Below are 115,343 nucleotides of genomic sequence, written 5' to 3'. Positions count from 1 at the left end.
ATCAGGACAGCTGAATAGTTCTTTAGCATTACCACCATTAGCGCTACCACCATAAAGAATAGATGTATTATCTGCAACTTCCTGGCTGTATTTATCAGCTATAGTTTTACGGATATATGCATGAATTTCTTGTGCTTGAGCAGATGTAGCTGTTAAGCCTGTACCAATGGCCCAAACAGGTTCGTATGCGATTACGATTTTAGAAAACTCATCGGCTGAAAGATCGAATAATGCTGCTACGATTTGTTTTTTAACAACATCGAAGTGTACATTGCTTTCTCTTTCTTCTTTAGTTTCGCCAATACAAAAAATTGGAGTAAGACCATTTGCAAGAGCCAATAAAACTTTTTCTTTCAAAATAGCATCTGTCTCACCATAATAAGCACGACGTTCAGAATGGCCTAGTATTACATATTTAGCTCCTGTAGAAGCAATCATAGCAGCCGATGTTTCGCCTGTATATGCACCCGATGCTTTGTCTGCACAGTTTTGAGCTGCAATACCGATTTTTGTAGTATCAATAGCAGAAGCTACGCTAGCCAAATGAATAAAAGGAGTACTGATAACAACATCGCAATTGATAGTTTTTCCAGCTAGAGCAGCTTGTAAATCTTTAGCAAAAGCAACACCTTCTTGAAGGTTTTTATTCATTTTCCAGTTTCCTGCAACGATATTCTTTCTCATAATTTTAATATTATTTTATTGTAAAAAATTAATTAATTTCATCTTCATGCGATTCATCCACTTCTTTTTCTTTTCTTCTTCTGAAAAATAGCAGATCCATACCCTTTAGTCCCAACAAAGGTAATACAAATAGGGCACTTATATAAATCCAATTCTTTTTATCTTCATTTTTAGTATTTATTGGCTGACCATAGGACAATTGATCTATAGGTGCAGTCAAATCTTCTTCGGCAGGAACATTTATATCTGCCCATTTATTTATGATTACGCCATTCTTCAACAAAAGCAATCCCGGATTAGAACGTATTATCGTCTTCAGCGTTCGTTCGTCTGTATTACAGAAATTAAAATCTATGACATTTGTCTTCGCCCAAATCATAATATCATCAGGACCGGATGCCGTTAGACAGTAAAATTTGTACTGATGATCGTGGGCGTAATTCTCTACATCCTCAAAATTACTAAGGTAAGATTCATTCATTTCTGTCAGGGAAGGAGAGATCATGAGAAAAACATAGTCACTATCAGATAACACATCAGCTGTTATATCCGACTGGTCTACCAATTCTGTTTTACCCTGATTAAAAAACAATCTACTTATTGTAAAGTCTTTTATTAACGGAATTTCGCCTTCCGAAATAAGTTTCGTCTCCAGCCTCACATATGTCCATGTACTATCTTCCCATGGAGCATTTTGGTCAGTAAACTTTTCCTCCACGCCATTTTTAGCATATACCAAAATCATTTCTTCCTGGTGACCCTTACCCTCATCAACGCTCATCAGTTCGGGTATATTTGCGCCAATCTTGTATGGTCGAAAATCAAATATAGGGTCGAATAAATAGTTACGGAAAACAAATATGCTTATAAAAATAAGGATGTATAAGAAAGCCAGCCAATAAGTTTTACCCGTAAAAAAATTAGATATTCGCTCACGATGAAATATTATAAATATAGCACATGCCAGAAGTACTATATTCTTAAAGAACGTTTGCCAGTTCGTTATTATCAATGCATCTCCAAAACAGCCACAATCTTCTACGGGATTAGCAATAGCCAAATAGAGAGTAAGCGGAGTCATAAAGCACATGGTGAGTAATACTAACCGCGAATTCCAACGACGATAAATCCCAAATAGCATAAAAGCTCCCATCGCAAATTCGAATGCGCAAAGAAAAGCCGATACAGGTAATGCAAGAAATGAGAGTGAAGAAAGATGGAACGAGGATAGATAGTCCTCTATTTTATAAGCTGTACCAAATGGGTCTACAGCTTTAACAAACCCGGAGAAAATGAATGTAACCCCAATTATAATACGGGAAACCTCTACTAGGACTTTTGTTACAATATCTTTTTTACTCATAGACATAATTCTGTTAATCCTTAGTGTCGGGATACTCAAGCTTAATAAGCCCAAATAGTGAATAATTAATCATATCCATATAGTTGGCATCAACACCTTCTGATACGATAGTATGCCCATTATTCTCTTCTATCTGTTTTGTACGATAAATTTTTGTTAGAATAAGATCTGTATATGAGCTAACACGCATCGAACGCCATGCCTCATCATAATCATGATTTTTAGCAAACATCAATTCTTTAGTTTGTGTCATGTGCTTATCATATAAAGCCAACACTTGCTCTTCATTAAGATCTACTGTATCCGAAAAGCCTAATTCTAATTGTATTAGTCCTATGATGCCGTAATTGACAATAGCTATAAATTCGGGCATAATACCCTCGTCTATAAGACTAATTCCTTTTTCTTCTATACTTCTTATACGTTTAGCTTTTATCAGAATCTGATCTGTAACAGATTGTGGACGAAGTATCCGCCACGATGCACCGTAGTCTTTTAGTTTTTTCGCAAAAAGGCTGCGACAAATGCCGATTACATGTTCAAATTGTTGCTTTGTATCTAACATAACTAAGTATCTCTATTTTTGAAATACAAAGGTAGGAAAAAAAATAATATGCCAATTGTTTAATCGATTGATATACTAAGTAAAATATGGAATCTAAAGATCATAATAATACCTTTCATAATATTTATATATCCAAGATGATAAATTACGACAATACTTACATTTAAGCGAATAATTAACCAATGATCACACTAATACAACTATTAAAAACTATATAATAGTTAATAAATGTTTAATTTAAACATAATTTAGTCTATTTAAACATCAAAATACTATTTTTAAAGATTGAAAATAGACAATTACTTTTTTAACAACTAAAACAAAACTACTTATGAAAAAATTATTTTTTTCTCTTTTTTCAGCAGCAATGCTTTTATCATGTAGCAGTAATTCTGAAGATGAACTAGTTCCCGACGGTGGAAATCAAAAAAGTTACCCCGTTACCCTGAATATTTCAGGTTTCAAATTAGAATCTACACCTCTCAAATCTTTCGACCCGGGTAGCGAAACTATGCCGATTACAAACTATTGCCAATATATAATCTACAAAGCAGATGGCAGTGTTTTAATGAGCGAAAGAATAATTCCCGATATAAAAAATATAGATAATAATGAAATTACAATAACAGAAGAACTACCTGCCGGCACATACACTATAGCAGTACTATCTGCACCGTATGCACCTATACCTGGAGAGCCTCTTTCTTTTCATACACACATAATTCCTTCAAATTTCAACACAGATTATTGCGGTGATAATAGTAGCATAACGGGATTAAAAAATAACACAAATATCTTTTTTGAAACAGTTGGTTGCACTGTAGATAGCAATTCGGGAGCAAATACATCTATGGATATAGTATTGAAACCGATGTGGTCGTTAATGGACATTAATGTTACCGATGCTGATAAATGTTATCTTCCTACAGGAACTACCCATATCTTGCTTTCTGTAACACCATTGACATCCGGATTTTATCTGAAAACAAAAAAATCATATTACAACCACTACCCGCATGCTCTTGATCTAATTGTACCTGTAAGTGAGTTCAGAGCAAACAATGGATTTGCTAATATACCAATAAGCCAAACTAATAATGCTACAGTTACTTTATGGTATATGGATTCCCCAATGTATGGTAATATGCTAGGTGAAAAAGTACTTTACAAGGGAGATATTGAAAACGCAAAGTATACCACACTTGTAGGTGAAATTGGTAGTGAGAAAAGCCAAGGCCAATCTTTCGGCATAACTGTTGCAAAACTTGAAACTGTTGAAATTCCATTTGCAGAATAATAAACGGAAGCTTAATAATATAAAAAGCGAGCTAATTTTACTTAGTTCGCTTTTTTTATTCAATATGTAAGAATCTTTTATATCATAAAATGCAAACGGTTTTGCAAATTAACCTCCGCAATACCACCATCTATATCCAGATACAAGATATTCATATTAGGATAAATTTCCTTGATTCGTTTCTCCACACCTTTAGCTACAATGTGATTAGCAATACAGCCAAACGGTTGAAGACACACCACCTTATTCACACCTTTACGCGCATAATGGGCTATCTCGCCGGGTATGAGCCATCCTTCACCAAACTGGTTAGATAAATTCAAGACTTCTGCCGCCGCTTCTGCTTTAGAGTAAATAGATTCGGACGCTTCATAGAATTTAAAATCCTTCAGAATTTTTTCCGACTTCTTTACTTTACTATTAATATACATCCATATAAGCGGCTTCAACGACTTCTCGAAAATAGTAGGCTCTTCCAATCCTATTTTTGCATTCACCTTGCTATTAACAAAGAATTGAAGCAGGAAATCTAATAAAGGAGGGGTAGACACTTCTACATCTTTCGACCGAAGCCACTCGGTTATATTCGATTGAGCATAATTATTATACTTCACAAATATCTCACCGATAAGTCCAACCTTAGAATATATTTTATCAAAGATAGGCACACTATTAAAGTCGGCGACAGCCTCTTTCAACAGGCGCATCAATGTTTTGGGATTATTTGCCCTTACAGCATCGATACCCCGCTCAATATAAAAATCGAATACGCCCAGCGACGAACCTTCTTTCTTTTCTCTTACCGAAATAGCACCGTGCATTTGCTGTAAGCCATCGCCATAGAGAACCAAAGGAATAGCGATTTTAGCAATCTTTTTCCAATCGAAGAAAAATTCACTCTCTCCATTCTGATATGTCTCTCCGGCACTTAGAGCAATGACAGGTATGTCATTAAATCCGGCATTAAACAATCCTGATTTAATCTGAGCAATGTAATTTGTCGCACGGCATTGCCCGCCCGTTTGTGTAATGGCAAGTACTACATCTTTGACATCGTACTGCCCCGATTGAAGCGTATTTATTATATCTCCTAATATTAGTGTCGATGGATAACAAACTTCATTATTACCATACATCAGACCTAAATCAGCAGATATTTTATTCGATTTTGGCAAGTTTTCGACTTTCAATCCAAGTAGTTCACCCAATGCAGGTGCAAATGGTGATAAAAAGTCAGCCAACCAAGGAATCAGAATCGTTTTACTCTTGTCTGATTTCTTATAAGGAACAGTATATGCTTCGTAAGAAGTCGAAGCTATTTGCGATGTAAATTTCGTAGCATTGAGCGATTCTACCAACGAACGAAGACGCAAGCGGATAGAACCCGGACTTGCAATCTCATCGATACGAAGAACTGTAATATTTTTACCTACTGCTTTCAAAATGTCGCGAGTCTCATCCATAAAGAATGAATCGGGACCGCAACCAAACGAATTCAACTGTACGAGTTGAACATTCTGAGGTAGTTTAGCTACTTCCATTGCAGCTTGCACTACACGGTTAGGATATGACCATTGTGATACAATATTCAACTTACCAAAACCTTTGCTTTCAGGCCTACGGAACACATCGTCAGTTAATACAATAACACCTAGATCTGATAAAATCTGTCCGATTTTTTGATGTATCAATGGGTCTGCATGATAAGGACGTCCGGCCACAACAAATACCAGTTCGCCACTCTCTACGGCTTTATCTAATAACTCTTGTTGGTAACTTAGCAATTCCTGTTTCAACCCATCTTTCACTACGACTGCCTTTTTGTAAGCAGCATCGAACACCGATTTAGAGACCCCTAATTCAGATATATAATTAAAACAGCCTTTATATAAAGCCTTATCACTACTAAAATTAATAACAGGATTATCGAACGCTATATCATATTTTGTCTGAGGATCGATCGAGCTTTTTATAACATCGGGATAACCACTCACCACAGGGCAGTTGAACGAGTTGGAAGCTCCACCGAATTCATTTTCTTCTTTTGGTACAAGCGGATAGAATATCCGATCTACCTTTTGTTCTATCAATGCCAGAACATGACCATGCACCAACTTAGCAGGGAAACAGATATTGTCCGACATCACCCCTCCTACTCCTTTTTGATAAAGGGGGAAAGTTGATTCAGGTGATAAACGAACATTATAACCACATTCTGACAATAATGTATGCCAAAAAGGGTAGTTATCAAACATGTTTAACACACGAGGGATACCAATAGTACGCCCACGCTCTATATTTTCAGCTTTTACAGGACGATCGAATAAGATGTCGTTCTTCTTGTCAAAAGCATTATAACCTTCTTTACGTGCAATATTCTTGTTGAAGAAAATCTTTTCGCATTTATTTCCGGCGTAACAGATATTCCCATTATCAAATTTGAAGCGTAGTACCGAACAAACATTTGTACAGCCTTTACACGTCAACTCTCTGCTATTGATAGTAGCAACATCAAACAAAGCCTCTTTTCCTAAAAATGAAGATTCGTTTTGCTTCTTATCCCATAGTCGCTGACCATAAAGAGCAGCACCTACGGCACCCATCAACTCAGGATGATCTGTCGAACTTACCGTCTTTCCCGATAGCATTTCCAAAGCACGATACACAGCATCGTTGCGGAAAGTACCACCTTGAACAACAATATGATCGCCTAACATATTCAGATTAGAAATCTTAAGTACTTTGAACAGGCAGTTTTTAACTACCGAATAAGCTAATCCCGCCGCAATATCGTCGTTCCCTGCATTTTCACGAAGCGATTGTTTAACTTTCGAGTTCATAAATACTGTACAGCGAGAACCCAGATCGCTTGGATATTTAGCTAAACAAGCCGCACGCACAAATTCAGATAATGGCATATTCAGCATCGATGCAAAGTTCTGTAAGAAAGATCCGCATCCTGCCGAACAAGCTTCATTCAATTCTATGTTCGAGATAAGTCCGTTATTGATAAATATCGATTTGATATCCTGACCGCCAATATCCAATACAAACGAAACATTGGGGTTTACATATTGTGCACCCGAAAGATGGGCGATAGTCTCAACGATACCATAATCTAAGCCTAACGCCGATTTTATTAAATCTTCGCCATAGCCTGTTGCTGCCGAAGAAAGGAATTTTACTTTTACACCCTTTTCTTCCGCTTCTTTATAAAATAGAGATACCCCTTCTATGACTTTCTTAAGGGGATTACCTTCGTTATTACCGTAAAACTTGTAGATAATGTTTGTATCTGCATCCATTACCACAATCTTGGTTGTAGTAGAACCCGAGTCTATACCAAGGAAACAATTCACGTTCTTTTCCTCGCCCAGATCCTTAAATTTGAGTTGCTTAACCTTACGATTGGCACTCCATTCTATATAATCTAATTCATCTTTAAATAAAGGATCAAGAGCATCACCTTGATTTGAAGTTGTAACAACTGATAGACGTTCTATCAAATCGTTTAGATCGAAAACATTCGCTTCCTCATCTTTATATAAAGCAGCACCCCATGCAGGAAAATACTCTCCGTTTTGAGGTACAATAAAATCTGAATCAGCTAATTTCAGTGTATTTTTAAATGCATCACGCAGTGCCGGGATAAAAGTCAGCGGTCCGCCAATGCATAATATCTTAGGTGTAATTTCGCAGCCGCGTGCCAAAGTCGTAACCGACTGTAAAGCAACTGCGTGTAATATGGATGCCGATATATCTGAAACAGGAATATTACGGCTTATCAGATTCTGAACATCTGTTTTGGCAAAAACGCCACAACGGGACGCTATTGGATAAATCTTGTCGAAAGTCAAGGCTTTTTCGCCCAGTTCGTTTATCGATATGTTCATCAGACTAGCCATCTGATCGATAAAAGCACCTGTACCACCGGCACAACTACCATTCATACGAATATCAGGATGTCTGCCTTCGGCAAAGAATACCATTTTAGCATCCTCTCCTCCTAAATCGACAAGTGTATGTGTATCTGCATAGGCATTTTTCACAACTTCTACGGCAGCTACAACTTCCTGAACGAAAGATATACCAACACGTTCTCCGATACCCATACCAGCCGAACCGGTTATATTCACACCAAAAGTAGCATCAGAAAATTGTTCGATAACCTCACGCAGGCCGTCTATTAGAGTCTGCTGAATGTTAGCTTGATGTCTGCGATAGGTTTTGTAGATTATTTGTAAATCGCTATCTAAAACTACAATTTTTACAGTTGTCGACCCGACATCAACTCCCATTTTATATTGTATCTTATTCTGCATATAGTCTGTTTTAACCCATGTCCTTAGTATAAATAACTAAAGAACAGAAAGTTTTGATATTATTAATATAGTTTAATCTGCAAATTTACGAAATTAACTTAGAATAAATCCGCATCAGTCATAGATAAAATTGATATTAAGATTAAATGAAACAACTCACAAAGTTACAACAACATGAATTTCAAAGCGTTGAATAAATCATCAGGAGTATCTATTCCAATTGTTTCTTCATAAGTATACCCAACACGTATACGATAACCAGCTTCTATCCAGCGCAGTTGCTCCAACGATTCTGCTTTTTCGAGGGAAGAAGGTGGCAATTGTGTAATTTCTTTCAACACATCCGAACGATAGGCATACATCCCGATATGTTTATAAAACGTATGCTTATCCAACCATTCGGTATGATGTACATCTCTTATATAAGGAATAATGGAACGGCTGAAATAAATTGCCTCATTATTGCTATTGATTGTTACTTTTGGCGAATTAGGATTAAATAAAGCATCAAACCCATCTTCTTTTTTGAAAGGCTTAACTAATGTAGCCAATTCGACATCTTTACTATCGAAACAGGCTTTAAGGCTTTCTATTTGCTGTGGTTGTATAAAAGGCTCATCACCCTGTACATTGATAACCACATCGAAACCCTCTCCTACCTTGGCATAAGCTTCATATATACGATCGGTACCACTACGATGCTCTGTAGATGTCATTACCGCTTTTCCGCCAAATGCCTCTACTGCATCAAATATGCGAATATCGTCTGTAGCGACCCAAACCTCATCTGTTGCTTTCTTCACCTGTTCGTAGACACGTTGTATCATAGGCTTTCCCGCCATGTCAGCCAAAGGCTTTCCCGGAAAACGAGTAGAAGCATATCTTGCCGGAATGATTACTATAAATTTCATATCGATTACCTGATTAAAAAGTATAAAACAAAGATAACTCTTATTTAAAAATAGAGATAACCTCTGTTGTATATTTATATCTATTTCAGAATAAATATTTTAACAATTTGTGTGAATATGATAGAATAAATATCATAATTCCAATATAAGCATTGTCATTCGATACATATCAATTTTATTTATATCCTTTGTCTTGATGCTCTGTTTTATAAAATATAATTACCTTTATGGGATATTCCTTTCGTAGAATTCTTCGTTTAGGAATTGAAATGTTAACTACGACCTATTACCATTTATGAAAAAAGCACGTATTGGATCTTTACTATCCATGCTATTTGTCAGTTTATCTATTCTAGCATCATCCGGCCCCAGAATTAAAGGACGATTAATAGAATCAGGGAAAAATACCCCTATCGAATTTGCAGATGTTGTACTCTCGAAGAAAGGAAAAACAACAGCTATTGCACACGCATACTCAGAAGAAAATGGACAATTCATATTGTCTGAAATAGAAGATGGCGAATATACGTTGATGGTCAGAGTAGTTGGTTATGATATATATACTAAAACACCTGTCACATTAACACCTGCAATTACAATATTAGACCTTGGTTCCATAGAGCTAATACCTCTGGAGAATGAATTGTCGGAAGTTGTAGTAGAAGCCGATAAAAGACAAGTTATATACAAACTGGATAAAAGAATTATTGATGCATCGGCTAACCTGATGGGAGCTGGTGGCTCTGCTGTCGATATACTCGAAAACACGCCATCGATAAGAATAGATGCAGAAGGCGAAGTAACGTTTCGGGGTAGTAGCGGATTTGACGTATTTGTTAACGGAAAAATCAGTATGTTATCAGGCACACAAGCACTACAACAGATACCGGCAGGGATGATAGAAAATATAGAAATAATTACAAATCCTTCGGCTCGACATGATACCGGTGGCGATGTCGGTATTATCAATCTTATTACGAAAAAAAATTATCAGCAGGGATTTAATGGCATGGTAAATGTATTTGGAAGTACAGCTTTATCCAATGGTCTGGATTTCATGCTCGCCAAACAAAATAAAAATCTCCAATGGTCTCTATCGGGAAGCTGGAATGAGCCTATTCGCAAAAGCCACTTCGATCAGGATAAAACAACGATTGTAGATGGCATCACAACCATATCTCATTCTAAAGGGCCTCGTAAAAGTATAACATACAATACTTTTATCAGAAACGGCTGGATCTACTCACTACCAAAAACAGCTCTAAATCTTGATCTGGAAATAGGATATAACAAAAAAACCCGCAAAGGGAATCTTGATTATACAGAGGTACGATCAGAGAATGGTAATATATTTGAAACAGGTGACGCCAACAGTAGAGATTATTACGATCTACACGCAACATATTATCAAGGTAATGTCGGATTTGATCATAGATTCAATGAAGACGGTCATAAGCTATCGGGGAGCTTTCTTCTAAGATACGAAGGTGATGCATTGGAATATTTCCAAAGCGACTTATTTGATAAGAACAACGAAAGGTTGCAAGGACATAGGGCATGGGAAGACGAACACAGATGGACTGTACAGGCAAATACCGATTATATTCTACCTTATAGCAAAACCGGAAAATTCGAGGGAGGCTATCAATACTTCTCCTATCTGGAGGATGGAGATTATAGCATGCAATTCTGGGATCCTGAGAAAAAAAAATTTTATTGGAGAGACGATATCTATAATACGTTCTATTTCCAACGCGGCATTCATTCCATATACGCGATGGGTTCAGACAGCTATAAAGCATTCGATCTTCAACTTGGCTTAAGAGGCGAACATACCCATCAGGTATTACGTAGTTCGATAGAAGGTTCGAACCGAACAGTCAATCGCTTCGAAGTATTCCCTTCTGTACATTTAGGGTATAACTTACCTAATAATCATAAGCTGATTTTTTCATATTCGTATCGCACCACGCGGCCTCAGCTATTTTACATGGAGCCATACATTACATACCGAGACTATTATACGGCTGAAATCGGTAATCCTGATATCCGCCCCGAATATATCCATTCGTACGAGCTCAATTATAAGAAGAACATTAATGAACATATCATATCATCGAGCTTGTTTTATCGATACCGAAAAGACAAAATAGAACGTCTGCGTGTGCCCTACTCAGCCGGTGTAACTTTAGACTCGATGGCCAATGTTGGCAACGATCGCTCTATGGGGATCGAATTAAACGGACAACTTAAAGCCACAAACAAATGGAATATCAATATCAATGGAAATATATACTACTATAAAGTTGAAAATAAATTTAAACTGGATGGCAAAAATGAAACCAGTACGAACTACGATATTACAATCAATAATTTGATCGATGTGCATAAAAACACACGTATCCAATTCGATGGAAACTTTGTAGGTCCTTCGGTTACCACTCAAGGGCGCTCTGACTCTTTTTGGTTTATGAATTTTGCTATCCGTCAACAGCTATTTCAACGTAAATTATTGTCAACCCTTTCTTTCAGGGATGTATTCAATACAGCCCGGTATAAGAGCGATATCAGAACAGCCAATCTGGAATCCGTTACGCATATACGTCCTCAATATCCCGTAATTATGCTCACTCTCAGCTATACTTTTAATAACTTCAAAAAGAAATCAGTTGATTCACGGGACAACCGTGATCTCTTTGAAGGAACCAATCATTAATATTATAAATCATAATTATGCCTATATCTCGTCGTAATTTCCTGAAAGCTGCCATGTGCGGCATTATAACACCCTCTGTACTATCATTAGCTGCAAACAACAGAATTCCGCACGAAGCATTTATAGACAAATTGCTTCCGGCTCCGGTAGGTGGCGGATTTTCAATGTCCGATTATTGGGTATGGGGTTCATCAGTCATCAAAGGAGAAGATGGTAAATACCACATGTTTGCCGACCGATGGGCTAAAGATTTAGGGTTTCAAGCATGGGTTACCAATTCGCAAGTGGCTCATGCAGTATCAGATACCCCCGAAGGTCCGTATACATTTGCCGATGTAGCCTTACCTGTAAGAGGTGCCGGATATTTCGATGGATTGGTAACGCATAATCCGAGAGTGATATTCTATAAAGGATTATATTATATTTATTACTTTGGTACTACATACGACTTTCCTGTACCAGAAGCAGGTGTAGCATGGGAAGACAGCTGGTTTGAACGAGCATGGATGAATAAGCGCATAGGTGTGGCATGGTCTAAATCGCTCTATGGCCCATGGAATAGATATAATAGTCCTGTCATAGAACCACGCCCCGGTAAATGGGATGCGACCATAACAACAAATCCATCACCCGTGGTGAATCCAAAAACAGGAAAGATTCTTTTAATGTATAAATCATCACCTATAAATTCCGCACCACCTTTATTACTAGGGGTTGCAGAAGCATCGGAACCGTATGGCGAATACAAACGACTTTCCGATAATCCGATATTTAGATTCGACACTGCTGCAAATAACGACAATGATGTGGAAGACCCTTTTGTATGGTATAATGGAAAAGGCTACGAACTGATAATGAAAGACCGCTTCGGTCACATCTGTGGAGAAGAAGGTGGTGGCGTACATGCCACATCAGCAAACGGGATAAACTGGAAACTGTCATCTCCTGTGAAAGCATACTCGCGAACAGTAAGATGGGATAATGGACAGACTACCCTTCAGGCAAATTTTGAACGCCCGTTTTTATTAATTGAGAATGGGAAACCAACTCATTTATTCGCTGCCACCGGTGAAGGTTCTCAACAGTGGCAATTCGATCGAACTTGGAATATGGTTATTCCTCTGAAATAAAACAGAAAACAAATTAGTATAAGAGCACTAAGAATTAAACCAAGATTAGTCCTATTTCAAAAATGGGGTGTATATTTGCATCCGTTATGAATAAAGCACTTATTTCTATCGGGTCTAACGAAAATAAAGAGATTAATATAGTCTCCTGCCAGCTTTTACTAAAAGAAATATTTAGTAAAATTATTTATTCTAAAACGTGCATAACTGCACCTTATGGAACAAACTATAAAACTGATTTTATTAATCAGCTGGCTGTTGTATCTACCGACAAAACAAAGGACGAAGTTTCATCTTTATTAAAATCATTAGAAATTAAGATGGGTAGAACACCCGATGATAAAAAAAAGGGTAAGGTCATAATAGATATTGATCTTATCACATGGAACAATGATATATTAAAACCAGAAGAAATGAATCGCAATTATATAAAAAATATCATATCAGAACTAAATACTTATCTATAAATTCAGACCCATACCCGCACCCATCCACAAATAGAGAATAAAACAAATCGTCTTATTAAAATAAAATAACAGAATATTAAATTTAACATATATTTTGCAATTATAAAGAAAATGTTGTTACCTTTGGAATCATTCAAACACTTTTTCTTATCATATTGATTTAATTTTAATAAACAGAATGACAGTTAACCTCACAAATAATCTAGTATCAAACCTCTTTTTTCCATCTGAAAATTTGGAGATTAGCTATGTTTTATTAGAGAGAGAGAGAGAGAGAGAGAGAGAGAGAGAGAGAGAGAGAGAGAGAGAGCACACAAACACACGCACGTATAATATAAGAATTTCGCTTCACGAAGCAATTTTTCACAAAAGTTTTATTGGTAAGACAATATATACCTCAAATAGCATCATATGTTATTTGGGTTTTTCCTGTTGCCTTAAAATTCCTCCCAATCGTATGGATCATCATTCTATATGTTAATCGAACCACAACCTAAATCTATTTCTATCATGTAAAAAAGAAGCTGCTACTATTCGTATTACGATAGTGCAGGTTTGAAATCGACAGATTCTAATCCAATCTCATTGTTTTAATTAAATCTAATTTAATCTCAATCGAAAAACACAATAAAATATGGAAATGAAAAAACACTTATTTCATATGCGCAAAAACTGCTTGGGAAAAGTATGTCTCATATTATTTCTACTAGCGGGATCAGTTAACCTATATGCGCAAAACCAAAAAATAAATATTTCAGGTATTATTAAAGATGAAACAGGAGTACCTCTTATTGGGGCTAATGTTACAGAGAAAGGAACAACTAACGGAACGATGACTGATGTAGAAGGGAATTTCAGTCTAAGTGTTAATAACCGAGGAACTATACAAATATCGTTCGTAGGTTACATTGCGCAAGAAATGCCGGTAAACGGTAAATCGACGTTCGATATAATATTAAAAGAAGACAGTAGAATTCTCGACGAAGTAATAGTTGTAGGTTATGGTAGTACTGTGAAAAAAGATCTGACGACTGCTGTTACAAGTGTTAGCAGCAAGGACTTTTTACAGGGAGCGGTAAATAGCCCTATGCAGATGATAGATGGAAAAGTTGCAGGTCTATCTATCTCTAATCCTGCGGCAGCCGATCCCAATAAAAATGCAGACATTCAAATTCGTGGTGCTTCATCGATGAAAGCAGGTAATAGTCCACTCATTGTTATTGATGGGATGCCGGGAGGAGACCTGCGAAATTTGGCTCAACAGGATATAGAATCAATCACCGTTCTTAAGGATGGATCAGCGGCAGCTATCTATGGTTCAAGAGCTGCTAATGGGGTTATCATGGTGCAAACAAAACAAGGTAAAGCCGGAAAAGTATCGATTACATATGATAGTTTTATAGAACATGATGCTGTAGCCAAACGTCCCGAAATACTATCGGCAGAAGAATTTGTTGCAAAAGGCAGAGCAAAGGACTGGGGTGCCAGAACCGACTGGTATAATGAACTACTTAATAAAAATAATTTCGGACAAAATCACAATATATCACTAGCAGGAGGTAGCGAAAGTTCTATATTTCGCATATCGGCCAATTACCGGACAAAAGAAGGGTTGGATATAGCTACAAACCGTGAGGAATACGGGCTAAGAGCGAGCTTTAAACAAACAACGCTGGAAGGTTTGCTTGAAGTAGGAGGAAACGTATCGTATCGTATTGCCGAGGAAGACTGGACGGACTATGCCGTATTTAAGCAGGCAGTCAAACTCAACCCAACAGTAGACAAAAATGAAATGAACTATTTTACAGGCCGCTACGACGAGTATAATCCGATAAAATGGCTTACAGAAAGAGAGAGGGGCGCCAGTTGGGAATACGCAACTATAGACTTCAATATAAAACTGAACCTTGCTAAAAATCTGAATACGGAGTTACAGCTAGGACGTCAGGGAATAAACAAAAAGCAACGTGAATATTACACCAAGAATCATAAAGAATCTATTGATAATAACCGTGGAGGACGTGCGCGTTTCGAACATGAAAGTTGGGTAGACTGGACTTTAGAGTGGATAGCGAACTATGCTTTCAAAGTTAACCAACATGATTTCAAAATTATGGGAGGATATTCTTATCAAGAATTTAATCGTGAAAAACTCATGGCCGAAAATGCCGACTTCCCTAGCGATGCTTTTACATACAATCAACTGCAAGCAGGAGCATGGAACAAAATTGCAGGACGACTGGGTATGGAATCTGAAAAAGACAAAGAAAAAACAACTGCTTTTCTAGGTCGTGTTAATTACAACTTCGATAATCAGTTTCTTGTTACCGCATCTCTCCGATACGAAGGTAATTCCAAATTCGGCACTGATAATAAATGGGGATATTTCCCGGCCGCATCTGCTGCATGGCGCTTTTCGAGATTGCCTGTCTTTGAGAATACTACATTTGTCGACGACTTGAAAGTTCGCTTTTCCTATGGACAGACCGGTCGTTCGGGATTTGATAAATATATAGCTTTATCGAAATATTCTCCGGCATCATATTCTTACGTCGATGGTAAATGGATACAAGTATATGGCCCCGGTAATAATCCGAATGCCAATCTGAAATGGGAGAAACAAATATCCTATAACTTAGGTCTGGATTACACACTATTCAATTCAAAATTGAGTGGTAGCATCGATGTTTTTATCAGAGATGGCCAAGATGTCATCGGAGACTATACATCCCCTGTACCACCTTATATATATTCAACTCTGGTAACAAATGTGGGAACCACACGCGACAAGGGAATAGAATTACAATTGAACTGGAATGCTGTTAAAACAAAAGATTTCTCATATTCGACCGCTCTTACAGCTTCATACATCAATTCTAAAATCAAATCCTTCTCCAGTGGAACATTTACCAAAGGATATGTTGATAGTGAAGGACTACCTTCACCGGGAAATCCGGGTGCACCCCAACGTCTTGCTGATGGAAAAGAAATAGGTTCATTCTATGGATATAGATATGCAGGTGTAGATGCCGACGGCAAGATTCTAATATATGAAGGGGGCAAGAAAAGTGGTAACACCGTATTAGCAGAACAAGCCAAAGATTCGGATAAAGCGTATCTTGGTAATGGATCGCCCGATTATGAACTGGCATGGTCTCATTCACTTGCATACAAAGAGTTTGATCTTAATTTCTTTTTCCGCGGTAAATTCGGTTTTCAAATACTGAATACTTATCAGATGTATTACGGTTTAGTTGCCGAACCGGAAGTGAATCTATTACAATCTGCCTATAATGATAACGCACACATAAAAGGAGGAAAAGTAATATGTGATTATTTTCTCGAAGATGGAAGTTATTTCAAACTAGATAATATCTCTCTCGGATGGACACCTAAAATTAAATCTAAATTTATATCTAATCTGAGACTTTATGGTACAGTAAGAAATGTATTTACAATTACTAAATATAGCGGACTCGATCCTACCACTGTTCCTACTGCCGGTCTATGGCCGGGAATAAGCTCGCTGGATGTATATCCGATTGCCCGAAACTTCTCTTTTGGTGTTCAGATAAGTTATTAATCGCCTTAAACTAATAATAGTATGAAAAAAATAAAAATATTATATCTGTTTTTAGTGTCGGTTGTACTAATGCCGTCATGTACAGATTTGACTGAAGAAGCATTTAGCGTAATTCCTACAGACAAATATTATACGGACAAGAACTCCGTTAATGCTGCCGTTATGCGTCCTTACGAACATGGCCATTGGTGTGGATGGGATGGTGATCGCTGGTATCTGCAAGAGCTTACAGCCGATCAATTCGTTTGGACACAAAAAGGTAAACATGGATGGGATGATGGACAATGGGTGCGCCTACATAGCCATACATGGGATAATCTTCAAGGTCAGATATATGGAAGCTGGACAGGTCCATACCAAGGTATAGGCTATATCAATAACACTTTGAATGACTTCAAAACATTCGATTTTAATGCAATTGGGGTAACCGATCAGGAAATTGCAGCATATTCTGCGGAACTGAGAGCTTTACGGGTTTGGTACTATACATTCCTAATCGATTTTTTCAGACATGTGCCTATCAGCGAAGATAACCTAACCATCAAGGGACAATCATCTCCTCAAGAGGTCTTTACATATATGGAAAACGAAATCAAAGAAATTTTACCTACTCTAAGTAAGGAACCGGCTATCGGCCGATTTGGCCAAGCCAGTGCAGCATCGTTATTGGTAAGAATGTATCTGAATGCCAAGGTATGGATAGGGATTGATCGTTACAGTGATTGTGCTACAATGGCTCAGGAAATTATTGATGGCAAATATGGAGCCTATACAATTGATACAGATTACCGAGGCCCATTTCAATCGTTCTATAATGGAAGAAGATCACCCGAAAATATTTTCGAATGGCCGCATGCTAATAACATATATGATGCAGGCTGGTTATATGATGCTTTTCACCACTATAAGACCCAGTATATAATGGATACACAATCCAGAGGGACATGGAATGGGGTGCATCTTGCTCCATCCAGAGATCTTGACGGTAATGTATATGATTATACATTGGGAAAACCATACGAAAAATTTGCAGATGGGGACTATCGTAAACAGAATTATGAGATTATTGACAAGGACGGAAATACTAAAGGTTTCTTCTTAATCGGACCTCAATACGAATTCGATCATACAAATGGATTTGGATACGACAAATCGAAACCCGTAACAGGTGCCGAAGAATGGACCGGGCAACAACTGGTATTCGTGGATCAAGTAGGGCGTTTTTCGGAAAAACCAGATGGAAGATGGAGCGAAGGTTCGCATGTTACTACCGGCGAAGAAAACTCAGGGGTACGCTTAGCTAAATTCGGGCCACTATCTCTTACCGCAGGTAAATATATGAATAACTCTATTGCTGAAATCAGGTTAGCTGAAATATATTATTCATTAGCCGAATGTAAATATAGGACAGGTGATAAAGCAGGAGCAGCAAAACTCCTGGACGCTGTCCGCAAGCGTAACTATCCCGACAGCGAATGGTCGAAATACAGCTATGTTACCAATTTATCGAAACTAACAGATCAGGAATTTATTGACGAGTTAGGACGCGAATTCCTTGGCGAACGCCATAGACGTACTGACCTAGTTCGTTGGGAACGTTTTAGTGATGCTTGGTGGGACAAGGGTATAGATAAAACAGACAAAGATTATGAAATATTTCCAATACCTTCTCGTGCTTTGAGTTCTAATCCTTTACTAAAACAAACAACTCGGGGCTGGGAATAAAATATAGCGTTTGTGATTAGTTAAAAAGGTAAAGAGGCTATTTCGATTTTTGTATTATCGGATAGTCTCTTTATTATATCTTTATCAGTGTTCAATATACTATATCTATAGGAGTTTCATAATATGCCGATATGGCAGGTGCCAAGAATTCGGTATCGCTTGTACCGAATTTTGATCGGCTTTCCAGATTTTCAAATATACAGGGTGTCTGAGATGCACTATTCTTTTCGATAATTTCTTTTCTCTCATTCCAGATATTATTGATTCTATTCACATCGAAAAAGCCTTCAATATAAAGTGCTGTAAACAATAATACAGAAAATAGAACTACAGATTGTTTAATCCGTCTCAATACAACTATCTGGCTATTTAAGCTATTAAAAATAATCCCTAAAGATATAATATTGAATGTCACTAAACCAAACCAAGCACGTGGTGGAAACTGCGGAGAAAAAATCATCACATAAACACTAACAAGTGCCCCAATTAAATATGTCAAATATAAAAATACAATCTTCTTATTAAGCACTTTGTCTTGAGAATTACTTAATAATAAGATAAGACATATTAATCCCAATAAATTCAGAGAACCTAATGTTTTTACCGTTTCTTTCGTATATGCTATAAAGTTGAGCATAACCCTCGACAAAGGTACTGGAAATTCGTCTCCAATGGTAGTGGAACGGACTATATTACCGGGAGCTTTAATCAATATTATATACCCTATAACCAATCCTATAAGTCCGATTATACTCCACAAAGGTATTTTCCACCTATTTGCTTTGTAATATAGAATAAACAAAATAACTATTATAATTAAACCTGTTACTGTATTCTCATTCGTCCAACCAGTAATAATACCTAGAATAAATATACCGATACATTTAGGGAAAGTATATCTAGCACCATTGTTATTGTACAAACGATAGAAAAGCAAAAAGAGGAGAATTATAACTGTACACCATAAATAATTAGCACTTCCTGTCAGCCAAAGGAGTGTTTCCCCTATATTAGGCTGAACTATCCAAACAAGACTGTTCACTAGAACCAATAATCCAATACTATGTTTACCACGGCCTATAATATGATAGTAAATAAGAAATGCATATAATACGTAGGCCAGCGAATTTAGAACATCGGCTGTTAAAGGATTGACCCATAACAACAGTTGAGCTATTACATGAGCAATAGTTCTTCCACCCCACCCGAAATAGTGATCATATTGAAAATCGACTATATCCAGAACTGTTTGTAAAAAACCTGTATTATACCTCACGGCCGATGAATAAGCAAAGTCATCCAGCACCATTGGTGTTTTGATATTGAGTATCAATGCACCACCTCCGAATATAAAAGCCACTAGGGATAAAAAGAGAATTGTTCTCTTTTTATCCCTAGTAAAGCTAGTAGTTATATCATCAAGAAAATATAATATTTTTCTTATAAAGTCTGAAAACTTATTTAACAATATAGAAAAATACATTTCAATATTTTTATTGGTATAGAATATTATTTCTTTTTCTTATTAGCAGCTCCTTTTTTAGCATTTCCCTTCGCTTGTTGCTGTTGCAGACGTTGTGCCTCTTCAAGACGAGCCATAAAACCCGATTTCTTTTTAGGCTTAGCTTTATTTGCTTCCAACTTAGCTAATACCTTATCTTCATTTATAGCGAAACGGAAAGCTAGAGTCAACAATATAGTAATCAACAATGATATGAAGTAATAGTATGTCAATCCTGAAGGATAATCGTTAAGTACAAAGAAGAATACTATCGGCATCAAATACATCATCCACTTCATGCCCGGCATTTGCTGCTGTCCGGTGTTCGTTGCCTCCATATTGAACTTCGTATACACAATGTTAGTTATAGTCATCAATATACAAAACAAACTGATATGGTTACCTATAATCCAAATAGGATTCGACCATTCTATAATTGCATCATAAGTCGAAAGATCGGGTGCCCAAAGGAAACTTTGATGACGCAACTCAATCGCATTCGGGAAGAACTGGAATAAGGCAATCAAAATAGGCATTTGCAGCAACATAGGGATACATCCACTCATCGGGTTTGCCCCTGCCCTACTATATAAAGCCATTACAGCTTGTTGTTTTTCAGTTGCCTGTTCCGGCTTAGGATATTTAGCATTCAATTCCTCTACCTGCGGTCGTAAAACTCGCATTTTAGCAGAAGACATAAACGATTTGTATGTCAGAGGTGATATAATCAATTTAACGATCAATGTTAGCAACAGGATCACAATACCTATCGATAAACCTGTTGACTTCAACATATTAAACAATGGAATAACAAAATATTGATTCACCCAACGGAACAACGCCCATCCCAGTGGAACCAATTTATCCAAGTCTAACTGTTGATTAACATCTTTTATATTGGCATCGTATTCCTTAAGATGAGAGTACGACATTGGCCCTAAATAGTAAGAAAATCCCGCATGCATTGTACCTGCATTAATATCTACGGTTGCAGGAACATATAATATAGCTTCGCAGGCTTTCAAGTAGTCTTCTGATGTCAATACCTTCGAATCAAGTTGTGCAACTTCAATTCGGTCGTCGGCAATAAGTATTGAGGCGAAAAATTGATTTTTAAATGCAATCCATTTTGTTGGCTCTTTAACCTCTTTAGACTCATTCTTGTCGGCACTAAGTTCCTCAACATCGCTAGCCATATATTTGTAGTAAACATGCGAATAACGCTGCTCGTTCTTCAAGCTTTTTTCTTGTCGACGCATTTTCTGAGACCAGCGTAGTTCGAATAAGTCAGCTTTTTCTCTGGCTAACATCGGTTGTAGCCCGACTACATTTATATCATATTTCATCATATAATCATCTTCGGAAAGCATGTATATGAAATCAATATACTGATCGTTAGCATAAGCATAGCGCATTATCAACGATTCCTTATCTTTTGCAGGAACAGGTGTAAATATAAGGTCACCCGTTCTCAATACCTTACCGTTCTTGTTAGTAAGTAATAAGTCCAGATTCGAATCCTGATTAAATAGGTATAGTGAATCATTGTCAAAACGATTATAGCCTTTTAATTGAGCTTTAACCATCTGCCCACCTTTAGTTGAGAAGCTTACTTTCACCTTCTCATTCTCTAAAGTTATAATTTGTTCTACTAAGGTAGTATCAACTACAGTATTCAATGAATCAACATTGGCAGCAACCGCTACTGAATCATTTTGAACAGGAGCTGTAACTGCAAAAAAATCATCAGCACCCTTATCTTTTGCTTTAACACTGTTAGATGACGACGCATTCCGTTGCTCGGCATCGCGCGTTGTTTGTGCGTATTCTATTGAATCACGACGAATTTGTTCTCTTTCTTTTGCAAGCTCCTCTGCCGATGGCTTGCTCAACACTGAAAATCCTATAAGGACAGCAGCGATAAGGGCAAACCCTATAATCGTATTCTTATCCATTTACTAGTTTCTGTTTATAATATATTCTTTGTTTATCACTTCTTTTTATTTGCGACCACAGCTTTTATAAAGCTAATGAACAAAGGATTAGGGGATAAAACGGTACTGTTGTATTCAGGATGAAATTGCACACCCAAAAACCATTTTTTCGTTGGCACTTCTACCACTTCCACTAAGCCTGTTTCAGGGTTAATTCCTGTACTCTTCATTCCGCTATTTTCAAAATCGTCTTTGAAATCGTTATTAAATTCGAAACGATGACGGTGACGCTCTTCTACCATAGGCTTACCATATGCCTTATATACAAGGGATCCTTTTGTCAGAGCACATTTGTAAGCACCCAGACGCATTGATCCGCCCATATTGGTAATATTTTTTTGTTCCTCCATCAAGTCAATCACTTTAAATGGACTATTAGGATTCATTTCGGTCGAATTAGCATCTTCTAGCCCTAATACATTCCGAGCGTATTCTATTACCATGCATTGCATACCTAAACATATACCAAATGTAGGGACATCATTTACACGCGCATATTTTATCGCAGCAAATTTACCTTCGATACCACGTTGTCCAAATCCGGGAGCAATAACCAAGCCATCCATAGATGACAGCATTTTTTCCACATTCTCATCTGTCAGTTTGTCAGATTGGATAAATTGAAGGTCTAGTTTGTGATCACTATATATAGCAGCTTGCAATAGTGATTCGTTTATCGATTTATAGGCATCAGGCAGTTCTACGTATTTGCCGACTAAGCCAATACGTATAGTTTCTTTTGCTTGTTTCTTTTTGTCCAAGAAATCACGCCAAGGTTTCATTTCCGGTTTTTCGCCAATTTCCATTCCAAATTTACGAAGTATTATTTCATCCATTTTTTGCTCTTGCATCTTCAATGGAACTTCATAAATAGTAGGAACGTCTACCGATTGCATTACGGCATCAACCTCAACGTTACAGAACAAAGCAACCTTGCGAAGTATCTCTTTATTCAATGGATGCTCGGTTCGTAGCACTAACATATCAGGCTGAATACCTTCCGATTGAAGTTCTTTTACTGAATGCTGAGTCGGCTTTGTCTTTACTTCCTTTGCAGCAGCAATATATGGCACATAAGTAAGGTGTACACAAAGACAATTCTTTCCTAGTTCCCAACGTAATTGACGTACGCTTTCAATAAATGGTAATGATTCGATATCACCAACTGTACCACCAATCTCCGTGATTACAAAATCGTAATTATATTTTGAGCCCAACATTTTGATGTTGCGCTTAATTTCATCTGTAATATGAGGTACAATTTGAACTGTCTTCCCCAGATAATCACCTTTACGTTCTTTACTTATCACGTTCTGATAAATGCGTCCCGTGGTGATATTATTATCCTTGTGGGTGGGTTGATTAAGAAATCGTTCGTAATGTCCCAAGTCGAGGTCTGCTTCATGACCGTCAACTGTTACATAACATTCTCCATGTTCGTATGGATTTAATGTACCGGGATCAATGTTAATGTAAGGATCTAATTTTTGGATAGTAACTTTATAACCCCTTGCTTGTAATAACTTACCTAACGAAGAGGCAATAATGCCTTTGCCTAAGGAAGAAATAACCCCTCCTGTAACAAAAATATACTTTGTATTAGCCACTGCTTTTGCGTTTTATATATTTTACTCTTAAGAAAGCACAAAAGTATAAAAATTATTTAGATTGTGCGTTGTAAAATGCGAGTTATCCGCCTCCTAAAAATAAAATAGTTGTTAACGTTTTATTGCATCCACTCAATTATAGCAAGCCAGTTATACATTTTTTTATAAAAACGATTAGAAACTTATGTTTTCAATATTTTTATATTAAATTTGCACACTAAACAGAATTATGTGCATCTTTGTTTATCTATGGCTATAAGTAAAACTCGAAATACATTAATTGATGTTGCCCGGCAACTATTTGCGAGATTGGGCGTAGAAAATACGACGATGAATGACATCGCCGTTGCTTCTCATAAGGGGCGTCGAACATTATATACATACTTCAACAATAAAAATGAAGTATATCAGGCAGTTCTCGAAAACGAACTGGAACAGATGTACCATTCATTACAAAACGTAGCCAACAAAAATCTTCCGGCAGACGAAAAACTTCTCCTCTTCTTCTTTACTCGATTCGACACTATTAAAAATGTTGTTGCAAGAAACGGGACACTTAAAGCAGATTTCTTCAGAGATATCTGGCGTGTACAAAATGTGCGCAAATCATTCGACAGAAAAGAGATACAGATACTCAAAGACATATTGAACAAAGGGGTCGAAGAAGGAACTTTCGAAATGCCAAGCACTGATGTCACCGCCGAAATACTCCATCACGCACTTAAAGGATTGGAAGTTCCATATATACGTGGACAGATAAACCCGATGAATCCGGCAAGCGAATCGAACAGAGAAAATATATCTTATCTCATATTTCAGGGAATAAAGAAAAAATAAATATAGAAAATCAAAATTAATTTTAATTGATATTTTAAATTATGAAATTACTAGAAGGTAAAACTGCTGTTGTAACAGGTGCAGCTCGCGGAATTGGAAAAGCAATAGCTCTTAAATTTGCACAAGAAGGTGCTAATATTGCATTCACAGATCTAGCTGTAGATGAAAATGCTAAAGCTACTGAAGCCGAGATTGCAAAATTTGGTGTAAAAGTAAAAGCTTACGCTTCTAATGCAGCCAATTTCGACGATACACACAAAGTGGTAGAAGAGATTCTTAACGATTTCGGAAAAATAGATATACTTGTTAACAATGCAGGTATCACTCGCGATGGCTTAATGATGCGTATGAGCGAACAACAATGGGATATGGTTATCAATATCAACCTAAAATCTGCATTCAATTTTGTACACGCTATCACTCCTATCATGATGAAACAAAAAGGAGGTAGCATCATCAATATGAGTTCAGTAGTTGGTATTTCGGGTAATGCCGGTCAAACTAATTATTCGGCATCTAAAGCAGGTATGATTGGTTTAGCTAAATCAATTGCTAAAGAAGTTGGCTCTAGAGGCATTCGTGCAAACTGTATCTGCCCTGGATTCATCATTACTGAAATGACAGGCGCTTTATCTGACGAAGTGAAACAAAAATGGGCTGAGCAAATACCTCTTCGCCGTGGCGGTACACCCGAAGATGTTGCTAATGTAGCAGTATTCCTTGCTTCCGACCTTTCTTCATACGTTAGCGGACAAATAATCCCTGTGTGTGGTGGCATGAATATGTAATATTCGAACATATAAATAATATATTGATTTAATAAATTCAGTATATAATAAAAAAAGGCTTTTGAGAATGATTACTCAAAAGCCTTTTTTTTCATAATTATATATAATATCCTCCTTTAACTAACTAGAGGAACCAAAGAACTCAACAACCTATAAAACAGAACAATAACTAATAATAAAAAGAACATATGAGCAAATAACTTCTAACATTCATATGCTTTAAAACATAAAATACAAACAAAACACAAACTCAAACCCCAATATAAAATATAATCCACTAAACTTTTACAACTAACAAATGTTATTTTAAAAATACTAAATTAATAAATAAATATTTAAATAATATTTTATATAAAAAATCAATTTAAAATCAAACATGTCATGAGAAGAGTTACTTTATCCTTATTTGCTGTGTTCAGTTTATTTCTTATAGGTTGTAGTGATGATGACGGCACAGAAACAGATCTAGGTCGAAGCAGAGACCCCAGTTCGAGCATAATAAGCCTGAAAGCAGAAGTGCAATCGAGCACTGAAGTAAAAGCCGGACCTATAAATAGCAGTTTCAGCACTGACTTCCCTATAGGTATTTATTCCTACAAGAGTGCGTGGCTGGCAGGTAGCGTCAATGTCATCAATAATGACTCAGCCACTGTAGCAGGGGCTGCAGGCCACAATATCACATTTGCCCACGGACCATATTATTATCCTGCAGATGGAACCACATTGAACTTTTTCGCCTTTTCACCTCAAGCCGCAGAATCTACAGCCGCAGGTGCAGGAACGAGCCCTGTAGTGACACATACTATAACAGGCCAAGAAGATGTTATGTGGACTTCATCAACCGGAAGCAAGGTTGGTTCTGCCCCAGCAACTGCGCCTGTGCTCAATTTTGCACATAAACTTACACAGTTGCAATTTACCTTCCAATCAGACACAACATATCCTGCATCGGGCAATAGTGTAACTTCATTAACCGTGAATGCACAACCCAATACCGTGCTGATGAATGTAGAAACAGGTGTTTGTACCTTTAGTGGCAGTATGGCTATGCAAGCTCTTTCTACAGCCAATCAATCATCCGGTATTGGCATCACAACTGCTGGTGCTAATGCCAATTCACCGGTTATGACTAATGCAGGAACTTCATATTCTCTTACAATTATAGTTAAACCTGCCGGATCACCCGCTGTTACCTATACCAATGTACCGGTTACGTTGACAACCACCGCCGGTAGCGCACATATGATAACTCTGAAATTTACAGAAACAGCAGTTACAGCTACAGCTACAGTTGCTGCTTGGGTAACGGGAACAGGTGGTAATGTGACTGTACTATAATAATACATATAGAGGAGTATCTGAATTTATACTAAACACTACACTACCAATCCGGTATTCCTCTATTCTATTTCGCAATAACTAAGAGACAAGTTTACTATTAAAATATTCGATAAGAAATATTGTGAAGAATCTGCATTTAATAATATTCTTATTTTTAATATCGATAGCTGTGTTCAACGGTTGCACTACCGATAGTATATATTCAATCGAAGAGACCGAAAGTTACGACCAGACACCTGTCATGTTTTCATTAAATCATCATACACAGGGTGGAAAAAGCAGACGGTCTAACAGCAATATGACTTTACCTAAAGACGACAGTTCAGTTGCCGTATCAATGGAAGAAGAAAAATGGGAAGATAAAGAATTTTCGGAAACAAAAACGTCATGGGCCACTTCAGGCACTGCTGTAACATGGACAGCAGGAGATAAAGTAGGAATTTTCATGCGTGATGCATCCGCTACGCCTGTAACCTACTTCAACCGTGACAATGTACAATATAATATTAATACAGCGGGAACAGCATCCAGTCTATTATCGGCAAATACGCCCTCATCAGCAATATATTTTCCTCATCCGTCAAGCCAAAATGTAAAATTCCTTGCATATTATCCATATTCTGCATCGAATAATTCTTTAGTACTGAATTACACTCTACCAACAGATCAAACAACAGCAACAGCATTGAGCAGTGCAGACCTGATGAATGCTACATCTACAGCAAATGGAGCGTCACCAAATATCACTTTGGCTTTCAATCACCGTATGACATTACTATCTTTTAAAATAAACACGTTGTTGTTATCGGGAACATTAAATAAAGTTTCAGTCAGCGGAACAGCAATAACAAATACAGGCACATTAGATTTAAGCAGTTCCGTTCTAACACCTAATACATCCACAACCTTTTCACCATATAAAACAATAGGGCAAACTGTTGGACCCTCGACTTATGCATATGTAGATATAATAATAAACCCCTGTGTATTGACAAGCAATAGTGGCTCTTCCCAACTGAAAGTTACATTAGAGTTTAACGGACTACTCGGAACTCACACTACAAATCTGAATCTCAGCAGCTTTACTTTTGCACAAGGCACACGCTACATTTATAACTTAACCGTTACATTGTCTATCTAAGAATCACTATTACAGACATAAGTCGAAATTTCGCAGTCTATCTAAGCACCAAAGATAATCTCAATCGATTGTATATTATTAATCAAACCAGATATTAAGACATCACTTTTTTCTATACCTTTGTCATAACATATGGAAGAAACATTTGATATACACAGAGGTAATATAAACGAGAACGAAAAGGATTTCGAAAATGCTTTGCGTCCACTCTCTTTTAATAGTTTTAGCGGTCAGATAAAAGTTGTAGAGAACCTTCAGGTTTTTGTTACTGCTGCCAAAATGAGAGGCGAATCGTTAGATCATACATTACTGCACGGTCCTCCCGGATTGGGGAAGACTACTCTATCGAATATCATAGCAAACGAATTGGGTGTAGGATTTAAAGTAACCTCCGGTCCTGTATTGGATAAACCGGGCGATCTGGCAGGACTACTAACATCGCTCGAACCTAATGACGTACTTTTTATAGACGAAATACATCGCCTATCTCCTGTGGTAGAGGAATATCTATATAGTGCGATGGAAGATTATCGTATCGATATCATGATAGATAAAGGCCCCAGCGCCCGATCGGTGCAAATAGAACTAAATCCGTTTACACTTGTTGGTGCAACTACCCGTAGCGGCTTATTGACAAGTCCTTTGAGAGCCCGTTTCGGTATCAATATGCACTTAGAGTACTATGATATGGAGACACTGACAAATATTATCATTCGTTCGGCTAATATACTAGACGTACCTTGTAGCAAAGATGCTGCGGTTGAGATATCGTCGCGAAGCAGAGGAACTCCCCGTGTAGCAAATGCGCTATTGCGTCGTGTACGGGATTTTGCACAAGTGAAAGGATCGGGTAAAATAGATAAAGAAATTGCCTCTTATTCGCTTGAAGCATTAAACATCGATAAATATGGACTTGATGAGATTGACAATAAGATATTATTGACTATTATCGATAAGTTTCAAGGTGGTCCTGTTGGAATATCTACTATTGCTACGGCATTGGGTGAGGATACGGGTACAATAGAAGAGGTTTACGAACCATTCCTTATCAAAGAAGGTTTTATGAAGCGCACACCACGCGGACGTGAGGCTACAGAATTAGCATATAGGCATCTGGGCCGAAAAAAAGAAAGCGAACAAGGCTTCTTGTTTTGAATATAAACTATGGGTCATAAGGAATATAACAACTTATAACCAGCTATATATTACAATTTGAATTTAGAATTATTTATAGCCAAACGAATCCATTTTAGCAGCAAAGAAGATCAGAAAAGAGTTTCTTCGCCAGCTATAAAAATAGCGATAGCCGGTATTGCTATCGGTTTGGCAGCTATTATACTGGCTGTATCGATAGTCGTCGGCTTTAAAAAAGAAGTTCGTAATAAGGTTGTTGGTTTTGGTTCTCATATCCAAATTACAAATTTCGATAACAGTACATCTTACGACACAAATCCAATCTGCGTAGACCAACAACTTACTGATAGGTTGAAAAACATGAATGGTATAAAACATGTTGAAACCTATGCTACCAAGCCCGGCATAATAAAAACAGACGATGCGTTTCAAGGTGTTGTACTTAAAGGAGTAGGTGAAGATTACGACTGGGATTTCTTCAAACAAAACATAGTAGAAGGTTCTATCCTCAATAAAGAAGACACAACCTCTGTCAATCAAACTATAATATCTCAGAATATTGCTGACAAACTCAACTTAAAAGTCGGTGATAGCTTTGTAACTTATTTTGTGCAAGAACCAATCCGTGCCCGCAAGTTTACGATATCAGGTATCTACAGCACTAATTTCGAGGATTATGACAAATTATTTATCATTACCGATATCAAACTGATACAGAGGCTCAACGAATGGGAAAGCGATCAGGTAAGCGGTATTGAATTGTTAGTCAATGATTACGATAAACTGGATGAAATAAGACAAGATGTATTTCTTGACATGATGCCATATCGGGATCGGGACGATAATACATTCTTCACTCGGTCGATCAAAGATATGAATCCTATGATATTCAGTTGGCTGGACTTGTTAGACATGAATGTATGGGTTATCATAATCCTGATGCTTGCTATCTCTATATTTACAATGATCTCCGGCCTACTCATCATTATTCTCGAACGCACTAGTATGATAGGAACACTCAAGACACTGGGTGCCCGCAATTACAGTATCCGCAAAACATTCTTGTATGTTTCGTCGTTTCTTGTGCTTAAAGGAATGTTCTGGGGGAATATTATTGCTTTCATTATTATGCTGGGGCAAAAATATTTTGGATTCATTAAACTGGATGCTGAAACATATTATGTATCGGAAATGCCAGTAGATATAAACATACTATACATTCTGCTTATCAATATCGGTACATTAGCTATATCTATGCTTATGATGGTAGGTCCATCTTATCTGATAGCTAAAATATCTCCTGCTAAAACTATCAGATACGAATAATTATTCGTGGTGATAAGGCTCATTATTCAATATAGTCATCGCCCTGTATAACTGCTCAACAAATATTAATCGGATCATTTGATGAGAAAAGGTCATGCGTGATAAAGTCAATTTTTCGCTGGCTCTATCATATACCGATTGTGAAAAGCCATAAGGCCCTCCGATAACAAAAACCAAACGCTTACTTACGGTATGAGTTTTCTTTTCGATATACGACGCAAATTGCACAGACGAGTACTCTTTGCCTCGTTCATCTAACAGAACCAGATAATCACCCGCCTGCAATCCTTTGAGGATAAGCTCTCCTTCTTTTTCTTTTTGCTGATCTATCGTGAGACTTTTTGTATTCTTCAAATCAGGAATTATCTGCATTTCGAAAGGGATATAGTGCTCCAAACGTTTCTGATATTCGTTGGTAGCTTCTATAAAATAACTGGCATCTGTTTTGCCTATAACGAGTAAAGTAATTTTCATACATAAGAATTTGAGATACAAAGGTAAGACTTTTACTGTTTTAAGAAACTATTCTATATCTTTGTAGTTAATTATTAAAAAAGAATGCATTATGAGAATTATTCCAGAATCTGAGTTAATTATTAACAGTGATGGTAGTATATTCCATCTAAATATAAGACCTGAACAGTTAGCTGATAACATTATTCTAATGGGTGATCCCGAAAGAGTGAATCTGACTGCTTCGTTTTTCGAGAGTGTAGAACACGATATACAAAATCGCGAGTTCCACTCCATTACTGGTGCTTACAAAGGAAAACGTATTACGGCCCTATCGCATGGCATCGGTCCCGACAATATGGATATTGTTGTTACTGAACTTGATGCTCTTGCCAATATCGATTTTAATACCCGTCAGGTAAAGAGTGAATTTAAGCAACTTACAATGGTACGTGTAGGTACATCGGGCGGATTACAACCCAACTGCCCTATCGGATCTTATGTTGTTGCTGACAAATCTATTGGTTTCGATGGTGTCCTCAATTATTATGAAGGTAGAGATAATATTGCTGAATTAGAATTTGAGAAAGCATTCAAAAAACATGTAAACTGGTCGCCACTGCACTGCTCGCCTTATGTAGTGAAAGCTGATGACGAACTGGTTAAACGTATTGGAGAAGGTATGATAAAGGGGGTTACAATCTCTGCAATCGGATTCTATGGCCCGCAAGGTCGTTATGTACGTATGCCTCTTGCTAATCCTGATCTTAATTCTAAGATAGAAACTTTTGATTACAAAGGTGATGTCATAACTAATTACGAAATGGAGAGCGCTCCATTAGCAGGATTGAGTAAATTGATGGGACATAAAGCTATGACTGTATGCACTATTATAGCCAATAGACAGGCGGGCGAATCGAACTCAAATTACAAGGGATCAATAGAAGACCTGATCAAAACAGTTCTTGAGCGTATCTAACTAAAAGCTTTTAGCATTTAAATTATAGATGAAAATTCGGACTAAGAGAATTTTAAAACGTATCTGTGAAATAATTTTTATTGGCATAATAATGATACTTGCTATTATAATATATGCCAACTGGAAAATACCTCACGATACTAAAAATTATATATACAATAATGTAGATAGTATTCCTGCCCAAAAAGCAGCTTTAGTACTTGGTACAGCTAAAAATATTGGGAATCGCCCCAATATCTACTTCACGAATCGAATACAAGCCGCGAAAGAATTGTATGAAGCAGGGAAAGTAGATATTTTCGTAGTGAGTGGTGATAATAGTCGTGAGACTTATAACGAACCCCAAGACATGCGTGATGCATTAATTGAGGTTGGTGTGCCTGATAGCATAATCTATATGGATTATGCGGGTTTTCGCACACTCGATTCAGTCGTAAGAATGAATAAGATATTTCAACAGGATGCGTTTATTGTTGTGTCACAAGAGTTTCATAACGAAAGAGCGATATTCCTTGCTCAGTACTACGGACTGACCGCCTATGGATATAATGCTGACGACCCAACTCTTAATCGTTATTCATTCAAGACAAAAGTACGTGAAAAATTTGCTCGCGTAAAAGTATTTGTAGATATATTGACAGGCAAAGAACCTAAATTTTTAGGAGAGCCTATAGACATTAATTAAACCTAGACAATTATATTATAAACTATCCGCATTGCGATTTATGAAAAAATCATTTTTCATGCTATTATTAAGCATGTTATGCACATTAAGTTATGGACAAGATACAAACAGTGAACTCTTAAAAAAGTTAGTAGAAAAAGAAATTCTGACACAAGACGAAGCGGACGAGATCCAGCGAGAATCGACTCTGGAAAAGCAAGAGGATACATTTACGAAAACTACCGAAAAAATAAAAGAAACATTTAGCTCGCCCTATGCTCAATTCGGCGGTTACGGATTATTTTTATATAAATATAATGATATAGCCAAAGTTAAGCATACTGCTGAACCGAGAGTTATATTCTTATCGCTAAGTGGTGAATTAGGCAGTAATATCAGATATTATATACTGGGAGAAGTTGTAGACCCGATGCTCTTTGAATTTTATGGTGAATGGACACCAGTAAAGGCTTTTGGCTTAAAAGCTGGACAGATGAAGACTCCACTATCAATGGAGAATCAAATTTCATTGACGGGCCTAGAAACAGTGTCTTATACCCGATCGGTTTCTAACTTAACAGGTATGGCTGGGGATGTATTGGTAGGTAGATTGACAAATAATAATGCAGGACGGGACATTGGTATCCGTGTTGCAGGATCGACTAAAAACGATCTTTTGTGCTACGCACTTGGATTGTATCAGGGAACAGGAATCAACACGGCTGAAAACAATAATTCGAAAGACCTGGCCGGAAGCCTTATATTTCAACCAATCAAAGGTTTTCGCATAGGAGGAAGTGCTTATTGGGGCGAAGCTCATTATACCAAACCGGGCGACACTGAAATCGGCGACCATGTGCGAAATCGCTGGGTACTAAGTTCTGAATACAAATCGGATAGATTTTACGCGAGAACTGAATGGATTACGGGCAATGACGGAGGAACAGATAAAGAGGGTCTTTATGGTACCGCACTTTGGTATTTTATACCTAAAAAGTTCAATACAGTGGCTAAAGTAGATTATTACAATAGGAATAAAGATGTTAATAGCGAAGTTATGGATTACACTTTGGCGGTTAATTATTATTTTTACAAACAGTGCCGTCTGCAACTTAACTATGTTTATTCTGACTATTCGAAAGATTGGGAGACAAGAAACACAAATCTTGTTTTAGGTCAGCTACAGGTAGTATTCTGATATTCCATAACTAAATTTGAAAACAAAATATGCACAACAATAATATAATTGCCGCAATATCTACCCCTCCGGGCATTGGAGGAATTGCCATTATACGCCTATCAGGAAAAGGCTGTATAGAATTTGTAGATAGTGTATTTAAATCACCCGGTAATAAAAGGCTGGCTGATCAAAAAGCGAATACTATACACTTCGGATCTATTATAAGAGATGGTGTGGTATTGGACGAAGTGCTAGTCAGTGTTTTCAAAGCCCCCTACTCTTTCACCGGAGAAGATAGTGTGGAAATATCCTGTCATGGCTCTGTTTATATACAGCAAAATATATTGCAATTATTAGTCGCTCAGGGTGCTTCATTGGCTCAACCGGGAGAGTTTACCCAACGTGCCTTTTTAAATGGCAAGATGGATCTCTCTCAAGCCGAATCTGTGGCTGATCTTATCGCCTCAACATCTGCTGCAACTCACCGTTTAGCGATGAATCAAATGCGAGGAGGTTTCAGCGATAAGCTAATGGAACTAAGGCTTGATCTTCTGAACTTCACTTCGTTAATTGAGCTAGAATTAGATTTTTCGGAAGAAGATGTCGAATTCGCCAATCGTGAAAAGTTGAAAGAGTCTGCACAGCAAATAGAATCCCTGATCAATAAATTAGCGAATTCCTTTAGTTTAGGAAATGCAGTGAAAACAGGTATTCCTGTTGCTATCATAGGTGAAACAAACGCAGGGAAATCGACATTGCTGAACCTTTTATTAAATGAAGAGAAAGCAATTGTATCCGACATACATGGTACGACCCGTGATGTTATAGAAGACGTCATCAATATACAAGGCCTAACGTTCTGCTTGATAGATACCGCCGGAATACGTGATACCCTCGACCATATAGAAAGTATCGGGATAGAACGTACATTCAAAAAGATAGAACAGGCTAGCATTGTTCTTTGGGTTATAGATAGTGAAACAGCCGATATACATATAGAAGAATTAGCTGAAAAAATTTTACCGGCTGCTAAGGAAAAAAAGCTGATCCTTGTTTTCAATAAAGTAGATGTCATTTCAACTGACAGAAAGCTTCAAAAGAAGCAATTGTTGATAGATAAAATAGCTGATCGTATCTTTATTTCTGCTAAATACGAACAGGGCACAAACCAACTCGAAAGCATGCTTGTAAAAGCGGCGAATATTCCCGAAATAGGTGAACAAGATGTAATTGTGACTAATATAAGACACTATGAAGCTTTAGAAAAAGCATCGAATGCAATTCATCGTGTCATTGAGGGATTAGAGTTAAATATTTCGGGCGATTTTCTTTCGCAAGATATACGTGAATGCATGCATTATTTAGGCGAAATAACAGGACAAATATCTACAGATGAAATATTGGGAAATATTTTTGGTAAGTTTTGTATCGGCAAATGATAACTAATCAATATTAATAGATATTACTTATAATGTATAACTAAGTCGCTATTTTATAGCGACTTTTTCTTTTCTATTTTTATCTTTGGCAATCAATATTAATGAATGGTGTGACAGTTTTTCTGTCATAATTGTACCGTTTTTGTCAAAATACAAAATAGGCATAGTTTTTGTTCATAGATAATATATGATTGGAACACCATGAAACACAGTGAAACATCATGGAACAAAAACAGGGAGAAATAAAGGAGAAATTATGAGTAGTAAAATGCAAATAAAAAAGAAATGCGAGTGCTGTGGGAAAACGTTCACTGCACAAAAAACGACTACACGTTATTGTTCGCATAAGTGCAACTCCAAAGCATACAAGCAAGGTAAGAGACAGTTCAAGATGGTAGGAATAAATTATTCTACCATGCAGGAGATAGAAAAGATAAGTGATAAATACGATAAAATAAAAGATAAGGAATATCTCTCGGCATCAGAGACAGCTTTTCTTCTTGGTATTGAGCGAACAACCGTTTACCGTTATTTGCACAGAGGTAATCTTAAAGCTGTACAAATGGATGGTAAAACATTTATCCGTAAAGCGGACATAGATAATATGTTTGACAATATTGAGGAGTATGAATATAGAGCAAAGCCAAGTAAAGAGCCAAAACCATTAACCGAATTATATACAGTAGCCGAGATTAAAGAAAAATTCAATATCAAAGAATCATGGCTCTACAAGATTGCCCGAGAAAACAATATCCCTAAAACATTGATCCGAGGTAAATCATATTTCAGTAAAGAGCATATCGATAAATATTTTGAAAAGAAAGGCTTTAACGAAAGTCAGGATATTAGAGAATGGTACTCAGTAGAAGACATTCAAGAAAAATATAATCTTTCCACAGCGGCTATATACAGTTTTGTATCCGAGCAGAATATTCCCCGAAAGAAAGACGGACGCAAAGTCTTGTATTCAAAGAAAGACTTCGACATATCCAAAGGTTACGAGCAACCCAAAGAAGCCGAATATTATACCACAGAAGAAGCCATGCAAAAGTATAGCCTCACTCGTGATGCTCTCTACCATTATGTGAAGTATCATAATATACCTAAAGTAAAAGAAGGACGATATGTGAAAATATCTAAGCCTGATTTAGATAAATTGTTTCAACCTCAAATAACACTGTAACTATGGGAGTAAGTAAAGTAGCACTTCGACAGCGTGATATTACAGCAGGAAGAAAAAGTCTGTATCTCGACTATTATCCTGCCATTCGTGACCCTCATTCGATGAAGATGATACGAAGGGAATATTTAGGCATCTATATTTATGGACGACCACGCAACGAAATTGAAAAGGAGTATAATAATGAGATGGTGATGAAAGCCGAAGTCATCCGCAGCATGAGAGTACAGGCAATAATTAATGAGGAATATGGTTTTCTGGATAAGAATAAAAAGAAAGCCGACTTTCTCGCTTATTACAAACTGAAAGCCGAAAAGAAAGACCAGAAGTGGATGAAAGTCTATCAGCACTTTTCTAATTTTGTCAAGGGTAAATGTACCTTCGGAGATATAAACGTAGACTTGTGCAACCGATTTCGGGATTATCTGATGGATGCAAAACAATTGAAGCACAAAGATCTTCGCATATCGCAAAATTCAGCATCAGGATATTTCTCCACATTCAGAGCCTTACTGAAAATAGCATACAAAGAAAAGTTTTTCAGGGAGAATCTCAATGAATATCTGGATTCAATCAATACCACAGATGTAAAAAAAGAATACCTGACTTTGGATGAATTAAAAACATTAGCCAATACACCTTGCGACTTCCCGATATTGAAGTCAGCATCTATATTTTCGTGTATGACAGGTTTACGGATAAGTGATGTCCTAAAATTGGATTGGAAGGAAATACTTCCTGCTTCCGAGGGTGGTTATTGTATGCGGTTAAGAACTGAAAAGACAGAAACAGAAACTACCTTACCCATTAGCGATGAAGCATTGGAGTTATGCGGAGAAAGAGGCAAAGGCAAAGTATTCAAGGGACTGACAAAGTCCATGACTCAACAATCACTGAAAGATTGGGTATCCAATGCAGGGATAACAAAGCACATTACATTCCATTGTTTTCGTCATACTTTTGCTACCTTGCAGGTTGCTTTAGGTACTGATATCTATACTGTGAGTAAGATGCTTACCCATAAAAATGTATCTACAACACAAATTTATGCTGACTTGGTGAATGCGAAGAAAAGGGAGTCAGCTAATAAGATAAGTTTAAAATAATCACGATGGTATCATTTGATAACATCATAAAAAAACAAATATCATGAATAAGGAAGAAGTAAAAATCGGCGACAGCCAAATTATAATTTATCAAACCTCTGATGGTAAAACCCAATTAGATGTAAAACTCGACAATGAAACAGTTTGGCTATCACAAACACAGTTGATAGACTTATTCCAGTCCACAAAGCAAAATATTAGTTTACACATAAATAATGTATTTAAGGAAGGTGAACTTGATAAAAAAGCAACTGTCAAGGAATACTTGACAGTTCGACAAGAAGGCGAAAGAACCGTAAAAAGAAATATTGAACATTACAGCCTAGATGTAATAATATCAGTTGGTTATCGTGTAAAATCACAGCGAGGTACTCAATTTCGTATCTGGGCGAATAGTGTACTAAAAGAATATCTAATCAAAGGGTATGCTATCAATCAGAATGCTAAAACCGAACAATTAGATGATTTGAAGAAAACGGTTAAATTGCTTTCAAATGTTTTGAAAAACAAAGAGCTTACAGCTGATGAAGCAACCGGACTATTGCGTGTGATAACAGACTACACCTACGCTCTTGATACTTTAGACAGATATGATTTTCAAAAACTCGAAATAGAGAGGATTACTACAGAAGAACCATTCAATGCTGATTATAATAATGCGATGGGGGCTATTCATGTGCTGAGGGATAAGTTTGGAAGTGGAGGATTATTTGGCAACGAGAAAGACCAATCATTCAAAAGCTCGATCAGTACCATTTATCAAACTTTTGGAGGAGAGGAATTATATCCCAGCATAGAAGAAAAAGCTGCAATGTTATTGTATTTAGTTACTAAAAACCATTCATTCAGTGATGGTAACAAGCGTATTGCCGCATTTCTGTTCCTATGGTTTTTAGAGAATAACGGTATTTTATATAGAAGTGATAGTACCAGACTTATCGAGAATAATACACTTGTTGCACTTACTTTGATGATTGCCGAAAGCCGAACCGAAGAAAAAGATATGATGGTAAAAGTTGTTGTTAATCTTATTAATAAGAATAACTAAATATGAATTTTAGAAATAAGCTATCGCAACGTATAGGAATGGGCGATATCAATGAGATACTTCGTCTAACCCATGATAGTGACAGCCGAAAACAAGAATTATATGATTTGGTTATTGGTGACGATGGATCCATCGGGTATCATGCCGCTTGGATTTTTACTCATTTTTCATCACAGGATAACGAATGGTTATACAATAAACAAGATCAGGTGATTGATAATGCCTTAGTCTGTAAGCATGGAGGAAAACGGAGAGTAATGCTAAATTTGCTTTACAGACAGCCATTCCCGAATCCGCCAAGAGTAGATTTTCTGGATTTTTGTTTAGAGCGAATGATGTCTAGCGAAGAATTGTCCGGAGTAAAATCGCTTTGTATGAAAATCGCTTATGAATTATGCCGTCCCATTCCTGAGTTAGTGCAAGAATTGAAAACAATGCTTGCAATGATGGAAGGTGATTTAGTTCCATCTATAAGAGCCGTCCGAAGAAACATTCTAAAGGCAATGCAAAAAGGAAAGAGTTTACAGAAACATTAATTTTTACAACATGAATTACAAAGACCCTGAAAATATATTACTCATTATATGTGGAAGCACGGGAATAGCAGCACTTGCATTGGTATTTCGCTATCTTTTTATTGTGAAGTGGGGATTTGATGATTTCGGGGCAAACCTTGTATTCATTATTATATTTGTAGTCGGGTTAGTCTTTTTTATTTCTTATCTCGAAATCATTCAGAAAGTTATCCCTCCATTATTCAAAAGGCGAAAACAAATAATAGAAAATCAGGATATAATACCCGAATCCAATACGGCTGAAGATATTGAACCCACCGTTGAGCCAGAGCCAGAAGAACCTATTGGAAATGAAACACCAGTTATTAATGAACTTGATGTAATAAGGCAAAAGCACCAACAGGACGAAATTATAAGAAAGCAAGAAACACTTGAAGTTGCTATTCAATATACAAGAACAACCTTTGCACCCTTTGCTGACGATCAAAATATAAACCGCCTATGTGAATATGTTATTCAATATTCTACAGGAACTGAACTAAAGGATGTAGAACCCGTAAGAGTAAAAGATTTACAAAATATAGATTTATACCATTTTGGTTGGAATATCTGGAATCATTTTCGGATAAACAAACAAGATGATATAGCTCTATTCCTTAAAATCGTTTTTGCTCGAAATCTAAAAGATGTTGATACTGATACTGTAAGAAAAAAACTGACTTTTAATGAGGGGAAATGTAAGATTTTACTTCAAAACAATGTATTACACTTATCACATCAGATATAATGTTATAATTTAATCTCGCTATTTTCTATTTTATCTTCATACTTCTCTCGATTAATTCTGTCTGCAATACGTTGTTTCACCAATAAATAAAGTGCTCCAGAAACTAAAGATAAAATAAACCCACTTAATATAATCATGAGTTGAGGTGGATTTTCATGAATCATATTTTGAATATTATCATAGAAAAGACCAAATATTATCATAAAAACACCGATAAAAAAATATATAGGAAGAATGATCCTCATCATCCTATTTTTATAGACTAATTTATTACTAATACTTTGTCCAATCCTAACCTGTTTATAAATTTCTTCTATATCAGCAGCCGTAATCTCTATGCTTTCCTCTCCTAAAAAGTTTTTTGAATTTATAATTTCAGCTTCAATTTTTTTCTTAAAATCGTCAGTAATAGTGTTGATTTTTTTGAGAGCAGACTCTGTATAAATTATTTCTTTATTCATGATCTTAATTCTTTGAGGTTTTTCTAACAATAAATATTCCAACTCCAATAACAGCTGCAATAACAAATAATAGTGTAAAATAAGCAGGGGAATTTTCTTGGGTTGCTTGAGAACCAAGATATCCACATCCAGCTGTTAATAGATATTCACCCGCCTGTGCCCATAGTTTCCATTTTGGAGTTTTATCTATTTCAAGATGGGACATTATTACTTTTGAAGCATCTTGTACATTTTCATAATTTATTTCAACCTCTGAATCAATAGCTTTTCTTGCTTCTCCAAATTTCTTGGATTTTTCTAAAAGTAAAGAAGAATAATCGGTTACTGTATCAGTATATCTTTTTATCCCCGATTCTGTAAAACCGGATTGTTTTAAAATCCCAGTTTTGATTTCTACTATATCCATCCTCTAAAATTATATAATATTTTTTTCAGTTCTCATCTATATATAAATATTTCTACTCCCTCTCCCCATACTCCTTTATCTTCTCCTCACAAATCCGTTTAGTAATATCCCTTAGCAACTCCACTTGCGGAACAAGAGTATCAATATCCTCTTTCGTTACTACAAAATCGGGATCGTAGCGACCATTTACATAAGCGGCTTTGATAAGCTCAAAGAGGCGTTTCTCTTCAGGCGTATCTTGTGGAAAGACTTTGATAAACTCGACTGAATATTTCTTTACTGAGTTTAATAGCTTTGATAGATTATGTTGTTTGGGATTCTCTAATGTGAAAACTAAGCGGATGGCATAAATATAACTTTCACAGGCTTGATGAAGCATAAAAGAAGCTTTTTTGTAAAGTAACTGGTCATAGTAAAATTTTGCTCCCAATAAAAATTCATTAGCACTCTCAAACTTATCATCAAAATATTCCTGAGCCTGTTGCTTTATCTCTTCAAAATTAAGTGTACGCCTTCTTGCCAATTTATGTTTTCCACTATCATAGAGGATAACACCTTCTTGTTTTATCTGCGTATAAAAGTATCTGCCCTCTTTCAGATACTTGTTCAGCTTTCTCATATCCTCGCTGATAAACTGAACGGGAGGCTGTCGATTGGGGTCCTTTGCCCTATCGTAGTACAAATCTTCTATATTACCGAGGGCTTTGATTGCCACTCCGTCGGAAATTCCGCTTGTTACAACCAATATATCATAATCGCTTACATAGAACTGTAGTTTGCCAAACTCATATTTCTCATCATACGCAACATAATCGTTACGAGCATAGCTCCCAAAAAGGATAATCATTTCGGTCTGCTTGATCCGTGTCAGGATAGATTCAACAATGTAATGCAAATCTCGCTGATTGGCTGATGGTAGATATGATATGGACTTTTTCATTCGGGTTTTATTTATAACCTTAAAGTTAAGAACATAAAGATATACAAAATAGGAAAATAGAAATTAACTTTTCATACTTAATTGTATATTTGTATCAACATCCTGTTATTGTCGGTCGGGTGTCAGAAGCTGACTGACGAATGAAAACCGCAGAGATATAAATTAATCACTTAATATTTATATCTGCTAATAACCGAGTTGCAATGCTAATCTTTAGGTAACACGCCATTGACAGCCTGTTCTTATCCAATAAAATAGAATATCCCATATTGCTATCAAATCATGTTTTCGCTTGTGTGCTTGCGGTAACAAAACTTTTTCTATATATTGTCACTGGGTTTTCGTTAAATCTGTCAGATACATTTCTCATTAGTTTAGCCACTTTAAAGAAATGACCCGCTGATTAAATACAGAAACTCTTGTATTATTTTTCCTCTATAAAATTTAAACAGACTCTAACTCTATGGAAGCAAATGTTTTTGAACTTAGTACAGCGCAATTGAAAGAAATTGCTTTAGATTTGAAAGATAAGGTAGAAAAAGGATTACAGAGTGATAATACCGAGATTCTCTGTCTGCCTACCTACGTATATCCACCTAAAGAAGGAGTAGAAGGTAAATCTGTCGTTTTAGATTTGGGAGGAACTAATTATCGTGCTGCTAAAGTCGAAATACAAGGGGGCGAAACTATTATAACTCCTAAAAGCGGTTGGGAAAAAGACCTTTCGGTAATGAAAACTCCCGGTTATACCAAAGAACAATTGTTTGCCGAGCAAGCAAACCTGATCAACAAGATAGAGTTACCTGATAATTCTGCTATCGGATATTGTTTCTCGTATCCTGCCAAATGCGAAACGGATGGTGACGCTACGCTATTGCGTTGGACTAAAGGTGTAAATATAGACAAGATGGTAGGCCAACCTATCGGCAAAGACTTGTTAGATTATTTAAACGATCGTAACAAAGTTCAGTTCAAAAGCATAAAGGTAATCAACGATACAGTAGCCAGTCTGTTGGCTGGACTTTCACGCAAAGATAAGTGTGACGCTTATATAGGACTTATAGTGGGTACAGGTACAAATATGGCATTCCTGGCTAGTGAAAATAAAATAGCCAAGATCAATAAGCCCGATAGTCAGAATATGATTCCTGTTAATCTTGAGTCGGGTAACTTTTTCCCTTCGTATCTCACCGAGTACGACAGTGTTGTAGACCGAGGCGAAGGTGAAGTTCCCGGCTCACAACGTTTCGAGAAGGCAGTATCTGGTATGTATTTAGGTAAGGTGTTCAGAGCCGTTTATCCGAATGATGGCTATGACGCATCGTTTGACGGAAAGAGCCTGACCGATTTGATTAACAGCTCTACTCCCAAACGTAAGGGCCATGTATCGGTTGCACGATGGATATACGAACGTTCGGCCAAATTGGTTGCTGCTTCTCTGGCAGGTTTAATTGCTGTTCAGGTGATGCATGATCCTTCTATCAAAACTATACGGGTAGTTGCTGAAGGAAGCCTTTTTTGGAGCGTGATGGAACGTGTAAACGAGAATGACTTCCACACAATAGTTTCAAAAGTGCTGAGAGATCTATTGGATGAAATGGATTTAGGTTACGTAGAAGTGTATATTGCGGGTATTAAGAATGCAAACCTAATAGGTTCAGCTATTGCGGCATTATCGTAATTTTATATGATAGGAATTCGTTTACCACAAAGAAGTAATTACTCATCTAAGCTCATAATTAATGAGTTCAAAATCTGAGGTGTCCGGCTCTATTCTTTTTTGACATATTGTGAATCCAATACTCTCATACATTCGTTGTGCAGGTATAAGATCACTATTTGTGGTTACAATAATTTTCTGCGGATTATTTTGGACAATTCTATTAATCGCTTCTTGAAGTTGGATTTTACCATATCCACAGCCTTTATATCTTGAAGCGATACAGTTATGTCCAATTTCGGTATATTCAGGCATTTTTCTGGGATCCCATGAAATAAATCCGATAGCTTCATCATTTAGTGTTGTGATAAATCCACACTTATCTGCAATTTGCAAGTTATCAAAGAAAAAGTTATCAAATAATAGCCAATCAGAATTGCATATTCGTTCATACTTACAATCGAATGAATATGCATTTTTCAATAAGTCAAAAAGTATTCCTCGATTAAAATCGCTTACCTTTTTAAATTTAATATTCATATATGAAATCTTCTTTTACAAATAAAGAATGGAACTTATCCAATAGGTTAAATATTATATTCTGTTTTTTCTCTACATCGTAGAGCTTTCACTCCCTCTCCCCATACCCTTTAATCTTTTTTTTGCAAAAATCTTTTTGTCAAATATCGACGAACTGGTTCATCATAAAGTTTCAAACAGGCATAGGCCAACAGAATACTTCCTATAAGTAAAGCTAGAGCTCCGGGTAAAGACTCACTAAATGTAAGATTCTCGTTTTTAACCCATGCATAATACAGATAAATGAAAGGATAATGTACCATATACAAAGGATAAGATATATCACCTAAAAATTTACATATGCGAATTGTATATTTATCTGTAGTTTTGCCCGAAGCACCTAAAAAAACAATAAGCGGAAAGAATACGGCAAAACACAGCGTGTCATACAAACCATTCATCCAAAAATGCTCTGCTCCTCCTATACGGGGAACAGACAACAGAACAATTATAGACAAGCTGCACAACCAAAAAGCTCCCTTTATATTAATTGCCTTGAAGATACGGGATAAGAGTAAACCTGCTGAAAAAGAGAAAAGCAAGCGGAGAAAGCCGCCTGTAAATTCAGTCCCTGTCAATTGAAATCCGGCACAGATATCTCCATAAGGTCCAAATATAGCAAAAGTGGCCAATCCACAGCCTGCCATGACAACTAATGCTGTCAATGCTATGGTAGAAAATTTACGAATAAATAGTGCATACAGGATATACCCAATATATTCAAAAAATAAGGACCACGTAGGTCCGTTCAATGGGTACATTTCTCCTACACCCCTAATTTCCGAACCCGGAGAAACTGGTATCATCATGGAATTCAACAGTGTAGCTATCAAAAGTGCAGGTACCGCAACTAGTGATACATCCCATACTGAGCATCCCTGAAAATAAAACATACAAGCACCTATAATAGCTCCTATGATAACCATCGGTTGGAGACGTATGATTCTGCGTTTGAAAAAATCTTTCGTTCTCATCATTTTCCAACGATCATCATAAGCATACCCTATAACAAATCCTGATAATATAAAGAAAAAATCCACTGCCAGATAGCCATGGTTTATACTTTGATCCAAATGGCTTGTTGCAAATGCTTCAAATAAATGAAAACAAACCACTGTAATAGCAGCTATTCCACGCAATCCATTAAGAATATTATAGTGTGGTTTTGTATCTGCAAATGCAGCGGATGAAATTTGTTTTTCTAACATGAAAATTATGTATTGATTGTCCGGTTTCTCGTTATTTTTTTCACGCAAAATTAAATTCTGCAGCAGGTTCTATAAATTCAATCGGACAAATATAATAAATAATCTTAAAAGGAAGATTATGCCATTTCTTCATATGCCTTATGAAATCCACCTGATAAATTCGCATTGTTACATCTCTTAGCAATTCGACCTTTGAAGCAAGAACATCAATATACTCTTTTACAACTATAAAATTGGGAGCGTGATGTCAATTGACATAGTTTTTAGTTTTAACTTGATAATTTGAAACTAAAATAAGTAATAGACTTACCCTAAACTAAAATAGTATACAAACATGCATTTTTAATACACCAAGCCATTCTCTCGCTGTTTTAACTATGTATTGCAAGAAGAAAATACAATCAATAACGATCCGTCTAATAGTTTAAGATAAATTAATTTTAACTCAGGAAATCAGTTTACTTTTTCATTTTATTCTATAACTTGCACACAGAAAATATATAAATCATTTCCTTACTGATAAAATATGTTGGACCGCGAGAGTAATCAAATTGATTGGAACTTACTAACAAAATTGAGAGAAGATTGTAAAGACTCTTTTTCTGTCATTTTTAAAAAATACTACAAAGATTTAGTCCTCTACGCCGGAAACATAATTCGTGACCAATTATTTTGTGAAGATGTAGTTCAAAATATATTACTTACAATCTGGAACGAAAGACATACACTCATAATTGAGACCTCTTTACGTGCTTACTTATTAACCTCCGTGCGCAATAAATGCCTCGATGAATTGCGACACCGTAAAATAGTAAGAAACTATGAGACACAACCTTATGATAATTTGCAATATAATGATACTTTTGACTATATATTGTATTCCGATCTCTATCAGCACCTTCAGAGGGCAATAGATATGTTACCCGAGAAACAACGTGAAGCATTTCTCTTGAACAGAATACAAGATGTAAAATATAAAGATATAGCAAAGCAACTAAATGTATCGCAACGAACAGTTGAGGATCGCATTAGCAAAGCTTTGGCAAGTTTAAGGATCGAACTTAAAGATTTTCTCATTATACTTTTAATTTATGTTATTTTATCTATAAATTAATGAGGTCACTTTATATCCGAACGTCTTAAGCATATAGAATTATCGACAGCCAAGAAGAATAAAAAATGGAAAAGGAACAAATAAGTATAATCATCTCAAAATATCTATCCAATCAAGCAACACAAGAAGAGATAGATATACTTGCTGATTGGATTGAAAAAGACAAAGAACACTTAACCGAATTTAAACATTTAAAAAATATATGGGAGGTTGCTAATCCGGCTTTCGATCCCGACACTATAAATGTAGATCAAGCATATAGAAATATAAATTTGAAATTTGGTACTCCTATAAAAACCTCAACATCTATTATTTACTACTGGAAAAAAATAGCAGCCGTAATTGCCATACCATTAATGATGCTAGTGGGATACCTATCTTACGAGAACTATAATAATAAAGAATCAATCATATATCAGGAAGTATTCACCGCATATGGCAGCAAATCATTGATCCATCTCCCCGATAGTTCGAAGGTATGGCTGAATGCAGGCAGTACACTCAAATTCCCAACGGTTTTTAAAGGTGACGAACGTAGTGTTCACTTACAAGGAGAAGCTTTTTTTGAAGTAGAGTCCGATAAAGAACACCCTTTTATAGTATATACCGATAAGATGGCAATAAAAGCAACAGGAACAGCATTTAACGTAGAGGCTTATACCAATGATCAGAATACAGCAGTTACATTGGTAAACGGTAAAGTTAATCTGTTATTCGAAAATACCGATAAATTGCTTAATCCGGGCCAAAGAATAGATTATGACAAAAACAATGAAACGTACGAAATTCGCAATACCGACACCTATAAATGGTGCTCGTGGAAAGACGGTATACATGCCTTCAGGGATGATTCACTCGAATTTGTTTTCAAACGATTAGGACAGATATATAATGTGGAGTTTGTCGTAAAAGACAAAGAAATAAGCGAATATGTGTATAGAGCTACATTCCAGAACGAATCTTTAGATCAAATACTTAACTTGTTACAGTCAAGTGCACCAATTTATTTCGAGAAGAAAGTAAATGAGGCAAAAGATAACAATTATCAGCGTAAACAAAGGATCGAAGTACACCACTCTAAATAAACATACTAACACAAAGTACACCCTCATTTTAAAATTTTTCTTGAAAATATAATAAAGACGTCTGTGGTATTTCATTCCACAGACGTCTTTATTATGTACGCGCAGAAATTATCTTGGAATAAAAATAAAGCAGGCATATTTCCATAGTGCGTGCTATAACTGTTTTTGTATAAAAATAGAACCTTCTTTTTTTAACTTTTTAGCGAAAAAGTATATGAATGTTTTGAATGTTAACCCTTAAATTCCAATACACCATGCATAAAATATAGAACCAACCATCCGACCAAGCTTATTATGAAAAGACGATAAATAATAAGAAACGGAGAAGTGAGTAAGACTTCCCCGTTTGATTTTAATCATAAAAATAAAAGCTTCTCAACCTTATTCTCTAATAATTAATATGTAAATATATGAATCTAATTTCTAAACGAAAAATGAAGTGGCACATACTGTCATCTCAGAGCCATCTTGCACTAAAGATAATATTTATATTGCTATTCTGTTGTTTAACAAGTGCTTTTAGCATGCCATCTTATTCTCAGTCGACACACTTAAACCTCAACCTGAAAAATTCTTCGGTAGAAGAGGTATTAAATAAAATAGAAGAACAAACTGAATTTCGGTTTATATACAATAAAAAGTTCATAGATGTAAATCGCAAAGTAGCAATCGCCTCAACCAACGAGAATGTATTCGCTGTTTTAGATAAACTATTCCAGAATGAAGACGTTGCTTACGAAGTTTTTGATAGACAAATTGTTCTATCTCAGAAAAACAAAGCAAAAGATTTTCAATTGACAGAAACGACCCAGAGTACCAATCCTGTTGGAGGAAAAATTACTGATGCTGCAGACGAGCCTCTGATAGGAGTCAGTGTTTCGGTAAAAGGCACAATAAAAGGTACAATGACTGATACAAACGGAATATTTAAAATTGATGCCTCAGAAGGAGAAACACTTGTAGTAACATACATCGGATTCTTACCACAAGAACTAAAAGTAGGCGGTAGAAAAGAATTTAATATTGTATTAAAAGAAGATGTAAAAGTGCTGGGAGATGTTGTAATAGTCGGCTTCGGGACACAAAAGAAAGAGTCTATCACCGGAGCAATTTCGGCCATAAGCGGCGATCAGCTAGTTACAACGAATGCCGCAACAACCTCCACCGCTTTAGCTGGACGAATAGCCGGTATCAACTCACGCCAACCTGATGGACGTCCGGGTTCGGGTACAACAATCCGCATCAGAGGAATGGGCACACCTCTTTATGTAATAGACGGAGTTCAGAAAGATGAAGGTCAATTTAACAATATCGATCCCAATGATATAGAATCTATATCTATACTTAAGGATGCTTCTGCTGCCATATACGGTGTCCGTGCAGCAAACGGAGTGGTAGTGGTCAAAACTAAATCAGGTATAAGAGAAACAAAAAACACAGTTAATTTGACTGCAACTTATGGATGGCAAAACTTCTTCAGATTTCCCAAACCTGCAAATACACAAACTTACGTAGAGACAAAATATCAATCTGATATTATAAAAAAGGCTACTGATCCGAACTACAATATGAAATATTCGGCAGAAGATTTAGCCAAATGGCAACAGGGAACAGAGAAGGACTATCGTGGTTTTGACTGGTACGACTACGTTATAAATACATCACCAATGTCTTATATCGGTGGTAATGTTTCAGGAGGATCCGAAGATATAAATTATTATTTATCACTCAGCCATCTGAACCAAGATGCCATTATCGTGAACTATGGCGGATTCAATCGTACAAATATACAAATGAGTGTAGACGCCAACATTAACAAAAGACTAAAGATAGGCGGAAACATGAATGGTCGTATAGAAACAAGAAAAAATCCGGGAGTTCCCGGCCAAGATGATTATTGGCAAGCCCTATTTGCAATCTATCGAAACTTACCAACCAGAAGACCTTTTGCTAATGATAATCCGAACTATCCGGCATTAACATCATCAGAGAATAATACAAATTTTGGGATGCTCAATTATGAACGTTCCGGAACATTAGAAGAAACCTGGCGTGTAATCCAATTGAATATATCGGCCGAATATAAAATAATAGATGGGTTAAAACTAAGCCTCTTGGGGGGATACTATTACGCTGATAAATTCCAGCGAAATCATGAATACACTTATAAGCTATATGAATATGTAGAGGAATCGGATACTTACAAAGTTATAAGTTCTATGGATAATCCATATATGGAACGTACTTATGAAAAAGTAGAAGAAACTTCAGGACAATTTATATTAGACTACGATAAAAAAATTGATGTGCATTCTCTATCTTTTACTGTTGGCGGCGAGGCAATAAGAAGAAAATCCCCTAGATTCTGGTTGCAAGACAGACCAGCTGCTAATGCAATAGATCAGGTTTACCTTACGTCTATGGTAGGTATTCAGGATAGGCTGAATGAACCTCAATCCAGAGCAGGATTCATCAGCAGGATCAATTATAATTATGACAATAGATATCTTTTAGAGTTTATAGGCAGATATGATGGTGCGTGGAAATTTCCTAAAAAAGATAGATGGGGATTTTTCCCTTCTGTATCTGCAGGTTGGAGAATTTCGGAAGAATCATTCTGGAAAGGTATCAAGAATACCGTATCTGATTTAAAACTAAGGGCCTCTTATGGTGTGGTCGGCCTTGATGAAACACCCGATTATAGCGCATTTGATTATCTTGATGGATATGATTACAATCAAGGGGGAGCCGTTGTAGACGGAGAATGGGTAACAGGTACCAAACCAAGGGGAGTACCGGTAAGAACCTTATCATGGCTGGAAGCCAAAATGTTTAATGTAGGGTTCGATTTTGGATTTTTCGACAATAAATTAACAGGGGATTTCAACTTTTTCACAAGAAAATTAGATGGTATACCCGAACGTAAAAATGATGTGTTGATACCTAGCGAATCAGGGTTTGAACTTCCTCGTGAAAACTTAAAATCAGAAATGCTGAGAGGCTTCGATGGTAGCATCACATGGAGAGATAAAGTAAAAGATTTGAACTATTCGTTAGGTGGTAACTTTACTTTTTCTCGCAAATACGATTGGCATCAGTATAAGCCTCGTCATGGAAACTCATGGCAAGTCTATCGCAATTCTATTGATGAGAGATATAGCAATATCAATTGGGGGAAACAAGTTATAGGTCAATTCCAGTCATGGGAACAAATAGCAAACCATCCAGTAAATGTAGATGGGAAAGGAAATACAACGATCCGCCCCGGCGATTTGATATATAAAGACGTGAATGGCGATGGCATTGTTAACGGTATGGACGACAGACCAATCGGATACAGAGAAGGCGATGTTCCATATTTGAACTTCAACTTTGTCTTTGATTTCGAGTATAAAGGCTTCGATTTAGGACTAATGTTTGCCGGATCAACTTTCTCTTCTTTTTACATGGAATCTGAAATGAAAACACCATTACATGATGGAGGTAACAACCCTCAATATTATCTATCAGACCAATGGCATTTATCCGACATTCACGATGCAAATAGTGCACTTGTGGCAGGAAGGTATCCTACAATCATTGAAGGAAACGGAAATCATAGCAACTATTGGAAAAATGATTTTTGGCTAAAAAATATTAGTTACTTGAAATTAAAGAATCTGGAATTTGGGTATACTCTCCCATCCCACATCAGTGGACGCCTGGGAATGACTAAAGCCAGATTCTTTACGTCTATGCAAAATCTCTTCTCAATAGACAATCTAGGTGATATAGATATGGATCCTGAAATTGACAAAGGGTCAGGTATACAATATCCGACCAACAGAATAATCAGTATTGGTTGTAATCTAACCTTTTAACAGAATAATATAATTATGAAAAAAGCAAAATTATATATAATAAGTGCCTTCGTATTTTGCACTGCCATGTTTGGATGTTCCGATTTTCTTGAAGAAGAACCTGAGAAAATATTTACAGACGAACAAATATTCACCGATCTTAATATGATTAACTCTGTATTAGCCAATTATTATGGAAGAATAAACTGGGGTCCGAGTCTAGAAGATATCGACGGTCATGCTTATACAGATGAAGCCGCATTTTCGAGCGGAGGAATCAACGATCACAGGACTTACGATAATAATTGGTGGCGATTATACGAATACAACTTTGTACGTGACATTAATATATTTCTGAGAGGTTTGTCATCCGAAACTGCAAACAATAATATCGACCTGACGGCTGATATAAAAAAACAATATGAAGGTGAAGCACGTTTTTTACGTGCATGGGCTTATTTCAATATGGCAAAAGGTTTAGGAGGAGTTCCTATCGTTTATGACGAAATATACGGCTACGAATCGGGAACTAACGTTTTAGATCTACAAGTTGCTCGTTCTACTGAAGCTGCAACCTACGATTATATTATCGCTGAATGTGAAGCTATCTCTCAACTATTAGAGAATGCTAAAACAAACTCACCTTCCGATAATATACATGCAGCAAGAGCAAACAAATGGGTTGCCCTTGCATTAAAAGCCAGAGCAGCTATTTATGCAGGCTCTATTGCTAAATATACAACTACTCCCGAACTGAGATTACCTAATGGTGAAGTTGGTATCCCAACTTCGGAGGCAAGTAAATATTATCAGATAGCCTACGATGCTACTACCGAAATAATAAAAGGTGGCAAATATAGCTTATACTTAAAGAACGAAATTGATTTAGGGCGAAACTTTTATGATTTGTTTATTAACAAGGAGTCAAACCCTGAAGTTATATGGGCACTCGATTATGTTGCTCCCGGTAAAACACATGGTTTTACGAATAACAATGTGGCATACTCTGTAAAGGGTGATGTTGATGCAAACAAAATAACTCCGATTCTAAACATTGTAGAGGCGTTTGAATACAAAAATAACAGAGATGGGAAATTGAAAATTAAAGATGCCGGGGGTGACTTTATATTCTATGAAAATCTTGAAGATTTATTTGTTAATAAAGATGCCAGATTATATGGTACCATTATAACTCCGGGATCTCTTTTCCGTAGTGTTTATATCTCATATCAGGCAGGTCAAAAATACCTCGAAAATGGGGAATGGAAAAGCAGAGTGGGTGAACCCGGTGCTGTGAACCCGACCTACGGATTACTTACAGACCAAAACGGACCTACTAGTGGAGATCAGCTGTATGTTTCAAAAACAGGATTCAACATTCGCAAGTTTGTAGAAGAAAACAAAGATGCCGCCACAAGAGGTAGAGGTAGTGACGTATGGTTTACCCGATTCCGTTTCGCCGAAACATTATTAATTGCAGCCGAAGCATCTTTAGAACTGGGAAAATCCCAAATAGAAGTATGTGGATATATAAATCAGGTAAGAAGCAGAGCTGGTATACAAAGTTTAAGTAGTGTAACAATTGACGATATTATAAAAGAAAACCGCGTAGAGTTCGTATATGAGAATCACAGGTATTGGGATTTGAAACGTTGGAGAAGAGCGCATCTGCTTTGGAATAACAACAGCGATAGCGATACATCTATGTTCTACTCGCTTTTCCCATACAAAGTAAATGAACCGGGAAACGCACAAAATGGCAAATGGGTGTTCGAAAAAGTTAAAACATATACCACCAGATATCCACGCTATTTCGAAATGAGGAACTATTACAATTTCTTCGATCAGGATTGGTTGAACCGAAATCCGAAGCTTGTTAAGAACCCATTCCAATAATACGGATATCATCTTGTGTAATAACTTAAAAATTAAGAAGAATGAAAAAGAAATATTTTAGCATATTAATTCTATTTGCATTCGTATTTTCATCTTGTGAAAAAGATAATTACGATGAACCAAAAAGCGATTTAAAAGGCAAAGTCGTTACTAATACTGGAGAGACTTTAGGGGTGAGAGGTACAGAGAATGCCGTGCAAATGCAACTCTGGCAAGATGGCTATGACAACTACGAATCTATCGAAGTCTATATAAATCAGGATGGTACATTTGCTGCGAAAGTATTCGATGGCCAGTACAAATTAGTAACCAGAGACAATAATGGACCGTGGGTAAATGATAGAGATACTCTGCTGGTAACAGTCAAAGGATCTACTTCTGTCGAATATATTGTCAAACCTTACTTTACCTTGAGCAATGAGGTATTTAAAGTAACCGATAACATTCTCACTGCAACTTTCGATGTTAGTCAATTTACTGCTGTAACCGATCGTAATATTGAGAGGATTACTCTCTATGTTGGTAAAACCGTATTTGTGGACGATAGCTTCAAAGATAAAACCCAGAATGCCGAAACACCTGTAATCGGATCGAATACAATAAGTATGGATATAAGTTCGATAAACCATCCTGTACTGTATGCCCGAATAGGAATCAGAATATCGGGGGTAGACCAGATGCTTTATACTGTTGGTTCGGTGAAAGTTAAGTAAATAATTTTAATATCAAGCCGAGATATCTGCCTGTTTTAAAGATACTTTACTACAGGTAGATATTTTAATTTATTTTATTATAAAATTTAAACAAATCTTATTCGCAACTTCTCCACAGAAGTATTAATTTAGAGGCTGCGTAGTAACCTTTTAACTGATCATGAGAAACAAAATTTTAATATTTTGCTACCTAATTCTGTTTACATTTGTCGGTGTTCAGGCTCAAGAACAACCCGATGCCCCTTTATTCAGAGATCCAATCACCGATGGGGCTGCCGATCCGTGTGTTATTTATAACCCTATGGAAAAAGCTTGGTGGATGCTTTATACCCAACGACGAGCCAATTCAGAAACGGCAGATGTGGCATATTGCTATGGCAATGAGATAGGTATTGCTTATTCGGAAGATAACGGGAAAAGCTGGAGATACAGAGGTTCGCTCAATTTAGAATTCGAGAGAGGTAAAAATACGTTTTGGGCTCCCGATGTTGTGCTTCACAATGGAGTCTATCACATGTTTGTTTCTTATATCAGAGGTGTAGCCAATCATTGGAGCGGCACTGCTCGCATGGCTCATTATACCAGTACCAACCTTTGGGATTGGAAATACGAAGGACTTGCCAAATTACCTAAAGATGATGTTATAGACGCAACCCTCATCAAGCTTCCGAACGGAGACTGGCGCATGTGGTACAAATGGGATAGTAAATCGTTATTTGCAGATAGTAAAGATCTATTTACGTGGACAGGTGATGCCAAACCGGCTGTAACTGACGAACCCCATGAAGGGGCTAAAGCATTTAATTTCAAAGGCTCATACTGGCTTATTACAGATGAATGGAAAGGAATGGGAGTCTACAAATCACCTGATTTGTTAAATTGGACAAAACAGGAAGATAGAATATTAAGTAAAGAAAGTCAACGAAAAGACGATTATCCAAGAGGAAATCATGGGGATGTTGTAGTTGCCAACGACAAAGCATATATTTTCTACTTCACCCATCCGGGAAGAAGGTACGGAAATGAATCACTTAACGAGAATGGAAACATTCCGTATGAAATGCGACGCTCATCTATTCAGGTTGCTGAGTTGGATATCGTAAACGGTGAATTAATAGTTTTAGATAGGGACAAGCCATTCAGCATTTATTTACCGAATTATTAATCATTGAAACAGCAAAAAAACATTTATTTATAATACCAATAAACATTTATTTAATGAAAAGAAAACTTTTAATTGTAGCTTTAATCGTATCGAGTGCTACCTCATTCGCCCAATGGAAACCAGCTGGTGATAAAATGAAAACGAAATGGGCAGAAACTATTGATGTTAACAATGTTTTACCCGAATACCCACGTCCAATCATAGAACGTTCGGACTGGTCGAATCTAAATGGCTTATGGGACTATGCTATCCTACCGGTAGGCCAACAAGAACCTCAAAGTTTCGATGGTAAAATACTTGTACCTTTTGCTGTAGAATCAAGCCTATCAGGCGTTCAAAAATCGCTAGGAAAAGATAACGAACTATGGTATAAGCGAACATTTACAGTTCCATCTAACTGGAAAGAAAAAAATATATTGCTGCATTTTGGTGCAGTAGATTGGAAAACAGAAGTATATGTAAACGATATAAAAGTAGGCTCACATACAGGTGGCTATACTCCTTTTTCTTTCGATGTAACTCCTTATCTAACTTCGGGTAACCAAAAACTGGTAGTGAGAGTATGGGATCCGACTGACGATGGTTATCAGGCAAGAGGCAAACAAATCAATAAGCCGGAAGGCATTTGGTACACTCCTGTATCGGGTATCTGGCAAACAGTTTGGTTAGAACCTGTTAGCAAAAAACACATCGCTAATGTAAGAAACACACCAAATATCGACACTAACAGACTAACTGTAGATGTAGCCACAGAGAACACCTCTGCAGCAGATGTCATCGAAGTTATCGTTAAAGACGGTGCAACTACCGTTTCTAAAAATAAATTTGCAGCAGGACAAAATATAGAGATTGCAATTCCTAATGCTAAGTTATGGTCTCCCGAATCTCCTTTCTTATACGATCTTGAAATTAATCTATACGATAATGGCAGACTACAAGATAAGATAAAGAGCTATGCAGCAATGCGCAAAGTGTCTACCAAGAAAGACAAAGATGGTATTGTACGTCTTCAATTAAATAATAAAGATTATTTCCATTTCGGACCACTCGATCAAGGCTGGTGGCCTGACGGACTATACACTGCTCCAACCGATGAAGCATTAGTATATGATATCAAAAAAACGAAAGATTTCGGATATAACATGATCCGTAAACACGTAAAAGTAGAACCTGCACGCTGGTATACTCATTGCGACCGTTTAGGAATTCTTGTATGGCAAGATATGCCTAATGGCAACGGACATCAATCTCCGCAATGGCAAATGAGAAAGTTCTTCGATGGTAAAGAAATGCTTCGTTCGGCTGTATCGGAAGCTGACTACCGCAAAGAGTGGAAAGAGATAATGGATTATCTGTATTCTTATCCGTCAATTGCTGTATGGGTACCTTTCAATGAAGCATGGGGACAATTCAAAACTGTGGAAATAGCAGAATGGACTAAAGCTTACGATCCTTCACGTTTAGTTAATCCAGCCAGTGGTGGTAATCATTATCGCACAGGTGATATGCTAGATATACATCACTATCCGGGTCCGAAACTAACATTGTATGAAAACGATTCTGACAGAGCGACAGTATTAGGCGAATATGGCGGAATTGGTCTGCCGCTTCAAGGTCACTTATGGCAATCTGATAAAAACTGGGGCTATGTTCAGTTCAAAAATGCGAAAGAAGTTACAGACGAGTATGTTAAATACGGAGAAGAATTGGCAAGACTTGTGAAAATGGGTTACTCTGCTGCCGTATACACTCAGACAACCGATGTAGAAGGTGAAGTAAACGGGCTTATGACATACGACCGCAAAGAAATTAAGATAGAAGAAGGTCGTGTAAAAGCAATCAACCAAAAAGTAATAAATACTTTAGCTGAGTAATAAGGTATTCAAACAATAGAAAAATGAAAAAATTACTTTATTTACTTTGTGCCGTTGGCTTATTTAGTTGCAACGAAAGTAAAGTCAAGCAGACAGAGATTATAAAAAATGATCTTCGTGCTCCTGCTTATCCATTGGTTACCATCGACCCATACACGTCGGCATGGTCTATGACCAACAATCTGTATGATGAACAAGTAAAACACTGGACAGGAAAAGAATTCCCTCTTATAGGAGTAATCCGTGTAGATGGCGAAGTATATCGTTTTATGGGTGTTGAAAAACCACCAATGCGCACTATAGCCGGAATGTCTATGGCAAAAGCATGGAATGGAAAATACACATTCAACAAACCGGCAACAGACTGGGAAAAACCTTCATTCACTGATACTCAATGGAAAGAAGGCCCTGCTGCTTTTGGTACGAAAGACGAAGTGAATGTGAATACACCGTGGGAAACCAAAGATATATGGGTACGCAGAACGATTGAGATCAATGAAGACCTTTCAGGTAAAAAACTATATCTTGAATATTCTCATGATGATAATTTCGAACTATATATCAATGGTATAGAGGTAGTAAATACAGGATACGCATGGAACAAGAATGTAGTTATACCTATCCCCGAAGAAGTTGCGAAAACAATTACACAAGGAACAACTGTGATTGCAGCGCACGGACATAATCAGACAGGTGGTGCTCTTGTCGATTTCGGGCTATATGCCGAAGACGAGATAGAAACATTCTTAACAGCTACCGCTGCACAAAAGTCGGCGGATGTGCAAGCGACTCACACCCGTTATGTATTCGATTGTGGCAGTGTAGAACTAAACCTTTCGTTCCTTGCCCCATTGTTGATGGATGATTTGAACCTTGTATCCCGTCCTGTAAATTATATTTCTTACGATGTGACCTCGCTCGACGGGAAAGCGCATGATGTGGAAATGTATTTTGAGGCTGCGCCAAATTGGGCATTAGATTTCCCTGTACAGGCAAACAAAGGTGAAGGATATGAAAAAGATAATCTTATATTCCTCAAAAGCGGAAGTGTAGAGCAAAATATACTAGGCAAAAGCGGTGATGATATTCGCATCGACTGGGGATATTTCTACTTATGCGGCGAGAAAGGTAATACAACTTCGAGTGTAGGAGATGCCTATAAGATGCGTGCGGAGTTTGTAAAGAACGGAACACTATCGGGTGATATCAGTTCTAAAGACAATGCGAATCTGGCTTTAGCTCAATCGTTAGGAAAAACCAAATCTGCATCAGGAAAAGTATTAATCGGGTACGATGATATCTATTCTATACAGTATTTTGGCGAAAACCTAAAACCGTATTGGAACAAAAAAGGTGATAAAACAATAGAACAAGCTTTCGTAGAAGCAAATAACGAATTTGCCAAACTTAGCGAAGCATGTAGCACATTCGATTATCAACTAATGACTGAAGCTGCTGCCGTTGGCGGTAAAGAATATGCTGAGTTATGCGCCCTTGCATACCGTCAGGCAATTGCTGCTCATAAAGTAGTAGAAGCACCTAATGGCGATTTGCTATTTTTGTCGAAAGAGAATAATAGCAACGGTTCTATCGGGACAGTGGATGTAACCTATCCTTCTGCTCCCCTGTTTTTATATTACAATCCCGAATTGGCTAAAGCTTTGCTAAATCATATTTTCTACTACAGCGAAAGTGGCAAATGGGCTAAACCGTTTCCTGCTCACGACATAGGTACATATCCGTTAGGCAACGGACAGACTTACGGAGGCGACATGCCTGTGGAAGAAGGCGGAAATATGCTTACTTTAACCGCTGCCATTGCTGCCGTAGAAGGCAATGCTAAATATGCAGAGAAACATTGGGAAGTGTTGACTATCTGGACAGACTATCTGGTAGAGAAAGGTCTTGATCCTGAAAACCAACTTTGTACCGATGATTTTGCAGGACATTTCGCTCACAACGTGAACCTTTCGGCAAAAGCAATTATGGGTATCGCATCTTATGGATATCTGGCTGACAAGTTGGGTAAAAAAGATGTGGCAGAGAAGTATACCAACAAGGCTAAAGAAATGGCTGAACAGTGGATGAAAATGGCTGACGATGGAGATCATTACCGTTTGACATTCGATCAACCGGGAACCTGGAGTCAAAAATATAATATAATCTGGAACAAAATAATGGATTTGAATATTTTCCCTGCCAGTGTAGCTAAAAAGGAGATCGCTTTCTATCTGACTAAACAGAATGAATATGGTCTGCCTCTAGATAGCCGCAAGAATTATACAAAATCCGACTGGATTATCTGGACAGCAACCTTAGCTGACGATCAGGAAACATTCCAGAAATTCATCAGCCCATTGTATAAATTTATGAATGAAACAACAGACAGAGTTCCTATGTCCGACTGGTATAATACTGATAGTAAAACTCATGTTGGATTCAAGGCACGCTCAGTTGTCGGAGGATACTATATGAAAATGCTTGAAAATAAACTTAAGAAATGATTTCTCTGATGTATATAAATTGAGTTAGTTTGTGAATGTTAGATCAGGTTAGAGTAATCTGCCTGATCTAACTTTTTTTATAAAATGAACTCACTGCTTTTATGCATAAAAGAAATATAAATTATTTGCATATGAAAATTAGAAATATTTGTCTTATATCCTTCAGCTTATTTTGCTTTGGATGTAATGATATAAAGCAAAATAATGATTCCGAAATTACCATTGTAGACAGACCAGATGTATCATCGGCAAATCTGCATTACTCTAGTAATAAGCAGCCTCTACTGCCGGATCATTTTATTAAACTACCCGTAGGGAAAGTTAAACCCGATGGCTGGTTAAAGAAATATCTCGAACTACAACGAGACGGCCTTACAGGGCAGCTAGGTGAAATTAGTGCATGGCTCGAAAAGTCGCAAAACGCATGGTTGAACACAGGCGGTCATCATGGATGGGAAGAAGTTCCTTATTGGCTCAAAGGCTATGGCAATATTGCATATATTTTAGAAGACCCTGCCATGCTGAAAGAAACTCAACTCTGGATAGATGCAGTCTTGAAAAGTCAGCAACCCGATGGATATTTCGGACCTGTTAACGAACGTGACGGAAAAAGAGAACTGTGGGCAAATATGATTATGCTATGGTGCCTGCAATCGTATTACGAACACTCGAATGATGTACGTGTAATAGAGTTAATGACAAACTACTTCAAATGGCAAATGACTGTGCCGGATGAAAAATTTCTGAAAGACTATTGGGAAAATTCACGGGGAGGTGATAATATTTACAGCGTATATTGGCTATATAATATTACAGGTGATGATTTTTTACTAGACCTTGTACATAAGATACATCGCAATACTGCCGATTGGATGCAAGACTCTACCCTACCCAACTGGCATAACGTAAACATTGCACAAGGATTCAGAGAACCTGCACAATATTACATGCTGACAAAAGACTCGACGCATCTGAAAGCGACATATAACGATCACAGTTTGATACGACGTACATTTGGTCAGGTATCAGGAGGAATGTTCGGTGCTGATGAGAATGCCCGTATGGGATATATAGACCCGAGACAAGGAACGGAAACATGTGGTTTTGTTGAGCAAATGGCTTCGGACGAAATGCTATTACGCTATACAGGTGACCCTCTTTGGGCTGAACATTGCGAAAACATTGCCTTCAATTCGTATCCTGCAGCTGTAATGCCCGACTTCAAAGCACTGCGCTATATCACTTGTCCTAATCATGTGATGAGCGACTCGGAAAATCATAGACCGGGAATAGATAATGCAGGACCGTTCTTGTCCATGAACCCATTCAGTAGTCGCTGCTGCCAACATAACCACACTCAAGGCTGGCCTTACTACATAGAAAACCTGATCTTAGCTACTCCCGACAATGGTATAGGAGCAGCTATTTATGGAGCCTGTCACGCAAAAGTAATTGTTGCCGATGGTAAAGAGGTAAGCATCAAAGAAGAAACCAATTATCCTTTCGAAGATCAGATCAAATTTACGGTCAACACATCCGAAAATGTGAAATTCCCTTTCTACTTGCGTATCCCTTCGTGGACAAAGAATGCCAAACTGGAAATAAACGGTAAAAAAACGAATACTTATCTGACAGAAAGCAAGTTCGTTTGCATCAATCGCGAATGGAAAGATGGAGATGTAGTTACAGTTACTTTTCCAATGGATTTCTCTATGACTACATGGCAAGTGAATAAGAATAGCGCAAGTATCGACTATGGTCCGCTAACTTTATCATTGAACATAGAAGAAGAATATAAGAAAGTAGACAGCAAAGCAAGTGCAATAGGTGATTCGAAGTGGCAAGAGACAGCCGATCCGACTAAGTGGCCGACTTACGAAATTTATCCGAAAAGTGCGTGGAACTATTCTTTAGTACTTGATCCTAAAGCCCCTTTCAAAAATCTAGAAATAGAGAGAAGAGAATGGCCGGCAGATAATTTCCCTTTTACACAAAGAAGTTCACCTCTGATTGTGAAAGCCAAAGGGCGCTTAGTGCCTTCGTGGGTTATCGACAAGTTCGGATTATGTGCAGTCTTACCAGAAGATGACGCTAAGAAATCGGAACAGATAGACGACATAACGCTAGTGCCAATGGGTACGGCTCGTTTACGTATAACTTCGTTCCCTGTTTCGTACGAATAAAAATTGATCATATATCTATTAGTCTTATACGTTCTAATAGATCTTGATATTCAACAACAATGAAAGATAGGAGTCGAGATGGCTCCTATTCTTTTTTTATCCTATTAACTAAATCATCTAATCTTCAAAGAAAGGAAGGCCAGATAACCGATACATCCGGCAATTATTATTACAGCACCCACCTGACTACCCAGAGCATCTGAAACCAGACCCATCAACACAGGAAATATTGCTGCTCCCGAAATACCCATTACCATCAAGCCCGATACTTCATTCTTACGGGTGGGGTAAAGCTGCATAGCATTAGAGAAAATTATCGCAAAGATATTTGCATTGCCCAATCCGAATAAAGCAATACCCACATAAAGTGGAATTAAGGTATTAAAAATGAATAGGGATAAAACACCTAAAGCCATTAAGCTGATACTTAGTATAAACATTCGTTTTAAAGATACCTTTGTCAGAAGAAAGGCTCCCAGAAAAGAACCGGCAATCCTAAATAAAAAATAGAGGCTTGTTGCATATCCGGCATCAGTAAGTTCCATATCTAACCTCTCCATCAATATTTTAGGAGCAGTAAGATTTATACCTATATCGATACCGACATGAATTAAAATCCCTATAAACAAAAGCAGTACAGCTTTATCGCGAAGTAATTTGAAACACTCTATAAATGTAAATGTCTTACTTTCGATAAGTGTTTCCTTAATTGGTGTAAAAATAAGCCAGATCAGAGGGATTAAAGACACTACGCCAAAAATAGTAAATAACATTTTCCAATCTCCAAACATCAGCACTGTCCAAGCGGCAATAATAGGAGCAAGAAAGGCAGCAATGGTTTTGAAAAACACCCCGAAAGTCATACTACTCGCTAATTTACGGGAACTAACAATATCAGTAAGCAGTGGATTCAAAGATACTTGCATCAATGTATTTCCTATCCCAAGCAAAGCAAAAGAGATAAGGATTATAGCTAAATTATATTTGACAAGGGGGGGCAACATGGCAATAAAAGTAACAAACAGACTTAAAATAACAGTCTTTCTCCGCCCTATTTTATTCATCAACATGCTAACGGGTATCGAAAAAATAAGAAACCATAAGAAAACCATAGATGGCAAGAGATTAGCCACTGTATCTGTCAACTGAAAATCTTCCTTCACATAGTTTGTAGCAATCCCGACAGAATCGACAAACCCCATGGCAAAGAATGCGAGGAGAACAGGAAGGAATATTAGAATTTTTGCTCTTTTCATTATAATATATTTGCGATTTTGTGACTCGAAAAAGGTAACAAAAGTAACACTTTTTCATCTTTTTTTGATTGTTACTTTTTCTGTATTTTTTTACGCACAATCTTTAATCTAACTGTTTTATATCAATATAGATAAATCAAGTCTGATCTATTTTATCTTTTTTATTCAGTTTTGCATTATGCAAAGCATGCATAAAAATGCTATTAAATTTACTTGACCTTAATATAATCGGCTAAAGTTAACTGAATATTACAGATTAATGTCCTTTTTTTACAAGTATAAAAATGAGTAAGGTTTTAACTTTGAGCCTATTTCTATAATATATATTTTTACAGGTTATGAACGTTTTCGAAATTATATATCCGTCACCCATTCTTGCTCCCTATATTCGGTATTACTGGATATTGGATGCCGAGAGTACGTCTCCCATATCGGAGCGGGTTACTCCTACAGGATGTATAGATTTAGTTTTCCATAAACGTGACAGTATGTTTTCTTTGGCTGACAACAAATTGCAACCCCAATCGTTTCTATGTGGATTGAGTACAGAGTTTTCTGATCTGACTTCAATCACAGGCAAAGTCAGTATGATAGTTACTGTATTTCAACCTTTTGGGGCAAAGGTTTTCTTTGATATCCCGATGAGTGAGTTTCAAAATAAGACTATATCCATTGACGACATAGGAGATAAAGAACTGCAAGAATTGGAAGATCAGCTATTGAACGAAACTGATAATAGAACGTGTATCAAGCTTATCGAAAGTTACCTTATCGATCGCCTACACTCATTCAAAGACTACAATTACAAGCGAATAGTTGCATCCATTCAAGCGATAGATAACAAGAGCCATGTCAGCATATCTTCATTAGCCGAAATAGCCTGCCTTAGTTACAAGCAATTCAACCGTATATTTACGGAACATATAGGAACTAATCCGAAAGAGTTTTCCCGCATCATACGCTTTCAGAGAGCTTTACATATTCTACAAACCAAACCACAGATAAATCTGACTCAATTGGCTTTCGAAGCAGGTTATTACGATCAACCTCATCTGATAAAAGAATTCAAAACGTTTTCGGGATATACTCCAAGCGAGTATATAGCCATTTGCGACCCATATTCCGATTATTTCTCCAACACATTATAATGTCCTTTTTTTACAAGTTTCGAGGAATAAACTGCTCTACTTTTGTAAAGAATTCGTCTCGACTTTTACTTTAACCACAGAGTAAAAGGAGTTTCACGGAGTTTTTAAAGTTTTTCATACCGAAATGAATCATATTTTGATGACAAAACAGTTTATTATACTGTAATTATTTACTCCGTGTTACTCTGTGCGACTCCGTGGTTAAAAGTCAAGATGAACTCAAAGTCAATTCGAATAAAGTAATCAACCAACAAATTTACATTTTATGAAAAAGTTAGTATCGTTTTTTGAAATTCCTTCTGTCGATTTTAACAGAGCAGTCAAATTCTACGAAGTAATTCTAGGTATCGAAATTCCGGCACACGATTGGGGTAGCGAAAAAATGGCATTTTTTCCCGAAATAGATGGAGAATGTTCGGGTTCAATCTCGTGGAGTGAAGATTTCAACCCGTCAAAAGATGGAGTTCTTATTCACCTAAGCTGCGAGGATATAAATTCTACATTGTCTCTCATCGAAAAAAATGGTGGTAAAATACATACTCCTAAAACGAAGATTGAGGCTGAAGGCAGAGGCTATTTTGCTCTATTTATCGATAGCGAAGGTAATCGGTTAGGATTGTACTCTGATAAATAATTGGTTAGGCTCTTGTTTTAGAAACAAGAGCCTAATTTTTTCAGACCGATTTAGAAAACCGCTTATCCGTATTTATAAGCAACTTATCTAACGATGCTGCAACATTACGCACAAAAGGCGTGGTATCGGGCAAGATAGTTATATGATCATTGTCGAAGTCTATAATCTCATCTTTTGCAAAATCGGAAAGAACCGATTCATTATAGTTTAATGCTGCTTTGACAGCTTCAACAGATAAATTCAATTGCTTGGCTATTTCTTCCCATCGGATAGTATAGTTGCACATCAAAGTTGAGATTACTGTCCTTGTAATCTGCTCCTCTCTATCCAGGACATAACCTTTCAATATAGGTAATTCGCCCTGCTCAACTTGTTGAATGTATGTATCCAAGTCCTTCGTATTCTGGCTATAAGCGTTTGCCAACTGACTAATACCCGTAGTGCCAAAGGCATAAACCTGTCCTGTAGTCCGTTGTGTACAATAGCCTTGAAAATTACGGTGCAATGTCTTGCTTTGTTGAGCTACATAAAGTTCATCGGTAGGCAATACAAAATGATCCAACCCGATTGTTTTATATCCTGCATCTATTAATAATTTTTTCGCTGTTTCGTATATCTCATTCTTTACCGAAGTTGAGGGCAAACCAATCTTCTCCAAATTTTGCTGTAACTTATTCACCCACGGCACATGGGCATACGAGAAAGTAACAATCCGATCAGGCTTCACAGCAATAGCCTTAGCTATCGTATCAGCGAAAGATTGGGGTGTTTGTAATGGAAGACCATAGATAAAATCCATATTTACAGATATATCCCGATCTCTTAATATTTTGACAATATCTTCAACAGGCAAAGAAGACGGATTCCGATTCGAAGCTTTTAATACTTCTTCATTAAAATCCTGAATACCTAAACTTATCCTATTAAATCCTGCATCTACCAAATCGATATAATACTGCTCGTCCAAATATCCCGGATGACATTCGATAGCTATTTCAGGATTATCTATACAATCAAATTCAGATAGAATAAGGGTGTTCAGTTCTTTTAGTACCGATACAGGTTGCGATGTCGGCGTACCTCCTCCATAATGTATCTGAGATATTTTGCGATTCTTATCCAGAAGCGATAATACTGTTCCGATTTCTTTTTTAAGAGCGGCAATATATTTATCTACAATATCCTTGTTTCGTCGGGGTATCGAATTGCATCCACAATAAAAACACATTTTCTTACAAAATGGAATATGGATATAAACAGATATATGTTGAGGTTGCTCCCTATTCGATTCTATAACTACCTGCCGATATGTTTCTGCAGTAAAAGACTCGTTAAAGAAGTTTGCCGGAGGATAACTTGTATATCGCGGTACAGCAACACTATATTTGTTCAGTAATTCGTCTTTCATTTTTCTCTTCATTTTTATTTCTGAAAATTACTAATATATAGATCAACGACAAAGCGGCAATACAAATTTCGAGTTTAAACAAACCGCTATACCCGAATAATGTTGCTACTTTACCCGCTCCCACTGCCATAATCATACCGCTAAGATGGGTTATAACAGTCTGTATCGTAAAGTCAGTTCCTTCGAATCCTTTGCGTACGCAGTCCATAGCCGTTGTATAAACAATGATCGTAGCCAGACCATAAGTCCCCCACAACAAAGATATACCGCAATGTAATGTAGCAGTATTGACAGGGAACATCGTTACTAACAGATAGAAATATATAGCTGTAACAACAATCAGTACGGCAAATATAATACGTGCTGCATATCGACCGACCAGCCTCACAATAAAACCACCAGCCAACGATGAAAAAAAACCGACAGATGTACCGACGATACCCGACATAACGCCAATCTCTTTCATATTATAACCATAGTCGACCAACATAGGTTTCAGTACTGACAAAATACCGATTATGCCGGCATAAAACATAAACAGGAATATAACTTGCTTCCAGATTCCTTTCTGTTTGAAAAAACCCAGTAAGTCGTTCGGATGAGGTTTTGCCAATGTTTTAGGGGCAATCTTCATCTGATTATTTCTGAAAAAGACCAAAGGAATAAGTGCTATAATAACAAAAATAGCTAAAAACGGAAGCAGACTCTCCCACCCTATTTTATTATAGAGTAACAAAAGAACTCCACCGCCAACCATTGCTCCGGCAAAGCTACCCATCGATTGCATACTGTTTACCAACCCCTTATCCTTTTTACTAAAGGATACAACGGCTAAAGCATCTGTTGCAATATCTTGCGTAGCAGAAGCCACAAAAGACATAACGATAAGCCCTATAATAAGATATGGAGTAACCTGAAAGCTAAGGAATGATATAGCGAAGATAATAACGGCATATATCAATTCTGCCGAAAATATCCAACGTTTATAATGCCCTAATGTATGGCTGGTGCGATCGATAGCTGGCGACCAAAGAAATTTTAATATCCACGGCAATTTCAGAAATTGAAGCATGGCGATCGTCTCCAGCGAAAACTGCTGTTGACGCATGATAACCGGCAATACAGTTGAGAAAAAACTCATCGGAATCGACTGTGCGATATACAGACAAAAAAACGTAAATAATTTCCCTCCTTTTTCTACATACGGTCTCACAATCATCGGCTTAGAAATTTAAATGTAAGTTTACACCAAAAGTGAATGGCTTACCCGCTTGTACATATTCACTTGTCCCAGTCTTGAAATAATAAGCTATATATTCTTTTCCTGCAATATTTTTAGCCCATACATCAAGCGAAAATTTATCTTTTACAAAGGAAACCTTTCCATTCAACATACCATAGAACGGTTGCACTACTTTGTTATCTTCGTTCCAGTATATTTTTCCTACACCGGCATACTGTCCGCTAATTAATATCTTATCTAAATATGTATCCTTTAACTTTACTGTATAATCGGCAGAAGTAGAGAATGTATTTTGAGGTACCATGGGCAGATAATTACCATTATAATTTAATGTCGCATTCACCTCATATCTATTAAATTTAGCATGGGTATATCCATAACTCAATTGTATGCTCAAGTTTTCGACAGGATTAATATGTGTAGTTACCTCAACACCTTTACTAACCGATTTACCTGCATTTCTCAATAGATAACCTTTTCCACTGGGTTGAGTCTGCGATATCTGCTGATCATTCCAAATAATATAGAATAAGCTGATATCCGTATATATTAATTTATTAAAGCAATTTGCTTTAGTTCCTAATTCGTAACTCCAACTATGTTCGGGCTTAAATGTACGATCCTCATCACGTTCTATAGTGGCATTAAATCCACCTGTTTTATATCCCTTAGCCACAGAAAAATAGATCAGATTATCACTTGCAAAAGCATATTGCAACGATGCCTTAGGTGTTACTTGCGAAAATACCGAACTTTCATTTACTTCAGGAGAGAAGGTCGGATCAGCACCTTGCGTAATAGCTTTATTATTTACAGTAGTCTTGGTTTCTTCCCAATCGTAACGTAAGCCCATACCCAACGACAGACCTTTTGTCAACAGATCGTTTATAGTAGACTGATGATATAAAGCTACTCCTGTAATCGGATTCCTCGCATTTTGCAATGTCTGTCTCTTTTGCATGCGATAATCCACATCGTTAGTTGTTTTATAGTTTTGATAGAATCCAAATGCACCGAATTGCCAAACGTATTTATCGTTGCCAATCGATTTGATATTAAACTCTTGCGAATACATGTGCTGACGTTGAGTAAAATCGACATAGTAAATATCTTCGGGCGAGAAGTCCTGATCAAGTCCCTGTTTACCATCAAAATACTGAAATGAACTTTGCGAACCTATCTTAAAATGATCGGCTGTATATTCCACATTCACCCCATTCGACGACATATTACGGCGATAATAGCTCGGGGCATTATAATTAACAGGCATCATTTCGCTTGTCTCACTATTATACACCCTGTATGGATAACCATCCTGATCGGAATATTCATACGCGGAAATAAATTGCACGTTCAATCTTGGCTTTATCCGCCAACTAAGACGAATACGGGTAGAAATCGCATCCATAGCATCTGCTTTTTTCCCTGTATATTTATTATCGAAAAAACCTCCTGTATGAAAATAATTACCCGAAACGGAGTAACCTAAATTCTTACTTAGTTTTCCATAATTAGAAATACCGCCTTGATATGTATTATAATTTGCTGCACCCAGATTTACATTTGTCTCTTTATACTTAAGGGGAGATTTTGTATATATGTTAATAATTCCGCCCATTGTATTCCGCCCATATATAGTCCCCTGAGGACCACGTAATACTTCGATTCTTTCCACATCATTCAGATCGATATCGAAAGACGAACGGTCAAAATAAGGAACTCCATCTACATATAAACCCACAGATGGGGCATTTATACGCGACCCTATTCCTCTTATATACGCAGGAGTTATCATTTTAGATCCGTAATCGGGAATAAAAAGATTGGGTACAAATGCTGAGACCTCATTTATAGAAATGATATTACGATCTTTAATTGTTTGATTAGATAAAAGCGTTGCTGAAATAGGCAATGTAGACAAGTTATCATTTTGCTTAAAAGACTCTATAACAACTTCTTTTGCCGTATAAGTCATCACAATCGTATCTTTCTCAACCAACACATCGTCTGCTCTTGTATTACCGGCAAAAAAGGAATATGCCATTATCAAGAGAAGATAGCGACTGTATTTCATATTACTTAGTTTAAGTTTTTCTAGTTTCGTACAAAAATAGTTAAATATAAATAACTGCACAATCACTACTTCTAGTGATAAAATCTAATTAATGCGAGTGCTTTTTTAGTAAAGATTCGTTGTATCTTTGTTGCTGATACAATAACCAATAGAAGAAGATGGAAGAAAAAGCAACAGATTCAAATCCAATTTACGACTGCATCGTTATAGGCGCAGGAATCAGTGGTATATCTTTCGCTCACTATCTCCATCGTATTGGCAAATCTGTATTAATACTTGAGAAAGAAGATAAGATAGGGGGACAGATACAAACATACTCATCCGATAATTATTGGAGAGAACTCGGGGCGCACACATGCTATAACTCATATACAAATTTGTTGTCCATACTAGATGAAATAGACAGCAAACCAGAGATTCAAGAGTTAGGAAAATATGGCTATAAGGTGTATACTTCCGGAAAAATAAAAGGTATATGCTCTCCGATGTCTTTCTTTCAACTCTTCCTCAATGGACCAAAAGTCTTTTTTGCATCGAAAGAGAATAAAACAGTAAAAGAATATTTCCGACCGATTGTCGGCAAGTCTAATTATGACAAGCTATTCTCAAAACTGTTCAAAGCTGTTATTTGTCAAAATGCAGATAACTATCCCGCTGAATTGTTTCTCAAAAAAAGAAAAGAACGAAGAAAGGATATACCCCGAAAATTCACCTTTAAGAAAGGACTTCTTTCGTTCCTCGACCTGATTGTTGAAAAAGATCAGCTCAATATCAAAAAGTCTGTTGAAGTAACAAGAGCAGATATGCAAGACTCCAAGATTAAAGTGGAAACCATACAAGGTAAAGTTTACTATGCTAAGAATATAGCTTTAGCTGTTGAGCCTAAATCTTCTGCAAAGATATTGAACAATATGCAAGAATCTCTCCGAGACCTGTTAAATTCAATTCCCTTGTTTCATTCGGAATCAATAAACATTACTATAAAAAAGGATAAAACAACAATTGACAAAGTGGCGGGTATAATTCCGCAGGATGGTCAATTCTTATCTGTTGTTTCCCGCGATTTATTAGAGCATCCTGACTTACGCAGCTTCACATTCCATTTTGAGAAAAATGAGATGAATGAAAATCAGCAAACAGATGTTATCTGTAATTTATTAGGTATCTCAAAAGATGATATTATAGAGTCAAAGAAGACATCTCATGCACTACCTTCCCTAAATAAAAGCCATCTGCATCTCGACGATCAAATCAGAGAAAAACAAAATAGCAATATTTATATTTTAGGTAATTACTTCTACGGCCTTTCTTTAGAAGATTGTGTAAATCGTTCTATCGACGAATTTGAAAGGTTCAAGCAAAACAATTAAAACATGTATTACCAAATAAATATATAGACTACTATTGTCTAAATATTCATCTTTCTGATAGATGAAAGGTCATTTAAATCAGTCCGACTCCTATTTTTTAACACTTTAAAGAATTGATTATTAAAATATTTTAATAATTTTGATTTTAGAGAAACGAAATACCTGGAATCACACGTTTTAATACCAAATAAAAAATGACCTTTATTATTATCATTCTCTGTTTGGCACTACTTATAGTGCTTATCTCCTATTTCAAAGTAGATGCTTTTCTATCATTTTTGATAGTCTCCATTGTGGCGGGAATATCGCTTGGTATACCATTAGAAAAGCTACCAACCTCTATTAACAATGGGATAGGAAGCATAATGGGCAGTCTCACGCTGATTATCGTATTGGGAGCAATGCTCGGAAAACTTGTTGCCGAAAGCGGTGCTGCCCAAAAGATAGCATCTGTGATGGTCAATATATTTGGCACTAAGCATATTCAATGGGGATTGATGATCACAGGATTTATAGTCGGTATACCTCTATTCTATGGTATTGGCTTCGTATTGCTTGTTCCCTTGATTTTTTCGGTTGTATATAAATATAAATTGCCTGCCGTATATATAGGCTTACCAATGTTGGCAGCCTTATCGGTAACTCACGGCTTTCTTCCTCCTCATCCTTCTCCTGTTGCATTAGTTGCACAATTTAATGCCGATTTGGGTATGACTCTCATATATGGATTGGCTGTTGCAATACCTGCCATTATTCTTGCAGGGCCTGTATTTTGTAGTACGCTCAAAAATATAAAAACAGGACCGGTCAAATTATTCGAGCAAAAAGAAGACAGTAATCAATATTGTGTACCCCAAAGCTTTTTGAGCTTCACAACAGCAATGCTTCCTGTTTTTTTACTTATCTTAGTTACCGTAATACCTTATTGCTTACCCGATATGGGCGAAAATGCATCGAGTGTACTCTCATTTGTCGGAGCCCCTTCTATTGTAATGCTTATAGCCCTTGTATTTGCGACCTATACATTAGGAATAAAACAGGGCAGAAGTATAAAAAATGTAATGGGTATCTACGGCGATGCAGTAAAAGACATCGCAATGATATTACTTATTATTGCCGGCTCGGGAATATTCAAGCAAGTAATGGAAGACAGTGGTGTTAGCGAAGAACTTGCATTCGGCTTACAGAAGCTAAGTATACACCCACTTATTCTCGGTTGGCTAATAGCTGCCATCATCAGAGGATGTGTCGGTTCGGCTACAGTAGCTGCACTCACTGCAGCAAGCGTCATAATGCCCTTGATGATACAAACGGGTGTGAATCCGAATCTGATGGTACTATCTCTTGGGGCAGGTAGTCTCATGTTTTCACATGTCAACGATGCCGGATTCTGGATGTTCAAAGAATACTTCGGACTGACTATGAAAGATACACTCCGATCGTGGTCTGTAATGGAAGCGCTGGTCTCAATAATAGGACTCATTGGAGTTTTATTATTAAGTCTGGTTATCTAGGCTGCTATTTTACACAGGATATTAATATAATTAAATCACAATTTAAACAATATGAATATGTATAACGCTGACGAACAATTTGAAAAATTAGGATTAACATTACCTCCTGCACCTGCTCCCGTAGGTGTTTACAAACCCTATCTGATAGATGGCAAATATCTGTACTTATCGGGACACGGTCCTGTTCAGAACGATAAATCACTTATCATAGGGCGCATAGGTAGAGATATTACCCAGGAAGAAGGTAAACTTGCTGCACAACAAGTCGGACTTACAATGTTATCCACTATCAAAACAAATCTGGGCAGTCTGAACAAAGTAAAACGAGTAATCAAAGTTCTGGGAATGGTAAACTGCACATCCGAATTTGAACGTCACCCCTATATAATTAATGGTTGCAGCGAATTATTTGCAGCAGTTTGGGGACCCGATAATGGCGTCGGAACGAGAAGCGCCGTCGGGTTCGGTTCTTTACCTGATAATATCCCTGTGGAAATAGAAGCATTATTCGAACTATATTAAAATATTCCGATCCAATTAAACAAGACTATTTATGCACGAATGGTATAAAATTGATAATGTCGATCAAATAGACTCGCCCGCTTTAGTCGTATATCCCGAAAATGTGGCTCATAATATTGAGCTAACAAAACAAATAGCTGGAGATATTGACAAGCTTCGCCCTCATGTTAAAACAAACAAAATGGCGGAAGTATGTACTATGATGCTACAATCGGGAATCAAGAAATTTAAGTGTGCAACTATTGCAGAAGCTGAAATGCTTGGTATCGTAAATGCTCCCGATGTATTGTTGGCTTATCAACCTGTGGGTCCTAAAGTCTCACGATTATTAAATCTGATAAAAGCATACCCCAATACCAGATTTTCATGTCTTGTTGATAACATGGAGAATGCAACATTTATTTCGGAGCTTTGCAAGAGGGAAAATATTGTTCTAAACGTATTTATCGATCTGAATGTGGGCATGGATAGGACAGGAATTTCTCCCGAAAAAGCACTGCATTTAGTAAAACAAATTATACCCCTTGAAAACATACGGATTGTAGGTATCCATGCCTACGACGGGCATATCCATAATGAGAATGTGGAACAACGGCAAAAAGCGAGCGATATATCATTTGCTTTGGCAAATAATATATTTCAAGAAACAGAGCCATTGTTTTCATACCCATTGGCTCTGGTCATGGGAGGAACACCTACATTCCCTATGCATGCCAATCGTCATAATGTAGAATGCAGCCCCGGAACATTTGTATTCTGGGATTGGGGATATAAAAATATGCTTGCCGATCTTCCTTATCAATATGCTGCACTTGTCATTAGCCGTGTAATCTCTGTAATAGATAAGCATCATATATGCATAGATCTAGGGCATAAATCGGTAGCAGCAGAAAATCCGTTACCGCGCGTACATTTCCTTAATGCTCCTGATGCTAAGCCAATCGGACAAAGCGAAGAGCATCTGGTATTAGAAGTAGCAGATAGCAGTTTGTTCAAAACAGGCGATGTATTATATGGTGTACCTGTACACATCTGTCCGACCGTAGCTCTATACGAAAAAGCATTTATTATCGAAGATCATAAAATGACTACACAATGGAATGTAGTTGCCAGAAACCGCTATATAAAATATTAAAACCTTTAAAATATGTCTAAACCATTTATTGTAGATGCACATCTTGACTTAAGCATGAATGCTTTGGAATGGAACAGAGATCTGCGCGTATCAGTTCAAGAAATTAACAGAAGGGAGATCGGTATGACCGACAAACCCGATAGAGCAAAAGCCACCACTACCCTTCCCGAATTACGAAAAGGAAACATCGGACTGGTAGTTGCTACACAAATAGGTCGTTATGTTGCACCTGATAATCCTCTTCCCGGATGGGCTTCCCCCGAACAGGCTTGGGCACAAACCCAAGGTCAGCTAGCATGGTATAAAGCTATGGAAGAAGAAGGGCAAATGGCTATGATAACAAACACAGCTGAATTAGATGCTCTTCTGGCACTATGGAATAACGGCGAACCAAACGACAATAAACCAATCGGTTACGTTTTAAGCCTCGAAGGGGCTGATTCTTTCGTAACAGTAAAACATCTTGAAAGAGCATATAACTATGGTCTTAGAGCTGTAGGTCCTGCACATTACGGACCGGGAAGACATGCTAACGGCACAGATTCGACAGGACATCTCAATAAGATGGGTATAGAATTACTTAGCGAAATGGATCGTTTGAATATGATTCTTGATGTTACACATCTATGCGACGATGCATTTTGGGATGCGATGAAATTATATAAAGGAAACATGTGGGCAAGTCACAATAACTGTCGGAAGTTCGTAGATCATAATCGCCAATTCAGCGACGATATGATTAAGGCTTTGATTGAACGTGATGCTGTTATCGGTATAGCACTAGATGCATGGATGATGGTTCCGAATTGGGTAAGAGGTGTTTCCACACCTAAAGGTATGAATTGTAGTTTAGAGATCATGGCTAACAATATTGATCACGTATGTCAATTGGCAGGTAACACCAAGCATGCTGCTATCGGCAGCGACTTAGACGGTGCTTTCGGGACAGAACAATGCCCTTATGATCTTGAAACAATAGCTGATATTCAAAAAATTCCTGTAATTTTGAAAAACAGAGGTTACAGCGATACCGATATAGAAAATATTGCAAGTGGTAACTGGATCAGATTCATGAGAAATGCTCTATAAAAGAGATTAATACATAGAAAAAAGATAATGAAAAAAGTAGTTACTTTTGGAGAAATTATGCTGCGTCTGGCGACACCCGGATATCAGCGGTTTATACAATCCAATAATCTGAATGCTACCTTTGGCGGAGGAGAAGCCAATGTAGCCGTATCACTGGCTAATTATGGTATTCCAACTGAATTTATAACACGCCTGCCTCAAAATGATATAGCCGAATGGTGCATTTCTGATTTGAGAAAATATAGTGTAGGTGTTAACAATATACTCAGAGGTGGTGATCGTGTAGGCATCTATTTCTTAGAAACCGGAGCAGTAGCCCGTGCATCGAAGGTTGTGTACGACAGAGCAAATTCTTCTATTGCCGATATAAAACCGGGCATGATAGACTGGAAAGAAGTATTTAAAGATGCACAATGGTTTCACTGGACGGGAATTACCCCTGCCCTTTCGCAAGGAGCAGCAGATGCTTGCCTCGAAGCAATTAAAGTAGCCAATGAAATGGGCATTACTGTTTCGACTGATCTGAACTATCGCAAGAATCTTTGGAAATATGGGAAAACAGCTGATGAAGTTATGCCTGCTCTTGTGGAAGGATGCGATGTAATTTTAGGAAATGAAGAAGATGCCGAAAAAGTATTTGGAATCAAGCCCGAAGGTTTCGATGTAGCACATACAGGAGGAGAAGTGAACGCTGCTGAATTTGAATCGGTATGTACCCAGTTACAGAAAAGTTTTCCACGAGCAAAGAAAGTGATAATCACACTGAGAGGTTCTATTAATGCCAATCACAATACATGGGGCGGTTGCTTGTATTCTGACAAATTATATGAATCGAAACGTTATGATATTACTCATATTGTAGATCGTGTTGGCGGTGGAGATTCTTTTATGGGCGGACTCATATATGGATTGATTACCTATCCAAGTGACGATCAGAAAGCATTGGAATTTGCAGTGGCAGCTTCCTGTCTGAAACATACAATCTATGGCGATTTCAATCTTGTTGCTGTTGCCGAAGTAGAGAATCTTATGAAAGGTGACGGTTCAGGAAGGGTATCCAGATAAAAACGAAAAAATAACAATATAATGGCACGATTCGCACGAATACAAGTATGTCAGACCATACAACAAACAGGCATGGTTCCTGTATTTTATCATTCGGATTTAGAAGTCAGCAAGCAGGTTCTAAAAGCCTGTTATCTGGGAGGAGTCAGAGCTTTTGAATTTACTAACAGAGGTGACTATGCTCATGAAATATTTGGAGAACTAAATAAATGGGCAGCAAAAGAATGTCCTGATATGATACTAGGCATTGGCTCCATTATAGATGCCGGCACTGCATCTATATTCTTACAATTGGGAGCAAACTTCGTTGTAGGACCCCTGCTCAACCCTGATATTTTTAAAGTATGCAATCGCCGTCAGGTGACATATGTACCAGGATGTGGTTCTGTGAGTGAAATAGGTTATGCTCAAGAATTAGGTGCTGAGATTATCAAAGTATTTCCCGCAGGCAATGTTGGCGGACCATCTTTCGTGAAAAATGTAAAAGCTCCTATGCCATGGTCTAACCTAATGGTAACAGGTGGCGTAGAGCCTACTGAAGAAAATCTGACAAAATGGTTCGAAGCTGGAGTTGCGTGCGTTGGCATGGGGTCTAACCTGTTTCCGAAAGAAGTTATAGCTGCTAAAGAATGGTCTAAGATCACAGATATGTGCAAAGAGGTCTTTACTATTATAAACAAGTTACGCTAATTTTTATCTTATCCTATAGAAACAGAATAGCCCTGATGTAATTCAAGGCTATTCTGTTTTTTATATATTACTTAATAATTCCACCACCCAGTGCTTTATATAAAGTAACAAGCGACGTAAGGTCATCCAAGTTTGCTTTATTAAGAGCTATCTCAGCGTCAAATAATTGACGCTCTGCATCGAGCACATCCAGATAACTAACCAAACCATTTATATATTGCAATTTAGCCAGCTCATGGTAAGATCTTGCTGATGTATAAAGAGCTTCGTTTGTCTGGCGTACTTCACGCATTTTCTGAAAAGTTATTATGGCATTATTTACTTCTTTAAATACCCCCAAAACAGCTTTTTCGTAGCTATACACCTCTTGTTCATAAGCAGCTTTAGCTGCATTATGTTTAGCTTTATTCTTACCCATATTAAATATCGGCCCGGTCAATACACCAGATATAAACCATGTCGGACTACTCAAGAAGTTTGCCAATTCGGTATTCTCTCCACCTAAGCGACCTATAAGATTCAATGAAGGAAACATGTCTGTGTAAGCAATACCGACATTTGCATTAGCCTGAATTAATTTCTGCTCTGCCTGTAACATATCGGGACGGCGCTTCAATAAAGATGATGGCAGATCGATAGGTAAACCCAAAGGTAACTTCTTAGGATCGAATCCCTCTCCCCTCTTTATAGTACCGGAAGGGAATTCGCCTGCTAAAACGAACAAATCATTCTCCTTTAATTTCAATTCATTCTCCAAGCGAGGAATAAGTGTTTCGGTACGTGCCAACTCCACTAAACTCTGACGATAAGGTATCTCCGATGTAAGTCCACCCTCGTAACGAAGCTTTGCAAAACGAACACCTTCGCGACGAGCCTCTACCGTTTGTTTAACGATTTCAAGCTCACGATCCAAGGCCTTTAATTCAAAATAACTTTGTGCAACTTGAGATATTAATGTCAGTTGCAATGCTTGTCGGGCATCCACCGATTGCATATAAGCAGCAATAGCAGCATCATTCGCCCAACGGAGTTTCCCCCATATATCAACTTCCCACGACACATTTAAATTGGCTCGCAATTCGGGTGAATATTTTCTACTATCTCCTCCATAATTTAAATATTCTTTTTGTCCCGCAACTTCACCACCCAGGTGTGGAAACAGGTTAGCAAAACTAATGCGATTATTCGCCGCCATTTCGTTAATTCTCGCAGTAGCAATAAGAACATCTTGGTTATGTTCGAGAGTTTTAGATATTAATTCCAACAAAATAGTATCTGAATAAAGCGTACTCCAACCAATATCGGCTGTACTACCCTCTCCCATTCCTCTCGTATCAAAAGTGTCAGGCATATCAACCATTTCGACAGGTTCATATTTTTGCCCTATTTTACACGAGAAAATAGCGGTAATACAAATTAAAGTGGCTATTATATATTTGATTTTACTCATACTTGTTCTGTTTATTTCTTTTCATAAATCTAGGAAACTTCAATTCAGGTATCTTAAATTTATTTTTAGCCTTATAAACCATCACGAAGAAGAAAGGCACCAGTATAATACCAAATGTAATCGCAACAATCATACCGAAGAACACTCCTGTACCTATCGAGTGGCGACTGGCCGATCCTGGTCCTGAAGCTAACACCATCGGCAACATACCCAATACAAAAGCTAACGAAGTCATTAAGATAGGACGAAACCGTAATTTAGCTGCTTGCATTGCTGCATAGATTGGTTGCATCCCTTTATCGACCTGAATCTTCGCAAATTCGACTATCAATATCGCATTTTTCGTTGCAAGACCAATCAGTGTTACTAATCCTATCTGAAAATATATATCATTATCTAATCCTACCGCCCAAATACCAAGAAATGCGCCTAATGCTGCCACAGGTAAAGATAACAAAACAGCTATCGGTACTGTCCAGCTTTCATACAAGGCAGCTAAAAACAAGAAGACGAATAAGAATACCAGCGCCATTACTATACCGGTCTGTCCACTGGCTTTTTGCTCCTGAAAGGATAGTCCACTCCATGCTACGCCAATATTTTCGGGCAAATGCTCGTCAGCTATATCCTGTATTACATTCATAGCCTGTCCCGAACTATATCCTTTCGCTGGGGTAACCTGCATCGAAGCCGATGTATACATATTGAAGCGGCTGATATTACCCGGACCTGTTGTATAACTTGTTGTACCTAATGCGGTAAGAGGTATCATAGATCCATTCGCTGCTTTTACAAAGAAAAGATTTATATCATCGGGAGTTGCTCTGTACGATTGATCAGCCTGAATATATACTTTATATATACGGTTAAACATATTAAAATCGTTCACATAAACCGAACCCAGATAAGCCTTCATTGTAGAAAAAATATCAGATATAGGAACACCTAATAATTTAGCCTGATCCCTATCTACATCAAAATACAACTGAGGTATCTCAGATTGCAACGAAGATGAGATATTGGCTAGTTCTTTAGATTGTTCTGCATAATGCATAAATGTATCAGTTGCTGCCACCAGATCGTCCCATGTTGCATCGGAACGAGCCTGTAATTTCATTTCCACCCCACCGGCCGAACCCAATCCGGGTATAGCTGCCGGTCTGCTCACAAAGGCTCTAATCTCGGGATAATTATAAAATTCTTTTTGAGCATCGCGTATAACATCATCGACTCCTACACTTCGTTCCTTCCACGATTTAAGGATAACTGTCAACGTGGCACGACCTTGATTTGTTCCCACACGAGGACTAGATCCTGTCACATTCTGCACATGGTCTACTGCTTCGTGATGGTCAAGATATGCCACGGCTCTATCCGTAACAATTCTTGTGCGTTCTAACGTCGCACCTTCGGACATTTCCAATTCAACAGTAAAATATCCCTGATCTTCCTGCGGTATAAAACTCGTAGGAACTATTTTATTGAGTACGAATATAAAAACCATTATCATCCCAAAACCTGCCATAATGCGGCGAGGATTATTGATAACCTTTAGCAAGATACTTGCGTATTTTTTATTTCCTTGATTCAGCCATATATTTATCTTGCGGAAAACAAAGTTCTTCTTCTTTTGCGATGGTCGCAATATGAGGGCACACATAGCCGGACTGAGCGTTAAAGCTACTACTGCCGATATCAAAACAGATACTACAATTGTTACAGAGAACTGTCTGTATAGCGAACCGGTAATTCCATCCAGAAAGCTTACCGGCACAAATACCGCAGCTAATACCAATGAGGTAGCAATAAGTGCTCCTGCCAACTCTTTCATTGCCTGATGAGTTGCCTCACGAGCATTAAGCCCCTTCTCCTCCATTATGCGCTCAACATTCTCTACAACGACAATAGCATCATCGACAACTATACCTATGGCGAGAACCAAGCCTAAAAGAGTCAGCATGTTTAAAGAGAATCCCATCAAAAGCATAAACCCAAAAGTTCCTATTAACGAAATTGGTACTGCTACAATAGGGATTAATGACGCTCTCCAGTTCTGTAATGATAAGAACACAACAACAATTACAAGAAACAGCGCTTCAAATAATGTTTTATACACTTCGTGAATTGACTCCGAAATATATTCTGTCATATCGAAAGGGATCAAATAATCGAGACCTTCGGGAAAATCCTTCTGAATCTGCGTCATCGCCATTTTCACCTCATTAGCAACCTCCATTGCATTAGCTCCGGGAAGCATATAAATACTCAGCATTGTTGCATATTTCCCGTTCAATCCACTTTCGGTACTGTATGATGAAGCCTCCAGCGACACACGGGCAACATCGCGCATACGAATAAATGATCCGTCGCTACCAGCTCTTACTACAATGTCTTCAAATTCGCTGACTGTCGACAATCGACCTTGCGCAGTGATCGGCATTGCAACATCAACATTAATAATAGGTTGCTTACCTAACTCTCCTGCTGCCGATTCACGATTCTGATCTTTGAGCGCATCCTGTAAATCTTTTACTGTCAACCCAAAACTGGCTAAACGATCGGGATATACCCATATCTGCATACCATAATAGCGACTACCGACATTCGATACACGACCAACACCGGGTATACGTCTGATTACATCGAGAATATTAATAGTTGCGTAGTTGCTTAAGTATATTTCATCAAACTTAGGATCCTCAGATACTAAGGCTATTGTCAATAATTGGCTGGCTGCTTGTTTCTCTACAGAAATACCGTTCTGCAAAACTTCGGCCGGCAAACGGGACTCCGCTAGTTTTACTCTATTCTGTACTTCCACAGCAGCTAGGTCTACATTTGTGCTGACATCGAAAGTAACAGTTATAGATAATCCTCCCGAATTGGAACTACTGGATTCCATATATATCATGCCGGGAGTACCGTTCAATTCTTGCTCGATGGGTGTTGCTACTGCCTGCGAAACAGTGGTTGCACTTGCTCCGGGATAAGATGCACTGATCTTAACCATAGGAGGCGTTATTTGGGGATATTGTTCAATAGGAAGAAGAGCCAAACCTATAATACCCGTAATAACTATCAGTAATGACAGGACTGTAGATAAAATGGGGCGGTCGATAAAAAATCCAGGTTTCATTCTTTTCCCTCCTTCTTAGCTTGTTGCTCTCTGACCGTAGCTTCTATTGCCTCTTCTTCGTTACGAGTACGCGGTATAACCAATTGCCCATGTGTCAATTTCTGATATCCTTCTACTACAATGTTTTCATTAGCAGATAGCCCGCGAGTAACAACAATTTTATTATTCTGTTCAGGACCTGTTTCTATATATCTTTTTTCAGCAATACTATCGGGGCGTATAACAAATATAAATGCACCACCCTTTTCTATGATAATAGCTTTTCGCGGAACAACCACTACATTCTCCAATACATCGAGAAGTAATTTTACTCGTGTAAACTGTCCGGGGAGTAGCACTTGGTTTGGATTAGGTAACTCAGCACGTACCCCAAAAGTTCCCGTTTTGGGATCTACCAATGGAGACGCAAAATCGACAATACCTTTTGCTCCGTATACCGAATTGTCGGCTAATGTAACAGTTACTGTCGGTTGCCATGAGCGTGTTGTATCTAATTCACCTAAATGCACATTTCTGCGCTGGCTCCTCAGATAATCGAGAGACGTCAATTTGAAATCGACTAATACGGTATCTCGCTTAACAACTGTAGCTAATAATGATTTAGCATTATTACCTACCAAAGTTCCTATGTCGACATATCGTTCGCTTATATAACCCGACAAGGGCGATCTCACAACAGTATAACTAAGTTCTAATTCGGCTTGCTCCAGATCGGCTCTACTCATCGCCACATTTGCTTTCGTCATATCCAATGCTGCTTCTGCATTATCTAAATCCAACTGACTGGCTGCGTTTTGTTGATAGAGAGGTCGTAAACGCTCTGCATCGCGCTGTGCTTTTGCTTGTTGAGCTTCATCCTTTTTTAGTTGAGCCTTTGCCTTTTCTACACGGGCTTTATAAGGTGCGTTATTAATATAAAACAGAGGCTCGTTCACCTCTACTTTTTTACCTTCATTGAAAGTCATTTTTTCTAAAAAGCCTTCCACACGTGCACGGATCTCTACATTGCGCGAAGCACGGATAAGCCCGACATAATCGCCATAAATTTCAATATTATCTACTGTAGCCGGTTCTACTTCTACAACAGGAGGTTCTACTGTTGTCTTTTTACAAGCACTGAATAAGAAAATAAAAATACAGACAGAGAGTAATGAGAGGTTTGTTTTAATATTCTTCATATATATTGAAATTTACAGGAATACATCCTATAGATTAACATTTGATGTGTGAAATTGTTTTTCTCCAATTCCACAAAGGTAAGTATAGAAAGCTAAAGGCTAAAACCAGTCTTTATTTTTTATATTAATTTAAAACAAAAAAGGCTGTATGAAATGATTCATACAGCCTCTATATTGATCGGATTTTTTATTATTCGATAGTAAGAATAACGACTCCTTCGAGTACAGAATCACCTGTACTTACTGAGATTGAAGCTACTTTTCCATCCAAAGGCGAGTTGATCGCATTTTCCATTTTCATGGCTTCAAGCATAGCAACTGTCTGACCTTTTTTAACTTGGTCACCTACATTTACCATTATATCAATAACGATTCCCGGAAGTGGAGACTTAATCGCACCAGCACCCGTACCTGCAGGCTTGCCTGCTGCTGGAGAAGAAGCAACAACTGGTCGCTGAATTCTAGGTGCAGCCACCTCTTCTTCTTTTTTCTCTAACTCTACTTTGTAAGAAGTACCGTTTACTTCCACTTCGGCTAGAGTATCTTCCATTTTATTAACGGCAACTGCGTATTCTTTACCGTTGATTTTATATTTAAATGTTTTCATACAACTAATTATTCAAGTTTTATTTTCTACTTGGCATTACCAACATACCATTTTCTTTAGCGCTCCATGGCAAGAAATCCTGTGCAGGTCTTTTGAACGTAAGCACATTGCTTTCTACATCATGTACCTGATCTTGCATTTCATATATTGCCATCGCAATAGCTGCTAATACGTCTGCCGGTATATTATTTTCACTCATAATTATATTCTTTTAGAGATTATAGAGGCAAGTTATCATGCTTTTTAGCAGGATTAGTTTGCTTTTTAGTTCTCAATTGTTCTAATGCACGGATTACACGGAAACGTGTGTTACGTGGTTCAATAATATCATCGATATAACCATAGCGAGCAGCGTTGTAAGGATTACAGAACAGTTTGTTGTATTCGTCTTTCTTAGCCGCAGCAACTTCTGCTTGTTTAACAGGATCAGTCTCTGCTTTGATTTCCTTAGCATATAGTACTTCAACAGCACCGTCAGCACCCATAACTGCGATTTCGGCAGTTGGCCATGCATAGTTGATATCTCCGCGAAGTTGTTTACAACTCATTACGATATGAGAACCACCGTACGATTTACGAAGTGTTACAGTAACCTTAGGCACTGTAGCCTCACCGTAAGCATAAAGTAATTTTGCACCATGAGTAATAACACCACCGTACTCCTGACCTGTACCTGGAAGGAATCCGGGAACGTCAACCAATGTTACTATTGGAATATTGAACGCATCACAGAAGCGTACAAAACGAGCAGCTTTACGTGAAGCATTAATATCCAGTACACCAGCCATATATTTAGGTTGGTTAGCTACGATACCAACAGATTGTCCGTTGAAGCGAGCGAAACCTACAATGATATTTTTAGCATATGCCGAATGAACTTCCAAAAATTCGCCATTGTCAACAACAGCACCGATCACTTCATACATATCGTATGGTTTGTTCGGATTTTCAGGGATAATTTCGTTCAACAAATCATCCATTCTTGCGATAGGATCTTTGCATTCGCGTCTTGGAGCTTCTTCCATATTATTAGAAGGAAGGAATCCAAATAGTTGACGGATTAGTGCTAAACCATCATCTTCGTTGCCAACAGAAAAATGAGCAACACCCGATTTAGTTGTATGTACACTTGCACCACCTAATTCCTCTTGAGTTACATCTTCACCTGTTACGGTTTTCACTACTTTAGGTCCTGTAAGAAACATGTAAGACATGCCCTCTGTCATTAAAGTAAAGTCGGTAAGAGCCGGAGAATAAACAGCACCACCGGCACATGGACCGAAGATACCGGAAATCTGAGGGATAACACCCGAAGCTAAAATGTTACGTTGGAAAATTTCAGCATAACCAGCAAGAGCATTAATACCTTCTTGAATACGTGCGCCACCCGAATCGTTAATGCCAATAACAGGAGCACCTACTTTCATAGCCATATCCATCACTTTACAGATTTTCATAGCTAGAGTTTCAGATAAAGATCCTGCAATTACAGTGAAATCCTGAGCAAAGACGTAAACCAGACGACCTTCGATAGTTCCACAACCGGTTACAACACCATCACCTAGGAACTTAGTTTTCTCCATTCCAAAGTTTGTACAACGGTGCTCTACAAACATATCAAACTCTTCGAAGCTTCCTTCGTCGAGTAGAATCGCTACGCGTTCGCGTGCTGTGTATTTACCTTTTGCGTGTTGAGCTTCTATTCTTTTCTCACCACCGCCAAGACGAGCTTTTGCTCGAAGTTCAATTAGCTCTTTTACTTTTTCAAGTTGGCTCATGTTTTTATATTTTATAATTCAATATGATTTTATTCTAATAGAAAATGACTTTACAACAGATAGTCTATGTGTAAAGCCATTTATTAATTTCTTATTTCTTTGGTGTTTCACAAAGCTCGGTCAACACGCTACCTGTCGATTTTGGATGAAGGAAAGCTATATCCAAACCTTCTGCTCCGCGACGTGGTGCTTTATCAATTAACTGAACACCTTTTGCTTCCACTTCAGCAAGAGCGTTAGCAACTCCATCCTGAACGCACCATGCGATGTGATGTATACCTTCACCTCTTTTTTCGATAAATTTGGCGATTGTACTTTCAGGGCTTGTTGGCTCTAATAATTCAATTTTAGTTTGTCCTACTTTGAAGAATGCGGTTTTTACTTTTTGGTCTTCAACAACCTCAATGCTATAGCATTTCAAACCTAACACTCCTTCGTAATAAGGTAGTTGTTCTTCGATACTTTTTACGGCAATACCTAAATGCTCGATGTGTGAAATATCCATGATTTATTAAAAATAAAATGTTATTATTTAGTTTTGACAAAAGTACTACTAAATTATAAGACAACGAAATTTATACAATAAAAAAAACACATACTATTGCACACTTTTCATGGAACTGTGCAACAATCTTATAATACGGAGATTCACTATAAACTACATACTTTTCAATAAAATTAAATAACGACTCAAAAAATAAATATTCCTGCAAGGCGGTTGAAAACAAACATATCTGCCCACAATTAAGTTAAATACATGTTAATAATTAGTTAATTTAACGTTTAGGTAAAACTTTTTTGAGTTTTATTCCTTATCTTAAAAGAGGTAAGATGTCCAACCCTAATTAAAGTTATTTATTATGAAAACAGATGACACTTTAAAAAAGAGTGGAAGCATCGTCTACAAGGTAGATCCTGAAAGATTATCTATCAGCTCATTCAATATTAGCCAGATTAATGTAGAAGATACCACCACAACGTATGAGAATTTCTCAATGGAATGTACCTCTAGCAAATTAGAACTTAATTTGGATAGACTTCCTGCTAAAATTAAAGGGATTATGTATTTTAAAACAAAAGATGAAGCCCGTGATTTTATCAAGAGTCAAATCGGTATGTAAAACCATTTAACTTCTTATGATTTTCAAAGTAATATAGTTAATTGTAATACTTTGAAACAAAATAAAAAAACGCATCGGCTTTAACACCCATGCGTTTTTTATTTTATATAATATATTTAGTCCATACGATAACCAAAAGATCGGAGTATATTATCGCGGCTTCGCCAATCCTTCTCTACTTTGACATACATTTCCAAGAATATTTTCTTATCGAAGAATCGCTCCATATCTTTACGAGCCATAGTACCAACTTTCTTCAAGGCTGCACCCTTGTGACCAATAATAATACCTTTTTGGGTATCACGTTCCACAATGATCAGTGCTCGAATATTTATAATTTCGCGTTCGTCTTTAAATTCTTCTACTACAACCTCGACAGCATAAGGAACCTCTTTTTGATAATACAAAAGTATCTTTTCGCGGATAATCTCAGTCACAAAAAAGCGAGCCGGACGATCGGTTAAAGCATCTTTTTCGAAATAAGGAGGAGACTCGGGTATTAACTGTAATATTCTATTCTTCACTACATCTACATTAAACTTACTTATTGCAGATATAGGGTATATCTCAGCTTTGGGCAACAATTCTTTCCATGCGGCAACCAAAGTTTCCAATTCCTGTTGGTTACTCTTATCTATTTTGTTTATTAACAGTAAAACAGGTACATCAGTACGCTGAACTTTTTGAAGAAAAGCTTCATTTTTATCAGTCTTTTCTATCACATCTGTCATATAAAGCAATACATCCGCATCACTTAAAGCCGATTCTGAGAAATTGAGCATCGACTCCTGTAACTTATAATTAGGACGAAGTACTCCCGGAGTGTCAGAATATACAATCTGATATTCGTCAGTATTAACGATACCCAATATACGGTGTCGTGTAGTCTGAGCCTTGGAAGTAATGATAGAAATCTTCTCTCCGACCAATATATTCATTAATGTCGACTTACCGACATTAGGGTTACCTACTATATTTACAAATCCTGATTTATGCATTCCATTATAATTAATTGACAACAAAAGTACAAAAGTTTTCGTTGCAAATAGAAAACTATACCCGCAGATTGATCATAAAAATAAAGTAACAGAACTATTTATACCAAACAATGTTATAGAATTGAATGACCAATCTTACAAATATAACTGTTAGCTATCATGGTGTGTTGTCTATTGGCAAAGTTTTACTACTTTTGTCAGCGAAAAAAATACAAACAATTCTACATAAAGCAAAGTAGCTTTGATACACATATGAGACAAATAACACATCTTATACTTTTACTTTTCTTATTCTTCGAAATATCGGCTTGCAAAAACAATGAAAATGTCAAAATTAGTGAGTCCGGCAAAAAGGAAGTTGTCAGATCAAAGTTCGCAAGAAATTATCCGGATTTCAACCCACAGGAATTTCATGAGATGTTTCAAGAGCATGTGCAATCAGATTCAATATTATCATTGCTATACTCCAATAATGATTACAAGCCGCTTTGGATAAATGACACTTTGAACACGACAAAGGTACAGAGTATCATAGCGATACTAAGCAATATCGATGAACATGGGATTCCTGAAAACTTATTCCCAACAAATAGTATTCTTTCAATAACCGACTCTATTGATTCCGGAGTATTTTCTGACAATCTGGATTTACTATATGTAAAAATGGCTGAATTGGAAGAAATGACTACTAAAGCTGCTGTAAAATATACCAGAGGTATGACATACGGATTTCTTAACCCTAAGAAACTTTTTGGAAAAGATGATTATAGCATAACAATACTTCAAGCTGATTCTACTTTTAATACTCAATTATATACCGATATCATTAAAGATCCGATTGCCACAATGGAAAAGTCGCAGCCAACAGATGAAATATACCTTAAAATGCAAGCTGCTTATAAAGACTACGAAAATAAAAAGGATATAAAGTTTGATAAAATTGAGAATAAGGGCGATAACATAGGTTATAAGATTGGGGATCGGAGTAAAAACATATCAGCAATAGCACAACGTTTGCTGATAACAGGAGAATATAGTGCAGATTCGACAAGCAGTGATAGTTTACATCAAGTACTGGACAACGAGCTTCTTGCCGCAATAAATACATTCAGAAAAAAACATTCTTATCCTGAAGATAATGAGATTGGCAGCTTAACCATAGAGGCGCTAAACAGACCCTTCGAATACTACCAGAACACCATTCAGGCCAACATGGAGCGCTATAGATGGAAAAGAGCAAAGAAGAATGAAGATAAGCATATAGAAGTAAATATTGCAGCATTTAAGTTAATAGCGGTTCAGACTGATAGTGTACCACTAATTATGAGAGTTTGTGTTGGCAGCATTGGCAATAAAACTCCCACACTTCAAAGCGACATTGCATACATGAACCTTAATCCGGTGTGGAACGTACCGACAAGTATTGCACGTAAAGAGATTAGTGTCGCTCAGAAAAAAGACCGTACATATCTTTCGCGTAACAATATGAAGTTATATAAGGATGGTAAAGAGGTGGATGCTTCTAGTATCGATTGGGACAAAGTGAATCCCAGCAAATTCGGATATGCTATAAAACAAGGGTCGGGCTATAGCAATTCACTTGGCCGTATTAAGTTCATGTTCAACAATTCTTTCTCGGTATATTTGCACGACACTCCTAACCAAAAGGCTTTCGGCAGAAGGAATAGAGCAATAAGCCATGGATGCGTAAGAGTACAGCGCCCCGTAGACCTTGCTTTCTTCTGCACATCGCCATCGTCAGAGATGTATAAAGACCAGCTTCTTTTCAGTATCGATAGAGAACCGATGAGCAAAGAAGGCAAAAAATTAAAAAAAGAAGATAAGCTAAAAAAGATTGGAGATATAATTAATCCTAAAGTGAAGATATCTTTATTTATCGACTACCAGACTATATACACACAGCCTAATGAAGATGATCTCTACTATGCTGACGATGTGTATGGGTACGATACTATTATACTTGAGGCTCTGAAGAAATAAAATACTTTATTATACAAAAAGGGTCGGTTTGATATCAAACCGACCCTTTTTGTATAATCAGATAATTCTTTATTTTTCCTCAAATAGTTCTGTGGCCATTTTACCCAAATTCTCCACACCTTTCTTCGCTTTAACAGCAAAGCTATCAACCTTATCAGTTATTTTATCCGTATAGTTCTGTGTTTGCTCCGAGACATTATTATAAAATCCTTTTACTTGTTGAACTACATTCTCCTGCTTCTCCTTTGATAGTTTATTCCAGGCAACATCAAGACCTTCTCCATCAAGATAATCTTTGAAGACAGATATAGCTTTAACAGCTTGATCTTTTGTCAATCCTGCTTCATTTTGCAGTTTATTTATAATATTTTCCATACCATTCTATTATTTCACATTGCACACATATACAACCCGAAACAAATTTGCAAAATAAAACGGGAACTGTAATACAGTTCCCGCTTAAAATATATTAAATGTATACATATCAGAATCTAAAACCTAACCCAATATAAAAATTACGATTTCTACGGACATCTCCGGCTATAGCAGATATATTATGAAGACCATACTCATAGCCCATTGTTATTCCATATATATCATATATAGCTCCGACACTAAGCCCTGCACCATAATCGAACCTTTTTAATTGACCTAAACTTGTTAAATGGAAAGTCTGCTGATCGCCGGAATTTACATCACTTACATTCGTTTGTGTTCCAGCTATAGTTGTTATCGTTCCTGTAACATTACTAAGACCTTTAAAACCATATGCAACATATATACCACCATTAATATTCAAAGCAAAATTATTTGTGAAGTAATGCTCGAGTCCGACATTAAAGGGTACCTGTACATAATTGGCATCAACCCACGTTCTTCGATCGACTAATGTTGTTATGCCACTATTCCGATCTACACTATACGAGTTTTCATGCTGTTTCAATCCTTTTTTGGTTATAAAAAAACCTGTTTGCAACTGAAAATCGCCAAGAACTTTATAGCTCACAGTTCCACCAAACTGAACTCCAATCTTAGGCTGTTTATACATATTACCACCTTGTATGTCCATTTCAGCAAAATTTAATCCAAATCTAAAATCGCCCCGAAGTTTTCGGGTTTTTATTCCTTGGGCATTCAGGCTTGTGTAGCTGAATAAGATGCACATAAACAAGAGTATCTTATATTTTATTTTCATAAGGCCAATATAGTAATTGCAAAGTTAGAATAATTAATTATATATCAAGCTAAAGAGGCGATTTTCATCGAATATCTCGTTCGCAACTTCTTGTAGCTGAGAAGATGTTATAGCTTCTATCCTGGAAAAACTTTCCTCTAGTGTATTAATATGATTATAGTACAAAAAACTTTTACCCAAAGTTAATGCTAAATTTTCATGATTATCGCTCGATACTCCAATTTGTCCTATTAATTGCTTTTTAGCTATTGCTAATTGTGATGTTGTCAATTTTATATCTCTCAGTTTTTTCAGTTCACGATGTATAAGATCGATACATTTGTTTGCATTTTTCTTATCGCAGCCAAAATAAATAGAAAGTATACCTGTATCTGAATAGGCCGTAGCAGATGAATCGACATTATAAACATAACCTCTCTTTTCGCGAAGGCTTATGTTTAATCGGCTATTCATACCGGGTCCACCCAAAATATTATTCAACAGATGCAAAGTTCTGCGCTTAGGATCAAGAATAGGGTAAGAACGCCCTCCGATAAGAGCATGTACTTGCGATGTATCCTTATTATCAGCTTTATTTATGGGTGAGATTATTTTCGGAGTCAAACGATGACCACCATACTCACTAAAAGTAAGATCTGACAAGTACTTTTCTGCCCAATAAATAATCTTTTTAAAGTCTGTTTTTCCCATAGAGAAGAAAACAACATTCGACGGAATATAGTGTTTATTTACAAACGATTTGGCTTTTGTTGTATCAAAACCGATCAATTGGTCTGGATCTCCGAGTATGTTATGACCTATATCTGAATCTTTGAACACAAGGTCTTCAAACTCATCGAAGATCAGTTCCGAAGGACTGTCTTCGTAAGAGTGAATCTCATCTATAATCACCTCAACTTCTTTTTCTATCTCACTTTGAGGAAATTCAGAATGGAAAACCAAGTCAGACAGCAATTCAAATGCACGTCCGAAATGTTCTTCTAAAAAGATAGAATAGATTACCGTTTCTTCTTTGTTGGTATATGCGTTTAGTTCACCACCCACATGCTCCATGCGATTGATAATGTGATGCGAACGCCTTTTCTTTGTCCCTTTAAACAGCATGTGCTCAACAAAGTGAGCCATGCCGTATTCGTCGCTTTCTTCATCACGTGTTCCGGCATTTACAATAAAACCGCAATAGGAAACATTTCCTTCCATTGGTTTATGTACAATCCGCAATCCATTAGATAATATATGTGAATGGTAATTTATCATTTTTTCATGTAGTGTGCCCTTTCTTCGGGCGTAAGTTTCTCTATCGAGTAACGCAACATTGTGCGTGGCATTACTTTATGATGCTTATCTAAAAAAGAGCAAAGTACTTGCTTATCTCTCTTTCCTGCTTCACGAAGCAACCATCCTGTTGCCTTATGCATAAGGTCGTGCGGATGTTGTAAAAGTTTTTCGGACAAAGCCAAAATATCTTCAAAATCGTTTTGCCCGATAAAAGCAAATGTAGACAGTACGGCAATTCGCTGATCCCAAAGCAAATCACTATCTGCCAGTTTATATAAAACCGAGTGATCTTTACCCACTAAATATTCGCCTACAATATATTGAGCACTAAGATCAACCAAATCCCAATTATTAATACGGTGCGTATGAGAAAGGTAAAAATCAAAAATCACCTTACGCTCTTCTTCTTTAGCTTTCTTAAATCGTTCGACAAGAATCAATAATGCGCAAAGACGACATTCGTGATATTCATTATTCAAAAGCTTTGTCAGCTCATCAAAAGAAATGTCTCTATTTACTTTAGCTACCTTTCGTGAATCGGGCACTACAACACCAATAAATTTATCTCCTTCTCCATACTGTCCTTTTCCTGTTTTGAAAAAGTAAGGAAGGAAATCTCTCTTTTCGGGTGTGGAATAAGATTCGAGTTGCTTTTGTATTTCTTTCGCTGTCATAGATCGTAAAATAAGATGGGGATAAATAATATCTCTTTAGCTATATCATTATTTTAGCTTCCACTCCGCTCCATCTTTACCATCCTTAATCTCAAAACCGATCTTAGCCAATTCGTCTCTGATCTGATCTGAGGTAGCCCAGTCTTTATTCGCCTTAGCTTTAGCACGAATGTCAAGCAATAGATCGATAGCTTTAGAGAAAGATTCATAATTATCACCCACTCCCGATTTTGCTTCATCTATGATACCCAAAATATCAAATAGGAATAAGTCGAAAATAAATTTCAATTCATTTAGATCGTCTTGCGTCAAAGAAACTTTACCATCAAAGGCTGAATTTATTATTGTGGCTGCTTCGAACAAGTGTGAAATTACAACTGCTGAATTTAAATCGTCATTCATTGCCTGATAACATTTATCACGCAATCCATTCACCTCTACTGTTGAAGTAGCAGACGCTTCTATTTTATCTATCTTAGAATAAGCATCCAACAATCTGCTTAATGCTTTTTCGGAAGCTTGCAATGCTTCATTACTGAAATCGACAGTACTGCGGTAATGTGCTTGCAATATAAAGAAACGAACTGCCATCGGCGAATAAGCCTTTTCCAGCAATTCATGGTCACCCGCAAAAAGCTGTTCCAAGGTTATAAAATTCCCTAACGAACGAGCCATTTTCTGACCTTTTATCGTAATCATATTGTTATGCATCCAGTACTTCACTACCTGATGCTTTTCTGATGCCGTATTTTGAGCAATCTCACATTCATGATGCGGAAACATAAGGTCTAAACCACCACCATGTATATCGAACTCTTTGCCTAGATATTTTATACTCATAGTAGAGCATTCGAGATGCCAGCCCGGAAACCCTTCGCTCCACGGTGATGGCCAACGCATGATATGTTCGGGTGCAGCTTTTTTCCAAAGTGCAAAATCTACTTTGCTGCGCTTCTCATCCTGTCCGTCCAATTCGCGCGTGGTATTCAGCATCTCCTCTATATTGCGATGCGACAAAATACCATAATTATAATCTTTATTATATTTTTCCACATCAAAATAAACAGAACCATTGCTTTCATAAGCATAACCATTTTCCAATATTCGGTTAATAGTCGCTATCTGCTCTATAATATGTCCCGAAGCATGAGGTTCGATAGAAGGAGACAACGTATTCAAGGCATCCATCACTTTATGATACCTATTGCTATAGTATTGCACTACTTCCATTGGCTCTAGCTGCTCCAGACGAGCCTTCTTGGCTATTCTGTCTTCACCGCTACCGGCTTCATTTTCCAAATGACCTACATCGGTTATATTTCTCACATATCTCACTTTATAGCCGATATGCTTCAAATATCTGAATAATAAATCGAAAGTCACCCCATGACGAGCGTGCCCAAGATGTGAATCACTATATACAGTAGGCCCACAAACATACATCCCCACGTGAGGAGCATGAAGTGGTTCGAAAACTTCTTTTTGACGAGTTAATGTGTTGTAGATAGCTAGCTTCTGATCCATGTTTTAAAAGTCGTTATTATAAGAATACAAAAATAAGAAAATTATACGTCGAACTGGTTAGGAATATCATCCATTATCGAAAATATTTCTTCTACACTATCTGCTCTGAGCATAGCAACACGTATTTTTTTGAAATCGGGTATTCCTCGGAATATGGAACTTATGGCTAAATGACGACGACTATGCAATATACCACCTCGCTCGCCCGAATGAGCTACGTTTTCACGAATAAGTTGTTTCAAAACTTCTACATAGGCTGTAAAAGTTTTTTTAGGCAGATGTTCACCGGTCTTTAGAAAGTGCTTTACTTCTTCAAAAATCCATGGACTACCAATACTCCCACGCCCTATCATCACTGCATCAACTCCTGTTTCATCGAAACGCTGCTTACAGATTTCAGGTGTGGTTACATCACCATTACCTATTATAGGAATATGCATACGTGGATTATTCTTTACTGCCCCTATAAGCGTCCAGTCAGCCTGTCCTGTATACATCTGTGCACGTGTACGACCGTGAATAGTCAAGGCTTGAATACCGACATCTTGTAGTTCTTCTGCCAGATCAACAATTATTCTGGAATCGTTATCCCAACCCAAGCGGGTTTTTACAGTAACAGGCAAGTTTACAGCCTTAACTACTTCCCGAACTATATCGACCATCAAATCAGGAGTTTTCATCATTCCCGAACCTGCGCCTTTACCTGCTACCTTCTTCACAGGGCAGCCAAAGTTTATATCTAGTATATTGGGGTTATATTCTTCGCAAATCTTTGCTGCTTCGACCATAGCATCTACTTCCCGACCATATATCTGAATAGCCACAGGTCGTTCTTTGTCACTGATAGCAAGCTTTGCTTCTGTTTTGTTTACACGACGTATAAGAGCATCGCTCGATACAAATTCGGTATAGACCATGTCTACCCCAAATTGTTTACACATAAGTCGAAATCCCAAATCGGTGACATCTTCCATCGGTGCCAAAAATACGGGATTATCGCAAAATTCTATATTACCTATTTTCATTGAGAGTTTGTTTCTAAAAAAGAGATACAAAGATAGACAATCTTCGTCAATTTACAGATGTTTGGTAGCACGCAACATCTCTCTCTTTCCGGGTGGTCCGGGTAAACGCTCGGTCGTAAATCCGGCTTGTTGCATCATCCGTCTGACAATTCCTTTAGCACAGTAAGTCACTAAAATACCGTCATTGTTCAAGATTCCATAAAGTTTATCGAATAAATGCTGCGTCCACATATCGGCTTGCTTGTCGGGTGCAAATGCATCGAAATATATCAGATCAATTTTATTTATCTGGGTGAAATCAAATTGAGTGAAATCAGCCTCTATCTTCTTCAGATAGTAATTTGGTACTATTTGTGCTTCTAGTCCCCAATCTATGGAATGCATCTTTTCATAACTCATCCGATCGGATAAAGAATGAGATTGTGCATAATTTAATTGATTAATAATAGAAAGAGATAATGGATAAGCTTCTATCGCAGTATAATGAATTGTCTTCCCATACTTCTGACTATCTAACAGCGTAAGTAAAGCATTTAGCCCTGTGCCAAATCCTACTTCGAAAACATGAACATCATTCTTTTGACAATGATGTAAACCTGTATCTATAAAGACATGCTTAGACTCTTGTATCGCACCATTTACAGAATGATAGTGCTCGTCGAGTTCAGGTACAAAAAGAGTGTGAGAACCATCGGCTGTAAGCTCTATCTGGCGTTTCACACTCATTTTATTTATATTTGTTATATTATTTCGACTCAATTAAAGCCACAGCGTAAGCCGAAAATCCTTCTTCACGCCCAACAAATCCCATTTTTTCGGACGTGGTTGCTTTTATTGAAAGATCGTCGACCGATATTTGGAGTATATCAGCCATTACTTTTTGCATATCGGGAATATGGGGATTAATCTTAGGTCTTTCGGCACAAATTGTAGCATCAATATTACCTATTTTGTATCCTTTCTCGGTGATTACCTCTAATGTTCTTTTCAGTAATATCTTGCTATCGATATCTTTGTACTCCCCTGCATTATCAGGAAAGTGAAAGCCTATATCTCTCAAGTTGGCTGCACCTAACAATGCATCGCATATTGCATGAATAAGCACATCGGCATCAGAATGCCCTATCAGACCTTGTGGGTGATCAATCTTAATACCACCTAACCATAAATCACGATTATCTGCAAGGCGATGTACATCATAGCCAAATCCAACACGTATTTTCATTATTCAGATTAATTATTTAAATAAGCCTTGCATTGCATCGATATCAAATGCAAGAGAGAAACGAAGTGTTTGATCCAATGGACTTGCTTTTGCTGTTGATGCAAGATAAGCAGCATCTAGTTGGAATGCACTCATTTTGAATCCTACCCCAAAAGTCATGTATCTACGATTACCTTTCATTTCGTTTTCGTGGAAGTACCCTGTACGTACTCTAAACTTACTATCATAGTCATATTCAGCACCTATCGACCACATTATTTCTTTAAGTTCTTCGGAAAATCCACCGGGAGCGTCTCCAAACGATCTGAAAATACCGGAAATAGGACTTCTATCAAAATATTCTCGACGTGCCGCTTCAAATTCTTCCGTAGTCATATCTCCTTTAACCGGAGGTGTAGGCACCAGTAGTTTATTCAAATCAAGACTTAGAGACAAGGTACTAACCTCATTCATCGGGTACATCAACGATGTACCTATTCGCAGATTGGTAGGAATAAAATTGCTTGTTATTCCTTCATTACTCGAAATTTTACCTCCGATATTCGAAACATTAAAACCGAAACTAAGCAAGCTTTCCGATTGCCCTATATTTATATAAGACTCGTTGTATCCGGCTATATCCGCAGCAAATGTACTACCGGGAGCTCCTTCTTCATCAGCACCCGAATAGTCGGCACGTATATAACGTACAGTCACCGATCCTGAGAATGTTTCTGATAATTTACGGGAGTAACCTAAATCGAAAGCCATTTCGTATGGAGCTATAGTATTACCTAAAATACCATGTGCATCTGTAATATTTACATCGCCAATAGTAAAATAGCGAACCGAAGCACTCAATGCCTGATTATCTTCATTTCCTAATTTGTAATAACCGACTGCATACAGCAAGGCAATATCGTTTACTATTTTTCTCAACCATGGAGTATATGATAATCCGAAACCTGCTTTACTTTGAGCGAACGCATACTTTGCAGGATTCCAATGTTGCGAATAAACATCAGGAGCCGTTGCAACCCCTGCGTCCCCCATACCACCGGCTCTAGCATCGGGAGCAATTGACAGTGAAGGTACTGCCGTAATGATAGGGTTTATATCTTGTGCACATACGCTGAATGAAGCCAATGCAAACATATTTGCAAATAAGACTTTCTTGAAAATACTTTTCATCTATGTTATTTTTTTAAATCAATTGAGTTTTGTAAATATAATATCTTAAATCTTCGAACAATAAACACATTACATTAGTAACTCATTTTTAGAGTATTTATTATTCCCTAACAAATATTTAACATTAGTATAATATACTAACAAATTTGCAAGTCAAATAGTTCGCAATCTTCCAAACAACCTAGCAATCGATCTCCTATATTAACTTTCCCTACACCGGCAGGTGTACCTGTGAATATAAGATCTCCTGTCTTTAGTGTAAAAAAGCGGCTGGCATAAGCGATTATTTTGTCTACGGAGTGTATCATTTCCGATGTATTAGCCGACTGTACAACCAGATCATTTTTTATAAGCTGAAAATTGAGATTGTCTATTTCTTTTTCAAATTTATCTTTAGCAACAAATACTCCTACCACAGCAGAGTTATCAAATCCTTTCGATATCTCCCACGGCAAACTTCTCTTTTTCAACTCAGCCTGTATATCACGTGCCGTGAAATCAATACCAAGTGTAATTTCATTGTAATATCGATGTGCAAAACGCTCTGAAATATTCTTCCCCAATTTATTTATTTTCACTACTAATTCGGTTTCATAATGAACATCGGAAGAGAAATCCGGAATAAAAAATTGACTCTTATCGTTTGATAATAAAGCTGTATCGGGTTTCATGAAAAGCACGGGATCATCGTCTTTGCTCGATAATGCCCTATTCATTTCTTTATTATGTGATTGATAATTTAATCCGACACAGATAATCTTCATGCTTAACTTCTATTTATAGTAGTCTATTAACAAAAATAATCACAAAGATACAAATTTTATTTCTTTTTCTTTATACCACCGAACAATTGTCTAAACCTCATACCTATTACACCAAAAACACCCTCTCTGAATATTCCTGAATTCATTTTCGAAACACCGAAAACCCTGTTAACAAATACGATAGAAACTTCTTTCACATTGAAGCCTAAGCAATAGGCCGTATATTTCATTTCGACCTGAAAGGCATAACCTTTAAAGCGAATATTATCTAAATCGATTGTTTCGAGTACATTCCTCTTGTAGCATACAAATCCGGCTGTAGCATCACAAATTTTCATTCCTGTAATGACCCAAACATACTTTGAAGCAAAATATGACATCAAAACACGTCCCATAGGCCAGTTTACAACATTAACGCCTGTACTATATCTCGAACCGATTGCCATATCAGCTCCATCTATTGCACATGCATCATAAAGCCGGGGTAAATCATCAGGGTTATGCGAAAAATCGGCATCCATTTCGAATACATAATCATAATTATGATCTAATGCCCATTTGAATCCGGTAATATAGGCTGTACCCAAGCCCAATTTTCCGGAACGTTCTATAAGAAAGAGTTTATCAGAATAATCAGACTGAAGTTGTTTTACTATTGCAGCCGTACCATCGGGTGAGCCATCATCGATAATTAAGATATCAAACACACGGGGCAACTTAAAAACTGCATTAATAATAGCTTCTATATTTTCCTTCTCGTTGTATGTAGGTATAATAACTAGCGAATCTGACATCTTTATATTTTTGCTCAAATGTAGCATATTATACGCTGAAAAATAAAAAATAATGCCTAAAAAATGAAAAGTAAAAGAGGAACTGACTTATTTTCGCATTTAATAACGATCAAACTTCACAAATTTCATAGAATCCTATTATCAGACACTTTAGAATATCTTTCATTGCAAAATACAGTTCAAATTTCTTCTTAAAATGAAGACAATTATGGCCTAATATATAGCTTCTCCAATTATTACTAAAAAAAACGTAGCTCGATTTATGGAATTAAACATCCAGATGTATCTAGTAAGTAAAAGATACAAATTGTTTAACAAATAAAACTTACAGTCATGAAAAATTCTATCAATCTTAACTCATCTGAATGGTGTGATATCGTTTTCGAAGGAAAGAATAAATCATATGGAGCCTACGCAATGCGTCAAACCTCAACTAAAAGACATATAATAGCATTTGGTATCACCTTACTTATTGTGGCTTTTGTGGCATTTTTACCGTCACTGATAAGCAGTGTTAAGGCTGCAACAGCTACTCCCGGCGAAGGAGTAAAAGACACATATACATTAATAGAAGTTGATACAAAAGCGCCTGTCGACCCGGTTATTCCGGATATGGCAATACCGGAACCTCCTAAAGAATTAGCGACAATGAAAGTAACTCCTCCTGTTATTGTAGAAGATAACTTGGTAACTGATGAAAATTCATTGAAGTCTATGGAAGAAATCACTAAATCAAAAGGGGTTATCGCTGCATTTGATAACGAAGGCGATCTTGTAGATAGAAATGCTGTTGCCAAACTGGAAGAAGCTTCGCGCAGAGCTATTACGGAAAAGCCGGAGGTTAATACCGGTGGGCCTATTGATTTCGCTGAGATTATGCCACAATTTCCCGGAGGAGCAAACGAGATGTACAAATATATTAATCAAACGCTTAAATATCCGGTTATAGCACAAGAAACCAACACCCAAGGGAAAGTTATCATTCGCTTTGTAGTTGGCAAGAATGGCGAAATCAGCGATGTTACAGTATTGAGAGGATTTGACCCTTCGTGCGATAAAGAAGCTGTTCGTGTAGTGAAGAGTATGCCTCGATGGATCGCCGGCAAACAAAACGGGAACCCGGTACAAGTTTATTTCACTTTACCTATTACCTTCCAATTGAGAAACTGACCTGAACTACTCTAATAGCGTGAGAGCCAAATTCATTTTTGAATTTGGCTCTCTTTTATTATTTCTTCATTGTCAACTGTACTCTTTTCCGTTCCAGATCTACAGATAAGACACGTACTTCGACATGCTGATGCAATGATACTATTTCTGCCGGATCGGATACAAACTTATCTGCCAATTCTGATATATGAACTAATCCATTTTCTTTTATACCAACATCTACGAAACATCCGAAATTAGTGACATTGGTAACTATTCCCGGAAGCGTCATGCCTTCTCTTAGATCAGCAATAGTTCTTATATTAGGGTCGAACTCGAAAACCTTTATTGCCTGACGTGGATCTCTACCCGGTTTATCAAGTTCCTCAATTATATCATTGAGAGTAGGTAAGCCAATTATATCAGATATATATTTTTCTAATTGCAGTGACTTCTTTAATTCCTTTTTATCAATTAATTCTTTCACACTACATTTCAAATCTTTTGCCATTGTTTCCACCACATGATAACTTTCGGGATGCACAGCCGAATTATCTAATGGATTTACACTATCGGAGATACGCAAAAAACCGGCACATTGCTCGAATGCTTTCTCTCCCATGCGAGGAACTTTCAATAGTTCTTTACGGGAAGCGAAGGCTCCGTTTTCAGCTCGGTAATCAACAATATTCTGAGCCAAAGTTGGTCCTAATCCCGAAACATAAGTAAGCAAATGTTTACTTGCAGTATTAACATTCACACCAACAAGATTTACACAACTCTCAACTGTCAAATCTAACGATTTCTTCAATTTTGTTTGATCCACATCATGCTGATATTGGCCTACCCCTATCGATTTGGGATCAATCTTCACCAGTTCCGCCAAAGGATCCATCAAACGACGACCGATAGAAACAGCACCTCTGACAGTAACATCATAATTAGGAAATTCATCCCGTGCTATTTTCGAAGCTGAATATATCGATGCCCCATTTTCGCTCACAACAAATACCTGCACTGCTTTCTCATAACGTAGATTCGTAATAAATCGTTCTGTTTCGCGGCTAGCTGTCCCATTACCAATGGCTATTGCATCAATATTGTATGTCGTCACCATCTTGACAATTTTATTTCCTGCTTTGAAAGATTCGTTTTGAGGTGGATGCGGATAAATAGTTTCGTTATGCAATAAATTGCCCTCTGCATCGAGACATACCAGTTTACAACCTGTACGATAACCGGGATCTATACCCAATACCCGCTTCTGCCCTAATGGTGCTGCAAGTAATAATTGACGCAGATTTTCTATAAAAACACGGATAGCTTCTTCATCAGCCTTGTCTTTAGACAGAGCGCCAAATTCTGTCTCAATAGATGGTTTCAGCAAACGTTTATAAGCATCTTTCACTGCTACTGCGACATAATCGGCTGCTTCATTATCTCCCTTTATAAAACGTTTTTCCAAACGCTCGACAGCAACATCTTCTTCAGGACCTATATTTACACGTAAGAAACCTTCCGACTCACCTCTACGTATAGCCAAAAGCCTATGAGAAGAGCATTTGCTCAAACGTTCTGAAAAATCGAAATAATCGCGGTATTTATCACCTTCGTTCTCTTTCCCTTTTACGAGTTTAGCGGTAATTACCGCTTCTCGCTGAAATAGATTACGAATTGCATTACGCGCATATTCATCTTCATTTATCCACTCGGCTATAATATCACAACCTCCGGTAATAGCTTCTTCAGGGTTTTGCACATCCCCTTTCACATAGCTTAATGCTTTAGACTCAACATCTATATTTTGCTGTGCCATTATTTGCTTCGCTAATCCTTCAAGTCCTTTTTTACGTGCAATTTCCGCCCGAGTTTGACGTTTCGGCTTATATGGTAAATATATATCCTCCAATTCGGAAGTATTCCAGCAATCCTGTATCCGAGATTGTAATTCGGGAGTTAGCTTTTCTTGTTCCTCAATTGTCTTTAAAATTGTTTCCTTACGCTTCTGTAATTCATTCAATTTATCGTACTGCTCTTTGATTGCTCCAATCTGAACCTCGTCTAATCCTCCGGTTACTTCTTTTCTGTAACGGCTGATAAAAGGAATCGTAGCACCAGATACTAACAACTCTATTGTTTTATTAATCTGAGTTTCTTTTATATCCAGAGCTGATGCTATTAATTTGGTAATGATCATAGGTATGAAATTCTATTTTGATACAAAGATACATTAAAATAGAAAACAAAAATGGCTGAATTAGTCATTCAGCCACTCTATTTATATTATTATGCGTATACATTAGAAAACTCTATAAGTTAATTGAAAGTTTATCATAGGCCACACCTTTACTTTACTTGTGTACTTATCTATATTAATAGCCGAACTTTCGTAGTCTTTATATGAGACTGCTGCTTTTCCATCTTGCTTAATTTTATAACTACCTTGATACAAAACTCCAAGATCAAAATTAAATCCAAGTTTGTTTTTTGCTATAACATGACCATAACCTATACCTAAATAAGGTTTAACTAGTCCTCCCATTTGAATAGTGGCATCCAGATTACCATTTTCGATATTTAAAGCATATCCTTCAACATTCAGTGTAGGCCATTCTTGCCCCGGTCTCAACACCGATTTTTCTCCTGTTTCAGGATTAATCAATTCTCCTGATGCCTTTATATTATTTACTCCGAAATACAAACCTCCTGTTACATGAAAAGGAACTGTTTCGTGGGGATAATAATCGACCAACATATGAAAATTAAAAAAACTAGGTTTGAATCCCACTTTGTAATCAGGATAATAACCACCTACTATACGATTAGCTAAAACCTGATCTTTCACCTCTATTTGTTTATTCACCTGCACGATCGGAGGCATAAAGCTAAAACCTGCACGTGCCTTAAATTTTTCATTAATAGGGGTTGCTGCTTCTATATTAAAACCAAGAGATGATATACCAAAAGACATTCCAAGTTTATGAAATGGTTCGTCAAGAACACTTCTTCTACTTTTCTTAGATGACAAAGACACCTTTCCAGACCTAACATACTCTTTAACAATCTGTTGAGAGTTATTATCCTGTGCTGAAAGAGAGAAAGAGAACATGAGAGTAATAATGAACGTAATATAAAGTTTCATGCTGTTATTTTTTGTTACAAAGAACATTAAATCAAAATACGGGTGCAAGTTACTAAAGATTATTCTAAAAATAAAGTAAGAAACTTTTTTTAATATTTCTGACCTCGGGATAAACTCTAGTAAATTAACCGTTTTAATATTATCTCCAAAGCTTTTCTATTACTGAATATATAAATAATAATGTACTTTTGTTGCAAATAAAAATTTAATCCGATGAACTATATTGAAGTAAAGTTTAAATGTACACCCAATGACGAAGTCGTAAACAGCGTTTTATCTGTTTACCTAGCTGAAATAGGATTTGAGAGTTTCGTTGAAAGCCAAGAAGGTACAATCGCTTATATACAAGAAAGCTTATTCGATGCCGATCAAATACAAGTTATTTTAAACGACTTGCCTATTGATGCCGAAATAATCTATTCATATAAAAGTATCGAAGGTCAAGACTGGAATGAAGAATGGGAGAAGAACTACTTCAAACCACTTATTATTGATAATAAATGTATTATACAAAGCACATTTCATAATGTAGCAGCAACGTATGAGTACAATATATTAATAGATCCCAAAATGGCATTCGGAACCGGGCATCATCAAACTACAGAATTGATGATCAGGGAAATATTAAAGAATGATTTTACAGAGAAATCGATTCTTGACATGGGATGTGGAACAGCGATACTTGCGATACTTGCTTCGATGCGAGGTGCAAATACAATTACAGCCATCGATATAGATAAATGGGCGTATGACAACGCTATGGAAAATCTCAAACTGAACAATATCGAAAATGTAAAAGTAGAAATCGGTGGAGCCGAACTATTAGGAAAAGATAGTTATGACATTATTTTAGCAAATATCAATCGTAATATACTGCTTAATGATATAAATATATATGCCTCTGTACTAAATGTAGGGGGTTGTCTATATATGAGCGGATTTTACACCGAAGATATTCCGGCTATAAAAGCCGAATGCGAAAAACATGGACTATCGTTCAACTATAATGTAGAAAAAGAAAATTGGACAGCCGTTAAATTCACAAAGTAATATCTATAAATGCATAAAGGGAAACTTTCTTTAAAAAGCTTCCCTTTATGTGTAAGTAAAGTGGTTAATTTAGGTATTAGGTCTAAGGTAAAATAAAGATTGTTTAGTTATTCGACACAAAGATCAGCCATTTAGCTACATATACCAAATATAATAACATATTATAAAACATATTTTTAGAAATATTTCATCATTTAAAGGAATATGCTTCTAAAATGATAGTATGATAAAATGGAGTATTTTTCAATTTTATTTTTCAATATAAAAAAACACAAACGACTAATTGATAAGACTTTCACTTTACATATTAAATTATTTTCATATCCAAACATCCACAAACAGGCTTCCGAAGCCATTAAATTAGACATTGTCAATAGTTAAATAAAATTTAAAATGAAGAAATAGTCAACGGTTAATTTAATCTTAAATTATAAAAAACGATCATCTTCACACAAAAATTACACAATAAAGAAGGACGAACAAATTGATCATTTTGTCACTATTCACTTATTCAGATAATTCGGCTATTTTTTTTCGTAACTTTTACAGAAATACGAAATTATCAAATAAAGTCTTTTTATCTTTGCGCAGTTTTAATTTATAATTTTTACATATCCAATAATGGCTTTAGATTCACAATTGACTCATAGCAAAATGCGCATTCGCATCGCCGTCCTGTCTTTTTTCCTTGCTCAAGGACTATGTTTTGCCAGCTGGGCAAGTCGGCTACCCGACATTAAAAATCACTTTAGTGCTGATAATTTCATCTACTTCGGACTACTAATGTTTCTCATTCCTGTTGGTAAGTTTATAGCAATACCGCTTGTCGGATTTCTATTGCCACGTATAGGCAGTAAAAAAACAGTCCTGATAAGTATTTTAGGATTCACACTATCCCTATTTATAGTAGGCGTTATAACCAACATATATATATTAGGAGTGGTACTGCTACTTTTTGGTACATTTTGGAATATGACCGATATATCTCTCAACACCCAAGCAATTGAGGTAGAGCGAATTTATGGGAAAAATATTATAGCCACCTTTCATGCGGGATGGAGTTTAGCAGCTTGCGTTGGCGCAGTTATCGGATATGCAATGATCAATCTCAAAATAGATACCTTAGCTCACTTCTCGGCCATTGCAGTTATTGCGAGTGTTATGATATTGGTTAATTACAAGTGTTTGCAAGAACATAAAGGAGAAAATAAGGCGAAAGAAGTCGAACCACAAGGACTTAAAACACTAAAAAAAGCGAAACTGCCCGAAGCTATACTTATATCGCTGGGGTTCGTTTGGCTTCTGGCTTTGATTGTAGAGAACACAATGTTCGAATGGAGTGATGTATATTTCCAATCAGTTATAAAGGCTCCTGAGTCACTACAAATAGGTTTCCTTGTATTTATGATCATGATGTTCTCGGGACGATTGTTAACCAATGCTGCGTATCGTATCTGGAAAAAGAAAACTGTCTTGCAGATTGCAGGAGGTTTAATTTTTGTTGGGTTCGTTATATCATCTCTTTTTATCAACCTATCAGATACAGTACTAATAAAGGTGATCATCAATTCGTCCGGATTTATGCTTATTGGTTTAGGAATTTCGTGTATCGTTCCGACTATCTACAGTATTGTTGGTGAAAAAGCTAAGACTCCTGTAGGCCTGGCTTTAACTATTATGTCTAGTATCAGTTTTGTAGGGCCGCTAGTCGCACCGCTTCTAGTGGGCTATATATCACAACATATAGGAATGGAAGTTGCCTACCTTGTGATTGGTCTCTTTGGAGCTTGCATCGTTGGTATAGCAACATTCAATAAGGCTTTGAAATAACAAATCATAAAGAAAATATATGATATGGCTCGGTAGATTAATCTACCGAGCCATATTTTTTATATAAAATCCATTCAACCCATTCATCGCCCTTTTGATAGCTAGCATGAGTTAGATATAAGGAAAGAAGCAATAATTGGTAGAATTGTCAGAAACGCCATCCCGATACAAAGTGAGGGATCTTTGCTTTAAAACGAGGGAATATTTATATATCTCACTTTGTATAGGGATGACAGCGACAGAAAACGAATATCAGATACGAATATTATAGCTCTCTTTGGGTACTGCTGTATTGTATTTCGTGCCTCAGCAAATAGTCCTTATGTCGAACCCATATTAACCAATATAGGTTCCTTGATTTACTAAAATGGCTAAGAGCCTTCTTTTTACAAGACTTATCTCATAAAAAAACAAAAGCCTGCAAGTTTTCACTAGCAGGCTTTCTATTTTAATTATAGTATTCTCAGATTATACCGGAATATCTTTATTTACATTTTTACATCCGATCAATGCATAATAAACCATATATGCAAGACCTGCAAACACTACCCAATAACTAGTCATATAAGTAGTTGAATCGGCAACAGCTCCTTGAAGAAGAGGTAGTATACCTCCACCGCAAACCATCACCATAAAGAATCCGGAAGCAGCAGCCGTATATTTACCTAAACCTTCTACAGCCAGATTAAAAATACCACCCCACATTACAGACGTACATAGTCCACACAAAACAAGGAACATAATACCAATAGGCACTTCAGCCAATCCAAAAGAAATATCAGACTGGAATACTGGCATACTTACTTTAGTTTCTACCGGCATAAACATTGCTAAGGTAACAAATATCAAACCTAGCACTGCAGCACAGATAAGCATCGCTTTACTTGAAATCTTCGCACCAACAGACGCTCCTACTAAACGACCGATAAGCATTAAGAACCAATATGTACCTACCACAGTTCCTGCGATAGTAGTATCGATACCTAAACCTCCCGACTCAGGAGTAGAAGTCATAAACAGATTAGCGATATTAGGAATACCAACCTCAACACCTACATATACAAATATAGCAACAGCACCTAAGATAAAGTGACGGAACGAAAGAGCACTATGATTATCTTTTACTGCAGCTTTCTCTTTTATCATATGAGGTTCTGGAATCTCCATAAAGAACAGAACGATAAATGCCAATGCAAATATACCCATAGCTATAAATAATGCAGGATTAGCATCTTTTATCGATGCTTGTGCAGCATTACCAATTAAGTAACCAACTAGTACCGGAACGATTGTTGCACTTAATGAATTAAGTGAACCTCCAACTTGTATTAATTGATTTCCTTTGTTTCCCCCACCACCAAGTGTATTCAACATCGGATTCACTACTGCATTAAGCATACACATAGAAAATCCACAAACAAATGCACCTGTAAGATAAACTACAAAACTTTCTGCCTGACCTGAGATATATTGAATACCAACACCGGCAAAACCTACTGCAACAGCTAATAAAGCTGTTTTCTTATAACCAATTCGTTGTAGTAACAAACCAGCGGGAATTCCCATAAAGGCGTAAGCAATAAAGTTCGCAAAGTTTCCTAATTGCGACATAAAGTTTGATGCGCCAAACTGATTTTTCACGATTATCCCCATCGGATTTTGCAATCCCGTTACAAAGGAGATCATAGCGAAAAGAGCTATCATCATTGCAATAGGCAATAAATAATTCTTTTTCTGTTCTTGAGTCGAAGTCATAATATTTTAATATTAGTTAATTAGTTTAGTTCAACAATATTTTATAATTTACACATTTTAAATTCACTAGTTCAGCACAAAACCAAGAAGTAATTGAATTATAAGAAAATCCAATTACCCCTTGATTTCCTGCCGGATACTAAAACTAATGTATCCTTTGATTCATGGTCGTAATGGTTAAGCGAAGATTGTTCTTCTAAAAACAATGTAAAATTAAAAATCTCTTTCGACCTCCGACTAATAAAAAACGTGTTCTATAACATATAAAATAATACGCATTGCTTATTTCTTTTTATATGCATAATTTCTATCTTTTTAAAGTCAATAACAATGCATTAAAAAGCATTTAGCATATAAAGCGACCTAAATAATAGATTCTTAACATGTTTTAAATTAACAAAACAAAGTATAAGTCGCAATTACAGCCATAATTTATTCCCAAATATCATTGTCCAAATAGTTAAAAACAGGTAAGTTTGCTAATAATATTTTCAACAATTATTTTTGCAGATTAAAGCATTATCGCTTTTCCTGTAACAATTTTGCCAAAAACTATCAATTAAACACCAAATTTTAAATGGAATCTATTCGTCATCTTTACAATATGGGATACGGTCCTTCCAGCAGCCACACAATGGGGCCGCAAAAAGCAGCTTTGACATTTAAAGAAAAAAATACAGAAGCACAATCCTTTCGGGTTACTTTATATGGAAGCTTGGGGGCTACCGGAAAAGGCCATATGACCGATGTTGCTATTATAAATACATTAGCTCCTCAAGAGGTAGAGATAGTATGGAGACCCGAAATAGTACTTCCTTTTCACCCTAATGGAATGAAATTTGAAGCAATCGTTGACGGAAAATCAATAGATGAATGGATAATTTATAGTATCGGAGGCGGTAGTCTCGCCGACGAAAACACAAAGGCCAACAGGACTTCGCTATACGATAAGACAACTATGGATGACATACTCGAATGGTGTCAAAAAACGGGGAAAACATTTTGGGAATACGTAGAAGATACAGAAGGTAAGGATGAAATAACAGAATACCTCACAGAAGTATGGAGTACAATGAAAACTGCTATCGAAAAAGGCTTGGAAGCAGAAGGGCTGTTGCCCGGTGGTTTAGGGCTACAACGCAAAGCCTCTACCTATTTTACAAAAGCGAGGGGATATGAAGGCTCGATGAAAAGCAGAGCCCTTATATATGCATATGCCCTAGCCACATCGGAAGAAAATGCAGCAGGAGGGAAAATAGTAACTGCACCCACTTGTGGCTCGTGTGGCGTACTTCCATCTGTATTATATCATCTTAAAGTAGGTCGTAATATCAGCGATGCAAAAATAATAAGAGCTTTAGCCACAGCGGGGCTAATTGGTAATATAGTAAAATTCAATGCCTCTATATCGGGAGCAGAAGTTGGTTGTCAAGGAGAAATTGGTGTTGCCTGTGCCATGGCAGCAGCAGCCTCAGCACAACTGTTCGGTGGTTCTACCCAGCAAATTGAATATGCAGCAGAAATGGGATTAGAGCATCACCTTGGTCTTACCTGCGACCCTGTATGCGGTTTAGTTCAGGTTCCATGTATAGAAAGGAATGCTTTCGCAGCTGTACGTGCACTCGACTCATGCTCGTTCTCCATGTTATCGGACGGTAAACATTTAGTCAGTTTCGACAAAGTAGTGCTTACAATGCAGCAGACAGGACACGATTTACCCAGCCTTTATAAGGAAACATCGACAGGTGGTCTGGCTATATACATGAATCAATCTGATAATTAAGTAATCGATCGAAAAATAAAACATCGGGTATTTTACTGTACTAATTACTTAATTATAACAGCATATTTTATAACTTTGCACCTACAAGTAGGTAAAGCAAAACATTTAACATTGCGTTCTATACTTAATCAAATAATAAACAGGTCGGTGACCTCAATTTCTCATATATAATGAATGATATAAAATTAGTCGAAAAAGCAGCTGACAATATCCGCATTCTAGCGGCTGCAATGGTCGAAAAAGCTAAATCGGGACATCCCGGTGGAGCTATGGGCGGAGCAGATTTCATCAATGTACTGTTTTCTGAGTTTTTAGTATATGATCCATCAAATCCGAAATGGGAAGGTCGTGACCGATTTTTCCTCGATCCCGGACACATGTCTCCAATGTTATATGCAACATTAGCATTGACAGGTAAATATTCATTAGAAGATCTTAAACAATTCCGTCAATGGGGTAGCTGCACTCACGGGCATCCCGAACTCGACGTGATGCGTGGAATAGAAAATACATCAGGTCCACTCGGACAAGGACATACATTTGCTGTCGGTGCTGCCATCGCCGCTAAATTTCTGAAAGCCCGTTTCGGAGAAGTTATGGATCAAACAATCTATACCTTTATATCTGACGGTGGTATACAGGAAGAAATTTCGCAAGGAGCAGGTCGTACCGCAGGACATCTGGGACTTGATAACCTTATTATGTTCTACGACTCAAACGGTATCCAACTATCAACCCCGACCAAAGAGGTATCGGAAGAAGACGTAGCCGCTAAATATACAGCTTGGGGATGGAGAGTTATTACAATTAAAGGTAATGACACTACTGAAATCAGAGCTGCACTCACTGAAGCTAAACTAGAGAAATCTAAACCAACCCTTATTATAGGAAATACAATAATGGGTAAAGGTGCTGTGAAAGATGACAAATCTTGTTTCGAAGGAAAAACATCTACTCACGGACAACCATTAAGCGCAGCAGGGGCTTCGTTCGACAAGACAGTTGAAAACTTAGGTGGAGATGCTCAAAATCCGTTTGCAATATTTCCTGAATCTAAAGATTTATATGCAAAACGTGCCAATGAATTAAAAGAAATAGTTGCTGAGAGAAAAACCCAAAAAGAAGTATGGGCCAAAGCTAATCCAGAACTTGCAGAAAAAATGCAAAAATGGTTCGATGGCTATATACCTACAATAGATTGGGAAAATATCGAACAAAAACCAAATCAAGCAACACGTGCAGCTTCAGCTACGGTACTCTCTGTACTAGCTCAGAAAGTGGAAAATATGATAGTTTCCTCTGCCGATTTATCTAACTCAGATAAAACAGACGGATTCCTTAAATATACGAAAGCGATACAAAAAGACGATTTCACCGGAGCATTCTTGCAAGCGGGCGTATCTGAATTGACTATGGCTTGTCTATGCATAGGTATTACATTGCATGGTGGAATGGTAGCTGCTTGCGGAACATTCTTCGTATTCTCCGACTACATGAAACCGGCTATTCGCTTGGCTGCATTAATGGAAGTACCTGTAAAATTTGTATGGACACATGATGCTTTCCGCGTAGGAGAAGACGGACCGACTCACGAACCGGTAGAACAAGAAGCTCAAATCCGTCTGATGGAGAAACTTCAAAACCATAGTGGTAATAACTCTATGCTCGTTCTTCGCCCTGCAGACGTATCGGAAGCTACTGTGGCTTGGAAAATGGCAATGGAAAACAAGTCTACTCCAACAGGCCTTATTTTCTCAAGACAAAATATAAATGACCTTCCTGCTAAGGACAACCGTTATGCAGAAGCTCTTCAATCGGACAAAGGTGCTTATATAGTACAAGATGATGCCAATTACGATGTTATTCTTTTAGCATCAGGTTCGGAAGTATCTACATTAGTGAACGGAGCTAAACTATTGCACGCTGACGGAATCAAGACACGCATCGTATCTGTACCGTCAGAAGGATTATTCCGCAAGCAAAGTAAAGAATATCAAGACTCTGTGATACCGACAGGAAAGAAAGTATTCGGATTGACAGCCGGACTTCCTGTTACTCTGGAAGGATTAGTTGGATGCAATGGTAGTGTGTGGGGTCTAAACTCATTCGGATATTCTGCTCCTTACACCGTACTAGACGAAAAACTTGGGTTCACAGCTCAAAACGTATACGAACAGGTTACTAAACTCTTGAAATAATTATAGATATGGAAGCATTATTTCCACAAGGCGAAAAGTCGATTGGACTATGTAGCGATCATGCAGGGTTTGATATGAAAAAATATATTATAACTCTTTTTGACGAAAGAGGAATCAGATATACAGACTTTGGTACATATACCAACGAAAGTTGCGATTATCCTGATTTTGCACATAAGTTAGGAGCAGCAATAGACAACGGAGAGTGTGATTTTGGCATTTCTATATGCGGAACAGGTAACGGTATAAATATGGCTTTGAATAAACATCAAGCTGTTCGTGCCGCTTTATGCTGGAATCCATATGTAGCAAAAATGGCCAGAGCGCATAATAATGCTAACGTATTGACGCTTCCGGGACGAATGATTTCTGAACAAGAAGCTTACGAGATGATTGTTACTTTCTTCACAATTCCATTCGAAGGAGGCAGACATCAGGCCCGGATAGACAAAATACCTTTAAGATGAGAGGTTATACTTATTAGATAGAAAGAGCTGGTTTAATTTAAACCAGCTCTTTTTTATTTCGACATATTCAGATAATTATTTAACAGCCTCCCATTCACTTTTCAACATAGAATAATACAACCGGCTCACGTAAGCACCATCTATGTAAAAATAATCTCTCAATGTACCTTCGTGTTGAAATCCGTTTTTCATAATTACACCTTGTGATGCAATATTCTTTTCTTTGTGGCAAACCTGTATCTTGTGAAAATTAATCTTGCTAAATCCGTAATTAATGACATTCCGAACAGCTTCCGAAGCATATCCTTTACGATGGAACTTACTCCCTATACAATATTCTATTTCTCCGAAGTGGTTCTTACTATCTACTAAGAAAAAAGCTATTTGCCCGATACAGATTCCAGTTGATTTCTCTATAATAGCCCATCTGTATTTGTCATCAAAAATATAAGAACCTATGTATTTATCTAATAGAATTTTCACTTCATCCTTAGTGGTATAAATAGGTTCCGAATAAAGGAACTGAATCTTCGGATCACTAACCCAATAGTCTAACATATTTTCATTGTCATCATATGAAAACTTCCGAAGTATCAGATTTTCTGATTCTATAGTTTGTGTTCCGCAATGTGTAAGCATAAGTATATTTTTCGATTAAAGTTATTTTATATAATACGAATGTAAATATTTCCAGATTGTCTTCTGTAAATATTATCAAATTTCTAATTTTAAAATTACAATGTACATCTTAAGAAGATAATTTTGACAACATAACTTTGTGTTGACCTTATTTATCACTCAAAGAATTTATTTATAACCTTGAAAATGCTATATTTGCAGGAATAAATCAATACAGATATAATGAAAGGAATTATTCTTGCTGGCGGAAGTGCAACACGACTTTATCCCCTATCTAAAGCAATATCAAAACAGATCATGCCTGTTTATGATAAACCAATGATTTACTATCCATTATCAACTCTTATGTTGGCTGGTATCAGAGAGGTATTAATAATATCAACACCCCGCGATTTACCCATGTTCAGGGAACTTCTAGGTTCTGGGGAAGAACTGGGTATGCGATTTGAATATATAGTTCAAGAAACCCCGAATGGTCTGGCGCAGGCTTTTGTGCTGGGAGAGGAATTTTTAGACGGAGAATCCGGTTGCCTGATATTAGGTGATAATATGTTTTACGGACAAGGATTCTCGAAAATGCTTAAAGAGGCTGCGTCTCTAAACGAGGGGGCATGTGTATTCGGCTATTATGTAAAAGATCCCCGTGCTTACGGTGTAGTAGAATTCGATGATGAGGGTAAAGTAATTTCTCTGGAAGAAAAACCGGAAAAACCAAAATCGAACTATGCTGTTCCCGGTTTATATTTTTATGATAAAACTGTTACAGCAAAGGCAAAAGCACTTCAACCATCGCCCAGAGGCGAGTATGAAATAACAGACTTAAATAAATGTTATCTTGCCGAAAACACATTACAGGTGAAGTTGTTTGGACGTGGGTTTGCATGGTTAGATACAGGAAATTGCGATAGCCTTCTCGAAGCAGGCAACTATGTAGAAACAATTCAAAACAGACAAGGTTTCTATATTGCGTGTATTGAAGAAATTGCATGGCGTAACAAATGGATTGATGATATTCAACTGAAATCATTAGGAGCAAAGTCGGATAAAACAGCATACGGACAGTATATACTTAGTCTTGTTGATTAAATAAAGGATATGAAATTTACAGAACAAAAAATAAAAGGAGTTTGGGTTATCGAGCCTAAAGTATTTGCAGATGAAAGAGGCTACTTTATGGAATCTTTCAGAAAAGAAGCATTCGAACAACATATAGGTAAAGCTGAATTCATACAAGATAATGAATCTAAATCGACAAGAGGTGTTTTGCGAGGAATGCACTACCAAACAGGAGAATTCTCTCAGGCTAAGCTAGTACGTGCCCTACAAGGATCGGTACTAGACGTTGTTATCGATATCCGCAAATCCTCTCCTACTTTTGGTGAATATGTTGCTGTTGAACTGACAGAAGATAACAAAAAACAGCTATTTGTTCCCAGAGGATTCGCTCATGGTTTTCTAGTATTAAGTGATGAAGCTGTATTTGCATATAAAGTGGACAATACATATTCTCCAAAGCACGAAGCTTCTATATTATGGAATGATCCGACAATCAATATTGATTGGAATATTAACGAAAGCGAAATCATCTTATCGGCAAAGGATCAAATAGGGAAACAACTAAATGAAGCTATACTGTTCGATTAATAAATGACAAAAAGCCCAAGTCATAAAAAGAGAAAGAAGAGAGTTACTAAACGTTCTTCTTCAAAAGACTCGATAAAAAGATATATCTTTTTATTTCTGCTGGTAGCGGGTACTGCATTTACAATATTCTTTACAGTAAAAAAACTTACAGTTGAGCCAAATGATTTCGAATCGAATAAGTATTTTATAAAAGGATTAGATGTTTCACACCATAACCCTATTCTCAATTGGGAAATAGTAATGGAACAAGGTATCAGCTTCGCTTACCTGAAAGCAACAGAAGGGACTTCACACGAGGATCGTAACTATCCTTATAATTATGATTTGGCAAAGAAAACAAATATAAAAGTCGGCTCTTATCATTTCTATTCATTTGGCTTATCGGGCAAAGAACAGGCAGCTCACTTTATTAAAATAGCAAAATGTAAATCGGGAGACATGCTTCCCGCTATTGATGTAGAACATTCACCGGCAAACCCATATAGTAAAGATCCAACATATATAGCTTTAGTTATAGAAGAACTTAAGGTTTTAGAAAATGAGCTATACGAGTTTTATGGCGTTCACCCTATTATCTACACAAATAAGGACTGTTATAAACTCTATATAAAGAATAAATTTCCAAACAATTTTATATGGATGTCCGATCTGCACAAAGAACCATCGAAAGATATAAATTGGAGGATATGGCAATTCTCCCATAAAGGAGAGCTACCCGGTATTGTTGGCGATATAGATCTAAATTACTATCGGTATTCTTTTGATGAATTTAAAGAATTATTATTACCTTGACACACTGAATTATGTCTTCCCAATATATGAAATATAAATTTCTAATTATACTCTCCTTTTGCTTATTGCTTACATCCTGCTTCGAAGAAGATAAATATACTGATTCGAAAAAAGGTAACTTTGAAGCTTTGTGGAAAATAATGGATGAACACTACTGTTTTTTCTCATTTAAAGAAGTTGACTGGAATGATATTTACAGTAAATATTCTATACGCGTCAGTGAGGATATGAGTAATGATGCATTATTCACTCTATTGGGGGAAATGCTGGCTGAAGTGAAAGACGGGCATGTTAATCTGGTAGCAACTCATAATACAGCTCGCTATTGGAAATGGTTTGAAGATTATCCAGATAATTTCGACACCAAAATACAGCGAAACTATATTGGCACTGATTACAGTATTGCCAGTGGATTAAAATA

Annotated in this window: 93 protein-coding genes (2 of these 93 cut by a window edge); 52 read left to right on the top strand and 41 right to left on the bottom strand. The window is 37.1% G+C overall.

Annotation, left to right across the window (positions count from 1 at the left end):
* The 3 genes in view from tpiA to G7Y56_RS06750 are tightly spaced (at most 28 nt apart) and all read right to left on the bottom strand, a layout consistent with a single transcriptional unit that may run on beyond the window.
* A protein-coding gene (tpiA, locus tag G7Y56_RS06760; protein ID WP_165026350.1) for a triose-phosphate isomerase crosses the window boundary here: on the bottom strand, positions 1 to 684 show its 5' portion. Its footprint begins 72 nt before the window's first position; only the first 684 of its 756 coding nucleotides appear in the window; the start codon lies at positions 682 to 684; its stop codon lies beyond the left edge, outside the window.
* 28 nt (positions 685 to 712) lie between these two features.
* Positions 713 to 2,047 carry a BT_3928 family protein gene (locus G7Y56_RS06755; protein ID WP_165042128.1) on the bottom strand — a complete coding sequence of 445 codons (1,335 nt, stop codon included), beginning with the start codon at positions 2,045 to 2,047 and terminating at the stop codon, positions 713 to 715.
* Positions 2,048 to 2,060: 13 nt separating this feature from the next.
* A complete protein-coding gene (locus G7Y56_RS06750; RefSeq protein WP_165042126.1) occupies positions 2,061 to 2,612 on the bottom strand; it encodes a DUF1599 domain-containing protein in 552 nt (183 codons plus the stop codon).
* 331 nt (positions 2,613 to 2,943) lie between these two features.
* Between G7Y56_RS06750 and G7Y56_RS06745 the strand changes: the two genes are divergently transcribed.
* Positions 2,944 to 3,909, top strand: coding sequence for a hypothetical protein (locus G7Y56_RS06745; RefSeq protein ID WP_165042124.1), 966 nt, complete (start codon positions 2,944 to 2,946; stop codon positions 3,907 to 3,909).
* Between the two features lie 77 nt (positions 3,910 to 3,986).
* On the opposite strand, the gene G7Y56_RS06740 is transcribed toward G7Y56_RS06745, so the two are convergent.
* Both G7Y56_RS06740 and kdsB read right to left on the bottom strand, forming a co-directional pair.
* Complete coding sequence (locus G7Y56_RS06740; protein ID WP_165042122.1) at positions 3,987 to 8,231, bottom strand: acyl-CoA dehydratase activase; 4,245 nt, start codon at positions 8,229 to 8,231, stop codon at positions 3,987 to 3,989.
* 164 nt (positions 8,232 to 8,395) lie between these two features.
* Entirely contained in the window at positions 8,396 to 9,142 is a 747-nt protein-coding gene (gene kdsB / locus G7Y56_RS06735) for a 3-deoxy-manno-octulosonate cytidylyltransferase (RefSeq protein WP_165026364.1), read from the bottom strand.
* 295 nt (positions 9,143 to 9,437) lie between these two features.
* Here kdsB and G7Y56_RS06730 point away from each other — a divergent pair, with 295 nt between their 5' ends.
* The 5 genes from G7Y56_RS06730 to G7Y56_RS06710 all read left to right on the top strand — a co-directional run bounded on the left by G7Y56_RS06730 (position 9,438) and on the right by G7Y56_RS06710 (position 18,760).
* Positions 9,438 to 11,858 (top strand): TonB-dependent receptor domain-containing protein, encoded by a 2,421-nt coding sequence (locus G7Y56_RS06730; protein WP_165042120.1) that lies wholly within the window; start codon positions 9,438 to 9,440, stop codon positions 11,856 to 11,858.
* 17 nt (positions 11,859 to 11,875) lie between these two features.
* The gene (locus tag G7Y56_RS06725; RefSeq protein ID WP_221412143.1) at positions 11,876 to 12,988 is read left to right on the top strand and encodes a glycoside hydrolase family protein; all 1,113 of its coding nucleotides are present in this window, start codon (positions 11,876 to 11,878) and stop codon (positions 12,986 to 12,988) included.
* 86 nt (positions 12,989 to 13,074) lie between these two features.
* Entirely contained in the window at positions 13,075 to 13,452 is a 378-nt protein-coding gene (locus tag G7Y56_RS06720; protein WP_165042118.1) for a 2-amino-4-hydroxy-6-hydroxymethyldihydropteridine diphosphokinase, read from the top strand.
* A gap of 634 nt (positions 13,453 to 14,086) precedes the next feature.
* Entirely contained in the window at positions 14,087 to 17,035 is a 2,949-nt protein-coding gene (locus tag G7Y56_RS06715) for a SusC/RagA family TonB-linked outer membrane protein (protein ID WP_165042117.1), read from the top strand.
* A gap of 21 nt (positions 17,036 to 17,056) precedes the next feature.
* Positions 17,057 to 18,760, top strand: coding sequence for a RagB/SusD family nutrient uptake outer membrane protein (locus G7Y56_RS06710; RefSeq protein ID WP_165042115.1), 1,704 nt, complete (start codon positions 17,057 to 17,059; stop codon positions 18,758 to 18,760).
* Positions 18,761 to 18,851: 91 nt separating this feature from the next.
* Here the strand turns inward: G7Y56_RS06710 and G7Y56_RS06705 are convergent, their stop codons facing one another.
* Genes G7Y56_RS06705 through G7Y56_RS06695 form a run of 3 tightly spaced genes read right to left on the bottom strand, consistent with a single transcriptional unit; the run spans position 18,852 to position 23,862 of the window.
* Complete coding sequence (locus G7Y56_RS06705) at positions 18,852 to 20,243, bottom strand: DUF6056 family protein (protein WP_255498662.1); 1,392 nt, start codon at positions 20,241 to 20,243, stop codon at positions 18,852 to 18,854.
* 26 nt (positions 20,244 to 20,269) lie between these two features.
* A complete protein-coding gene (gene yidC, locus G7Y56_RS06700; RefSeq protein ID WP_165042113.1) occupies positions 20,270 to 22,216 on the bottom strand; it encodes a membrane protein insertase YidC in 1,947 nt (648 codons plus the stop codon).
* A gap of 35 nt (positions 22,217 to 22,251) precedes the next feature.
* Positions 22,252 to 23,862 carry a CTP synthase gene (locus tag G7Y56_RS06695; protein ID WP_165026382.1) on the bottom strand — a complete coding sequence of 537 codons (1,611 nt, stop codon included), beginning with the start codon at positions 23,860 to 23,862 and terminating at the stop codon, positions 22,252 to 22,254.
* Positions 23,863 to 24,111: 249 nt separating this feature from the next.
* On the opposite strand from G7Y56_RS06695, the gene G7Y56_RS06690 reads away from it, so the two are divergent.
* From G7Y56_RS06690 to G7Y56_RS06665, 6 genes are all read left to right on the top strand, one after another.
* On the top strand, positions 24,112 to 24,699 hold the full coding sequence (locus G7Y56_RS06690) for a TetR/AcrR family transcriptional regulator (RefSeq protein ID WP_165026384.1): 588 nt from the start codon (positions 24,112 to 24,114) through the stop codon (positions 24,697 to 24,699).
* 41 nt (positions 24,700 to 24,740) lie between these two features.
* Positions 24,741 to 25,487: a 3-oxoacyl-[acyl-carrier-protein] reductase gene (gene fabG / locus G7Y56_RS06685; protein WP_165026387.1), complete on the top strand. Its 747-nt coding sequence runs from the start codon at positions 24,741 to 24,743 to the stop codon at positions 25,485 to 25,487.
* A gap of 381 nt (positions 25,488 to 25,868) precedes the next feature.
* The gene (locus G7Y56_RS06680) at positions 25,869 to 26,825 is read left to right on the top strand and encodes a fimbrillin family protein (RefSeq protein WP_165042112.1); all 957 of its coding nucleotides are present in this window, start codon (positions 25,869 to 25,871) and stop codon (positions 26,823 to 26,825) included.
* A 172-nt stretch (positions 26,826 to 26,997) separates the two neighbouring features.
* Positions 26,998 to 27,969, top strand: coding sequence for a fimbrillin family protein (locus tag G7Y56_RS06675; RefSeq protein WP_165042111.1), 972 nt, complete (start codon positions 26,998 to 27,000; stop codon positions 27,967 to 27,969).
* 132 nt (positions 27,970 to 28,101) lie between these two features.
* The gene (gene ruvB / locus G7Y56_RS06670) at positions 28,102 to 29,124 is read left to right on the top strand and encodes a Holliday junction branch migration DNA helicase RuvB (protein ID WP_165026394.1); all 1,023 of its coding nucleotides are present in this window, start codon (positions 28,102 to 28,104) and stop codon (positions 29,122 to 29,124) included.
* Between the two features lie 57 nt (positions 29,125 to 29,181).
* Positions 29,182 to 30,429: an ABC transporter permease gene (locus G7Y56_RS06665; RefSeq protein WP_165042110.1), complete on the top strand. Its 1,248-nt coding sequence runs from the start codon at positions 29,182 to 29,184 to the stop codon at positions 30,427 to 30,429.
* Here the strand turns inward: G7Y56_RS06665 and rlmH are convergent, their stop codons facing one another.
* Positions 30,430 to 30,903, bottom strand: a complete 474-nt coding sequence (gene rlmH / locus G7Y56_RS06660) for a 23S rRNA (pseudouridine(1915)-N(3))-methyltransferase RlmH (protein ID WP_165042109.1) — start codon at positions 30,901 to 30,903, stop codon at positions 30,430 to 30,432. It lies immediately after the preceding gene.
* A gap of 91 nt (positions 30,904 to 30,994) precedes the next feature.
* Between rlmH and G7Y56_RS06655 the strand changes: the two genes are divergently transcribed.
* The 9 genes from G7Y56_RS06655 (at position 30,995) to G7Y56_RS06615 (ending at position 39,780) form a co-directional block, all read left to right on the top strand.
* Complete coding sequence (locus G7Y56_RS06655) at positions 30,995 to 31,861, top strand: nucleoside phosphorylase (RefSeq protein WP_165042108.1); 867 nt, start codon at positions 30,995 to 30,997, stop codon at positions 31,859 to 31,861.
* 28 nt (positions 31,862 to 31,889) lie between these two features.
* Positions 31,890 to 32,546 (top strand): vancomycin high temperature exclusion protein, encoded by a 657-nt coding sequence (locus G7Y56_RS06650; protein ID WP_165042107.1) that lies wholly within the window; start codon positions 31,890 to 31,892, stop codon positions 32,544 to 32,546.
* Positions 32,547 to 32,586: 40 nt separating this feature from the next.
* Entirely contained in the window at positions 32,587 to 33,723 is a 1,137-nt protein-coding gene (locus G7Y56_RS06645; protein WP_165042105.1) for a porin, read from the top strand.
* A 29-nt stretch (positions 33,724 to 33,752) separates the two neighbouring features.
* On the top strand, positions 33,753 to 35,144 hold the full coding sequence (gene mnmE / locus G7Y56_RS06640) for a tRNA uridine-5-carboxymethylaminomethyl(34) synthesis GTPase MnmE (RefSeq protein WP_165042103.1): 1,392 nt from the start codon (positions 33,753 to 33,755) through the stop codon (positions 35,142 to 35,144).
* A 256-nt stretch (positions 35,145 to 35,400) separates the two neighbouring features.
* On the top strand, positions 35,401 to 36,327 hold the full coding sequence (locus G7Y56_RS06635) for a helix-turn-helix domain-containing protein (RefSeq protein WP_165042101.1): 927 nt from the start codon (positions 35,401 to 35,403) through the stop codon (positions 36,325 to 36,327).
* 2 nt (positions 36,328 to 36,329) lie between these two features.
* Positions 36,330 to 37,430, top strand: a complete 1,101-nt coding sequence (locus tag G7Y56_RS06630) for a site-specific integrase (RefSeq protein WP_165042099.1) — start codon at positions 36,330 to 36,332, stop codon at positions 37,428 to 37,430.
* A gap of 43 nt (positions 37,431 to 37,473) precedes the next feature.
* Complete coding sequence (rhuM, locus tag G7Y56_RS06625) at positions 37,474 to 38,478, top strand: RhuM family protein (protein WP_185153985.1); 1,005 nt, start codon at positions 37,474 to 37,476, stop codon at positions 38,476 to 38,478.
* Between the two features lie 2 nt (positions 38,479 to 38,480).
* Positions 38,481 to 39,014: a hypothetical protein gene (locus G7Y56_RS06620; protein ID WP_165042097.1), complete on the top strand. Its 534-nt coding sequence runs from the start codon at positions 38,481 to 38,483 to the stop codon at positions 39,012 to 39,014.
* Between the two features lie 10 nt (positions 39,015 to 39,024).
* Positions 39,025 to 39,780, top strand: coding sequence for a hypothetical protein (locus G7Y56_RS06615; RefSeq protein WP_165042095.1), 756 nt, complete (start codon positions 39,025 to 39,027; stop codon positions 39,778 to 39,780).
* Between the two features lie 2 nt (positions 39,781 to 39,782).
* Here G7Y56_RS06615 and G7Y56_RS06610 read toward each other — a convergent pair whose 3' ends face one another.
* Genes G7Y56_RS06610 through G7Y56_RS06600 form a run of 3 tightly spaced genes read right to left on the bottom strand, consistent with a single transcriptional unit; the run spans position 39,783 to position 41,587 of the window.
* The gene (locus G7Y56_RS06610) at positions 39,783 to 40,241 is read right to left on the bottom strand and encodes a hypothetical protein (protein ID WP_165042093.1); all 459 of its coding nucleotides are present in this window, start codon (positions 40,239 to 40,241) and stop codon (positions 39,783 to 39,785) included.
* 4 nt (positions 40,242 to 40,245) lie between these two features.
* Positions 40,246 to 40,647, bottom strand: coding sequence for a hypothetical protein (locus G7Y56_RS06605; RefSeq protein WP_165042091.1), 402 nt, complete (start codon positions 40,645 to 40,647; stop codon positions 40,246 to 40,248).
* A 52-nt stretch (positions 40,648 to 40,699) separates the two neighbouring features.
* Positions 40,700 to 41,587: a HEPN domain-containing protein gene (locus G7Y56_RS06600; RefSeq protein ID WP_165042089.1), complete on the bottom strand. Its 888-nt coding sequence runs from the start codon at positions 41,585 to 41,587 to the stop codon at positions 40,700 to 40,702.
* A gap of 463 nt (positions 41,588 to 42,050) precedes the next feature.
* On the opposite strand from G7Y56_RS06600, the gene G7Y56_RS06595 reads away from it, so the two are divergent.
* Positions 42,051 to 43,268, top strand: coding sequence for a hexokinase (locus tag G7Y56_RS06595; RefSeq protein WP_165042087.1), 1,218 nt, complete (start codon positions 42,051 to 42,053; stop codon positions 43,266 to 43,268).
* Between the two features lie 42 nt (positions 43,269 to 43,310).
* Here G7Y56_RS06595 and G7Y56_RS06590 read toward each other — a convergent pair whose 3' ends face one another.
* A complete protein-coding gene (locus G7Y56_RS06590) occupies positions 43,311 to 43,787 on the bottom strand; it encodes an N-acetyltransferase (protein WP_165042085.1) in 477 nt (158 codons plus the stop codon).
* Between the two features lie 110 nt (positions 43,788 to 43,897).
* A complete protein-coding gene (locus tag G7Y56_RS06585) occupies positions 43,898 to 45,034 on the bottom strand; it encodes an acyltransferase (protein ID WP_165042083.1) in 1,137 nt (378 codons plus the stop codon).
* A gap of 526 nt (positions 45,035 to 45,560) precedes the next feature.
* Between G7Y56_RS06585 and G7Y56_RS06580 the strand changes: the two genes are divergently transcribed.
* From G7Y56_RS06580 to G7Y56_RS06540, 9 genes are all read left to right on the top strand, one after another.
* Entirely contained in the window at positions 45,561 to 46,148 is a 588-nt protein-coding gene (locus G7Y56_RS06580; protein WP_165042081.1) for an RNA polymerase sigma-70 factor, read from the top strand.
* 65 nt (positions 46,149 to 46,213) lie between these two features.
* Positions 46,214 to 47,233, top strand: a complete 1,020-nt coding sequence (locus tag G7Y56_RS06575) for a FecR family protein (protein ID WP_165042079.1) — start codon at positions 46,214 to 46,216, stop codon at positions 47,231 to 47,233.
* Between the two features lie 524 nt (positions 47,234 to 47,757).
* Positions 47,758 to 51,093 carry a TonB-dependent receptor gene (locus tag G7Y56_RS06570; protein ID WP_255498661.1) on the top strand — a complete coding sequence of 1,112 codons (3,336 nt, stop codon included), beginning with the start codon at positions 47,758 to 47,760 and terminating at the stop codon, positions 51,091 to 51,093.
* A gap of 15 nt (positions 51,094 to 51,108) precedes the next feature.
* Complete coding sequence (locus G7Y56_RS06565) at positions 51,109 to 52,968, top strand: RagB/SusD family nutrient uptake outer membrane protein (protein ID WP_165042077.1); 1,860 nt, start codon at positions 51,109 to 51,111, stop codon at positions 52,966 to 52,968.
* 41 nt (positions 52,969 to 53,009) lie between these two features.
* Positions 53,010 to 53,681, top strand: coding sequence for a DUF3823 domain-containing protein (locus G7Y56_RS06560; RefSeq protein ID WP_165042075.1), 672 nt, complete (start codon positions 53,010 to 53,012; stop codon positions 53,679 to 53,681).
* Positions 53,682 to 53,841: 160 nt separating this feature from the next.
* Entirely contained in the window at positions 53,842 to 54,846 is a 1,005-nt protein-coding gene (locus G7Y56_RS06555; protein ID WP_165042073.1) for a glycosyl hydrolase, read from the top strand.
* A 53-nt stretch (positions 54,847 to 54,899) separates the two neighbouring features.
* Positions 54,900 to 56,720, top strand: a complete 1,821-nt coding sequence (locus tag G7Y56_RS06550) for a glycoside hydrolase family 2 protein (RefSeq protein ID WP_165042071.1) — start codon at positions 54,900 to 54,902, stop codon at positions 56,718 to 56,720.
* 23 nt (positions 56,721 to 56,743) lie between these two features.
* The gene (locus tag G7Y56_RS06545; protein ID WP_165042069.1) at positions 56,744 to 59,224 is read left to right on the top strand and encodes a glutaminase domain-containing protein; all 2,481 of its coding nucleotides are present in this window, start codon (positions 56,744 to 56,746) and stop codon (positions 59,222 to 59,224) included.
* A gap of 131 nt (positions 59,225 to 59,355) precedes the next feature.
* Positions 59,356 to 61,407, top strand: coding sequence for a beta-L-arabinofuranosidase domain-containing protein (locus G7Y56_RS06540; protein WP_165042067.1), 2,052 nt, complete (start codon positions 59,356 to 59,358; stop codon positions 61,405 to 61,407).
* 113 nt (positions 61,408 to 61,520) lie between these two features.
* Here G7Y56_RS06540 and G7Y56_RS06535 read toward each other — a convergent pair whose 3' ends face one another.
* Positions 61,521 to 62,663: a sugar MFS transporter gene (locus G7Y56_RS06535; protein ID WP_165042065.1), complete on the bottom strand. Its 1,143-nt coding sequence runs from the start codon at positions 62,661 to 62,663 to the stop codon at positions 61,521 to 61,523.
* 338 nt (positions 62,664 to 63,001) lie between these two features.
* Between G7Y56_RS06535 and G7Y56_RS06530 the strand changes: the two genes are divergently transcribed.
* Positions 63,002 to 63,811, top strand: coding sequence for a helix-turn-helix domain-containing protein (locus G7Y56_RS06530; RefSeq protein ID WP_165021436.1), 810 nt, complete (start codon positions 63,002 to 63,004; stop codon positions 63,809 to 63,811).
* Positions 63,812 to 64,076: 265 nt separating this feature from the next.
* Positions 64,077 to 64,445, top strand: a complete 369-nt coding sequence (locus G7Y56_RS06525; protein ID WP_165042063.1) for a VOC family protein — start codon at positions 64,077 to 64,079, stop codon at positions 64,443 to 64,445.
* Between the two features lie 40 nt (positions 64,446 to 64,485).
* Here G7Y56_RS06525 and hemN read toward each other — a convergent pair whose 3' ends face one another.
* From hemN to G7Y56_RS06510, 3 genes are read right to left on the bottom strand one after another with little or no spacing between them, the layout of a single operon-like run.
* Entirely contained in the window at positions 64,486 to 65,853 is a 1,368-nt protein-coding gene (gene hemN / locus G7Y56_RS06520) for an oxygen-independent coproporphyrinogen III oxidase (protein ID WP_165042061.1), read from the bottom strand.
* The gene (locus tag G7Y56_RS06515; RefSeq protein WP_165042059.1) at positions 65,825 to 67,072 is read right to left on the bottom strand and encodes an MFS transporter; all 1,248 of its coding nucleotides are present in this window, start codon (positions 67,070 to 67,072) and stop codon (positions 65,825 to 65,827) included. The genes hemN and G7Y56_RS06515 overlap by 29 nt, the downstream gene beginning before the upstream one ends.
* Positions 67,073 to 67,076: 4 nt before the next feature.
* Positions 67,077 to 69,170 (bottom strand): TonB-dependent receptor, encoded by a 2,094-nt coding sequence (locus tag G7Y56_RS06510; RefSeq protein WP_165042056.1) that lies wholly within the window; start codon positions 69,168 to 69,170, stop codon positions 67,077 to 67,079.
* Positions 69,171 to 69,328: 158 nt separating this feature from the next.
* On the opposite strand from G7Y56_RS06510, the gene G7Y56_RS06505 reads away from it, so the two are divergent.
* The 7 genes from G7Y56_RS06505 (at position 69,329) to G7Y56_RS06475 (ending at position 76,555) form a co-directional block, all read left to right on the top strand.
* The gene (locus tag G7Y56_RS06505) at positions 69,329 to 70,540 is read left to right on the top strand and encodes an NAD(P)/FAD-dependent oxidoreductase (RefSeq protein ID WP_165042054.1); all 1,212 of its coding nucleotides are present in this window, start codon (positions 69,329 to 69,331) and stop codon (positions 70,538 to 70,540) included.
* A 194-nt stretch (positions 70,541 to 70,734) separates the two neighbouring features.
* Entirely contained in the window at positions 70,735 to 72,054 is a 1,320-nt protein-coding gene (locus G7Y56_RS06500; protein WP_165042052.1) for a gluconate:H+ symporter, read from the top strand.
* A 51-nt stretch (positions 72,055 to 72,105) separates the two neighbouring features.
* Complete coding sequence (locus G7Y56_RS06495; RefSeq protein WP_165042049.1) at positions 72,106 to 72,576, top strand: RidA family protein; 471 nt, start codon at positions 72,106 to 72,108, stop codon at positions 72,574 to 72,576.
* A gap of 31 nt (positions 72,577 to 72,607) precedes the next feature.
* Positions 72,608 to 73,711 carry a D-TA family PLP-dependent enzyme gene (locus G7Y56_RS06490; protein WP_165042047.1) on the top strand — a complete coding sequence of 368 codons (1,104 nt, stop codon included), beginning with the start codon at positions 72,608 to 72,610 and terminating at the stop codon, positions 73,709 to 73,711.
* A 12-nt stretch (positions 73,712 to 73,723) separates the two neighbouring features.
* Complete coding sequence (locus tag G7Y56_RS06485) at positions 73,724 to 74,800, top strand: dipeptidase (RefSeq protein WP_165042045.1); 1,077 nt, start codon at positions 73,724 to 73,726, stop codon at positions 74,798 to 74,800.
* 27 nt (positions 74,801 to 74,827) lie between these two features.
* A complete protein-coding gene (locus G7Y56_RS06480; RefSeq protein ID WP_165042043.1) occupies positions 74,828 to 75,865 on the top strand; it encodes a sugar kinase in 1,038 nt (345 codons plus the stop codon).
* Positions 75,866 to 75,886: 21 nt separating this feature from the next.
* Positions 75,887 to 76,555 carry a bifunctional 4-hydroxy-2-oxoglutarate aldolase/2-dehydro-3-deoxy-phosphogluconate aldolase gene (locus tag G7Y56_RS06475; RefSeq protein WP_165042041.1) on the top strand — a complete coding sequence of 223 codons (669 nt, stop codon included), beginning with the start codon at positions 75,887 to 75,889 and terminating at the stop codon, positions 76,553 to 76,555.
* Positions 76,556 to 76,622: 67 nt separating this feature from the next.
* Here the strand turns inward: G7Y56_RS06475 and G7Y56_RS06470 are convergent, their stop codons facing one another.
* The 7 genes from G7Y56_RS06470 to mce form a co-directional block, all read right to left on the bottom strand.
* Positions 76,623 to 78,005: an efflux transporter outer membrane subunit gene (locus G7Y56_RS06470; RefSeq protein WP_165042039.1), complete on the bottom strand. Its 1,383-nt coding sequence runs from the start codon at positions 78,003 to 78,005 to the stop codon at positions 76,623 to 76,625.
* Complete coding sequence (locus G7Y56_RS06465; protein WP_165042037.1) at positions 77,998 to 81,141, bottom strand: efflux RND transporter permease subunit; 3,144 nt, start codon at positions 81,139 to 81,141, stop codon at positions 77,998 to 78,000. Before G7Y56_RS06465 ends, G7Y56_RS06470 begins: the two co-directional genes overlap by 8 nt.
* Positions 81,138 to 82,319 carry an efflux RND transporter periplasmic adaptor subunit gene (locus G7Y56_RS06460; protein ID WP_165042035.1) on the bottom strand — a complete coding sequence of 394 codons (1,182 nt, stop codon included), beginning with the start codon at positions 82,317 to 82,319 and terminating at the stop codon, positions 81,138 to 81,140. Before G7Y56_RS06460 ends, G7Y56_RS06465 begins: the two co-directional genes overlap by 4 nt.
* Before the next feature lie 190 nt (positions 82,320 to 82,509).
* Positions 82,510 to 82,926 carry a biotin/lipoyl-containing protein gene (locus G7Y56_RS06455; protein ID WP_165021421.1) on the bottom strand — a complete coding sequence of 139 codons (417 nt, stop codon included), beginning with the start codon at positions 82,924 to 82,926 and terminating at the stop codon, positions 82,510 to 82,512.
* 19 nt (positions 82,927 to 82,945) lie between these two features.
* On the bottom strand, positions 82,946 to 83,125 hold the full coding sequence (locus G7Y56_RS06450; protein ID WP_165021420.1) for a hypothetical protein: 180 nt from the start codon (positions 83,123 to 83,125) through the stop codon (positions 82,946 to 82,948).
* A 19-nt stretch (positions 83,126 to 83,144) separates the two neighbouring features.
* A complete protein-coding gene (locus G7Y56_RS06445) occupies positions 83,145 to 84,704 on the bottom strand; it encodes an acyl-CoA carboxylase subunit beta (protein ID WP_165021419.1) in 1,560 nt (519 codons plus the stop codon).
* A 91-nt stretch (positions 84,705 to 84,795) separates the two neighbouring features.
* Positions 84,796 to 85,209 (bottom strand): methylmalonyl-CoA epimerase, encoded by a 414-nt coding sequence (gene mce / locus G7Y56_RS06440; RefSeq protein ID WP_165021418.1) that lies wholly within the window; start codon positions 85,207 to 85,209, stop codon positions 84,796 to 84,798.
* A gap of 355 nt (positions 85,210 to 85,564) precedes the next feature.
* Here mce and G7Y56_RS06435 point away from each other — a divergent pair, with 355 nt between their 5' ends.
* Positions 85,565 to 85,825, top strand: a complete 261-nt coding sequence (locus G7Y56_RS06435; RefSeq protein WP_165021417.1) for a hypothetical protein — start codon at positions 85,565 to 85,567, stop codon at positions 85,823 to 85,825.
* A 116-nt stretch (positions 85,826 to 85,941) separates the two neighbouring features.
* Here the strand turns inward: G7Y56_RS06435 and era are convergent, their stop codons facing one another.
* Complete coding sequence (gene era / locus G7Y56_RS06430; RefSeq protein WP_165021416.1) at positions 85,942 to 86,823, bottom strand: GTPase Era; 882 nt, start codon at positions 86,821 to 86,823, stop codon at positions 85,942 to 85,944.
* 252 nt (positions 86,824 to 87,075) lie between these two features.
* On the opposite strand from era, the gene G7Y56_RS06425 reads away from it, so the two are divergent.
* Entirely contained in the window at positions 87,076 to 88,824 is a 1,749-nt protein-coding gene (locus tag G7Y56_RS06425) for a L,D-transpeptidase family protein (RefSeq protein WP_165042033.1), read from the top strand.
* A gap of 69 nt (positions 88,825 to 88,893) precedes the next feature.
* On the opposite strand, the gene G7Y56_RS06420 is transcribed toward G7Y56_RS06425, so the two are convergent.
* The 11 genes from G7Y56_RS06420 to G7Y56_RS06370 all read right to left on the bottom strand — a co-directional run bounded on the left by G7Y56_RS06420 (position 88,894) and on the right by G7Y56_RS06370 (position 98,479).
* Positions 88,894 to 89,199 (bottom strand): hypothetical protein, encoded by a 306-nt coding sequence (locus G7Y56_RS06420; protein ID WP_165021204.1) that lies wholly within the window; start codon positions 89,197 to 89,199, stop codon positions 88,894 to 88,896.
* Between the two features lie 109 nt (positions 89,200 to 89,308).
* Positions 89,309 to 90,019, bottom strand: a complete 711-nt coding sequence (locus G7Y56_RS06415) for an outer membrane beta-barrel protein (protein WP_165021414.1) — start codon at positions 90,017 to 90,019, stop codon at positions 89,309 to 89,311.
* A gap of 33 nt (positions 90,020 to 90,052) precedes the next feature.
* Complete coding sequence (locus G7Y56_RS06410; protein ID WP_165042031.1) at positions 90,053 to 91,276, bottom strand: pitrilysin family protein; 1,224 nt, start codon at positions 91,274 to 91,276, stop codon at positions 90,053 to 90,055.
* Positions 91,273 to 91,971, bottom strand: coding sequence for a DNA alkylation repair protein (locus G7Y56_RS06405; protein WP_165021412.1), 699 nt, complete (start codon positions 91,969 to 91,971; stop codon positions 91,273 to 91,275). Before G7Y56_RS06405 ends, G7Y56_RS06410 begins: the two co-directional genes overlap by 4 nt.
* Before the next feature lie 48 nt (positions 91,972 to 92,019).
* Positions 92,020 to 93,495 (bottom strand): cysteine--tRNA ligase, encoded by a 1,476-nt coding sequence (cysS, locus tag G7Y56_RS06400; RefSeq protein WP_165042029.1) that lies wholly within the window; start codon positions 93,493 to 93,495, stop codon positions 92,020 to 92,022.
* 41 nt (positions 93,496 to 93,536) lie between these two features.
* Positions 93,537 to 94,520, bottom strand: coding sequence for a tRNA dihydrouridine synthase DusB (gene dusB, locus G7Y56_RS06395; protein WP_165021410.1), 984 nt, complete (start codon positions 94,518 to 94,520; stop codon positions 93,537 to 93,539).
* 51 nt (positions 94,521 to 94,571) lie between these two features.
* Positions 94,572 to 95,246 carry a tRNA (5-methylaminomethyl-2-thiouridine)(34)-methyltransferase MnmD gene (mnmD, locus tag G7Y56_RS06390; RefSeq protein ID WP_165042027.1) on the bottom strand — a complete coding sequence of 225 codons (675 nt, stop codon included), beginning with the start codon at positions 95,244 to 95,246 and terminating at the stop codon, positions 94,572 to 94,574.
* A 19-nt stretch (positions 95,247 to 95,265) separates the two neighbouring features.
* On the bottom strand, positions 95,266 to 95,745 hold the full coding sequence (gene ispF, locus G7Y56_RS06385; RefSeq protein WP_165021408.1) for a 2-C-methyl-D-erythritol 2,4-cyclodiphosphate synthase: 480 nt from the start codon (positions 95,743 to 95,745) through the stop codon (positions 95,266 to 95,268).
* Between the two features lie 12 nt (positions 95,746 to 95,757).
* A complete protein-coding gene (gene porV / locus G7Y56_RS06380; RefSeq protein WP_165042025.1) occupies positions 95,758 to 96,915 on the bottom strand; it encodes a type IX secretion system outer membrane channel protein PorV in 1,158 nt (385 codons plus the stop codon).
* A 137-nt stretch (positions 96,916 to 97,052) separates the two neighbouring features.
* The gene (locus tag G7Y56_RS06375) at positions 97,053 to 97,679 is read right to left on the bottom strand and encodes a fumarylacetoacetate hydrolase family protein (RefSeq protein ID WP_165042023.1); all 627 of its coding nucleotides are present in this window, start codon (positions 97,677 to 97,679) and stop codon (positions 97,053 to 97,055) included.
* A gap of 56 nt (positions 97,680 to 97,735) precedes the next feature.
* Positions 97,736 to 98,479: a polyprenol monophosphomannose synthase gene (locus G7Y56_RS06370; protein WP_185153986.1), complete on the bottom strand. Its 744-nt coding sequence runs from the start codon at positions 98,477 to 98,479 to the stop codon at positions 97,736 to 97,738.
* A gap of 327 nt (positions 98,480 to 98,806) precedes the next feature.
* Between G7Y56_RS06370 and G7Y56_RS06365 the strand changes: the two genes are divergently transcribed.
* Positions 98,807 to 99,643 carry an energy transducer TonB gene (locus tag G7Y56_RS06365; RefSeq protein WP_165021404.1) on the top strand — a complete coding sequence of 279 codons (837 nt, stop codon included), beginning with the start codon at positions 98,807 to 98,809 and terminating at the stop codon, positions 99,641 to 99,643.
* A 58-nt stretch (positions 99,644 to 99,701) separates the two neighbouring features.
* Here the strand turns inward: G7Y56_RS06365 and G7Y56_RS06360 are convergent, their stop codons facing one another.
* Entirely contained in the window at positions 99,702 to 101,819 is a 2,118-nt protein-coding gene (locus tag G7Y56_RS06360; protein ID WP_165021403.1) for a Tex family protein, read from the bottom strand.
* Between the two features lie 102 nt (positions 101,820 to 101,921).
* Positions 101,922 to 102,764, bottom strand: coding sequence for a hypothetical protein (locus G7Y56_RS06355; RefSeq protein ID WP_165042019.1), 843 nt, complete (start codon positions 102,762 to 102,764; stop codon positions 101,922 to 101,924).
* Between the two features lie 213 nt (positions 102,765 to 102,977).
* Here G7Y56_RS06355 and prmA point away from each other — a divergent pair, with 213 nt between their 5' ends.
* On the top strand, positions 102,978 to 103,814 hold the full coding sequence (prmA, locus tag G7Y56_RS06350; RefSeq protein WP_165042017.1) for a 50S ribosomal protein L11 methyltransferase: 837 nt from the start codon (positions 102,978 to 102,980) through the stop codon (positions 103,812 to 103,814).
* A gap of 621 nt (positions 103,815 to 104,435) precedes the next feature.
* Positions 104,436 to 105,644, top strand: coding sequence for an MFS transporter (locus G7Y56_RS06345; RefSeq protein ID WP_165042015.1), 1,209 nt, complete (start codon positions 104,436 to 104,438; stop codon positions 105,642 to 105,644).
* A 468-nt stretch (positions 105,645 to 106,112) separates the two neighbouring features.
* Here G7Y56_RS06345 and G7Y56_RS06340 read toward each other — a convergent pair whose 3' ends face one another.
* Positions 106,113 to 107,399, bottom strand: a complete 1,287-nt coding sequence (locus tag G7Y56_RS06340) for an MFS transporter (RefSeq protein WP_165042013.1) — start codon at positions 107,397 to 107,399, stop codon at positions 106,113 to 106,115.
* Positions 107,400 to 107,976: 577 nt separating this feature from the next.
* On the opposite strand from G7Y56_RS06340, the gene G7Y56_RS06335 reads away from it, so the two are divergent.
* The 3 genes from G7Y56_RS06335 (at position 107,977) to rpiB (ending at position 111,847) form a co-directional block, all read left to right on the top strand.
* Positions 107,977 to 109,182 (top strand): L-serine ammonia-lyase, encoded by a 1,206-nt coding sequence (locus G7Y56_RS06335; protein ID WP_165042011.1) that lies wholly within the window; start codon positions 107,977 to 107,979, stop codon positions 109,180 to 109,182.
* Between the two features lie 170 nt (positions 109,183 to 109,352).
* The gene (locus G7Y56_RS06330) at positions 109,353 to 111,380 is read left to right on the top strand and encodes a transketolase (protein ID WP_165042009.1); all 2,028 of its coding nucleotides are present in this window, start codon (positions 109,353 to 109,355) and stop codon (positions 111,378 to 111,380) included.
* 8 nt (positions 111,381 to 111,388) lie between these two features.
* A complete protein-coding gene (gene rpiB / locus G7Y56_RS06325) occupies positions 111,389 to 111,847 on the top strand; it encodes a ribose 5-phosphate isomerase B (protein ID WP_165021396.1) in 459 nt (152 codons plus the stop codon).
* 75 nt (positions 111,848 to 111,922) lie between these two features.
* Here the strand turns inward: rpiB and G7Y56_RS06320 are convergent, their stop codons facing one another.
* Positions 111,923 to 112,486, bottom strand: a complete 564-nt coding sequence (locus G7Y56_RS06320) for a GNAT family N-acetyltransferase (RefSeq protein WP_165042007.1) — start codon at positions 112,484 to 112,486, stop codon at positions 111,923 to 111,925.
* Between the two features lie 222 nt (positions 112,487 to 112,708).
* Between G7Y56_RS06320 and rfbA the strand changes: the two genes are divergently transcribed.
* The 4 genes in view from rfbA to G7Y56_RS06300 are tightly spaced (at most 26 nt apart) and all read left to right on the top strand, a layout consistent with a single transcriptional unit that may run on beyond the window.
* Positions 112,709 to 113,572, top strand: a complete 864-nt coding sequence (rfbA, locus tag G7Y56_RS06315) for a glucose-1-phosphate thymidylyltransferase RfbA (protein WP_165042003.1) — start codon at positions 112,709 to 112,711, stop codon at positions 113,570 to 113,572.
* A 9-nt stretch (positions 113,573 to 113,581) separates the two neighbouring features.
* Entirely contained in the window at positions 113,582 to 114,130 is a 549-nt protein-coding gene (gene rfbC / locus G7Y56_RS06310; protein ID WP_165042001.1) for a dTDP-4-dehydrorhamnose 3,5-epimerase, read from the top strand.
* 3 nt (positions 114,131 to 114,133) lie between these two features.
* Positions 114,134 to 114,922 carry a glycoside hydrolase family 25 protein gene (locus G7Y56_RS06305; RefSeq protein ID WP_165041999.1) on the top strand — a complete coding sequence of 263 codons (789 nt, stop codon included), beginning with the start codon at positions 114,134 to 114,136 and terminating at the stop codon, positions 114,920 to 114,922.
* Positions 114,923 to 114,948: 26 nt separating this feature from the next.
* Positions 114,949 to 115,343 carry the beginning of a S41 family peptidase gene (locus tag G7Y56_RS06300; RefSeq protein WP_255498658.1) on the top strand. The gene runs 604 nt beyond the window's last position, so only the first 395 of its 999 coding nucleotides appear in the window; it begins with the start codon at positions 114,949 to 114,951; its stop codon lies off the right edge, out of view.

The sequence above is a fragment of the Dysgonomonas sp. ZJ709 genome (genome assembly GCF_011039195.1).
Classification (GTDB): Bacteria; Bacteroidota; Bacteroidia; order Bacteroidales; family Dysgonomonadaceae; genus Dysgonomonas.
This window is presented reverse-complemented; position numbering and strand designations above follow the sequence as displayed.

Excerpts from the sequence above, each read along its gene's own strand:
- G7Y56_RS06755 (WP_165042128.1), bottom strand. The coding sequence starts at position 2,047 with ATGAGTAAAAAAGATATTGTAACAAAAGTCCTAGTAGAGGTTTCCCGT.
- G7Y56_RS06750 (WP_165042126.1), bottom strand. The coding sequence starts at position 2,612 with ATGTTAGATACAAAGCAACAATTTGAACATGTAATCGGCATTTGTCGC.
- G7Y56_RS06745 (WP_165042124.1), top strand. The coding sequence starts at position 2,944 with ATGAAAAAATTATTTTTTTCTCTTTTTTCAGCAGCAATGCTTTTATCA.
- G7Y56_RS06740 (WP_165042122.1), bottom strand. The coding sequence starts at position 8,231 with ATGCAGAATAAGATACAATATAAAATGGGAGTTGATGTCGGGTCGACA.
- kdsB (WP_165026364.1), bottom strand. The coding sequence starts at position 9,142 with ATGAAATTTATAGTAATCATTCCGGCAAGATATGCTTCTACTCGTTTT.
- G7Y56_RS06730 (WP_165042120.1), top strand. The coding sequence starts at position 9,438 with ATGAAAAAAGCACGTATTGGATCTTTACTATCCATGCTATTTGTCAGT.
- G7Y56_RS06725 (WP_221412143.1), top strand. The coding sequence starts at position 11,876 with ATGCCTATATCTCGTCGTAATTTCCTGAAAGCTGCCATGTGCGGCATT.
- G7Y56_RS06720 (WP_165042118.1), top strand. The coding sequence starts at position 13,075 with ATGAATAAAGCACTTATTTCTATCGGGTCTAACGAAAATAAAGAGATT.
- G7Y56_RS06715 (WP_165042117.1), top strand. The coding sequence starts at position 14,087 with ATGGAAATGAAAAAACACTTATTTCATATGCGCAAAAACTGCTTGGGA.
- G7Y56_RS06710 (WP_165042115.1), top strand. The coding sequence starts at position 17,057 with ATGAAAAAAATAAAAATATTATATCTGTTTTTAGTGTCGGTTGTACTA.
- G7Y56_RS06705 (WP_255498662.1), bottom strand. The coding sequence starts at position 20,243 with ATGTATTTTTCTATATTGTTAAATAAGTTTTCAGACTTTATAAGAAAA.
- yidC (WP_165042113.1), bottom strand. The coding sequence starts at position 22,216 with ATGGATAAGAATACGATTATAGGGTTTGCCCTTATCGCTGCTGTCCTT.
- G7Y56_RS06690 (WP_165026384.1), top strand. The coding sequence starts at position 24,112 with ATGGCTATAAGTAAAACTCGAAATACATTAATTGATGTTGCCCGGCAA.
- fabG (WP_165026387.1), top strand. The coding sequence starts at position 24,741 with ATGAAATTACTAGAAGGTAAAACTGCTGTTGTAACAGGTGCAGCTCGC.
- G7Y56_RS06680 (WP_165042112.1), top strand. The coding sequence starts at position 25,869 with ATGAGAAGAGTTACTTTATCCTTATTTGCTGTGTTCAGTTTATTTCTT.
- ruvB (WP_165026394.1), top strand. The coding sequence starts at position 28,102 with ATGGAAGAAACATTTGATATACACAGAGGTAATATAAACGAGAACGAA.
- rlmH (WP_165042109.1), bottom strand. The coding sequence starts at position 30,903 with ATGAAAATTACTTTACTCGTTATAGGCAAAACAGATGCCAGTTATTTT.
- G7Y56_RS06655 (WP_165042108.1), top strand. The coding sequence starts at position 30,995 with ATGAGAATTATTCCAGAATCTGAGTTAATTATTAACAGTGATGGTAGT.
- G7Y56_RS06650 (WP_165042107.1), top strand. The coding sequence starts at position 31,890 with ATGAAAATTCGGACTAAGAGAATTTTAAAACGTATCTGTGAAATAATT.
- G7Y56_RS06645 (WP_165042105.1), top strand. The coding sequence starts at position 32,587 with ATGAAAAAATCATTTTTCATGCTATTATTAAGCATGTTATGCACATTA.
- mnmE (WP_165042103.1), top strand. The coding sequence starts at position 33,753 with ATGCACAACAATAATATAATTGCCGCAATATCTACCCCTCCGGGCATT.
- G7Y56_RS06635 (WP_165042101.1), top strand. The coding sequence starts at position 35,401 with ATGAGTAGTAAAATGCAAATAAAAAAGAAATGCGAGTGCTGTGGGAAA.
- G7Y56_RS06630 (WP_165042099.1), top strand. The coding sequence starts at position 36,330 with ATGGGAGTAAGTAAAGTAGCACTTCGACAGCGTGATATTACAGCAGGA.
- rhuM (WP_185153985.1), top strand. The coding sequence starts at position 37,474 with ATGAATAAGGAAGAAGTAAAAATCGGCGACAGCCAAATTATAATTTAT.
- G7Y56_RS06620 (WP_165042097.1), top strand. The coding sequence starts at position 38,481 with ATGAATTTTAGAAATAAGCTATCGCAACGTATAGGAATGGGCGATATC.
- G7Y56_RS06615 (WP_165042095.1), top strand. The coding sequence starts at position 39,025 with ATGAATTACAAAGACCCTGAAAATATATTACTCATTATATGTGGAAGC.
- G7Y56_RS06610 (WP_165042093.1), bottom strand. The coding sequence starts at position 40,241 with ATGAATAAAGAAATAATTTATACAGAGTCTGCTCTCAAAAAAATCAAC.
- G7Y56_RS06605 (WP_165042091.1), bottom strand. The coding sequence starts at position 40,647 with ATGGATATAGTAGAAATCAAAACTGGGATTTTAAAACAATCCGGTTTT.
- G7Y56_RS06600 (WP_165042089.1), bottom strand. The coding sequence starts at position 41,587 with ATGAAAAAGTCCATATCATATCTACCATCAGCCAATCAGCGAGATTTG.
- G7Y56_RS06595 (WP_165042087.1), top strand. The coding sequence starts at position 42,051 with ATGGAAGCAAATGTTTTTGAACTTAGTACAGCGCAATTGAAAGAAATT.
- G7Y56_RS06590 (WP_165042085.1), bottom strand. The coding sequence starts at position 43,787 with ATGAATATTAAATTTAAAAAGGTAAGCGATTTTAATCGAGGAATACTT.
- G7Y56_RS06585 (WP_165042083.1), bottom strand. The coding sequence starts at position 45,034 with ATGTTAGAAAAACAAATTTCATCCGCTGCATTTGCAGATACAAAACCA.
- G7Y56_RS06580 (WP_165042081.1), top strand. The coding sequence starts at position 45,561 with ATGTTGGACCGCGAGAGTAATCAAATTGATTGGAACTTACTAACAAAA.
- G7Y56_RS06575 (WP_165042079.1), top strand. The coding sequence starts at position 46,214 with ATGGAAAAGGAACAAATAAGTATAATCATCTCAAAATATCTATCCAAT.
- G7Y56_RS06570 (WP_255498661.1), top strand. The coding sequence starts at position 47,758 with ATGCCATCTTATTCTCAGTCGACACACTTAAACCTCAACCTGAAAAAT.
- G7Y56_RS06565 (WP_165042077.1), top strand. The coding sequence starts at position 51,109 with ATGAAAAAAGCAAAATTATATATAATAAGTGCCTTCGTATTTTGCACT.
- G7Y56_RS06560 (WP_165042075.1), top strand. The coding sequence starts at position 53,010 with ATGAAAAAGAAATATTTTAGCATATTAATTCTATTTGCATTCGTATTT.
- G7Y56_RS06555 (WP_165042073.1), top strand. The coding sequence starts at position 53,842 with ATGAGAAACAAAATTTTAATATTTTGCTACCTAATTCTGTTTACATTT.
- G7Y56_RS06550 (WP_165042071.1), top strand. The coding sequence starts at position 54,900 with ATGAAAAGAAAACTTTTAATTGTAGCTTTAATCGTATCGAGTGCTACC.
- G7Y56_RS06545 (WP_165042069.1), top strand. The coding sequence starts at position 56,744 with ATGAAAAAATTACTTTATTTACTTTGTGCCGTTGGCTTATTTAGTTGC.
- G7Y56_RS06540 (WP_165042067.1), top strand. The coding sequence starts at position 59,356 with ATGAAAATTAGAAATATTTGTCTTATATCCTTCAGCTTATTTTGCTTT.
- G7Y56_RS06535 (WP_165042065.1), bottom strand. The coding sequence starts at position 62,663 with ATGAAAAGAGCAAAAATTCTAATATTCCTTCCTGTTCTCCTCGCATTC.
- G7Y56_RS06530 (WP_165021436.1), top strand. The coding sequence starts at position 63,002 with ATGAACGTTTTCGAAATTATATATCCGTCACCCATTCTTGCTCCCTAT.
- G7Y56_RS06525 (WP_165042063.1), top strand. The coding sequence starts at position 64,077 with ATGAAAAAGTTAGTATCGTTTTTTGAAATTCCTTCTGTCGATTTTAAC.
- hemN (WP_165042061.1), bottom strand. The coding sequence starts at position 65,853 with ATGAAAGACGAATTACTGAACAAATATAGTGTTGCTGTACCGCGATAT.
- G7Y56_RS06515 (WP_165042059.1), bottom strand. The coding sequence starts at position 67,072 with ATGATTGTGAGACCGTATGTAGAAAAAGGAGGGAAATTATTTACGTTT.
- G7Y56_RS06510 (WP_165042056.1), bottom strand. The coding sequence starts at position 69,170 with ATGAAATACAGTCGCTATCTTCTCTTGATAATGGCATATTCCTTTTTT.
- G7Y56_RS06505 (WP_165042054.1), top strand. The coding sequence starts at position 69,329 with ATGGAAGAAAAAGCAACAGATTCAAATCCAATTTACGACTGCATCGTT.
- G7Y56_RS06500 (WP_165042052.1), top strand. The coding sequence starts at position 70,735 with ATGACCTTTATTATTATCATTCTCTGTTTGGCACTACTTATAGTGCTT.
- G7Y56_RS06495 (WP_165042049.1), top strand. The coding sequence starts at position 72,106 with ATGAATATGTATAACGCTGACGAACAATTTGAAAAATTAGGATTAACA.
- G7Y56_RS06490 (WP_165042047.1), top strand. The coding sequence starts at position 72,608 with ATGCACGAATGGTATAAAATTGATAATGTCGATCAAATAGACTCGCCC.
- G7Y56_RS06485 (WP_165042045.1), top strand. The coding sequence starts at position 73,724 with ATGTCTAAACCATTTATTGTAGATGCACATCTTGACTTAAGCATGAAT.
- G7Y56_RS06480 (WP_165042043.1), top strand. The coding sequence starts at position 74,828 with ATGAAAAAAGTAGTTACTTTTGGAGAAATTATGCTGCGTCTGGCGACA.
- G7Y56_RS06475 (WP_165042041.1), top strand. The coding sequence starts at position 75,887 with ATGGCACGATTCGCACGAATACAAGTATGTCAGACCATACAACAAACA.
- G7Y56_RS06470 (WP_165042039.1), bottom strand. The coding sequence starts at position 78,005 with ATGAGTAAAATCAAATATATAATAGCCACTTTAATTTGTATTACCGCT.
- G7Y56_RS06465 (WP_165042037.1), bottom strand. The coding sequence starts at position 81,141 with ATGAAACCTGGATTTTTTATCGACCGCCCCATTTTATCTACAGTCCTG.
- G7Y56_RS06460 (WP_165042035.1), bottom strand. The coding sequence starts at position 82,319 with ATGAAGAATATTAAAACAAACCTCTCATTACTCTCTGTCTGTATTTTT.
- G7Y56_RS06455 (WP_165021421.1), bottom strand. The coding sequence starts at position 82,926 with ATGAAAACATTTAAATATAAAATCAACGGTAAAGAATACGCAGTTGCC.
- G7Y56_RS06450 (WP_165021420.1), bottom strand. The coding sequence starts at position 83,125 with ATGAGTGAAAATAATATACCGGCAGACGTATTAGCAGCTATTGCGATG.
- G7Y56_RS06445 (WP_165021419.1), bottom strand. The coding sequence starts at position 84,704 with ATGAGCCAACTTGAAAAAGTAAAAGAGCTAATTGAACTTCGAGCAAAA.
- mce (WP_165021418.1), bottom strand. The coding sequence starts at position 85,209 with ATGGATATTTCACACATCGAGCATTTAGGTATTGCCGTAAAAAGTATC.
- G7Y56_RS06435 (WP_165021417.1), top strand. The coding sequence starts at position 85,565 with ATGAAAACAGATGACACTTTAAAAAAGAGTGGAAGCATCGTCTACAAG.
- era (WP_165021416.1), bottom strand. The coding sequence starts at position 86,823 with ATGCATAAATCAGGATTTGTAAATATAGTAGGTAACCCTAATGTCGGT.
- G7Y56_RS06425 (WP_165042033.1), top strand. The coding sequence starts at position 87,076 with ATGAGACAAATAACACATCTTATACTTTTACTTTTCTTATTCTTCGAA.
- G7Y56_RS06420 (WP_165021204.1), bottom strand. The coding sequence starts at position 89,199 with ATGGAAAATATTATAAATAAACTGCAAAATGAAGCAGGATTGACAAAA.
- G7Y56_RS06415 (WP_165021414.1), bottom strand. The coding sequence starts at position 90,019 with ATGAAAATAAAATATAAGATACTCTTGTTTATGTGCATCTTATTCAGC.
- G7Y56_RS06410 (WP_165042031.1), bottom strand. The coding sequence starts at position 91,276 with ATGATAAATTACCATTCACATATATTATCTAATGGATTGCGGATTGTA.
- G7Y56_RS06405 (WP_165021412.1), bottom strand. The coding sequence starts at position 91,971 with ATGACAGCGAAAGAAATACAAAAGCAACTCGAATCTTATTCCACACCC.
- cysS (WP_165042029.1), bottom strand. The coding sequence starts at position 93,495 with ATGGATCAGAAGCTAGCTATCTACAACACATTAACTCGTCAAAAAGAA.
- dusB (WP_165021410.1), bottom strand. The coding sequence starts at position 94,520 with ATGAAAATAGGTAATATAGAATTTTGCGATAATCCCGTATTTTTGGCA.
- mnmD (WP_165042027.1), bottom strand. The coding sequence starts at position 95,246 with ATGAGTGTGAAACGCCAGATAGAGCTTACAGCCGATGGTTCTCACACT.
- ispF (WP_165021408.1), bottom strand. The coding sequence starts at position 95,745 with ATGAAAATACGTGTTGGATTTGGCTATGATGTACATCGCCTTGCAGAT.
- porV (WP_165042025.1), bottom strand. The coding sequence starts at position 96,915 with ATGAAAAGTATTTTCAAGAAAGTCTTATTTGCAAATATGTTTGCATTG.
- G7Y56_RS06375 (WP_165042023.1), bottom strand. The coding sequence starts at position 97,679 with ATGAAGATTATCTGTGTCGGATTAAATTATCAATCACATAATAAAGAA.
- G7Y56_RS06365 (WP_165021404.1), top strand. The coding sequence starts at position 98,807 with ATGAAAAATTCTATCAATCTTAACTCATCTGAATGGTGTGATATCGTT.
- G7Y56_RS06360 (WP_165021403.1), bottom strand. The coding sequence starts at position 101,819 with ATGATCATTACCAAATTAATAGCATCAGCTCTGGATATAAAAGAAACT.
- G7Y56_RS06355 (WP_165042019.1), bottom strand. The coding sequence starts at position 102,764 with ATGAAACTTTATATTACGTTCATTATTACTCTCATGTTCTCTTTCTCT.
- prmA (WP_165042017.1), top strand. The coding sequence starts at position 102,978 with ATGAACTATATTGAAGTAAAGTTTAAATGTACACCCAATGACGAAGTC.
- G7Y56_RS06345 (WP_165042015.1), top strand. The coding sequence starts at position 104,436 with ATGGCTTTAGATTCACAATTGACTCATAGCAAAATGCGCATTCGCATC.
- G7Y56_RS06340 (WP_165042013.1), bottom strand. The coding sequence starts at position 107,399 with ATGACTTCGACTCAAGAACAGAAAAAGAATTATTTATTGCCTATTGCA.
- G7Y56_RS06335 (WP_165042011.1), top strand. The coding sequence starts at position 107,977 with ATGGAATCTATTCGTCATCTTTACAATATGGGATACGGTCCTTCCAGC.
- G7Y56_RS06330 (WP_165042009.1), top strand. The coding sequence starts at position 109,353 with ATGAATGATATAAAATTAGTCGAAAAAGCAGCTGACAATATCCGCATT.
- rpiB (WP_165021396.1), top strand. The coding sequence starts at position 111,389 with ATGGAAGCATTATTTCCACAAGGCGAAAAGTCGATTGGACTATGTAGC.
- G7Y56_RS06320 (WP_165042007.1), bottom strand. The coding sequence starts at position 112,486 with ATGCTTACACATTGCGGAACACAAACTATAGAATCAGAAAATCTGATA.
- rfbA (WP_165042003.1), top strand. The coding sequence starts at position 112,709 with ATGAAAGGAATTATTCTTGCTGGCGGAAGTGCAACACGACTTTATCCC.
- rfbC (WP_165042001.1), top strand. The coding sequence starts at position 113,582 with ATGAAATTTACAGAACAAAAAATAAAAGGAGTTTGGGTTATCGAGCCT.
- G7Y56_RS06305 (WP_165041999.1), top strand. The coding sequence starts at position 114,134 with ATGACAAAAAGCCCAAGTCATAAAAAGAGAAAGAAGAGAGTTACTAAA.